The sequence below is a fragment of the Citrobacter sp. Cm038 genome (assembly GCF_030333105.1).
GTDB lineage: Bacteria > Pseudomonadota > Gammaproteobacteria > Enterobacterales > Enterobacteriaceae > Citrobacter > Citrobacter murliniae.
The window spans coordinates 574463-689805 of record NZ_JAOWGO010000022.1 but is presented as its reverse complement, the minus strand read 5'-3'; the positions used below and the strand labels follow the sequence as shown (position 1 = coordinate 689805).

General features: G+C 51.2%; 111 protein-coding genes, 2 tRNA genes and 1 other RNA gene (2 of these 114 running past the window's edge). 56 read left to right on the top strand and 58 right to left on the bottom strand.

Annotated features, from left to right (window positions below; all coding sequences use genetic code 11):
* A protein-coding gene (sstT, locus tag OGY01_RS14620; RefSeq protein WP_200010041.1) for a serine/threonine transporter SstT crosses the window boundary here: on the top strand, positions 1 to 606 show its 3' end. The gene continues 639 nt to the left of window position 1, outside the view; the window shows 606 of its 1245 coding nt (coding positions 640-1245); its start codon lies beyond the left edge, outside the window; it ends in the stop codon at positions 604 to 606.
* A gap of 16 nt (positions 607 to 622) precedes the next feature.
* Here sstT and OGY01_RS14615 read toward each other — a convergent pair whose 3' ends face one another.
* The 3 genes from OGY01_RS14615 to uxaC form a co-directional block, all read right to left on the bottom strand.
* Positions 623 to 1177, bottom strand: coding sequence for a YgjV family protein (locus OGY01_RS14615; protein ID WP_048220511.1), 555 nt, complete (start codon positions 1175 to 1177; stop codon positions 623 to 625).
* Between the two features lie 206 nt (positions 1178 to 1383).
* The gene (locus OGY01_RS14610; protein WP_286493271.1) at positions 1384 to 2871 is read right to left on the bottom strand and encodes a UxaA family hydrolase; all 1488 of its coding nucleotides are present in this window, start codon (positions 2869 to 2871) and stop codon (positions 1384 to 1386) included.
* A gap of 14 nt (positions 2872 to 2885) precedes the next feature.
* Positions 2886 to 4298 (bottom strand): glucuronate isomerase, encoded by a 1413-nt coding sequence (uxaC, locus tag OGY01_RS14605; RefSeq protein WP_048220509.1) that lies wholly within the window; start codon positions 4296 to 4298, stop codon positions 2886 to 2888.
* A gap of 473 nt (positions 4299 to 4771) precedes the next feature.
* Between uxaC and OGY01_RS14600 the strand changes: the two genes are divergently transcribed.
* The 11 genes from OGY01_RS14600 to OGY01_RS14550 all read left to right on the top strand — a co-directional run bounded on the left by OGY01_RS14600 (position 4772) and on the right by OGY01_RS14550 (position 12202).
* Positions 4772 to 6073 carry an MFS transporter gene (locus OGY01_RS14600; RefSeq protein WP_045449797.1) on the top strand — a complete coding sequence of 434 codons (1302 nt, stop codon included), beginning with the start codon at positions 4772 to 4774 and terminating at the stop codon, positions 6071 to 6073.
* A gap of 134 nt (positions 6074 to 6207) precedes the next feature.
* Complete coding sequence (gene exuR / locus OGY01_RS14595) at positions 6208 to 6984, top strand: transcriptional regulator ExuR (RefSeq protein WP_045447868.1); 777 nt, start codon at positions 6208 to 6210, stop codon at positions 6982 to 6984.
* Between the two features lie 350 nt (positions 6985 to 7334).
* On the top strand, positions 7335 to 7997 hold the full coding sequence (gene yqjA, locus OGY01_RS14590) for a DedA family general envelope maintenance protein YqjA (protein ID WP_045447871.1): 663 nt from the start codon (positions 7335 to 7337) through the stop codon (positions 7995 to 7997).
* A gap of 3 nt (positions 7998 to 8000) precedes the next feature.
* Positions 8001 to 8384 carry an EnvZ/OmpR regulon moderator MzrA gene (gene mzrA / locus OGY01_RS14585; protein WP_045447874.1) on the top strand — a complete coding sequence of 128 codons (384 nt, stop codon included), beginning with the start codon at positions 8001 to 8003 and terminating at the stop codon, positions 8382 to 8384.
* Between the two features lie 147 nt (positions 8385 to 8531).
* The gene (locus OGY01_RS14580; protein WP_045447878.1) at positions 8532 to 8900 is read left to right on the top strand and encodes a DUF1090 domain-containing protein; all 369 of its coding nucleotides are present in this window, start codon (positions 8532 to 8534) and stop codon (positions 8898 to 8900) included.
* Between the two features lie 33 nt (positions 8901 to 8933).
* A complete protein-coding gene (locus tag OGY01_RS14575; protein WP_045447881.1) occupies positions 8934 to 9239 on the top strand; it encodes an ElaB/YgaM/YqjD family protein in 306 nt (101 codons plus the stop codon).
* Between the two features lie 2 nt (positions 9240 to 9241).
* Positions 9242 to 9637: a phage holin family protein gene (locus OGY01_RS14570; protein ID WP_045447884.1), complete on the top strand. Its 396-nt coding sequence runs from the start codon at positions 9242 to 9244 to the stop codon at positions 9635 to 9637.
* Positions 9637 to 9936, top strand: a complete 300-nt coding sequence (locus tag OGY01_RS14565) for a YqjK-like family protein (RefSeq protein ID WP_045447887.1) — start codon at positions 9637 to 9639, stop codon at positions 9934 to 9936. Before OGY01_RS14570 ends, OGY01_RS14565 begins: the two co-directional genes overlap by 1 nt.
* 216 nt (positions 9937 to 10152) lie before the next feature.
* A complete protein-coding gene (locus OGY01_RS14560) occupies positions 10153 to 10545 on the top strand; it encodes a DoxX family protein (RefSeq protein WP_048220506.1) in 393 nt (130 codons plus the stop codon).
* Positions 10546 to 10723: 178 nt separating this feature from the next.
* Positions 10724 to 11710, top strand: coding sequence for a glutathionyl-hydroquinone reductase YqjG (gene yqjG / locus OGY01_RS14555; protein ID WP_284097010.1), 987 nt, complete (start codon positions 10724 to 10726; stop codon positions 11708 to 11710).
* A 126-nt stretch (positions 11711 to 11836) separates the two neighbouring features.
* Positions 11837 to 12202, top strand: a complete 366-nt coding sequence (locus tag OGY01_RS14550) for a DUF805 domain-containing protein (protein WP_045449799.1) — start codon at positions 11837 to 11839, stop codon at positions 12200 to 12202.
* 83 nt (positions 12203 to 12285) lie between these two features.
* Here OGY01_RS14550 and yhaJ read toward each other — a convergent pair whose 3' ends face one another.
* Positions 12286 to 13182, bottom strand: coding sequence for a DNA-binding transcriptional regulator YhaJ (gene yhaJ, locus OGY01_RS14545; RefSeq protein WP_045447896.1), 897 nt, complete (start codon positions 13180 to 13182; stop codon positions 12286 to 12288).
* 104 nt (positions 13183 to 13286) lie between these two features.
* Between yhaJ and OGY01_RS14540 the strand changes: the two genes are divergently transcribed.
* Together OGY01_RS14540 and OGY01_RS14535 are read left to right on the top strand one after the other, a co-directional pair.
* Positions 13287 to 13988 (top strand): pirin family protein, encoded by a 702-nt coding sequence (locus OGY01_RS14540; protein WP_045447899.1) that lies wholly within the window; start codon positions 13287 to 13289, stop codon positions 13986 to 13988.
* 25 nt (positions 13989 to 14013) lie between these two features.
* A complete protein-coding gene (locus OGY01_RS14535) occupies positions 14014 to 14163 on the top strand; it encodes a protein YhaL (protein WP_136345234.1) in 150 nt (49 codons plus the stop codon).
* 69 nt (positions 14164 to 14232) lie between these two features.
* Here the strand turns inward: OGY01_RS14535 and OGY01_RS14530 are convergent, their stop codons facing one another.
* The 14 genes from OGY01_RS14530 to garP form a co-directional block, all read right to left on the bottom strand.
* Entirely contained in the window at positions 14233 to 15543 is a 1311-nt protein-coding gene (locus tag OGY01_RS14530; RefSeq protein ID WP_045447902.1) for an L-cysteine desulfidase family protein, read from the bottom strand.
* A 24-nt stretch (positions 15544 to 15567) separates the two neighbouring features.
* On the bottom strand, positions 15568 to 16899 hold the full coding sequence (locus tag OGY01_RS14525) for an SLC5/6 family protein (protein ID WP_048220504.1): 1332 nt from the start codon (positions 16897 to 16899) through the stop codon (positions 15568 to 15570).
* A 382-nt stretch (positions 16900 to 17281) separates the two neighbouring features.
* Positions 17282 to 18646, bottom strand: coding sequence for an L-serine ammonia-lyase (gene tdcG, locus OGY01_RS14520; RefSeq protein WP_048220503.1), 1365 nt, complete (start codon positions 18644 to 18646; stop codon positions 17282 to 17284).
* A 91-nt stretch (positions 18647 to 18737) separates the two neighbouring features.
* Positions 18738 to 19133, bottom strand: coding sequence for an enamine/imine deaminase (locus OGY01_RS14515; RefSeq protein ID WP_045447911.1), 396 nt, complete (start codon positions 19131 to 19133; stop codon positions 18738 to 18740).
* A 13-nt stretch (positions 19134 to 19146) separates the two neighbouring features.
* On the bottom strand, positions 19147 to 21441 hold the full coding sequence (pflB, locus tag OGY01_RS14510) for a formate C-acetyltransferase (RefSeq protein WP_045447914.1): 2295 nt from the start codon (positions 21439 to 21441) through the stop codon (positions 19147 to 19149).
* Positions 21442 to 21469: 28 nt separating this feature from the next.
* Positions 21470 to 22678: a propionate kinase gene (gene tdcD / locus OGY01_RS14505; protein ID WP_045447917.1), complete on the bottom strand. Its 1209-nt coding sequence runs from the start codon at positions 22676 to 22678 to the stop codon at positions 21470 to 21472.
* Positions 22679 to 22709: 31 nt separating this feature from the next.
* On the bottom strand, positions 22710 to 24041 hold the full coding sequence (gene tdcC / locus OGY01_RS14500; protein ID WP_045447919.1) for a threonine/serine transporter TdcC: 1332 nt from the start codon (positions 24039 to 24041) through the stop codon (positions 22710 to 22712).
* Positions 24042 to 24062: 21 nt separating this feature from the next.
* Positions 24063 to 25052 carry a bifunctional threonine ammonia-lyase/L-serine ammonia-lyase TdcB gene (gene tdcB / locus OGY01_RS14495; protein ID WP_045447921.1) on the bottom strand — a complete coding sequence of 330 codons (990 nt, stop codon included), beginning with the start codon at positions 25050 to 25052 and terminating at the stop codon, positions 24063 to 24065.
* 97 nt (positions 25053 to 25149) lie between these two features.
* Positions 25150 to 26088, bottom strand: a complete 939-nt coding sequence (tdcA, locus tag OGY01_RS14490) for a transcriptional regulator TdcA (protein WP_045447923.1) — start codon at positions 26086 to 26088, stop codon at positions 25150 to 25152.
* 784 nt (positions 26089 to 26872) lie between these two features.
* Positions 26873 to 27249, bottom strand: an RNA gene (rnpB, locus tag OGY01_RS14485) — RNase P RNA component class A.
* 32 nt (positions 27250 to 27281) lie between these two features.
* The gene (garK, locus tag OGY01_RS14480; RefSeq protein ID WP_286493270.1) at positions 27282 to 28427 is read right to left on the bottom strand and encodes a glycerate 2-kinase; all 1146 of its coding nucleotides are present in this window, start codon (positions 28425 to 28427) and stop codon (positions 27282 to 27284) included.
* A 65-nt stretch (positions 28428 to 28492) separates the two neighbouring features.
* The gene (gene garR / locus OGY01_RS14475; RefSeq protein WP_225761427.1) at positions 28493 to 29383 is read right to left on the bottom strand and encodes a 2-hydroxy-3-oxopropionate reductase; all 891 of its coding nucleotides are present in this window, start codon (positions 29381 to 29383) and stop codon (positions 28493 to 28495) included.
* Positions 29384 to 29413: 30 nt separating this feature from the next.
* On the bottom strand, positions 29414 to 30184 hold the full coding sequence (garL, locus tag OGY01_RS14470) for a 2-dehydro-3-deoxyglucarate aldolase (RefSeq protein WP_048220501.1): 771 nt from the start codon (positions 30182 to 30184) through the stop codon (positions 29414 to 29416).
* 15 nt (positions 30185 to 30199) lie between these two features.
* Positions 30200 to 31534, bottom strand: a complete 1335-nt coding sequence (gene garP / locus OGY01_RS14465; RefSeq protein ID WP_045447935.1) for a galactarate/glucarate/glycerate transporter GarP — start codon at positions 31532 to 31534, stop codon at positions 30200 to 30202.
* A 402-nt stretch (positions 31535 to 31936) separates the two neighbouring features.
* Between garP and garD the strand changes: the two genes are divergently transcribed.
* The 12 genes from garD (at position 31937) to OGY01_RS14405 (ending at position 45520) form a co-directional block, all read left to right on the top strand.
* Positions 31937 to 33508, top strand: coding sequence for a galactarate dehydratase (gene garD / locus OGY01_RS14460; protein ID WP_286493269.1), 1572 nt, complete (start codon positions 31937 to 31939; stop codon positions 33506 to 33508).
* A 176-nt stretch (positions 33509 to 33684) separates the two neighbouring features.
* A complete protein-coding gene (locus tag OGY01_RS14455; protein WP_045447941.1) occupies positions 33685 to 34539 on the top strand; it encodes a tagatose bisphosphate family class II aldolase in 855 nt (284 codons plus the stop codon).
* Between the two features lie 133 nt (positions 34540 to 34672).
* Complete coding sequence (gene gatZ / locus OGY01_RS14450) at positions 34673 to 35944, top strand: tagatose-bisphosphate aldolase subunit GatZ (protein WP_284097006.1); 1272 nt, start codon at positions 34673 to 34675, stop codon at positions 35942 to 35944.
* A 14-nt stretch (positions 35945 to 35958) separates the two neighbouring features.
* Positions 35959 to 36423 (top strand): PTS galactitol transporter subunit IIA, encoded by a 465-nt coding sequence (gene gatA, locus OGY01_RS14445; RefSeq protein ID WP_045447947.1) that lies wholly within the window; start codon positions 35959 to 35961, stop codon positions 36421 to 36423.
* 29 nt (positions 36424 to 36452) lie between these two features.
* Positions 36453 to 36737 (top strand): PTS galactitol transporter subunit IIB, encoded by a 285-nt coding sequence (gene gatB / locus OGY01_RS14440; RefSeq protein ID WP_003828616.1) that lies wholly within the window; start codon positions 36453 to 36455, stop codon positions 36735 to 36737.
* A gap of 4 nt (positions 36738 to 36741) precedes the next feature.
* Positions 36742 to 38115, top strand: coding sequence for a galactitol-specific PTS transporter subunit IIC (locus OGY01_RS14435; RefSeq protein WP_045447951.1), 1374 nt, complete (start codon positions 36742 to 36744; stop codon positions 38113 to 38115).
* A gap of 44 nt (positions 38116 to 38159) precedes the next feature.
* Positions 38160 to 39203: a galactitol-1-phosphate 5-dehydrogenase gene (gene gatD, locus OGY01_RS14430; protein ID WP_286493266.1), complete on the top strand. Its 1044-nt coding sequence runs from the start codon at positions 38160 to 38162 to the stop codon at positions 39201 to 39203.
* A gap of 111 nt (positions 39204 to 39314) precedes the next feature.
* Positions 39315 to 40088, top strand: a complete 774-nt coding sequence (locus tag OGY01_RS14425; protein WP_045447957.1) for a DeoR/GlpR family DNA-binding transcription regulator — start codon at positions 39315 to 39317, stop codon at positions 40086 to 40088.
* Positions 40089 to 40544: 456 nt separating this feature from the next.
* Complete coding sequence (locus tag OGY01_RS14420) at positions 40545 to 41117, top strand: fimbrial protein (RefSeq protein ID WP_284097004.1); 573 nt, start codon at positions 40545 to 40547, stop codon at positions 41115 to 41117.
* Between the two features lie 76 nt (positions 41118 to 41193).
* Positions 41194 to 41892 (top strand): fimbrial biogenesis chaperone, encoded by a 699-nt coding sequence (locus OGY01_RS14415; RefSeq protein ID WP_045447962.1) that lies wholly within the window; start codon positions 41194 to 41196, stop codon positions 41890 to 41892.
* Between the two features lie 35 nt (positions 41893 to 41927).
* A complete protein-coding gene (locus tag OGY01_RS14410) occupies positions 41928 to 44447 on the top strand; it encodes a fimbria/pilus outer membrane usher protein (RefSeq protein ID WP_045447965.1) in 2520 nt (839 codons plus the stop codon).
* 11 nt (positions 44448 to 44458) lie between these two features.
* Positions 44459 to 45520: a fimbrial protein gene (locus OGY01_RS14405; protein WP_045447968.1), complete on the top strand. Its 1062-nt coding sequence runs from the start codon at positions 44459 to 44461 to the stop codon at positions 45518 to 45520.
* A 122-nt stretch (positions 45521 to 45642) separates the two neighbouring features.
* On the opposite strand, the gene rsmI is transcribed toward OGY01_RS14405, so the two are convergent.
* Positions 45643 to 46506: a 16S rRNA (cytidine(1402)-2'-O)-methyltransferase gene (rsmI, locus tag OGY01_RS14400; protein ID WP_048220496.1), complete on the bottom strand. Its 864-nt coding sequence runs from the start codon at positions 46504 to 46506 to the stop codon at positions 45643 to 45645.
* 62 nt (positions 46507 to 46568) lie between these two features.
* Here rsmI and OGY01_RS14395 point away from each other — a divergent pair, with 62 nt between their 5' ends.
* Genes OGY01_RS14395 through dolP form a run of 4 tightly spaced genes read left to right on the top strand, consistent with a single transcriptional unit; the run spans position 46569 to position 50186 of the window.
* Positions 46569 to 48623, top strand: coding sequence for a penicillin-binding protein activator (locus tag OGY01_RS14395; protein ID WP_286493265.1), 2055 nt, complete (start codon positions 46569 to 46571; stop codon positions 48621 to 48623).
* Positions 48581 to 48976, top strand: a complete 396-nt coding sequence (locus OGY01_RS14390) for a YraN family protein (protein WP_048220494.1) — start codon at positions 48581 to 48583, stop codon at positions 48974 to 48976. The genes OGY01_RS14395 and OGY01_RS14390 overlap by 43 nt, the downstream gene beginning before the upstream one ends.
* Before the next feature lie 34 nt (positions 48977 to 49010).
* The gene (gene diaA, locus OGY01_RS14385) at positions 49011 to 49601 is read left to right on the top strand and encodes a DnaA initiator-associating protein DiaA (protein ID WP_003024948.1); all 591 of its coding nucleotides are present in this window, start codon (positions 49011 to 49013) and stop codon (positions 49599 to 49601) included.
* Positions 49602 to 49610: 9 nt separating this feature from the next.
* Positions 49611 to 50186 carry a division/outer membrane stress-associated lipid-binding lipoprotein gene (gene dolP, locus OGY01_RS14380; protein WP_045447981.1) on the top strand — a complete coding sequence of 192 codons (576 nt, stop codon included), beginning with the start codon at positions 49611 to 49613 and terminating at the stop codon, positions 50184 to 50186.
* A 35-nt stretch (positions 50187 to 50221) separates the two neighbouring features.
* On the opposite strand, the gene OGY01_RS14375 is transcribed toward dolP, so the two are convergent.
* On the bottom strand, positions 50222 to 50857 hold the full coding sequence (locus tag OGY01_RS14375) for an NAD(P)H-binding protein (protein ID WP_286493263.1): 636 nt from the start codon (positions 50855 to 50857) through the stop codon (positions 50222 to 50224).
* Positions 50858 to 50895: 38 nt separating this feature from the next.
* Entirely contained in the window at positions 50896 to 51324 is a 429-nt protein-coding gene (locus OGY01_RS14370; RefSeq protein WP_045447987.1) for a YhbP family protein, read from the bottom strand.
* A 52-nt stretch (positions 51325 to 51376) separates the two neighbouring features.
* On the opposite strand from OGY01_RS14370, the gene OGY01_RS14365 reads away from it, so the two are divergent.
* A complete protein-coding gene (locus tag OGY01_RS14365; RefSeq protein ID WP_045447990.1) occupies positions 51377 to 51676 on the top strand; it encodes a GIY-YIG nuclease family protein in 300 nt (99 codons plus the stop codon).
* Here OGY01_RS14365 and OGY01_RS14360 read toward each other — a convergent pair.
* Complete coding sequence (locus tag OGY01_RS14360) at positions 51663 to 52166, bottom strand: GNAT family N-acetyltransferase (RefSeq protein WP_045447993.1); 504 nt, start codon at positions 52164 to 52166, stop codon at positions 51663 to 51665. The two genes, OGY01_RS14365 and OGY01_RS14360, sit on opposite strands and share 14 nt — an antisense overlap.
* The gene (gene ubiT, locus OGY01_RS14355; protein WP_200010072.1) at positions 52160 to 52684 is read right to left on the bottom strand and encodes a ubiquinone anaerobic biosynthesis accessory factor UbiT; all 525 of its coding nucleotides are present in this window, start codon (positions 52682 to 52684) and stop codon (positions 52160 to 52162) included. The genes OGY01_RS14360 and ubiT overlap by 7 nt, the downstream gene beginning before the upstream one ends.
* Before the next feature lie 219 nt (positions 52685 to 52903).
* Between ubiT and ubiU the strand changes: the two genes are divergently transcribed.
* The 3 genes from ubiU to OGY01_RS14340 all read left to right on the top strand — a co-directional run bounded on the left by ubiU (position 52904) and on the right by OGY01_RS14340 (position 55872).
* Entirely contained in the window at positions 52904 to 53899 is a 996-nt protein-coding gene (gene ubiU, locus OGY01_RS14350; protein ID WP_045447998.1) for a ubiquinone anaerobic biosynthesis protein UbiU, read from the top strand.
* 8 nt (positions 53900 to 53907) lie between these two features.
* Entirely contained in the window at positions 53908 to 54786 is an 879-nt protein-coding gene (locus OGY01_RS14345; RefSeq protein ID WP_045448000.1) for a U32 family peptidase, read from the top strand.
* Between the two features lie 78 nt (positions 54787 to 54864).
* Complete coding sequence (locus OGY01_RS14340; protein ID WP_045448002.1) at positions 54865 to 55872, top strand: luciferase-like monooxygenase; 1008 nt, start codon at positions 54865 to 54867, stop codon at positions 55870 to 55872.
* A gap of 88 nt (positions 55873 to 55960) precedes the next feature.
* Here OGY01_RS14340 and mtr read toward each other — a convergent pair whose 3' ends face one another.
* The 12 genes from mtr to OGY01_RS14280 form a co-directional block, all read right to left on the bottom strand.
* Positions 55961 to 57205 carry a tryptophan permease gene (gene mtr / locus OGY01_RS14335; protein ID WP_045448005.1) on the bottom strand — a complete coding sequence of 415 codons (1245 nt, stop codon included), beginning with the start codon at positions 57203 to 57205 and terminating at the stop codon, positions 55961 to 55963.
* A gap of 145 nt (positions 57206 to 57350) precedes the next feature.
* Entirely contained in the window at positions 57351 to 59282 is a 1932-nt protein-coding gene (locus OGY01_RS14330) for a DEAD/DEAH family ATP-dependent RNA helicase (protein WP_045448009.1), read from the bottom strand.
* Positions 59275 to 59355 carry a protein YrbN gene (gene yrbN, locus OGY01_RS14325; protein ID WP_010723222.1) on the bottom strand — a complete coding sequence of 27 codons (81 nt, stop codon included), beginning with the start codon at positions 59353 to 59355 and terminating at the stop codon, positions 59275 to 59277. The genes OGY01_RS14330 and yrbN overlap by 8 nt, the downstream gene beginning before the upstream one ends.
* 105 nt (positions 59356 to 59460) lie before the next feature.
* Positions 59461 to 60345, bottom strand: a complete 885-nt coding sequence (gene nlpI, locus OGY01_RS14320; protein ID WP_040234121.1) for a lipoprotein NlpI — start codon at positions 60343 to 60345, stop codon at positions 59461 to 59463.
* Positions 60346 to 60453: 108 nt separating this feature from the next.
* Positions 60454 to 62589 (bottom strand): polyribonucleotide nucleotidyltransferase, encoded by a 2136-nt coding sequence (gene pnp / locus OGY01_RS14315; RefSeq protein ID WP_045448013.1) that lies wholly within the window; start codon positions 62587 to 62589, stop codon positions 60454 to 60456.
* A gap of 247 nt (positions 62590 to 62836) precedes the next feature.
* Positions 62837 to 63106: a 30S ribosomal protein S15 gene (gene rpsO, locus OGY01_RS14310; protein ID WP_000059465.1), complete on the bottom strand. Its 270-nt coding sequence runs from the start codon at positions 63104 to 63106 to the stop codon at positions 62837 to 62839.
* Between the two features lie 273 nt (positions 63107 to 63379).
* Positions 63380 to 64324: a tRNA pseudouridine(55) synthase TruB gene (gene truB, locus OGY01_RS14305; protein WP_045448017.1), complete on the bottom strand. Its 945-nt coding sequence runs from the start codon at positions 64322 to 64324 to the stop codon at positions 63380 to 63382.
* Entirely contained in the window at positions 64324 to 64728 is a 405-nt protein-coding gene (gene rbfA / locus OGY01_RS14300; protein ID WP_013364561.1) for a 30S ribosome-binding factor RbfA, read from the bottom strand. Before rbfA ends, truB begins: the two co-directional genes overlap by 1 nt.
* A 151-nt stretch (positions 64729 to 64879) precedes the next feature.
* Entirely contained in the window at positions 64880 to 67570 is a 2691-nt protein-coding gene (gene infB / locus OGY01_RS14295; protein WP_045448023.1) for a translation initiation factor IF-2, read from the bottom strand.
* Between the two features lie 24 nt (positions 67571 to 67594).
* Positions 67595 to 69082, bottom strand: coding sequence for a transcription termination factor NusA (nusA, locus tag OGY01_RS14290; RefSeq protein ID WP_045448026.1), 1488 nt, complete (start codon positions 69080 to 69082; stop codon positions 67595 to 67597).
* Between the two features lie 28 nt (positions 69083 to 69110).
* A complete protein-coding gene (rimP, locus tag OGY01_RS14285; RefSeq protein ID WP_045449801.1) occupies positions 69111 to 69563 on the bottom strand; it encodes a ribosome maturation factor RimP in 453 nt (150 codons plus the stop codon).
* A 207-nt stretch (positions 69564 to 69770) separates the two neighbouring features.
* Positions 69771 to 69847, bottom strand: a tRNA-Met gene (locus OGY01_RS14280).
* Positions 69848 to 70192: 345 nt separating this feature from the next.
* Here OGY01_RS14280 and argG point away from each other — a divergent pair.
* Positions 70193 to 71536 (top strand): argininosuccinate synthase, encoded by a 1344-nt coding sequence (argG, locus tag OGY01_RS14275; RefSeq protein WP_005131837.1) that lies wholly within the window; start codon positions 70193 to 70195, stop codon positions 71534 to 71536.
* Between the two features lie 177 nt (positions 71537 to 71713).
* Here the strand turns inward: argG and OGY01_RS14270 are convergent.
* The 3 genes from OGY01_RS14270 to OGY01_RS14260 all read right to left on the bottom strand — a co-directional run bounded on the left by OGY01_RS14270 (position 71714) and on the right by OGY01_RS14260 (position 73205).
* Positions 71714 to 71800: transfer RNA gene (locus OGY01_RS14270), tRNA-Leu, on the bottom strand.
* A 9-nt stretch (positions 71801 to 71809) separates the two neighbouring features.
* On the bottom strand, positions 71810 to 72142 hold the full coding sequence (gene secG, locus OGY01_RS14265; protein ID WP_003025000.1) for a preprotein translocase subunit SecG: 333 nt from the start codon (positions 72140 to 72142) through the stop codon (positions 71810 to 71812).
* A gap of 169 nt (positions 72143 to 72311) precedes the next feature.
* Positions 72312 to 73205, bottom strand: a complete 894-nt coding sequence (locus OGY01_RS14260) for a LysR family transcriptional regulator (protein ID WP_045448029.1) — start codon at positions 73203 to 73205, stop codon at positions 72312 to 72314.
* A 151-nt stretch (positions 73206 to 73356) separates the two neighbouring features.
* On the opposite strand from OGY01_RS14260, the gene iadA reads away from it, so the two are divergent.
* A complete protein-coding gene (iadA, locus tag OGY01_RS14255) occupies positions 73357 to 74490 on the top strand; it encodes a beta-aspartyl-peptidase (RefSeq protein ID WP_286493262.1) in 1134 nt (377 codons plus the stop codon).
* 10 nt (positions 74491 to 74500) lie between these two features.
* Complete coding sequence (gene dcuC, locus OGY01_RS14250) at positions 74501 to 75967, top strand: C4-dicarboxylate transporter DcuC (protein WP_286493261.1); 1467 nt, start codon at positions 74501 to 74503, stop codon at positions 75965 to 75967.
* Positions 75968 to 76010: 43 nt separating this feature from the next.
* Here the strand turns inward: dcuC and glmM are convergent, their stop codons facing one another.
* The 4 genes from glmM to rlmE all read right to left on the bottom strand — a co-directional run bounded on the left by glmM (position 76011) and on the right by rlmE (position 80948).
* Positions 76011 to 77348, bottom strand: a complete 1338-nt coding sequence (gene glmM / locus OGY01_RS14245) for a phosphoglucosamine mutase (protein WP_048220486.1) — start codon at positions 77346 to 77348, stop codon at positions 76011 to 76013.
* Complete coding sequence (gene folP / locus OGY01_RS14240) at positions 77341 to 78189, bottom strand: dihydropteroate synthase (RefSeq protein ID WP_045448041.1); 849 nt, start codon at positions 78187 to 78189, stop codon at positions 77341 to 77343. Before folP ends, glmM begins: the two co-directional genes overlap by 8 nt.
* A gap of 98 nt (positions 78190 to 78287) precedes the next feature.
* Positions 78288 to 80219 carry an ATP-dependent zinc metalloprotease FtsH gene (gene ftsH, locus OGY01_RS14235; protein WP_045448044.1) on the bottom strand — a complete coding sequence of 644 codons (1932 nt, stop codon included), beginning with the start codon at positions 80217 to 80219 and terminating at the stop codon, positions 78288 to 78290.
* 99 nt (positions 80220 to 80318) lie between these two features.
* A complete protein-coding gene (gene rlmE, locus OGY01_RS14230; protein WP_004106110.1) occupies positions 80319 to 80948 on the bottom strand; it encodes a 23S rRNA (uridine(2552)-2'-O)-methyltransferase RlmE in 630 nt (209 codons plus the stop codon).
* Between the two features lie 125 nt (positions 80949 to 81073).
* On the opposite strand from rlmE, the gene yhbY reads away from it, so the two are divergent.
* A complete protein-coding gene (yhbY, locus tag OGY01_RS14225) occupies positions 81074 to 81367 on the top strand; it encodes a ribosome assembly RNA-binding protein YhbY (RefSeq protein ID WP_003025016.1) in 294 nt (97 codons plus the stop codon).
* Between the two features lie 155 nt (positions 81368 to 81522).
* Here the strand turns inward: yhbY and greA are convergent, their stop codons facing one another.
* Positions 81523 to 81999 (bottom strand): transcription elongation factor GreA, encoded by a 477-nt coding sequence (gene greA, locus OGY01_RS14220; protein WP_045448047.1) that lies wholly within the window; start codon positions 81997 to 81999, stop codon positions 81523 to 81525.
* A gap of 248 nt (positions 82000 to 82247) precedes the next feature.
* On the opposite strand from greA, the gene dacB reads away from it, so the two are divergent.
* Positions 82248 to 83684, top strand: a complete 1437-nt coding sequence (gene dacB / locus OGY01_RS14215; protein WP_045448049.1) for a serine-type D-Ala-D-Ala carboxypeptidase — start codon at positions 82248 to 82250, stop codon at positions 83682 to 83684.
* 98 nt (positions 83685 to 83782) lie between these two features.
* Here the strand turns inward: dacB and cgtA are convergent, their stop codons facing one another.
* The 4 genes from cgtA to rplU all read right to left on the bottom strand — a co-directional run bounded on the left by cgtA (position 83783) and on the right by rplU (position 86651).
* On the bottom strand, positions 83783 to 84955 hold the full coding sequence (gene cgtA / locus OGY01_RS14210) for an Obg family GTPase CgtA (RefSeq protein WP_045448051.1): 1173 nt from the start codon (positions 84953 to 84955) through the stop codon (positions 83783 to 83785).
* A 15-nt stretch (positions 84956 to 84970) separates the two neighbouring features.
* Positions 84971 to 85936 carry a DMT family transporter gene (locus tag OGY01_RS14205; protein WP_045448053.1) on the bottom strand — a complete coding sequence of 322 codons (966 nt, stop codon included), beginning with the start codon at positions 85934 to 85936 and terminating at the stop codon, positions 84971 to 84973.
* Between the two features lie 126 nt (positions 85937 to 86062).
* Positions 86063 to 86320 (bottom strand): 50S ribosomal protein L27, encoded by a 258-nt coding sequence (gene rpmA / locus OGY01_RS14200; protein ID WP_003025030.1) that lies wholly within the window; start codon positions 86318 to 86320, stop codon positions 86063 to 86065.
* 19 nt (positions 86321 to 86339) lie between these two features.
* Complete coding sequence (gene rplU / locus OGY01_RS14195; protein WP_003025032.1) at positions 86340 to 86651, bottom strand: 50S ribosomal protein L21; 312 nt, start codon at positions 86649 to 86651, stop codon at positions 86340 to 86342.
* A gap of 258 nt (positions 86652 to 86909) precedes the next feature.
* Between rplU and ispB the strand changes: the two genes are divergently transcribed.
* Both ispB and sfsB read left to right on the top strand, forming a co-directional pair.
* The gene (ispB, locus tag OGY01_RS14190; protein ID WP_045448055.1) at positions 86910 to 87881 is read left to right on the top strand and encodes an octaprenyl diphosphate synthase; all 972 of its coding nucleotides are present in this window, start codon (positions 86910 to 86912) and stop codon (positions 87879 to 87881) included.
* A 231-nt stretch (positions 87882 to 88112) separates the two neighbouring features.
* On the top strand, positions 88113 to 88397 hold the full coding sequence (gene sfsB / locus OGY01_RS14185) for a DNA-binding transcriptional regulator SfsB (protein ID WP_045448058.1): 285 nt from the start codon (positions 88113 to 88115) through the stop codon (positions 88395 to 88397).
* A gap of 53 nt (positions 88398 to 88450) precedes the next feature.
* On the opposite strand, the gene murA is transcribed toward sfsB, so the two are convergent.
* From murA to mlaF, 7 genes are all read right to left on the bottom strand, one after another.
* Positions 88451 to 89710, bottom strand: coding sequence for a UDP-N-acetylglucosamine 1-carboxyvinyltransferase (gene murA, locus OGY01_RS14180; protein ID WP_045448061.1), 1260 nt, complete (start codon positions 89708 to 89710; stop codon positions 88451 to 88453).
* Positions 89711 to 89763: 53 nt separating this feature from the next.
* Positions 89764 to 90018, bottom strand: a complete 255-nt coding sequence (gene ibaG, locus OGY01_RS14175; protein WP_003025040.1) for a BolA family iron metabolism protein IbaG — start codon at positions 90016 to 90018, stop codon at positions 89764 to 89766.
* Between the two features lie 199 nt (positions 90019 to 90217).
* Positions 90218 to 90514, bottom strand: coding sequence for a lipid asymmetry maintenance protein MlaB (mlaB, locus tag OGY01_RS14170; protein WP_045448064.1), 297 nt, complete (start codon positions 90512 to 90514; stop codon positions 90218 to 90220).
* Positions 90514 to 91149, bottom strand: coding sequence for a phospholipid-binding protein MlaC (gene mlaC / locus OGY01_RS14165; RefSeq protein ID WP_045448067.1), 636 nt, complete (start codon positions 91147 to 91149; stop codon positions 90514 to 90516). The genes mlaB and mlaC overlap by 1 nt, the downstream gene beginning before the upstream one ends.
* Before the next feature lie 18 nt (positions 91150 to 91167).
* Positions 91168 to 91725, bottom strand: coding sequence for an outer membrane lipid asymmetry maintenance protein MlaD (mlaD, locus tag OGY01_RS14160; RefSeq protein WP_045449803.1), 558 nt, complete (start codon positions 91723 to 91725; stop codon positions 91168 to 91170).
* Between the two features lie 4 nt (positions 91726 to 91729).
* Complete coding sequence (gene mlaE / locus OGY01_RS14155; RefSeq protein ID WP_045448070.1) at positions 91730 to 92512, bottom strand: lipid asymmetry maintenance ABC transporter permease subunit MlaE; 783 nt, start codon at positions 92510 to 92512, stop codon at positions 91730 to 91732.
* 7 nt (positions 92513 to 92519) lie between these two features.
* Positions 92520 to 93332, bottom strand: coding sequence for a phospholipid ABC transporter ATP-binding protein MlaF (gene mlaF / locus OGY01_RS14150; RefSeq protein ID WP_045448073.1), 813 nt, complete (start codon positions 93330 to 93332; stop codon positions 92520 to 92522).
* Positions 93333 to 93546: 214 nt separating this feature from the next.
* Here mlaF and OGY01_RS14145 point away from each other — a divergent pair, with 214 nt between their 5' ends.
* From OGY01_RS14145 to npr, 11 genes are all read left to right on the top strand, one after another.
* Entirely contained in the window at positions 93547 to 94524 is a 978-nt protein-coding gene (locus OGY01_RS14145; protein ID WP_045448076.1) for a calcium/sodium antiporter, read from the top strand.
* A 13-nt stretch (positions 94525 to 94537) separates the two neighbouring features.
* Positions 94538 to 95524, top strand: a complete 987-nt coding sequence (gene kdsD / locus OGY01_RS14140) for an arabinose-5-phosphate isomerase KdsD (protein WP_286493260.1) — start codon at positions 94538 to 94540, stop codon at positions 95522 to 95524.
* A gap of 19 nt (positions 95525 to 95543) precedes the next feature.
* Positions 95544 to 96110 (top strand): 3-deoxy-manno-octulosonate-8-phosphatase KdsC, encoded by a 567-nt coding sequence (gene kdsC, locus OGY01_RS14135; RefSeq protein WP_045448081.1) that lies wholly within the window; start codon positions 95544 to 95546, stop codon positions 96108 to 96110.
* Positions 96107 to 96682, top strand: coding sequence for an LPS export ABC transporter periplasmic protein LptC (gene lptC, locus OGY01_RS14130; protein ID WP_045448083.1), 576 nt, complete (start codon positions 96107 to 96109; stop codon positions 96680 to 96682). Before kdsC ends, lptC begins: the two co-directional genes overlap by 4 nt.
* Positions 96651 to 97205, top strand: a complete 555-nt coding sequence (gene lptA, locus OGY01_RS14125) for a lipopolysaccharide ABC transporter substrate-binding protein LptA (RefSeq protein ID WP_045448086.1) — start codon at positions 96651 to 96653, stop codon at positions 97203 to 97205. Before lptC ends, lptA begins: the two co-directional genes overlap by 32 nt.
* A gap of 6 nt (positions 97206 to 97211) precedes the next feature.
* Positions 97212 to 97937, top strand: coding sequence for an LPS export ABC transporter ATP-binding protein (gene lptB, locus OGY01_RS14120; RefSeq protein WP_040234138.1), 726 nt, complete (start codon positions 97212 to 97214; stop codon positions 97935 to 97937).
* Positions 97938 to 97983: 46 nt separating this feature from the next.
* A complete protein-coding gene (rpoN, locus tag OGY01_RS14115; protein ID WP_045448089.1) occupies positions 97984 to 99417 on the top strand; it encodes an RNA polymerase factor sigma-54 in 1434 nt (477 codons plus the stop codon).
* A 22-nt stretch (positions 99418 to 99439) separates the two neighbouring features.
* Positions 99440 to 99727 carry a ribosome hibernation promoting factor gene (hpf, locus tag OGY01_RS14110; RefSeq protein WP_005121327.1) on the top strand — a complete coding sequence of 96 codons (288 nt, stop codon included), beginning with the start codon at positions 99440 to 99442 and terminating at the stop codon, positions 99725 to 99727.
* 83 nt (positions 99728 to 99810) lie between these two features.
* Complete coding sequence (ptsN, locus tag OGY01_RS14105; RefSeq protein WP_045448092.1) at positions 99811 to 100302, top strand: PTS IIA-like nitrogen regulatory protein PtsN; 492 nt, start codon at positions 99811 to 99813, stop codon at positions 100300 to 100302.
* Positions 100303 to 100347: 45 nt separating this feature from the next.
* Entirely contained in the window at positions 100348 to 101202 is an 855-nt protein-coding gene (gene rapZ, locus OGY01_RS14100) for an RNase adapter RapZ (protein ID WP_003025085.1), read from the top strand.
* On the top strand, positions 101199 to 101471 hold the full coding sequence (npr, locus tag OGY01_RS14095) for a PTS phosphocarrier protein NPr (protein ID WP_045448095.1): 273 nt from the start codon (positions 101199 to 101201) through the stop codon (positions 101469 to 101471). Before rapZ ends, npr begins: the two co-directional genes overlap by 4 nt.
* Before the next feature lie 47 nt (positions 101472 to 101518).
* Here npr and mtgA read toward each other — a convergent pair whose 3' ends face one another.
* The 4 genes from mtgA to mnmL all read right to left on the bottom strand — a co-directional run bounded on the left by mtgA (position 101519) and on the right by mnmL (position 106478).
* Positions 101519 to 102238, bottom strand: a complete 720-nt coding sequence (gene mtgA / locus OGY01_RS14090; RefSeq protein WP_045448098.1) for a monofunctional biosynthetic peptidoglycan transglycosylase — start codon at positions 102236 to 102238, stop codon at positions 101519 to 101521.
* The gene (gene elbB, locus OGY01_RS14085; protein ID WP_045448101.1) at positions 102235 to 102888 is read right to left on the bottom strand and encodes an isoprenoid biosynthesis glyoxalase ElbB; all 654 of its coding nucleotides are present in this window, start codon (positions 102886 to 102888) and stop codon (positions 102235 to 102237) included. The genes mtgA and elbB overlap by 4 nt, the downstream gene beginning before the upstream one ends.
* A 229-nt stretch (positions 102889 to 103117) precedes the next feature.
* Positions 103118 to 105454, bottom strand: a complete 2337-nt coding sequence (gene arcB, locus OGY01_RS14080; protein WP_045448104.1) for an aerobic respiration two-component sensor histidine kinase ArcB — start codon at positions 105452 to 105454, stop codon at positions 103118 to 103120.
* Between the two features lie 94 nt (positions 105455 to 105548).
* Positions 105549 to 106478 carry a tRNA modification radical SAM protein MnmL/YtqA gene (mnmL, locus tag OGY01_RS14075; RefSeq protein ID WP_286493259.1) on the bottom strand — a complete coding sequence of 310 codons (930 nt, stop codon included), beginning with the start codon at positions 106476 to 106478 and terminating at the stop codon, positions 105549 to 105551.
* A gap of 684 nt (positions 106479 to 107162) precedes the next feature.
* On the opposite strand from mnmL, the gene gltB reads away from it, so the two are divergent.
* The 4 genes from gltB to OGY01_RS14055 form a co-directional block, all read left to right on the top strand.
* Entirely contained in the window at positions 107163 to 111623 is a 4461-nt protein-coding gene (gene gltB, locus OGY01_RS14070; protein WP_144243087.1) for a glutamate synthase large subunit, read from the top strand.
* A 12-nt stretch (positions 111624 to 111635) separates the two neighbouring features.
* Positions 111636 to 113054: a glutamate synthase subunit GltD gene (gltD, locus tag OGY01_RS14065; protein ID WP_048220478.1), complete on the top strand. Its 1419-nt coding sequence runs from the start codon at positions 111636 to 111638 to the stop codon at positions 113052 to 113054.
* A gap of 251 nt (positions 113055 to 113305) precedes the next feature.
* Positions 113306 to 114556, top strand: coding sequence for a cytosine permease (gene codB / locus OGY01_RS14060; RefSeq protein WP_045448109.1), 1251 nt, complete (start codon positions 113306 to 113308; stop codon positions 114554 to 114556).
* A protein-coding gene (locus tag OGY01_RS14055; RefSeq protein ID WP_045448111.1) for a cytosine deaminase crosses the window boundary here: on the top strand, positions 114546 to 115343 show its 5' portion. 483 nt of this gene lie beyond the right edge of the window; 798 of the gene's 1281 nt are visible here — the first part of the coding sequence; its start codon is at positions 114546 to 114548; its stop codon lies beyond the right edge, outside the window. The genes codB and OGY01_RS14055 overlap by 11 nt, the downstream gene beginning before the upstream one ends.

Here is a 115343-nt window from a genome sequence, read left to right as displayed (position 1 = left end):
GGCTACGCACAACTGCTGGCCGTGCTGGTCGGGTGTATGTTGTTGGTGGCGCTGGTAATTAACCCGCTGCTGGTGTTCTGGAAAATTCGCCGTAACCCATACCCGCTGGTACTGGCTTGTCTGCGTGAAAGCGGTGTTTATGCATTCTTCACCCGCAGTTCAGCCGCCAATATTCCGGTGAATATGGCGCTGTGCGAGAAGCTGAATCTGGACCGGGATACCTACTCTGTTTCTATCCCACTCGGGGCAACCATCAATATGGCGGGGGCAGCAATTACCATCACCGTCCTGACGCTGGCGGCGGTCAATACGCTGGGGATCCCTGTTGATTTACCGACAGCATTGTTACTTAGCGTGGTGGCTTCACTCTGTGCCTGTGGCGCATCAGGCGTGGCGGGTGGTTCTCTGCTGCTGATCCCACTGGCGTGCAATATGTTTGGTATCCCAAATGATATCGCCATGCAGGTGGTTGCCGTCGGCTTTATCATCGGTGTATTGCAGGACTCCTGTGAAACCGCACTGAACTCATCAACAGATGTATTGTTTACCGCCGCAGCTTGCCAGGCTGAAGACGAGCGTCTGGCAAACAACGCCCTGCGTGGCTAACCTCTCCTCCCCTCCGTCATCGTGCGGAGGGGTTTTCTTGCTGTACGCTTTTTTCAATTTTGAAGGGATCGATTCCGCGTTTTTGCATGCGTCTGAAACGAATAATGTTCAGGCCGTTCATCACCAGAAAACTTCCTTCAATCATCGTGCCGCCAATTGATCCCAGCCAGAAATTGTGAATAACCCAGCAGGCTGTTGCGCACCACATGACACAGCGGACGGTTAAACCTTTACAGCGAAACAGCGCCCAGGTGCTGGCCAGCGTGCCGACAATAGGGAGAAGCTCCATTGCGTGCTGTAATTTCGCCAGCCCCAGAACCAGCGTAAGGATAATGAAAAGGGTCATCACCCACAGTTTACGGGTGCGCATCGAGACAAGCGTTCGAATGGTGTTAAGCTCTGCGCTCATCCCCGCCGGATACGCTCCCATCAGGAAGAAATGCACGCCGATAGTGGCACTATAGACAGCAAGCTGCAGCCTGAATCGGCGCTCATCGCGGTTGAAGAAAGTGGTAATGCCGATCAGAAAGGCGATGACACCTACGCCCTGGGCCAGCCAATACGCGGTCATGGAAGATCCTTGTCAGGAAACACAAAAACAAACGGCGCTCCATATTATGAAACGCCGTTTTTTTAATCCAGTCGAGATTAATTACCCAAAAGATTTCGTACTACCTCAAGGTGGCAAGTTCAGGTATCCCCCGGAGCTTACTGAAGTAAGTGACCGGGGTGAGTGAACACAGCCAACACCATCGTGGTGCGAAAGATGAAGGATAATTACAGCGTTACGCCACTCTTAAAGATAGCCAGCTCACGGAAGTCATTACGCTCGTTACAGGTCTGTTTGCCGTTAGCAAACTCAACGATCGTGTCGACAAACTCGTTCAGCAACTGAGGCATGGCCTTACCGTGGATAAGTTGTCCGGCGTCAAAATCAATCCAGTGCTTTTTCTTCGCAGCCAGCTCACTGTTAGTGGCGATTTTTACCGTTGGCACAAAACCACCGTAAGGCGTACCGCGACCAGTGCTGAACAACACCATATGACAGCCTGCGCCCGCCAGTGCGCTGGTCGCAACGGCATCATTGCCCGGAGCACTTAACAGATTCAGGCCGTGTGTTTTAAGACGTTCGCCGTAACGCAGTACATCCACGACTTTACTGGAACCCGCTTTCTGGGTGCAGCCCAGCGATTTATCTTCCAGCGTGGTAATCCCACCCGCCTTGTTACCCGGCGATGGGTTCTCATAGATCGGCTGGTTGTGGGCAATGAAGTACTGTTTGAAGTCATTGACCATCATCACCAGCTTCTCGAAGGTCGCCTCGTCGCGGCAATGATCCATCAGCAGTTGCTCAGCACCGAACATTTCCGGCACTTCGGTCAGTACAGTCGTACCGCCGTTAGCAATGACGTAGTCGGAAAAACGCCCCAGCATCGGGTTAGCGGTAATGCCAGACAAGCCGTCCGACCCGCCGCACTCCAGACCAAACTTCAGCTCTCCCAGTTTACCCGGCTCGCGCTTATCATTACGCATCACGTTGTACAACTGATGAAGATGTTCGATCCCGGCTTCCACTTCATCTTCCTGATGTTGGCAGACCATGAAATGGACACGCTCTGGATCGAACTCGCCCAGCGTTTCACGGAAGGCATCAACCTGGTTGTTTTCACAACCAAGGCCAACCACCAGCACCGCGCCCGCGTTCGGATGACGCACCATATTTTGCAGCATAGTACGGGTGTTAATATGATCATCGCCCAGTTGCGAACAGCCGTAGGTATGACTAAAGAGATGAACCCCGTCAATGCCTTCAGCATCGTTAGTCTCTTTCAGGAAACGAGTTTGCATCTGACGCGCCATGGCGTTGACACAGCCAACAGTCGGCAGGATCCACAGTTCGTTACGCACCCCGACATCGCCATTGGCCCGGCGGTAGATCTGCACATCGCGATCCGCCGGTTGTGCTTCTGGCTCCTGAAAGTCGGGTTGATAGCTGTATTCATCCAGATCGCTCAGATTGGTGCGCGTATTGTGAGCATGAATATGCTCACCCGCTGCGATATCCGCCAGAGCATGGCCGATCGGCAAGCCGTATTTAATGACGTTCTCACCCTGCGCAATATCGCTCAGTGCAAATTTATGTCCACGTACAACATCCTGTCGTAGCGTTACGGTATGGTTATCGACACTTACCTGCGTACCTTGCGCCAGGTCTGCCAGCGCGACCGCAACGTTATCCAACGTATGGATCTTGATGTATTGCATATCAACCCCGGACCTTAGTTCAGTTCAATGGCGAAGTAGTCGCGCGCATTGTTGAAGCAGATATTTCTGACCATTTCACCCAGCAACTGGATATCTGCCGGAGCTTCACCAGCGGCAACCCAACGACCAATCATCTGGCACAGGATGCGGCGGAAATACTCATGGCGTGTGTATGACAGGAAGCTACGGCTGTCAGTCAGCATGCCGACAAAGCGGCTCAGCAGGCCGAGCTGGGCCAGTTGCGTCATCTGACGCTCCATCCCGTCTTTCTGATCGTTAAACCACCATCCGGAACCGAACTGCATTTTGCCCGGCATACCTTCACCCTGGAAGTTACCAATCATAGTGCCGAGCACTTCGTTATCGCGCGGGTTCAGGCAGTACAAGATCGTTTTGGGCAGCAGGTTTTCTTCGTTCTGCTTGCTCAGCAGTTTGGAGAGTTCTTCTGCAACAGGACGATCATTGATGGAGTCAAAGCCTACATCCGGCCCCAGCAGTTTGAACTGACGCAAGTTGTTATTACGCAGCGCGCCAATGTGGTACTGCTGTACCCAACCGCGGCGTGCATACTCAGCGCCAAGGAACACCAGTACAGCCGTTTTAAACTGAGCTACTTCATGCTCGCTCAGGGTTTCACCCGCCAGGCGACGGGCCAGAATGCTATCCAGTTCGGATTCGTTAGATTCCGCAAACAGCACCACGTCGAGGGCGTGGTCGGACACTTTACAGCCGTGAGCAGCAAAGTGATCCAGACGTTTAGTCAACGCGGTCTGCAGATCGGTAAAGCGGCGAATGTCAGTGTCAGACACTTCACCCAGCTTCGCCATATAGTCGTTAAAGGTCGCCTGTTCAATATTGAAGGCTTTATCTGGACGCCAGCTCGGCAGCACTTTGATAGCAAAGGTGCTGTCTTTTGCGACTGAGGCGTGATGCTCCAGTGAGTCAATCGGATCGTCGGTGGTACCCACCATTTTCACGTTCATCTGCTGCATGATACCGCGCGCGGAAAATTTATCCTGCGCCAGCAATTCATTGCATTGATTCCAGATTTCATCCGCCGTAGCAGGTGAGAGCAGCTTACCTGTAATACCAAATGGACGACGCAGTTCAAGATGCGTCCAGTGGTAGAGCGGGTTACCAATAGTGTGCGGCACCGTTGCGGCCCAGGCATCAAACTTTTCACGATCGGACGCATCGCCGGTACACAGGCGTTCAGCGACGCCGTTGGTACGCATAGCACGCCATTTATAGTGGTCGCCCTTCAGCCAGATGTCATACAGGTTGTTGAAACGGTAGTTTTCCGCGATTTGTTGCGGCGGCAAATGGCAGTGGTAATCGAAGATTGGCTGGTCTTTAGCGTAATCATGATAGAGACGGCGGGCAAATTCGGTATCCAGCAGAAAATCTTCAGTCATAAACGGGGTCATTATCGTCTTCCTCTCAGCGAGTGCGTCAGATTGCTTATGTTTTGATGTTGTCAAAGTTATCACACCAATTTCCATATACTGAAGATATTTTCGTGAGTTAGATCAACTAATGATGACAAAAAAATTACTCTCAAAGAGGTAAATCGTGCGCCAGACCGCTCCAGCACTGGCTTTGCTGAATCGAAATAATGACCACACGAAGATTCACACTTTTGTGATGGCACTCACCTTTTAAAGCTGTATGACAAGTTATCTTTTTGCCGTCGCAATACATAAGCCGACGGAATGCAAATTACCGATGGTCCACCATCGGATTGACCGGTACGGAAACCGAATTAGCAAGATTATTTACATGGCAAAGTTCGGGGAGTACCGGTTTTTATCGGTTACGCCCTTCGTAAAAGAACATCCTCCGCCCTACACAGGAAGATGACCGCGCTTCTTGCGGAAATAACAAAACGATGAGGTTTTACATGCGTAAAATTAAAGGGTTACGTTGGTACATGATAGCACTGGTGACGCTTGGCACCGTGCTGGGTTATCTGACGCGTAACACTGTGGCGGCAGCTGCGCCAACTCTGATGGAAGAGTTACACATCTCCACTCAACAGTACTCCTATATCATCGCAGCGTATTCTGCTGCTTACACCGTTATGCAACCCGTCGCTGGCTATGTTCTGGATGTACTCGGGACAAAAGTGGGCTACGCGATGTTCGCCGTTCTGTGGGCCGTCTTCTGTGGTGCAACTGCACTGGCCGGAAGCTGGGGTGGTCTGGCACTCGCGCGAGGCGCTGTCGGCGCCGCTGAAGCCGCGATGATCCCTGCGGGTCTGAAAGCCAGCTCTGAATGGTTCCCTGCTAAAGAGCGTTCTATTGCAGTTGGTTACTTTAACGTCGGATCTTCTATTGGTGCGATGATCGCTCCGCCGCTGGTAGTCTGGGCGATTGTCATGCACAGCTGGCAGATGGCGTTCATTATCTCTGGTGTTCTGAGCTTCATCTGGGCCATGTCCTGGCTTGTCTTCTATAAACATCCTCGCGATCAGAAAAAACTGTCTGATGAAGAGCGCGATTACATCCTCAACGGTCAGGAATCACAGCATAAAAACAGCACCGCGAAGAAAATGTCGCTCGGCCAGATCCTACGTAACCGTCAGTTCTGGGGTATTGCGCTGCCGCGTTTTCTGGCAGAACCAGCCTGGGGTACCTTTAACGCCTGGATCCCACTGTTCATGTTTAAAGTCTACGGCTTTAACCTGAAAGAGATTGCGATGTTCGCCTGGATGCCAATGCTGTTTGCCGATCTGGGTTGTATCGTCGGGGGATATTTGCCGCCGCTGTTCCAGCGCTGGTTCGGTGTGAACCTGATCGTTTCACGTAAAATGGTCGTCACCATGGGGGCATTCCTCATGATTGGCCCAGGGATGATTGGTCTGTTCACCAGCCCGTACGTTGCTATCGCCCTGCTGTGCGTCGGCGGTTTTGCTCACCAGGCACTGTCCGGTGCGCTGATTACCCTCTCTTCTGACGTGTTTGGCCGTAATGAAGTGGCAACCGCAAATGGTCTGACCGGTATGTCTGCCTGGCTTGCGAGTACCCTGTTTGCGCTGGTCGTTGGCGCCCTGGCTGACACCATTGGCTTTAGCCCACTGTTTGCCGTGCTGGCAGTATTTGACCTGCTCGGTGCGCTGGTTATCTGGACGGTGTTGCAAAACAAACCGGCCAGCGAGATAGACTCGGGGCCACAAACTAACAACCCCGCGACGCAAAGTTAACCTGACGCTTTTTAGCAAGGTTATAAATTGCAAAGCCGCCAGCTAACTGGCGGCTTTTTTATCGTCGCGAGTAGAGCCATAGTCGCAAAAGTGGTATAACAAATATAGTCTGCCGTATCATGCCTGGAGCGCATATGGAAATCACCGAACCACGACGTTTGTATCAACAACTTGCTGCTGATCTTAAAGAACGCATTGAGCAGGGCGTCTATCTGGTGGGCGATAAACTTCCCGCCGAACGCTTTATCGCCGATGAAAAAAATGTCAGCCGCACCGTGGTCCGTGAAGCCATCATCATGCTCGAGGTTGAAGGCTACGTTGAAGTGCGTAAAGGGTCGGGGATCCACGTCATCTCTAACCAGCCAAAACACTATGTCGCGCCGGATGAAAGCCTGGAGTTTGCCAGCTATGGTCCCTTTGAGCTTCTCCAGGCTCGCCAGCTCATTGAGAGCAACATTGCTGAGTTTGCCGCGACCCAGGTGACCAAGCAGGACATCATGAAACTGGTGGAAATCCAGGAGAAGTCGCGTAACGAAAAAAGCTTCCGTGACTCTGAGTGGGATCTCCAGTTCCATGTGCAGGTCGCGCTGGCAACGCAGAACACCGCTCTGGCCGCCATTGTTGAAAAGATGTGGACTCAGCGCGTACACAACCCCTACTGGAAGAAATTGCACGATCACATCGATCTCCGCACGGTAGATAACTGGTGTGATGACCATGACCAGATCCTGCGGGCATTAATCCGTAAAGATCCTCATGCGGCCAAACTGGCGATGTGGCAACACCTTGAGAACACGAAGCAGATGCTGTTCAACGAAACCAGCGATGATTTTGAATTCAACGCTGACCGTTATCTTTTCACGGAAAATCCGGTCGTTCATCTGGATACCGCCGCGAACGCAGCAAAATAAACGCTCTTATATTCACAGGCGCATCAGGGCGGTGCCTGTGAATAACGCTCGGTAAGCATTAGGTATAAAGTGTCAGCCTGTGTAAATCCTCTCGCCACCCTCCTTTGCGATAAGCAAAATCAGAGTTCAACGACCGTAATTTCTATAACGGACTACGTTGACCTTTGTTACAATTAAAAGCGTTTTGAATTTTTGTGTGTTAGTGCTTGCTTACTTCACAACTTAACAGGGAACAGTTCAGGCCGTGAATTTGTGTCAGACCGCGCCCCATGTAAAAACATTAATAAAATTGCGGCATTACAAACTCCAGACAACCGGCGTGACGACAACCGATTCTCCAGGAATACTGAATGGAACTACTGACTCAATTACTGAATGCCTTGTGGGCTCAGGATTTTGAAACTCTGGCCAATCCCTCTATGATTGGTATGCTGTATTTTGTCCTGTTTACAATTTTGTTTCTGGAAAACGGGCTGCTTCCTGCGGCCTTTTTACCTGGTGACAGTTTACTGGTACTGGTCGGCGTGCTTATTGCCAAAGGTGCAATGGGCTTTCCGCAAACTGTACTGCTACTTACTACCGCGGCCAGCCTCGGCTGTTGGGTTAGCTATATACAGGGACGGTGGTTGGGTAACACCCGTATCGTACAGAACTGGCTTTCTCATCTTCCCGCCCATTACCATCAACGTGCGCATCACCTTTTCCACAAACATGGCCTGTCTGCGCTGTTGGTGGGCCGTTTTATTGCCTTTGTCAGAACGTTACTGCCTACCATTGCAGGATTGTCAGGCCTGAATAATGCACGTTTTCAGTTCTTCAACTGGATGAGCGGGCTGTTGTGGGTGCTCATCCTGACATCGTTGGGTTATCTGCTGGGCAAAACACCGGTTTTCCTCAAGTACGAAGATCAGCTCATGTCATGCCTGATGCTGCTTCCGGTTGTTTTACTGGTGTTTGGTCTGGCAGGTTCACTGGTTGTGCTATGGAAGAAGAAATACGGGAACCGAGGGTAAATTATGCTGAAACCACGCATAACGCTTCGACGGCTGGCCTGGACAACCACCTTTATCTTGTTTGTAGGCGGGCTGATCCTGACCTGGTCAGCCATTCGTCATCAGGAATCGACACTCGCCATTCGCGCCGTTAACCAGGGCGCCAGCATCCCTGACGGTTTCTCCATCTGGCATCATCTTGATGCTAACGGAATTCGTTTTAAAAGTATCACTCCACAGAAAGACGCGCTGCTGATCACCTTTGATTCCAGCGCGCAAAGTGCAGCAGCTAAGGTTGTGCTGGACAGAACATTACCGCATGGCTTCGTCATCGCTCAGCAGGATGATGGCAATCAGGCAGTGCAGTGGTTGTCGCGCTTACGTGATAATCCGCATCGTTTTGGTTAACTTCCAGGAATCTGAATTATATCACTCACTTTGGTGATTTCGCCGTTTAGTGCCTATGATTAATAAACTGGGTTTATGGCCCATGCTTTATTACCTGGAGCAACGACCCCCAAGTAACAGGGTCGAATCACAATGGAAGGTTCAAGAATGAAATACCGCATCGCTTTGGCTATTACCCTTTTCACACTCAGTGCCGGCAGCTACGCCAACACCCTTTGTCAGGAAAAAGAGCAAGATATTCAGCGGGAGATTAGCTATGCCGAAAAGCACAATAATCAGAACCGCATCAATGGCCTGAACAAGGCACTTAGCGAAGTCCGGGCAAACTGTACTGACAGTAAACTGCGCGCCGACCATCAGAAAAAAATCTCAGAACAGAAAGATGAGATAGCTGAGCGTCAGCGTGATTTAGCCGAGGCGAAGCAAAAAGGCGATGCGGATAAAATCGCAAAGCGCGAACATAAGCTCGCGGAAGCTCAGAAAGAGCTGAAAGAACTTGAATCTCGCGATTACTAAGTACGGTAACTACCCACTCACCTGGAGAGAACTATGTCAAAAGATAATGCTACGGAACACCTGCGCGCTGAGCTGAAATCCCTTGCGGATACGCTTGAAGAGGTACTGAGCTCCTCTGGCGATAAGTCGAAAGAAGAGTTGAGTAAAATTCGCAGCAAGGCTGAACGAGCACTGAAAGAGAGCCGTAATCGTCTGGGAGAAACCAGCGACGTGATTGCCAAGCAAACCCGTGAAGCCGCTGCCCGTGCCGATAACTATGTGCGCGAAAACCCATGGACAGGCGTCGGCATCGGCGCTGCGGTCGGTGTGGTACTTGGCGTACTGCTGTCGCGCCGTTAACAATGGCGGATTCTCATCACGCACAAGGTCCAGGCAAGAGCGTACTGGGTATCGGACAACGGATCATCACGATCCTCGTTGAAATAGTCGAAACCCGCCTGCGGCTGGCCGTCGTTGAACTGGAAGAGGAAAAAGCCAACCTCTTTCAGCTTCTGCTGATGCTGGGGCTGACCATGCTGTTCGCTGCTTTTGGTCTGATGAGCCTGATGGTACTTATCATCTGGGCCATTGACCCTCAGTACCGCCTCAACGCGATGATTGCCACCACCGTGGTGCTGTTGCTTTTGGCCCTCATTGGCGGCTTATGGACATTACGTAAGGCCCGCAAGTCAACACTGTTACGCCATACCCGCAATGAACTCGCTAACGACAGGCGGGCCCTGGAGGATGATGCATAATGAGCAGTAAAGTCGAGCGTCAAAAACGTAAGGCACTGCTGCTTAGTCAGATCCAGCAGCAACGGCTGGATCTGACAGCCACCCGACGCGACTGGCTCGAGGCAACTGGTGCGTACGATCGCGGCTGGAATACACTACTGAACCTGCGCTCCTGGGTGTTGGTCGGCAGCAGCATCATGGCGATTCGCACGATCCGTAATCCTAACCTGCTCGTACGCTGGGCCAAACGTGGTTTTAGCGTCTGGAGCGCATGGCGGCTGGTGAAGGCAACAATCAGACAGCAGCAGCTGCGCGGTTAATCTCCTCACTCCCATGCCTGATGGCGCATCGCTTTCAGGCTGCACATTTCTCGCCTCTCATCACTCAAATTTTTTGAAAATTACTGACAGTTTTCCTTGCTAACAATTGTCATTATCCACGTTTATTATTCTCTCCATCGACAGCAATGACGCGCTATACAGCGTTGATGCACAAAAAACAAAATATACCGCCTGAGTGGTTTCCTGGAGAGTACGATGAAAAAATTAGAAGATGTTGGTGTACTGGTAGCGCGCATTCTGATGCCAATCCTGTTTATTTCTGCAGGCTGGGGAAAAATCACCGGATATGCGGGTACCCAACAGTACATGGAAGCCATGGGCGTCCCTGGTTTTATGTTGCCACTGGTAATCCTGCTTGAGTTCGGCGGCGGTCTGGCCATTCTGTTTGGCTTCCTGACTCGTACTACCGCGCTGTTCACTGCAGGCTTCACATTGCTGACCGCGTTCATCTTCCATAGCAACTTTGCGGAAGGCATGAACTCGCTGATGTTCATGAAAAACCTGACCATTGCAGGCGGTTTCCTGCTGCTGGCTATCACCGGTCCGGGCGCATTCAGCATCGACCGCGTACTGAATAAAAAGTGGTAAGCAAGCTATAAATTGCCGGTGTGTTGGCTACACTCAGAAACCCCAGTCACATAGTTATTAATGTTCCTGGGGATTTCTTCCCTTGCCGCCTTCCTGCAACTCGAATTATTTAGGGTATATACTCAAAGAAAAAAGACGAGGGGATTAGCTCCTCGTTTTGCTATCCGGGAGAGAGATAATGGGACAACTGATTGATGGCGTCTGGCATGACACCTGGTATGACACCAAATCTACCGGAGGAAAATTTCAACGTTCTGCATCGGCTTTCCGTAACTGGCTCACCGCTGATGGCTCGCCGGGTCCAACTGGCGAAGGTGGGTTTGCCGCCGAAAAAGACAGATATCACCTGTACGTTTCTCTTGCCTGCCCGTGGGCGCACCGCACGCTAATTCTGCGCAAGCTCAAAGGGCTGGAGCCGTTTATTTCCGTTTCTGTTGTAAATCCGCTGATGCTGGAAAACGGCTGGACGTTTGATGACGATTTCCCGGCAGCGACAGGCGATACGCTTTACCAGCACGAGTTTCTCTATCAGTTGTATTTACACGCCGATCCGCATTACAGCGGCAGGGTTACCGTTCCGGTACTGTGGGATAAAAAAAATCACACCATTGTCAGTAATGAATCGGCAGAAATTATCCGTATGTTTAACACCGCCTTTGATGCGCTGGGCGCAAAAGCCGGTGATTACTACCCACCAGCCCTGCAAAGTAAAATTGACGAGCTGAATAGCTGGATCTATGACAACGTTAATAACGGTGTCTATAAAGCCGGTTTTGCCACCAGCCAGCAGGCGTATGACGACGCAGTGGAAAAAGTGTTTGAATCCCTGGCACGGCTGGAGCAAATTCTCGGTCAGCATCGCTACCTGATCGGTGACCAGTTAACAGAAGCTGATATTCGCCTGTGGACCACGCTGGTGCGCTTTGATCCGGTCTATGTCACCCACTTTAAGTGCGACAAACACCGTATTAGTGACTATCTGAATCTTTACGGTTTCCTGCGCGATATCTACCAGGTGCCGGGCATTGCGGACACCGTTAACTTTGACCATATCCGTAATCACTATTTCCGTAGCCACAAAACCATCAACCCGACCGGTATTATTTCCATTGGGCCATGGCAGGACCTCAACGAGCCGCACGGACGTGATAGCCGTTTCGCATAATTTACACAGGCACCCTTCAGGGTGCCTTATTAATTAACATCGTAAATATTTACCCACGAACCAATCACAGCTATTCTTATTTTGATTGCTTTAAAAACAAGTAATTGAATGCAGAACGAGGCAAAAATGGATTGGTATTTAAACGTATTAAAGAACTACTTTGGCTTTAGCGGCCGTGCACGCCGCAAAGAGTACTGGATGTTTGTTCTGGTCAACATCATCTTTACGTTCGTACTGGGCATTCTGGACAGAATGTTTGGTTGGCAACGCGCCGGGGGAGAAGGCATATTAACGACAATTTATGGGGTTCTGGTATTTATACCGTGGTGGGCTGTGCAGTTCCGCCGTCTGCATGATACCGATCGCTCAGCATGGTGGCTGTTAGTGCTGCTGATCCCTATCATTGGCTGGTTGATAATCGTCATTTTCAACTGTCAAAACGGTACGCCGGGTAGTAACCGCTTCGGGTCGGACCCAAAAAACCAGTCCTGACGCGGTATATGTGGATGCCTGATAGCGTAACGCTTATCAGGCCTACAAATGGCTATATTTGCAGGCCTGTAACGGTGCTTGCGCTACTTTCCGGCAAACAGCTTCGGAATTTCCCGTAAACACCAGGATTTCGCCTCACCCATACTGTCCCGTCGCCACGCCATGATGATATCAATTTCATTCGTGGATTCCGGGCTAACAACCCGCAGTCTGCCTGCCGCGATATCCTCTTCCACCAGCGGATACGGCATGGTCGCCACCCCCAGCCCGGCCAACAACGCCTGGCGCTTATCTTCTATCGAACTCACCGTCAGGCGGGGTTGTTTATCCAGAAGCTGAACGGTTAACACCGGGCGCTCTCGGGCGGTATCTGCGACCGCAATACCACGGTATTTCACACGAGTGACCTCTGACAACGGCTCTGGCTCCTGATGGATAGGATGATCCGGTGCAGCTACATAGACGTTCATCAGCGAGTACAGTTTGCGGGAATTAATTTCTGACGATGAGCGAAAATGCATATCCGGGGCAATCACAATATCTGCTCGCCCTTGTTCCAGACGCTCCCATGCCCCTGCCAATACTTCGGTAATAACGGAAAGCTGAGTATTCGCCTTCACAGCGAGCCGGTCGATGAGTGGGAAAAATGCGGCCGTTGGCACCAGCGCTTCGGTGACAATCGTCAGATGCGTTTCCCAGCCGCGAGCCAGCGCTTCAGCATCGGTGGTGAGCTTATCTGCCGCTTCCAGCAGCACGCGCCCACGCTCAAGCAACATCCGCCCCACATTGGTGAATTTTGTACGATGACCTGAACGGTCAAACAATACGACGTCCAGCTCTTCTTCCAGTTTTTGCATCGTGTAGCTGAGTGCGGAAGGTACACGCCCCAGTTCGTCTGCCGCAGCGGCAAAGCTGCCACGTCTGTCAATTGCATCCATAACGCGTAGCGCTTCAAGCGTTAAAGCCCTTTCTTTGGCCATTTCGTTCTCATTCAGGAAATTTGAACATACCGGGCAGAATATCTGGCTAACAATGCAGCGTCTAGCCATTTAACATAAAAGGAAGTAAAGAGAGGTCAAGAACTATGATTACTACCCGAACAGCCAAACAGTGCGGACAAGCAGACTACGGCTGGCTGCAGGCCCGTTATACCTTCTCCTTTGGACACTATTTTGATCCTAAACTGCTGGGTTATGCCTCACTGCGTGTTCTGAACCAGGAAGTTCTGGCACCGGGAGCCTCTTTCCAGCCACGTACCTATCCGAAGGTTGATATCGTAAACCTGATCCTCGAAGGGGAAGCTGAATATCGCGACAGCGAAGGCAACCATATTCAGGCTAAAGCCGGTGAAGTCTTACTACTCGCCACGCAGCCAGGAATAAGCTACAGCGAGCACAATCTCAGCAAAGATAAGCCATTAACCAGAATGCAGCTGTGGCTGGATGCCTGCCCACAGCGGGAAAATGCTTGTGTACAGAAAACTACGCTGAGCGCAGGTAAACATCAGTTAATTGCATCCCCGGACGGTGAGCAAGGCAGCCTGCATCTTCGCCAGCAGGTATGGGTACACCATGTTGAACTGCAAAAAGGTGAATCGCTAAGTTTTCAGTTACATGGACCACGGGCCTATTTGCAGTCAATCCACGGTACTTTCCATGCGTTAACGTCTGGAGCGGAGAAAGAAGCACTGACCTGTGGCGATGGCGCATTTATTCGTGACGAAGCTAACATAACGTTGGTTGCCGATACGCCATTACGCGCTTTGCTGATAGATTTGCCCGTATAGTCAGGGAAAACAAGGGAGTGCGGCTATGAGCAAAAAATCGTCAAAAAAACGGCAAACGAAAGTAGAGCCCAAACCACAGGAAACGGTCACTTTCGGCTACGAAGAAATGCTGACTGAACTGGAAGCGATTGTTGCCGATGCCGAGATCCGGCTGGAAGAGGAAGATGCCGCCTGATAAGGCGGCATCTGATACAGGATCACCTTGCCGGATACCGACGCTAACGCACCTTATCCGGCCGGGTAGTTAATGCGCTTTACTGGCCATAATCTCTATGATCTGCTTGTCGGTTTCCTGCATCGAACGACATGCCAGCGCACACAGATTCGAAATAGATTGCTCCACGTTATGCGCCACAATCCCTTCGTTACCGGTCACGGCTGTATCATCCAGGGCCATGAGTACCGCCTTCCACGCCGCAGACGCACTGGTAGAGACCTTCATCGCACAGCTGTTTGAAGCGCCATCGCAAATCATCCCGCTTACATCGCCAATCATGCTACTGATAGCCATCGCGATAGTGTTGTAACGACCGTCTACCAGCCATGCCATACCTGCCGCCGCGCCCATCGCCGCAGTGGTCGCCGCGCACAAAGCCGACAAGCGTGGAAGCTGATGATGAATGTAAATCGCGCTCAGGTGTGACAGCATCAACGCCCGCGCCAGTTTTTCATCATCGGCACCAAAGTGTTCAGCAACCACCATTACCGGTACCGTGGCGGTAATGCCCTGATTACCGGATCCTGAATTGCTCATCGCAGGCAGTGTCGCCCCCCCCATACGCGCATCCGATGCCGCACTGGTACGGATCAGAATGGCGGTTGAAAGGTCGTTTGCCAGCAAACCACGAGCACACTGCTTCTCAAGTGTGGCACCGATATGCAATCCCCAGGTTCCGCGTAATCCTTCCTGGGACAGTGCACCGTTCAATTTTGCCGCATCCAGAATAAAGCGAATCGACTCAAACGGTACCGCATTCACAAACGCTAAAATCTCTTCCAGCGAAGTATGGGATAACACTGCCAGCGGTGATATCTGCTCGTCGTCCTGCGCCAACTCTTCTTTGGTAAACACCACGCCGTTGTTAGTCTCAATGTGCACAATGTTAGTGTGACCGCCTACAATGGTGACGCACGCCCACCCTTCACTGCTATAAACCTTAGCGCGCGAAAAGAGAATATCCTCGCAAGGTTGCTGCAGCATCACCGCAACCTTCCCGGCCTCCAGCATGGCTTTTGCATCCGTAATGGCTTCAGCGGATGCATCTTTCAGCACTTCTAAACCTGCGCGAGCATTTCCCCCCAGCGCACCCAGTGCAGCCGCGACGGGCAGACCTACCATTCCGGTACCCGGCACGGTGACGCCCATACCGTTTTTCATCAGGTTCGGTGATACCCAGGCATCAATGCGTTCAACCGCGCCGCTCAGTTCAGAGGATGCCACCGCTGCGGCCAGAGCCAGAGAGATAGGTTCGGTGCAACCCAGTGCAGGTTTAACCTCTTCCTGCACCGCGCGGATAAAACTATCCCATATTGGATTCAATGTAGTCTCAAACATAACAACGACCTTTGCTCAGATAACTCAAGAAAATGCCAGGAACGGAGAAACGCACAACAGCAGACCTGTGATAATAATCAGATACAGAGATGCGCCTTTATATTTGTGTAGTGCAGGAACCTTGTAGACCAGCCAGGCCGGAATCAAACAACCCACCATGCCGAAGATTGGGCTACAAATAGAAGTGAAGCTCAGTACCGGCGCATTGAGCACAATCGCACTCCAGGCCAGTAAGATGGCGAATACCATGATGCCGCGCTGAACGAGTGTTTCATTGATCTTTTCGGCCGGCATTTTGCGGCGCAGTACGTTCATCACGATACCCTGGGTCGCTTCACGGAAGCCTAAGTAAACGCCAAAGAAAGCGGTCATAACGGCGAAGATATTCAGAATTACGCTGACGATTTTCACCCAACCAGCGCCATCCCCGCTGATAAACTGCGCGGCAATCGCCAGAGCGGAAATATTCTGCTCATACGCTTTAACTGCTTCGTCGTGACCCATTGCTAAAGTGAAAGAAACTGCGTAGAAAAAGACGGTGACAAACAAAATACCGAACGCGATATTCATAGCGCGAAGGGCTTTATGACGTGCGACCTCAATGGATTTTTCACGAGAACGGTACGAAATAACCATCGGGCTTAAGGTTTGAATAAACAGAATTGAGGTCAAGGTGAATGGCAGTGTGATAATCGCGTTTTTAATCAACAGCGCCATCGGCGGCAGCGCGCCAATGTTGTGAAGATGCCACATCCCGACCATCGAAACGCCCAACGCCGCCACCACCAGCAGTTTGGTTAACACCATACCGGTGGAGATTTTAAACAACATTTTTTCGCCGCGTGACGAGATGGCAACAAGAATGCAAATCAGCACCAGACCATAGAACGGGCTGTCAGACAGTAGACCTTCTGTAACGCCAAACGTGTGCAGATATGAGGCGCTATCGTTAGTAATGGCGGTGGAATAAACGAACATCCAGATAACCAGCATCACAAAATACAGTGCACCTAACAGGATGCCCCAGTTTTTGCCTAAATAGCCGCTAATGACGCTCGGGTAATCTTTACACTCAGGAGACTCAGCCAGCGTATTGATAAACAAACGCTGGAACAAATACATGGCGGGGTAGCCGATAACAGAGGATAACAGGAAAACCCATAACCCCATCAGGCCCACCTGAACGGGAAGAAAAACAATCCCCGCACCAATCGCCATTCCAATACTCATAATGACCCAGCCAGTATCCGTACTGTCGAACTTAATGGCTTCCCGCCATTCGCTTTCGGTCATGCCAGCCCGACGCGCCGGAGCGGATGCATCGAGTATTACGCTATTATTCGTTGCCGTTTCCATAATTCCTCGCTCAATGTGTAGGTAGAGGTTTTTTTATTTTTGTCGTACTGCCTCAAGGCGATACGCAGTACATGAGATGCAGGCGAGTTGTTTGAATGAAGAAATCATACGCGCAGGGTCAGAGAAAAACTTCACAAACAAGCCCCTGTAATTTCTAAAAGTTAAGAAATATTTTCTCTTTTATAGGAAAATTAAGAATTTAGTTTCTATTTTTGAAGCAGATCACAACAAAAAAGGTGCACCTAAGTGCACCTTTTTTATCATGCCATTTTGATTAATTCACCGTCGGATGGCGGCGCTTGCGCCTTATCTGATCGACAAAAGTCACAAGCGCGCGTAAACCGCAGGCCTGATGAGCGTAGCATCAGGCACAGCTATCACCTCAGGTACAAACCACTTTGATCGCCAGACCGCCACGAGAAGTTTCACGGTATTTATCGTTCATGTCTTTACCGGTTTCGTACATCGTCTCGATAACTTTATCGAGTGATACACGTGGCTCAGACGTGCGACGCAGCGCCATACGCGCGGCGTTTACGGCTTTTACAGCGTTGATCGCGTTACGTTCAATACATGGAATTTGTACCTGCCCCGCCACCGGATCACAGGTGAGCCCGAGGTTATGTTCCATCGCGATTTCAGCGGCAATACAGACCTGTGATGGGCTGCCGCCAAGCAATTCAGTCAGCCCGGCTGCTGCCATTGAACACGCCACACCAATCTCTCCCTGGCAGCCCACTTCAGCACCAGAAATAGACGCATTCATCTTATAAAGCGCACCTATCGCCCCTGCGGCCAGTAAATAACGAGCAATTGAATTCGCATTCACCGGGCGACGGAACTTGTCGTAATAGGCCAGCACCGCGGGGATAATCCCACATGCGCCGTTTGTCGGCGCGGTAACGACCCGACACCCGGCCGCGTTTTCTTCGCTCACCGCCAGAGCGAACATGTTGATCCAGTCGATGACGTTCATCGGATCGCTGGACAGGTTATCGCTGGAAACCAGCAAACGGCGTAACGCCACAGCGCGACGTGGAACGTTAAGAGGACCAGGCAGGACGCCTTCAGTGTTCATGCCACGCTCTATACCGGCATGCATGACGTCCCAGATTTGAGCGAAGCCCGCATCAATCTCTTCTTTACTGCGCATCGCCAGTTCGTTTTGCATCATCAGGCCGGAAACAGAAAGCCCGTTTCTCTCGCACAGCTTCAGCAATTCGCTGGCGGAATGGAAGTTGTACGGCACATGCGCCTCGGTATCGTGCGCCAGGCCAAAATGTTCCTCTTCAACAATAAAACCACCGCCAACGGAGTAATAGGTTTTACTTAACAACTTCTCTTCGCCATTCCATGCAGTGATCCGCATTCCATTTTCATGACGTGGTAGCGTTTCTGTATGGAAAAGAATGTTGCTCTCTGGAGGGAAATCGACCACATGTGTCCCCCCGGCAACCGGCAAACGTCCGGAGCGGGTCACTTCCTGAATAAAACCAGCAATTGCGTCAATATTCACGCTCTGCGGGCTGTTACCTGCCAGTCCCATCATGATGGCGACATCGGTCGCATGGCCTTTTCCGGTCAGGGAAAGCGAACCATAAAGATCGACGACAATGCGCGTGGTCTGAGGTAATTCTCCGGTACTGACCAGTTGGTCGATAAAACGTTTACCTGCATTCATTGGTCCCACGGTATGGGAGCTGGAAGGTCCAATGCCAATCTTAAAAATATCGAATGCGCTAATCATATCCACACCCTCGGATTGCCGTTCAGTGAAGACCAGGTTTCACACTCATTACAGGATTGGGGCGATCCTGACGATCGCCCCGCGGGGGGGATTACAACGTGTCGCCACGTACGGCGATGGCTTCAATCTCCAGCTTCACATCCTTCGGCAAGCGAGCAACCTGCACGCAACTGCGCGTTGGGTAGATTGCTTTATGCTCATCAAAGAACTGCTGATACACCTGGTTAATCGTGGCGAAGTCATTCAGATCAGCAACAAATACGGTGGTCTTCACGATATCGCCCACTTTCAAACCCGCAGACTCCACGATCGCTTTAACGTTTTCCAGGCTCTGACGCGCCTGATCGGCCACGTTTTCTGCCACTTCACCCGTTTGTGGACACACCGGGATCTGACCTGAGGTCAGCACCATGCTGCCCAGATCCACACCCTGCACGTAAGGCCCAATGGCCCCTGGCGCACATTCAGTTGCAATAATTTTTCTCATAGCCCCTCCGGCGTTAAAGCGCCTGGGTGAAAGTACGTGAAATAACATCCTGCTGCTGCTCACGGGTGAGCGCATTAAAGCGCACCGCATAGCCAGACACGCGGATCGTCAGGTTCGGATAGTTTTCCGGGTGCTCAATCGCATCCATCAGCATTTCGCGGTTCATGACGTTAACGTTCAGGTGCTGCCCGCCTTCGACATGCGCTTCATGATGGAAGTAACCGTCCAACAGACCGACCAGGTTGGTTTTACGCACGCTATCTTCTTTGCCCAGCGCCGCCGGCACAATGGAGAAGGTGTACGAGATACCATCTTTGGCATAGGTAAATGGCAGTTTGGCAACTGAGGTTAACGACGCAACGGCACCTTTGCGATCGCGACCGTGCATCGGGTTTGCCCCTGGTGCAAACGGAGTACCTGCGCGACGTCCGTCCGGCGTGTTGCCGGTTTTCTGTCCGTACACCACGTTGGAGGTGATGGTCAGAATAGACTGCGTCGGTACCGCGTTACGATAGGTCGGTAACACTTTAATTTTCTTCATAAAGCGTTCAACCAAATCGCAGGCAATACTGTCTACGCGCTCATCATTGTTACCGTACTGCGGATAGTCGCCTTCAATTTCGAAATCGACTGCCAGACCGCTCTCATCACGGATCGGTTTCACTCGCGCATATTTGATAGCCGACAGGGAGTCCGCCGCGACGGAAAGACCCGCCATGCCACATGCCATCGTGCGATAGACATCACGATCGTGCAGCGCCATCAGTGAGGCTTCGTAGCTGTACTTGTCGTGCATATAGTGAATGATGTTCAGCGCACTGATGTACTGCACTGCCAGCCAGTCCATAAAGTGGTCCAGGCTCTCCATCACCGTGTCGTAATCCAGCACATCATCCATCAGCGGAGCCGTTTTCGGACCCACCTGGATTTTCAGCTTCTCATCCACACCGCCATTGATTGCGTACAGCAGCGTTTTAGCGAGGTTGGCACGTGCACCAAAGAACTGCATTTGCTTGCCGATAACCATCGGGCTGACACAGCAGGCGATGGCATAGTCATCGCTGTCAAAGTCAGCACGCATCAGATCGTCGTTTTCATACTGTAAAGATGAAGTGACGATAGAGACCTGTGCAGCATATTTTTTGAATGCAATCGGCAGAGCTTCAGACCACAGTACCGTCAGGTTCGGCTCAGGTGCTGGCCCCATGGTGTGCAGTGTATGCAGGTAGCGGAAGGAGTTTTTCGTGACCAGCGTACGACCATCCAGCCCCATACCGCCAATGACTTCCGTTGCCCAGATAGGATCGCCCGAGAACAGGGTGTCGAATTCCGGTGTACGCAGGAAACGCACCATGCGGATCTTCATAATGAAGTGGTCGATCAGTTCCTGAGCCTGCTGCTCGGTTAAGATCCCGGCTTTGAAGTCGCGCTCAATATAAATATCGAGGAACGATGCGGTACGACCCAAAGACATTGCGCCGCCGTTCTGAGATTTCACCGCTGCCAGATAAGCAAAGTAGACCCACTGCACAGCTTCCTGCGCATTACGCGCCGGACGGGAAATATCGCAACCGTATTTCGCCGCCATTTCCTGCATTTGCAGCAGTGCACGACGATGTTCAGACAGCTCTTCACGCAGGCGAATCGTAGCTTCCAGATTCTGCCCCCACTCCAGATTCGACTGGAGATCGGCAAATTGCAATTCACGTTCACGCACCAGATAGCGGATCCCGTACAGTGCGACGCGGCGATAGTCACCGATGATGCGGCCACGACCATAACCATCCGGCAGACCGGTTAATACACCGGACTTACGGCAGCGCAGCATATCCGGGGAGTAAGCGTCAAATACGCCCTGGTTATGGGTTTTTCGCAGCTCAGTAAACTGGTATTCAAAATCCGCGTCCATCTCACGACCATAGGCATCAAAAGAGCTTTTGATCATGTTAATGCCGCCAAACGGATGTAGGGCACGCTTGAGCGGCTTATCCGTTTGCAGACCAACGATCTTTTCCAGTTCTTGTTCGATATAACCCGCATCGTGTGCGGTAATCGTTGTTGCAATGTTGGTATCGAAATCAACCGGCGCATGCGTCGAGTTTTCAATACGGATGCCCGCCATCACTTTTTCCCACAACGCTGTGGTCGCTGGCGTCGCTTCGGCGAGGAAAGATTCATCCCCTTCATAAGGCGTATAGTTATGCTGAATAAAATCACGGACATTAATTTCTTCTTTCCAGTCCGTACCTTTAAAGCCAAGCCATGCTTCGGCATACAGCATATCGCTGGTATCGATATTTACCTTCATGAAAAATAATCTCTCTACTGAAAATTAATTATGCAAATTCCACTGGTGCGTTAACTTTGCCTAAATTAATGGCATCGAGTGCAATCATTTTCTCTTCATTCGTTGGAATAACAGCGCAAATAGCTCGGGCATCTTTACCTGAAATAATTCGCTCACCGTGGGAATTAGGTAGGCTATTCATATCGCTGTCGATATTCACTCCGAATACGGCCAGATGTTCAATTACCATACGGCGAATTAAGACCGAGTTTTCACCAATTCCACCGGTGAAAATAATCCCATCAAGACGATGAAGCGATGCGGCATGTCCGGCGATATGACGTGCAATACGATGTACAAACGTCTTAATTGCCAACTGCGCACGCTCGTGTCCTTCGTGCCAGGCTTTCTCCAGCGTACGTAAGTCAGAAGACAAACCGGAAATACCCAGTAAGCCAGACTCTTTATTGACCACGCGCTCAAGGTCGCTCAGTGTCTGGTTGGTTTCACTCGCAATCCATGCCATCGCACCAAAATCCACATCACCGCTGCGCGTCCCCATCATCAGACCTTCCAGCGGCGTCATACCCATTGAGGTATCAACGCTTTGCCCATTCCGGACCGCACAGATGGAAGCTCCATTACCCAGGTGAGCGATCACTAAACCAGAATCATCATTCTGAAGGCCGAGAAGCTCATGTGCGCGCTGAGAAACATAGCGGTGCGAGGTGCCATGAAAACCATAACGACGAACCCCCAACTCCTCAAAGTATTTCCACGGTAAACCGTACAGATAGGCTTCAGGTGCCATCGTCTGGTGGAAGCTGGTATCAAATACAGCAACCTGCTGCACTCCCGGGAAAAGATGTTGCGCGGATTCAATCCCGCTCAGGTTCGCATAATTATGTAACGGTGCTAAAGGTGATACCTGGCGAATATTATCGATAACTTCATCAGTAATTATTGCTGACTGCGTAAAGATACTTCCGCCGTGGGCAATGCGGTGGCCAATTAAGGCCACGCTGTCCATTAAATTACGTTTCTCCAGTTCAACTGCAATTGCTTTTAATGCATCTTCGTAGCTGTGGTGAGCCAGCTTAGCTGGCTCTCCTCCATTAATTGCTATGAACGCATTTTCAGAATTAATACCGTCCGCAATTCCCGCCATTAAAACATCACAGTTAGCTGCATCCAGCACTGAGAATTTTATTGAAGATGAACCGCAGTTAATAACCAGTACTACCGGAAACTCATTCATTTCACTACTCCGCTCATCCTGAGCTTAAGGATTAAAACAGTTTGTAGACAATGTTCAGGATGGTCAGCAAACCAATCACGGTAACAAACACGTTATCCAGACGGCCACGGTATTTTGCCAGTGACGGCGCTTTACGGATGGCGTACATCGGCAGCAGGCAGAGCAGTGAGGCGATAATTGGCGCGCCCATCGCTTCAATCAGGTCCAGGATATTCGGGTTGGCATAAGCCACGACCCAGGTGGAACCCATGATGAAGATCATGCTGATGGTGTTGAGCTTGCCCATTGAAACTTTGGTTTTATCGCCTTTGTAACCAAACTTCAGTACCAGACCGTTCAGACCTTCAAGCGTGCCCAGATAGTGGCCGAAGAAAGATTTGAAGATGGCAACCAGTGCGATAATAGAAGCACCGTATTCCAGAATGGTTGCGAAAGTCGATTTCGTACCGGACAGTGAAGCAAAGTGGTTCGCCAGGTAAGAAAGTACCGGAATGTTCTGCGCTTTCGCTTCAGCCATATTAGCCGGAGAGAGGGTAAACAGGCAGCTGAAGGCGAAGAACATCACCACCGCAACCATCAACATACTGGCACGGGAGATGATTTTTGAACATTTCTGCTCGGTAAATTCACGACCAAAATCTTTCTCATACTCTTCACGTTTAGAAACTACGAAGGAAGAGACAATCGGCGAGAAGTTGAAGGAGAACACCATGATGGAAATACCCAGCCATACAGTGACCAGAATACCGTCATGCCCGGTCAGCGCTATATTACTGAGATCCACCTGATCGATAACCGCTGAGTTCCAGTAAGGGATCAGGGACAGAGAGATAAGCACCAGGCTGGCAATAAATGGCCATACCAGGAAGCTCATCACTTTAACCATCAAATCTTTACCAAAATAGATGACGAATGCCATCAACAGCAGCAGGAACAGTGCCACGAAGCCACGGTTAAGCGCTGGCATCTGCAACTGGTTTTCCCAGAAGGTCATAAAGGTGTTGGTAATGGTGACGCCATAAATCCACAACAGTGGGCAAATCGCAAAGAAGTAGAGGAACGTGATAACCACGCCACCTGTTTTACCAAAGTGCTCTTCAACCGTTTCTGTGATGTTACCGGAAGGATTAGAGCCGGAAAGACACAGGCGTGCCAGTGCACGGTGGCAATAGAACGCGATGGGGTACGCTAACACCAACATTAACAGAATGGGGATCAGCCCGCCAAAACCTGCGCGGATAGGGAAGAACAGCACCCCGGCGCCGATGGCTGTACCAAATAAACCCAGTGTCCAGGTGGTGTCCGATTTGCGCCAGGACGATTGTTTTGTCTGGCTGGATACAATGCTATCAGTAGTACTCATATCCTATCCTCAACGAAAATATTAAGCGTCAACTAAACCAGTAATTTGGGATACACGAGAAAGATCGATATTACCACCAGAAATAATGCTAACTGTTTTTCTATTCTGGATATAGCTATCTAATTTCCCGCTTAATAATGCTGCACATGCCAGAGCACCGGCACCTTCAGTCACAACTTTATTTCGCTGAATTAATGCCACCATACTGTTGCGAATTTCATCTTCGCTGACGAGGACAATGTCATCTACCAATTCACGAACGATTTCATAAGTCAAATTACCCGGGCGGGAAACGTCACAACCATCCGCCAGGGTGCCGGTCGTTCGATGCGTGGTTATTTCTCCAGCGTGGAAAGATGCCGCCATGCCGTGAACGTTTTCAGACTGTACGCCAATAATTTTAATTGTCGGGTTGATGGATTTAATTGCTACCGCAATACCAGCAATCAGACCACCGCCGCCAATTGGTACAATCACGTTATCGACATCGTACAGATCTTCCAGAATTTCCAGGCCAATGGTGCCCTGACCGGCGATCACTTTCGGATCATCATAAGGAGGAATAAAGATACGGCCTTCAGTCTCTACAATCTCGCTTACCTTCGCGATAGTGTCGTTGAAGTTGTCGCCGTGCAGCACAACTTCTGCTGAGTAATCGCAGGTTGCAGCCACTTTAGACTTCGGCGCACCTTTTGGCATCACTACTTTGCCATCGATACCGAGCATTGCGCAGGAGAGAGACACCCCTTGCGCATGGTTACCTGCGGAGCAAGCCACCACACCTTTCAGTCTTTCCGCCTCTGTTAATGAACTGAGCTTATTAAAAGCACCACGGATTTTAAATGAGCCAGTACGCTGCATATTTTCAAACTTGAGGAAAATTTCCCCTTTGCAACGTTCACTAAAATAGTTAGAGCGAGGCATTCCCGTTTTATAAATTTTCCCCGCCAGTCTTTTTTTCGCTTCGAGGATATCTTCAATTGCAACTGGGAGATCGTATGTAATGTGCATTAGAACCTCTTACCTGGGTATTAAAGTAAATAGATAGCCGTTACCAACGTCTGATATAGACAGATGGCGTTAATTCCGTATTAAACAAATTCAATCATTAATCAATTTCAATTAACTGCTTTCGTCTATGAGAATTGTAAGATGAATATTCTTTGGCTAATTCAACCAAAATTGATGCTGCTTTTTTTATTCGATAATTTTTAGACCAAACGGCGGCATAACGCGCAACCGGTAAGGATTCTTCTACCGGAATAGTAATAAACTGGTTTGAACCAAATGGAGTGGTCATATCGCAGGGAATTACTGTTAAGAAATCAGCATTGAGAACAAGATTATAAATCGTGACGACGGAGTCTGTTTTAACGATGTTTTCACTGCTGATGCCATTTTTTTGTAACGTGGTAAGAAGTTCGCTGTAGTACCCCATATTCGTTTGTGGCAACACCCACTGTTCGTTTTTCAACGCTTTCAGCGTGGTGATGCCGGTGCATGTTCGGGAGTTACTGGCTACCAGAACGAACTCTGACTCAAAGAGCGGCTCCACATGTAGATCGTGTAGTTTCATCTCATCACTCAGTGTACCAATAGCGAAATCCAGTCGCCCGTCACGAACCGCCGGTAAGAATGAGGATAGCTGAGCCTCATACATGGAAACCTGCGCTTTCGGGAACACCTCTTTAAACTTCTTAATCATGCCGGACATGATGGTAAAGGCAATCAGTGAAGGAAAGCCAAACGACACATCAACAACTGCATTGCCCGTCATGCTGTTCATCTCATCCACCATGTTTTTCATTTCACGGGTAATGGATTCAGACCACGAGAGCATCACCTGACCAGCCTGAGTCAACGTAACGCCTGTATTTTTACGAACCACTAACTCAATACCAAAATAAGCCTCAACATCATTAATGATTTTACTGACAGCAGGTTGAGTTAATCCTAATTCTTTTGCAGCTGAGCCGATAGAACCACTTCTAATGACTTCCTGAAAGACCACTAAGTGCTGTGTTTTAGGGAGAGTAATAGTATTCATATCGACCTGCGTTAATTACTTTGTTGACGGCAGGGAGTGTACCAAATTAAGTGAACAAGGATATGTGCGACCACTCACAAATCCCCTTCACTTACATTTTGTAAGATTATTATAAATCTATTAATCACTTATTAATCAATGCAATACAAAAACGCGATCTCACTTTAACCTGATTTTAATCAAAAAAAGATGGGGGGATAACAAAAATTTATGGCAATAACACACCAGGTTTCTTAGATATTTCAAAAGATCGTGAAAGGCTATATTTCAAGCAATTACAGAGTATTTATCGGGCTGAATTACGCTTAAATTTAATGAGTAACTTATCAAATATAATTATATTTATATCATAATTGTGGTTAAATAATGTTATGGGTCACATTTTTTTGCCCCATATGTTTGTAAAGAAACATTGCATTTATTGATATTTAAACTTATTCATACAATCAATTATCATGCGCAACAATATATTAACACGGTTTTTGCGCAGTTTATCAGCAACTAATTTTGTGATAGCGATCGATTGCGTTCGTTTTCTCTATCAAAAATTACCAAAGGTAGCGTTTTGTGTTAGCCATCACAAAATCAGAAATCTCCCTCGATACATCTCTCTCTAATAGAGGAATCCCGATACGGAAATAAGCAGAAATAAAAAATAGATTCGCAAAGAATTAATGTAGTGCGTTTGCAACGCCTGCCCGTAAATCGACCTGCAGGATAATGGCGCAAACGGCTTGTCCATGCTGCAAAAGCAAAAACCCCGCCGAGGCGGGGTTTTCTTAAAAGTTGAAGCTGACCGATAAGCCGGGTTCTGTCGTGGACAGTCATTCATCTAGGCCAGCAATCGCTCACTGGCTCAAGCAGCCTACCCGGGTTCAGTACGGGCCGTACCTTATGAACCCCTATTTGGCCTTGCTCCGGGTGGAGTTTACCGTGCCACGGACTGTTACCAGCCGCGCGGTGCGCTCTTACCGCACCCTTTCACCCTTACCTGATCCCACTTGCGTGGGCCATCGGCGGTTTGCTCTCTGTTGCACTGGTCGTGGGTTTCCCCCCCAGGCGTTACCTGGCACCCTGCCCTATGGAGCCCGGACTTTCCTCCCCTCCGCCCGTCTCCCCCGAAGAGGACGACGACGAAGCGGCGACTGTCTGGTCAGCTTCGGCGCGCAGTATAGAGGGTTTGCGGGCCAATGTCACCCCGCACTACGCATTCCTATCGCCAGCGTAGCTGCGATGTTTCGTGACGCCCGATAAATATTGTCAAATGCTCCGCAAAACGCCTCTTCCAGCGTACCTATGCTGGTCAATACACTAAATACCGCATCGATACCATATTGATGTACGACGCCTACATCCCGCGTCAGGCTGCCCGCAATACCAATTACTGGTTTGTGGTACTTCTTCGCCACACTGGCCACACCAACCGGTACCTTTCCGTGAACACTCTGGCTGTCGATACGGCCTTCTCCTGTGACCACCAGAGTACAGTCGTGAATATGTTCTTCCAGATTGAGGGCCTGGGTAACAATCTCAATACCGCTGCGCAGCTCTGCACCTAAAAATGCCGTTAATGCCGCCCCCATCCCCCCCGCAGCCCCTGAACCAGGAACGTTCTTCACATCCACTCGCAGCGATTTTTTAATGATATCGGCATAGTGAGAAAGATTACGGTCCAGCTCAATAATACGTTCCTCGGTTGCCCCTTTTTGAGGGCCAAAAATACGGGAAGCGCCCTTGTCACCGGTCAGAGGGTTAGTCACATCGCAGGCAACACGGATAGAACAGTTTTTTAATCGCGGATCCAATCCTGAAATATCAATGCTGTTCAGGCTATTCAGGCAACCGCCGCCGTAGCCAATTTCAGTCCCATTGGCATCGCATAGTTTTGCCCCCAGAGCCTGCACCATGCCCGCTCCACCGTCATTGGTTGCACTGCCGCCAATGCCAATAATGATGCTTTTCGCGCCGCTTTCCAGCGCTTGCAGAATCAATTCTCCAGTGCCACGCGATGTAGTCACTAATGGATTGCGTTTTTCAGGAGGAACCAGAGCCAGCCCACTGGCTGCCGCCATTTCGATAAAAGCAGTTTTACCATCCCCGGACATGCCCCAGCAGGCATTCACTTTTTCGCCCAGCGGGCCAGTCACCAGGGCTGAATGTTTAGTCCCATGGGTGGCGGCAATCATGGCTTCAACCGTCCCTTCACCACCATCGGCAACGGGAACTGAAACATATTGCGCATCGGGAAAGATTTCCCGAAATCCTTTTTCTATCGCCTGAGCGACCTCAATGGCGGAGAGGCTTTCTTTATAAGAGTCTGGGGCAATTACGATTTTCATAGTTATGTAGCCTGACAGTGCCGCGCAAGGCAAGAATTACAGGGCGCGAGAAGGCGCCCTTCTTGTTAGCGAGTGACTTCCACTTTCGCCAGTTTTTCGTAATAGCATGCAAGAGCACTATGATCAGCAGTGCCCAGCCCATCTGCACGTAGCGCCTGCATCATCTCCATGACTGCAGCAGTTAGCGGCAGTTGGGCGCCCACACCATGGGAGGTGTCCAGCGCATTCGCCAGATCTTTTATATGCAGATCAATACGGAAGCCTGGTTTAAAGTTTCTGTCCATTACCATCGGTGCTTTAGCATCCAGCACGGTACTCCCGGCAAGACCGCCACGGATGGCCTGGTATACCAGATCCGGGTTAACGCCTGCTTTGGTCGCCAGCGTCAGTGCTTCAGACATAGCGGCGATGTTCAGCGCGACAATGACCTGGTTTGCCAGCTTGGTTACGTTACCCGCACCGATGTCACCGGTATGCACCACAGAACCCGCCATCGCTTTCAGCAGATCGTAATATTTATCGAAAATCGCTCTATCACCGCCGACCATCACTGACAGCGTGCCATCAATCGCTTTCGGTTCACCACCGCTGACCGGCGCATCCAGCATATCTACGCCTTTCGCTTTCAGCGCTTCGCTGATTTCACGACTTGCTAACGGTGCGATAGAGCTCATGTCGATCAGCACAGTCCCCGGCTTAGCACCTTCAATAATGCCGCCTTCACCCAACGCTACCTCTTTCACGTGCGGCGAGTTTGGCAGCATGGTGATGATCACATCGCACTGTTCAGCAATGGCTTTCGCCGTGGTAGCGGTTTCTGCGCCTGCGGCAATGACTTCCGCAATCGCTTCAGGGTTACGGTCAGCAACCACCAACGAGTAACCTGCCTTGAGGAGGTTTTTACTCATTGGTTTACCCATAATACCGAGGCCAATAAAACCAACTTTCATTGTCATATATTTATCTCTCTATACTGTCGATGGTGGTTATTTCTTAAAGGAATCAGCCAGTTTCTGCGTGGCAGAACGGAACACGCCGAGATCGCTGCCCACGGCAACAAACGTTGCGCCCCAGTCCAGATAACGACGGGCATCCGCTTCTACCGGTGCCAGAATACCGCTTGGCTTACCGTGCGCTTTAGCGCGGGAAAAAATGTGCTGGATAGCCTTCTGCACATCGGGGTGGGACGCATTGCCCAGATGCCCTAACGCAGCAGCCAGATCGCTTGGGCCAACAAAAATACCGTCAACACCTTCAGTTGCAGCGATAGCATCAACGTTATCAACACCCTGCTGACTTTCGATCTGTACGATAATGGTGATGTTCTTATTCGACTGCGCAAAGTAGTCCGGTACGGTGCCGAACATATTGGCACGGTGAGAAACGGATACACCGCGAATACCTTCTGGCGGATAGCGGGTAGACGCCACCGCGCTGACGGCTTCTTCTTCCGTCTCCACAAACGGGATCAGGAAGTTATAGAACCCGATATCCAGCAGACGCTTAATGATCACCGGCTCGTTGGTCGGTACGCGCACTACCGGCGCGCTGGAACTGCCTTTCAGCGCCATCAGTTGCGGAATAAACGTCGAAACATCGTTTGGCGCATGTTCACCGTCCAGTACCAGCCAGTCAAAACCTGCCAGACCTAATACTTCGGTGCTGATGGGACTGGCCAGCGCGGACCAGCAGCCAATTTGAATTTGTTGCGCCGCCAGGGCCGCTTTAAACTTGTTCGGGAAGATTGTGTTATTCATCGCCTATACCTTTGTTTATTTCTGCAATTCCATACGTTTAATGTCACCGACAATAAACAGGTAGCAAACCATCGCCATCAGCGCCGAGCACCCTACAAACATCAGCGCAGCATTAAATGAGTGCAACTCGCTCACCAGATACCCAATTACCAGAGGGGTTACGATAGAAGCGACATTACCAAATACGTTAAAGACTCCACCGCACAGGCCAACAATCTCTTTTGGTGCAGTATCGGAAATCACCGGCCACCCCAGAGCGCCAAAGCCTTTACCAAAGAACGCCAGCGCCATCAATGCAACGACCAGGACGGTATTATCAGTGTAATTACACAGAATAATGGTCGAAGCCAGCAGCATTCCGAGCACAATCGGCAGCTTACGTGCCAGAGTGATACTGAAACCACGTTTAATCAGATAATCAGAGAACACTCCGCCCAGTACACCGCCAGCAAACCCGCAAAGCGCCGGAATTGAGGCAACCAGACCGACTTTCAGAATCGACATGCCTTTTTCCTGCACCAGGTAAATCGGGAACCAGGTCAGGAAGAACCAGGTGATGGTGTTGATAAAGTACTGTCCGAAGAACACCCCCAGCATCATGCGATTGGTCAGCAGTTGCTTGATATAGTGCAATTTCGGGCCACTCGCAGCCGCAGTGCCAGGCTTCTTGTGGTCCATATCCACTACCGCGCCGTTATCAGAGATAAACTTCAGCTCTTCTTGCGACATACGCGGATGATCAGTTGGATTATGGATAAGCTTGACCCACAGCCCGGTCAGGACAAAACCAATCACACCCATCACGGTAAAAACATGTTCCCAGCCCCAGGCGAAGGTCAACCAACCTAACAATGGCGAGAATAGCGCTAGAGAGAAATACTGCGCCGAGTTAAAAATCGCCGATGCCGTGCCACGTTCTTTAGTCGGGAACCAGGCCGCAACAATACGGGCGTTAGCCGGGAAAGAAGGCGCTTCAGAAAAACCAAGCATGAAACGCATGATAAACATTGATATCCCTGCCCAGGCCAGTGGGAACATGTCCACAAAGCCCTGCAGGAAGGTAAACAACGACCAGAAGAACAGACTGTAGGTGTAGACTTTCTTCGAACCAAACTTATCAAGCAGCCAGCCGCCGGGGATTTGCATCAACAAATAGGCCCAGCCGAAGGCGGAGAAAATATAACCCATGGATATGGCGCTTAACTGCAACTCTTTTGCCACTTCGGTACCAGCAATAGATAGCGTCGCACGATCCGCATAGTTAACGGCTGTAACAATAAATATTATCAGCAATATTAAATATCTGGTATGCGTACCTTTCTTTTCCTCTACTACCGTATCCAACATCATTCTATTTACCTCGGGTACATAAAAACATTTTATTATTATTTGGTGGGTATTCGTGGTGATGAATTACCGATAAAAAGATATACGATAATTTATCAGACGCTATTAAACCGTGATTCAGTATAATCAGCTGCGCGCTGTTAATCATTGTGCAAAAGCTCATTTAAGACATACTGTTAAAAGATTATTTTGGTCATATGCACATAATCATGGGCGCTAATGCACACATTTACGTATTGCTATCCCCGATGGCAAGGCTTTCCTGATGTTAAGTGATCCTGGTCACATTCTTCAAATTAAACTCCTGACATTCTTATTTAACGACAAAGAGTCTTTATTACTTATAATTAGATTCAATATACATATTCGCACTATTATCACCACCTGGCTGGAGAATACTGGACAATGGCCGACATCGAAATTAGGCAAGAATCGCCTACGGCGTTTTATATTAAAGTACACGACACGGATAATGTGGCGATTATTGTCAATGACAATGGTCTGAAAGCCGGGACGCGTTTCCCGGACGGACTGACGCTAATTGAACATATTCCCCAGGGTCATAAAGTGGCGCTCACGGATATTGCTGTTCACGGTGAAATTGTGCGCTATGGCGAAGTGATCGGCTATGCCGTTCGCGACATCGCACGCGGTAGCTGGATTGATGAGTCGATGGTTGAGCTGCCCAAAGCCCCGCCACTGGAGACACTGCCGCTGGCAACCAAAGTACCAGAGCCACTTCCACCTCTTGAAGGTTACACCTTCGAAGGCTACCGCAATGCAGACGGTAGCGTCGGCACCAAGAACCTGCTCGGCATCTCCACCAGCGTGCACTGTGTGGCAGGCGTTGTGGATTATGTGGTGAAAATAATTGAGCGCGATCTGCTGCAAAAATACCCGAACGTAGACGGTGTTGTGGGTCTGAACCATTTATATGGTTGCGGTGTGGCGATCAACGCGCCAGCAGCCATCGTGCCCATTAGAACTATTCACAACATCGCCCTGAACCCGAACTTCGGCGGCGAAGTGATGGTTATCGGCCTGGGCTGCGAAAAGCTCCAGCCGGAGCGACTGCTGGAAGGTACTCATGATGTAAAAAGTATTCCGGTGGACAGCGCCAGTATCGTCAGCCTGCAGGATGAAAAACACGTTGGCTTTAAATCCATGATTGATGACATTTTGCAGGTCGCCGAGCGTCATCTGGCGAAACTCAATCTGCGCCAGCGTGAAACCTGTCCAGCATCTGAACTGGTGGTTGGGATGCAATGCGGAGGCAGCGATGCGTTTTCCGGCGTAACGGCCAACCCGGCGGTAGGCTACGCCTCCGATCTGCTGGTACGCTGCGGCGCAACCGTCATGTTCTCAGAAGTGACCGAAGTGCGTGATGCGATCCACCTCCTGACCCCGCGCGCGATCAACGAAGAAGTGGGCAAACGTCTGCTGGAGGAGATGGCCTGGTACGATAACTATCTTGATATGGGCAAAACTGACCGCAGTGCTAACCCTTCTCCGGGCAATAAGAAAGGAGGTCTGGCGAACGTGGTCGAAAAAGCGCTGGGTTCCATTGCGAAATCAGGCAAAAGCGCAATTGTGGAAGTGTTGTCGCCAGGTCAGCGCCCCACCAAACGCGGCCTGATTTATGCCGCAACGCCTGCCAGCGATTTTGTCTGCGGTACGCAACAGGTGGCTTCCGGGATCACCGTGCAGGTGTTCACCACCGGTCGCGGCACGCCGTACGGCCTGATGGCAGTACCGGTAATTAAAATGGCGACCCGCACCGAACTGGCTAATCGTTGGTTTGACCTGATGGACATCAACGCCGGGACCATCGCCACCGGAGAAGAAACCATCGAAGAGGTGGGCCTGAAGCTGTTCGAATTTATTCTCGACGTCGCCAGCGGGCGTAAGAAAACCTTCTCGGATCAGTGGGGACTGCATAACCAGCTGGCCGTGTTTAACCCGGCGCCAGTGACCTGATTATCTCATCCTGCTGTTAAAAAGCATGCCTACGGGCATGTTTTTTTTTGCCTGTAGCTTTCATAACCCTCCCATTCCTTTCGAAACTTTCATTTTTCCGATCAAAATCACAAAATAACATTACGAAACCCTATATTTTGTTTCGACAAAAGAAATCGAAAGAAATCGGAGGAAGGATGTTCATTATTTCAAGCAAAACGATGCTCAGGAAGGCCCAGCAAGAAGGCTATGCGGTGCCTGCCTTTAACATCCACAATCTCGAAACCTTACAAGTGGTAGTAGAAACTGCTGCAGAGTTACGTTCGCCATTAATTGTCGCCGGAACACCTGGCACCTTTAGCTACGCAGGAGTTGGCAATATCGTTGCTATCGCCAGCGAACTGGCGAGAAGCTGGAACCATCCCCTCGCTATTCATCTCGATCACCATGAAAAAATTATCGACATTCAAGAGAAGGTCGCTGCAGGTGTCCGCTCGGTCATGATCGATGGTTCGCATTTACCGTTTGCCGACAACATCGCCCTGGTCAGAAACGTGACTGACTACTGCCACCGCTACGACGTCAGCGTAGAGGCTGAACTGGGACGTTTGGGTGGACAGGAAGATGATCTGATCGTCGACGGAAAGGATGCTCTGTATACCCACCCAGAGCAGGCTCACGAGTTCGTTACAAAAACCGGTATTGATTCCCTGGCGGTAGCTATCGGCACAGCACACGGCCTGTATACCGCAGAGCCAAAACTGGATTTTGAACGGCTGGAAGAAATTCGTCAACGCGTTGATATCCCTTTGGTTCTACATGGCGCATCCGGCCTGCCCCCTCAGGATATTAAGCGAGCTATCTCGCTGGGAGTCTGCAAAGTCAATGTCGCTACTGAACTCAAAATCGCCTTTTCTAATGCGCTAAAAAACTATTTGAGCACGCACGCCGATGCAAGTGACCCACGGCACTACATGGTTCCCGCCAAGGCGGCCATGAAGGAAGTAGTAAGCAAAGTCATAGCTGACTGCGGCTGCGAGGGAAAGCTGTAATCCATTAATTCATTTGAATAGCACGGGTTCTGACGAAGGTTTGTTTTTAAAGCTGGATCACGAAAGAGGCTTTTGACCTTTGCCTTCAATCCAAAAATATTATGAAGATAAACAAAAGATATCGGAGATAGAAGTGAAAGAAATAATCTCTCGTCATAAAGCAGGTGAACATTTAGGAATTTGCTCTGTTTGTTCAGCACATCCGCTGGTCATTGAATCCGCATTACGTTTTGATCTCAATACGGACAGTAAAGTCCTGATTGAAGCAACGTCCAATCAGGTCAACCAGTTTGGCGGTTACACCGGAATGAAACCCGCCGATTTTCGTGATTTTGTCTATAACATCGCGCAAAACATTGGTTTCCCACGCGAAAGACTGATTTTAGGGGGCGATCATTTAGGCCCTAACTGCTGGCAAAATGAACCAGCAGCAGAAGCTATGGAAAAATCCGTGGCTCTCATTAAGGCCTATGTCTCTGCAGGTTTCAGCAAAATTCATCTTGATGCCTCAATGTCCTGTGCTGGCGACCCCATTCCGCTGGACCCGATGACCGTCGCCCAGCGTGCAGCCGTGCTTTGTCAGGCTGCAGAAGAGACAGCCACCGAAGAACAGAAACACCAACTGACTTATGTTATTGGTACGGAAGTTCCTGTGCCGGGCGGAGAAGCCAGTACCATTGGTACCGTTCACGTCACGCGTGAAGAAGATGCCGCCCGTACACTGGAAACACATCAGGTCGCCTTTCGCGCATTAGGGCTCGAAGACGCATTAACCCGCGTGATCGCGATTGTGGTCCAACCCGGCGTAGAGTTCGATCACACTCAAATCATTCATTACCAGCCTCAGGCTGCCAAAGCGCTTTCCGCCTGGATCAAAGAGACACCAATGGTCTACGAGGCACACTCTACTGACTATCAGACCCGTCAGGCCTATCGTGCCCTCGTACGCGATCACTATGCGATTCTGAAAGTCGGTCCGGCGCTGACCTTCGCCCTCCGTGAAGCCATTTTTGCACTGGCACAAATGGAAAATGAACTCATCGCTCCGGAACAACGGAGTCAGGTGCTGGAGGTGATTGATGAAGTCATGTTGAATGAGCCGGATTACTGGAAAAAGTACTATCGCCCTACCTGGAGTCAGGCAATGGTCGATATTCATTTTAGCCTTTCCGACCGCATTCGTTATTACTGGCCTCATCCACGTATTCGTCAAGGCGTGGAAAAGTTAATCAGCAACCTGAATGACGTCGAATTACCGTTAGGGTTAATAAGCCAATTTTTGCCCGTGCAGTTTGAACGCCTGACCGAAGGTACGATTACTGCCTCACCCCATAATCTGATTATCGACAAAATCCAGGACGTCCTGCGCGCCTATCGCTTTGGTTGCGCGCCAGCTATAGCCTGAAATCTGGAGAATATATGAGCCAACTCTTTGTCCGAACCGGTATTAATTTTAGCTCGTGTCAGCATGCGCTGACACACATTGGGGAGGAGATGCTGGCCAAAGGGGTCGTGCATAAAAGCTACCCACAAGCCTTGATTGAGCGTGAAGCAACATTCCCGACAGGGATAGCGCTGGAGCGTCATGCAGTCGCTATTCCGCACTGTGAAGCTATCCATGCAAAATCTCCAGCTATCTATCTGATTCGCCCGGATACACCTGTCAATTTTCAACAAGCAGATGATGACGAAGAGATAGCTGTCTCTTTAATTATCGCCTTAATCGTTGAGAACCCTGCGGCACAGCTGAAACTCCTGCGCCGTCTGTTTAGTGAGCTACAAAACCCGAACACCATTGAAGCATTATTGAATGCTCCAGAAGCTGAACTGGAAATGCTCTTTCGGGAATCAATCCTTGAGTCTGAGCCATGTGCGCAGGCCTGATAAAAAACTGATAATAAAAGGAATACCCTATGAAGCGTAAAGTAATTGTGGCCTGTGGCGGTGCGGTAGCAACTTCAACAATGGCTGCGGAAGAAATTAAAGAACTGTGCGAAGCCAACAATATCCAACTCGACCTGGTGCAGTGCCGGGTAACTGAAATCGAGACCTATATGGATGGCGCAGACCTCATCTGCACTACCGCCCGCGTTGACCGCACTTTTGGTGATATTCCTGTGGTTCACGGCATGCCTTTTGTGTCCGGCGTGGGTATCGAAGCATTACAGCAAAAAATCCTGACCATTCTCGTGGGGTAACGCCATGTTTAGCGAAATTATGCGTTATATCCTTGATTTAGGTCCAACGGTCATGCTGCCGTTAGTGATCATCATCTTCTCAAAACTGTTGGGGATGAAACTCGGGGATTGTTTTAAATCCGGTCTGCATATTGGGATTGGTTTCGTCGGTATCGGACTGGTTATCGGCCTGATGCTCGACTCTATTGGCCCTGCAGCAAAAGCCATGGCGGAACAGTTTCAAATCAACCTGCATGTGATTGATGTGGGCTGGCCGGGGTCATCTCCGATGACGTGGGCATCGCAGATCGCGCTGATTGCGATCCCTGTCGCCATCGGAGTCAATATCCTGATGCTGGTCACGCGAATGACCCGCGTGGTGAACGTCGATATCTGGAATATCTGGCATATGACATTTACCGGCGCAATGTTACATCTGGCGACGGGGTCTTACTGGCTAGGTATTCTGGGTGTGATCGTTCATGCCGCCTTCGTCTACAAACTTGGCGACTGGTTCGCGAAAGATACGCGAGACTTTTTTGGTCTTGAAGGGATAGCTATACCGCACGGATCGTCAGCCTATCTGGGGCCAATAGCGGTATTGGTTGATACCATCATTGAAAAAATACCCGGTCTGAATCGCATCCATTTTAGCGCAGACGATGTACAAAAACGCTTCGGTCCTTTTGGCGAGCCGGTTACCGTTGGCTTTGTTATGGGTCTGGTCATCGGTATGCTGGCTGGTTACGACGCGAAAGGGGTTCTGCAACTGGCCGTCAAAACAGCGGCGGTGATGCTGCTGATGCCACGCGTGATCAAACCAATCATGGATGGCTTAACGCCGATTGCGAAGCATGCACGTAAACGTCTGCAGGCCAAATTTGGCGGTCAGGAATTCTTAATCGGTCTGGATCCTGCGTTGCTGCTCGGCCATACATCGGTGGTTTCCGCCAGTCTGATCTTTATTCCGCTGACCATTCTGATTGCCGTCCTGGTACCTGGTAACCAGGTACTGCCATTCGGCGACCTCGCAACCATCGGTTTCTTTGTGGCAATGGCCGTTGCGGTGCATCAGGGTAATCTGTTCCGCACGCTGATCTCCGGCGTCATCATCATGGGCATCACCCTTTGGATTGCCACACAAACCATTGGCTTACATACTCAGCTCGCCGCCAATGCAGGCGCGCTGAAAGCTGGTGGAATGGTGGCATCAATGGACCAGGGGGGTTCCCCAATAACCTGGCTGCTGATTCAGCTCTTTACCTGGCAAAACGTTGTGGGCTTCATTGTTATTGCCGTCATTTATCTGACTGGTGTTCTGCTGACCTGGCGTCGGGCGCGTAACTTCACCGCTGCGGAAAAAGCCGCCTCTATCTCAGAAAGCCAGCCCGCATCTTAATTTCTGGGGGGCATTTGCTCCCCTTCACATTTCTGGAGACTTTTATGAAATCAGTGGTTATTCACGCTGAGGGAGACGTGCGCGTTGAAGAACGTCCCGTACCACCGTTGCAAACTGAAGACGATGTATTGGTCAGGGTTGTTAGCTCGGGACTTTGCGGTTCAGATATTCCCCGCATTTTTAATCATGGTGCACACTATTACCCGATAACGCTAGGCCATGAATTCAGCGGCTATGTTGAATCGTACGGTGCAAGTGTTACTGACATGCAGCCCGGCGATGCCGTCGCCTGCGTACCGCTACTCCCCTGTTTTCACTGTCCACAGTGCGAGCGAGGATACTTCTCGCTGTGCAAGCAATATCAGTTTGTCGGTTCACGTAGCGAAGGCGGTAACGCGGAATATGTAGTCGTAAAACGCGCCAATCTGTTCCGCCTGCCTTCAGATATGCCGATCGATGATGGGGCGTTCATCGAACCTATTACCGTCGGACTGCATGCGTTTCACCTGGCTCAGGGTTGCGAAGGTAAAAATGTGATTATTGTGGGTGCCGGTACTATCGGTTTGCTGGCAATGCAATGCGCCCGCGAACTCGGCGCGAAAAGCATCACTGCGATTGATATCAACCCACAGAAGCTGGCATTAGCAAAAGAGCTGGGAGCAACTCATGTTTTTAACAGCCGGGAAATGAGTGCTACGGAGATTCACTCGAGCCTTACCGATATTCAGTTTGACCAGCTCATACTGGAAACCGCAGGAACCCCACAAACTGTAACCTTGTCTGTCGAAATTGCAGGCCCTCGCGCGCAGGTGGCGTTGGTCGGAACACTGCATCACGATCTGACGCTGGCTTCAGGAGTATTTGGTCAAATATTGCGTAAAGAGTTAACCATTCTCGGTAGCTGGATGAACTATTCCAGTCCATGGCCTGGAGAAGAATGGGAAATCGCAGCACGTTTACTGACTGAAAAACGCTTGCAACTGGAACCTTTAATCGCCCACAGCGGTAATGCCGAGAGCTTCGCCAGTGCCGTTAAGTCACTTAATGGCGCGCCGATGCAGGGAAAAATCCTGCTTAAACTATCCTGATCTCACGAGCCAGCAACCTGCGCTGGCTCACATTTACTTTCGAAATTTGGCGTTCACCTTTCGCAATCCTTCGATTAAACTAGTGACAATTAAATTGTCAGGCAAATCAATATGAACTCATTTGAGAGAAGGAACAAAATTGTCGACCTGATTAATACGCAAGGTAGCGTACTGGTAATGGATCTTTCGAATACCTTTGGTATTTCTGAAGTAACCATTCGCGCCGACCTGCGATTATTAGAAGAGAAGGGGCTTGTCACCCGTTTTCACGGTGGTGCGGCAAAACCTGGAAGCCATCTGGCCGAAGGTGACAATCAGGAAGTGATATTAGAAGAACGGTATCAGCTCGCCAGTGATCCCAAAAAAAGGATTGCCCAGGCCGCTACTGCGATGGTTGAAGAAGGGATGACCGTGATTCTGGATAGCGGAAGCACTACCTTACTGATCGCGGAGGCGTTAAACCGGAAAAGCAATATTACCGTGATTACCAATAGCCTGCCTGCCGCATTTACGCTGTCAGAAAACAAAGACATTACGTTGGTTGTCTGTGGGGGAACGGTACGCCACAAAACCCATTCAATGCATGGCACCATCGCGGAACGTTCATTACAAGGGATAAGCGCTGACCTGATGTTTGTTGGCGCCGATGGGATTGATGCCACGAATGGTATTACCACATTCAATGAAGGTTATTCCATTAGCAGCGTAATGGCAGCGGCGGCGCATAAGGTCATTGCCGTACTGGATGCGACTAAGTTCAATCGACGTGGTTTTAATCAGGTATTACCGATGGAGAAGATTGACTGCGTGATTACCGATGACGGCATTAGCAAACAGGATAAATCAGCACTGACAAAAACAGGCGTTGAATTGCTGGTCGTTTAGAGGTGCCAGGTTTCCCGTTTCCCCCCAGAGCGTTGCAGCCTATCTTTTTGCTGCAACGCTTTCTGGTTGATGCCTACAATAAATTACATATTGAAGTATCACACTTACTTAATACGACAAATATTCCTTCATATATTATATAATATACCCTCAAACATACAATCTTCAAAAAAACACAACCTTCGATAATGTCATGACGAGCTAGTATAATTATACGCACAACGTTACCATTAAAAAAATCAACATCACCTATAAACGTCAGTAAATCATGCGCTAAATAATGATTCCAAAATCGTTATCAACGTAATAAAAAACATAAAATGAATATAAATTTATTCCCCAAAATACATGCCTTCGTTCTAATTTACAAACATAAATCATACAATAAAAAGCTTACAAACTTATCGCTAAAATAATATTCATTCATGAAATAAATATCACAAGGATTAGGTTATTATGACGTTAATAAACAAAATGCTGATTGTGGGCGCGCTAGCTTTAGCCGCAGGCAATGCTGCCGCAACCGATGGGCAAATAATCTTTAATGGCGAGATCATCGAATCTACCTGCGAAATCAACACTCCTAACCGTGAAGTTAATGTCGAACTGGGAAGCTACAATAGGTACCAGTTCAGGGCCGCTGGCGACCGCAGCCCAAAAATTCCGTTCACTCTTCCATTAATCAACTGCCCAATGACCGCATGGGAGCACGTTGATGGAACCAAGGATGCGTCATTCCAGTTATGGCTGGAAACACGCTCAGGCGGCACGGTCGTTAACCACCCAGACCTGGCGAAAGTCAGCAGTATGACCACCGCCGCTGACGGGGTCGGTATCCAGATTGAGGATGCAAAAACCCAAACGATCATACCGTTGAACAGGCTGGCCACGCCGAAAATATCCTACAAGATTACGGGGGCCACGATGAACGTCGACCTGTTCGCCTACTACGTTTCAACAGAAGCTCCCGCTGACATTACCGCCGGTGAAGCCGACGCTGCCGTTGATGTCACACTCGATTACCGTTAATCGTCACTGCGGTGCAGCCTGCGCATTTACACGGGCTGTACCCATTCCCCCTGTTTTTGCAGCATCAGGTAGAAAAATGACCATCTTGATACGGATCATCACGGTAGTAATAACCTTGTTGTGTAACACCCTTGTCAGCCAGGCGCAGGCCGGAGGCGTAGTATTACAGAGAACGCGGGTTATCTATAACGCCGATCGTAAAGAGGCGGCGCTACCGCTGCTCAACCACAGCGATAAAATGCCTTATCTGCTGCAATCCTGGGTTGATAATCTCCAGGACGGCGAGCGCGGCCCATTTATTATTACGCCACCGCTATTTCGTCTTGATGCCGGTGATAGTTCGTCATTGCGTATTATAAAAACGGATGCTTCATTACCTGACGATAAAGAATCAATGTTTTATATCAATGTGCGAGCCATTCCTGCGCAAAATAAATCTACCGCCGACAAGAACATGCTGACGCTGGTTTTTAAGACCCGTATCAAGCTTTTTTACCGTCCTGCGCAGCTTAAAGGACGGGCTGTCGATGCCTGGAAAACGGTGGTATTTAAACGTAGCGGTAATTCACTCAATATTTATAACCCGTCTGAATATTATGTTGTTTTCGCCGGAATGAATGTTGGAAAAACCGAATTAACGCAGAGTATTGATTATCTGGCTCCCGGCGAAAATAAAACATTGCCGCTGCCTGCGAACACTGGAAATACCGTGAAATGGGCGGCAATAAATGATTACGGTGGCAGCACTGAACCGGAAACCCGTCAATTGCAATAAGAACATAACAGCAAACAAAATTACGGATTCCAGTAATGAAAATAATCATAGCGCCCAAGAGCAGGCTGATTTTTAACCATTTGACGGTTTTCGTCAAACACAGTTTACCGCTGGTCTTTTCCGCCAGTGGGCTGGTCTGTAGCACAGCCTATACCGCAGAATATTATTTTGATTCGTCCATGCTGGAAACTCAAAAAAGTGGCATGCAACCTACCGATCTGTCGCTATTTTCACAGGAAAAATCGCAGCTTCCGGGCGATTACCGCGTAGATATTTATCTCAATAAAAATAAAATCGGGCAGAAGACGCTAACGTTTACCGCCAACGCCAGCCAGCAGCTGGAACCGCAGTTCACCATCGCTCAGCTACGTGAACTGGGGGTAAAGGTGGATGATATTCCGGCGTTAGCCGAGAAAAGCGACGACGCGATAATCAGCGCATTGCCGTCGCTTATCCCCAGTACGACCATAGACTTCGACTTCAACCACAGCCGGCTGAATATGAGTATTCCGCTGATTGCGCTCTATCGTGATGCCCGAGGCTACGTTGCCCCCTCCCGTTGGGATAGCGGCGTCCCAGCCCTATTCACCAATTACAGCTTTTCCGGCTCTGATACACGCTACCAGCGAGGCGACCAGAGCGAGCGCCAGTATCTTAATTTGCAAAATGGTGCCAACGTCGGCCCATGGCGGCTGCGCAACTACAGCACCTGGAACCGCGACGATCGGTCGTCCAGTTGGAATACCATTAACAGTTATCTCCAGCGCGATATTAAGACGCTGAAATCTCAGCTATTGATAGGTGAAAGTGCCACCACTGGCAGCCTGTTTTCCAGCTATCAGTTCACCGGGATGCAGCTCGCCTCTGACGACAACATGCTGCCCAACAGCCAGCGCGGTTTTGCGCCGACCATTCGCGGCATCGCCAATACCAGCGCCATCATCACGGTACGGCAAAACGACTACATCATTTATCAAAGTAATGTACCCGCCGGGGCATTTGAAATTAACGACCTTTACCCTAGCGCCTCCAGCGGCGACCTGGATATCACCATTGAAGAGAGCGACGGCTCCCTTCGCCACTTTGTCCAGCCTTACTCCTCGCTACCGTTGATGCAGCGCCCAGGGCGTTTGAAGTACAGCGTCACCGCCGGGAAATTTCGCGCCACTAACAGCAACGATAGCGACGAACCCGAGTTTGCCGAAGGGACGGCGATATATGGCCTGAATAACACACTCACGCTCTACGGTGGCCTGCTCGGAGCAGAAAACTATCAGTCGCTGGGCGCAGGCGTCGGCAGCACACTGGGGATGATTGGGGCACTGGCGGTGGACATCACTCGTGCCGACAGTCAGTTCGACGATCAACAGTCTGCATCGGGCTACCAGTGGCGAACCCAATACACCAAAGAGATCCCGGAAACAGGAACCAACCTGTCGCTGAGCTATTATCGCTACACCAGCAGCGGCTTCTTTACCTTCTCAGATGCGAATGCACACGGTCAGGACAGTAGCCAACGCCAGCGTAGCCAAATTCAGCTCAACCTTAGCCAGTCGCTGTTTGGCAGCGTGAGTTTTTACACCTCTGGCTCGCAACGTGATTACTGGAATAGCGGTGGGCATGATCGCAACTTATCGCTGGGGATTAACGGCCAGATAGCCGGAATTGGCTACAACCTTAGCGGGCAGTTCACCGACTATGACGAAGAGGATAACGACCGCACGCTTTCGCTTAGCCTCAGCATTCCACTGGATCGCTGGCTACCACATAGTCGGGCGTCGTACCGCATGACAAATCAGAAAGACCGCGCCACTCAGAATGAAGCCCGTCTCGATGGCTCATTGTTGCAGGACAACCGTCTGAGCTACTCGCTCAAGCAAACCCAGGATACTGATAACAACCACAGCAGCAGCCTTGGCAGTAGTTATCGCTCAGCCTATGGCACTTTCAACGCCAATTACGACTACAGCAATGACAGCCGCCAGTACAGCTACGGCGCGTCCGGCGGCATCGTGATGCATCGGCACGGCGTCACGCTGTCGCAACCGCTGGGTAACAGTTTCGCGCTGATCGACCTCAACGGCGCACCCGGCGTACGCGTGCAGAACTATCCCGGTATCGCCACCGATCCGTTCGGTTACGCGGTGATCCCTTATCTGACTTCGTACCAGGAAAACCGGATCTCACTGGATACCACGCTAATGCCTGATGACGTTGACGTGCAGCAAACCACACAAGTGGTTGTGCCAAACAATGGTGCAGTGGTCACCGCCCGTTTTACTGCCGATATCGGCCTGCGCGTGTTGGTCACGCTGCGCGACAAAAATGGCAACCCTGTGCCATTTGGCGCACGGGCCAGCAATCCAGATAGCGGGCAGGAAAATATTGTCGATGAAGGCGGCGTTCTTTATCTGGCGGGGGTCTCTACGCAGCCACAGCCCTGGACTGTGCAGTGGGGGAATCAGGCCGATCAACAGTGCCAGTTTACCTTCAGCTTACCTGCCGGCAAAGCCAGCAAGGCCTCAGTTTTGCGTGGCACTGCCCAGTGTCTCTAAGGATAAAAACAATGAAAAAAAGCGCGTTTATCATGGCTATTTTACTGTGTAGCAGCCATTCTGCGCAGGCTGCCTTCGGCAGTTGTGAAGCCAATGAGGTCTATTCCAGCGATCTTTCTGCCGACTGGAGTGAAGCTGACAACGTTGTCGGGCATAACTCGACATCGACTGCCCCGGTCACGGGAAACAGTTATCAAATCACCTGCGACTGCCCGAAAAACACCGGGGTTAATCCCTATTACAGGGCGGACTCACTGCTCCCGACCCAGGGACAAACTACGGGTTACTACAAGCTGAACGATAGCCTGGATATTCGCACCACGCTCAGAGACATTCCCGGAAAAGGCGAGCAGGTTGTTCCCATGACGAGCGTGAAAGAGAGCGTGCTTTATCAGGAGAGATCCGACAATGGTTTGTGTCGCGACGATGACCCCAGCAAACGTGCCGCCGCCGTATCGATCGGCGCACAAACTCAGTTTGAACTGCGCATTACTAAACCGTTTTTAGGGGAGTTGATTATCCCGCAGACGGATGTAGCGGTGATTAAAGCCGCGTGGAGCAACAATGTATCCTCTCCTCAAAGCCCTGGCGCCTATAAAAACCTGGTTACACTTTCCATCAGCGGGCGGATCACCGTACCGCAGAACTGCAAAATTAATCAGGGCGACGTGGTTCAGGTCAATCTTGGTTTTATTAACGGCAACCGCTTTACCACCAAAGACACCATGCCTGACGGCTATACGCCGGTAACATTCGATATTACCTACGATTGTGGCGATACCTCGACCATCGCAAATACCTTACAGATGAGATTTGACGCTGACGATATCATCAATCAGTACATTCTCGTGGCTCGGCGCAGAAGCGGGGATAACGTTCCGGATGTAGGTATTCGTATGCGGCATACCGACGGTGGAGCAACGAATATTCCGTTTACTGGCGGCATTGTTTTTATCGACTCGTCAGGTTCCGGCGCAGCCCATATGTCCGCGTACCCCGTCAACCTGGTCGGCGGCGTGCTGGCTCCGGGAAAATTCAGTGGCACGGCCACTATCACGATTATTGTCAGATAACGCTATGACGAATGAAAAAATCGGATGACGCGTCGCTGACCAGAACCACAAAAAAACGTACAATTTATTGAAATTTAACATCATTGTAGTATTTGGCAAGCACAGCGACGCCCGATGAAATATTACTCGCCCTGCTGCTCCAGCGCATATTTATAAAGCGCATTTTTCTTCACGCCGTGGATCTCTGCCGCCAGGGCTGCCGCTTTCTTCAGCGGTAGCTCTTTTTGCAGCAATGCCAGCGTGCGCAATGCTTCGGCAGGCAGTTCATCTTCCTGCGCTTTATGCCCTTCGACAATCAGCACCATTTCACCCTTACGGCGATTTTCATCTTCTTTTACCCACGCCAGCAGTTCACCCACCGGCGCACCGTGAATGGTTTCCCATGTTTTGGTTAACTCGCGCGCCAGCACCACATAACGGGACTCTCCCCATACGGCGACCATATCTTCCAGGCTGTCGAGCAGACGATGCGTGGATTCATAAAAAATCAGCGTGCGTGGTTCCGCTTCAATGGCTTTCATCGCATCGCGTCGGCCCTTGGATTTGGCGGGCAAAAAACCTTCGTAGCAAAAACGGTCAGAGGGCAGCCCGGCGGCGCTCAATGCGGCAATTGCAGCGCAAGGGCCAGGCAGCGGCACAACGCGTATACCCGCTTCACGACAGGTCCGCACCAGGTGATAACCCGGATCGTTAATCAGCGGTGTTCCGGCATCGGAAACCAGCGCAATGTTTTGCCCTTCTTTGAGCTTCGCCACCAGCGTTTCGGCCTTTTGCTGCTCGTTGTGGTCATGCAGCGCAAACAAACGGGCGCTGATCGCGAAGTGTTGTAACAATAATCCCGTATGACGGGTATCTTCTGCGGCAATTAAATCAACGGCTTGTAAAACTTCGAGCGCTCGTTGGGTAATATCAGCCAAATTTCCGATAGGAGTAGGTACAATAAAGAGTTGGCCTTGAGAATTATCCGCCGATTCGTGTTGTTTCATTGTGTCGTCCGTATTGCCGATTTAATATTGAGCATTGCGTAAAAAATATCACTGGATACAGTATGGTACCCTCAACATTTTCTCGTTTGAAAGCCGCGCGCGCTCTGCCAGTAATCCTGGCAGCATTGATCTTCGCCGGCTGTGGCACCCAGGCGCCAGACCAAAGTGCAGCCCACATGCAGGGCACCGCACAGGCTGATTCCGGCTTTTATCTGCAGCAAATGCAGCAAAGCTCAGATGATAGCAAGACCAACTGGCAATTACTCGCCATTCGTGCGCTGCTGAAAGAAGGCAAGACCCAGCAGGCTGTCGAATTGTTCAAGCAACTCCCACAGAGTCTGAACGATACACAACGTCGCGAACAGTCTTTATTGGCTGTTGAAATCAAGCTGGCACAAAAAGACATTGCTGGCGCGCAGGCGCTGCTGGATAAACTCACTCCGGCCGATTTCGATCACAACCAGCAGGCTCGCTACTGGCAAGCGCAGATCGATGCCAGCCAGGGGCGCCCATCGTTAACACTGCTGCGCGCTCTGATTGCTCAGGAACCGCTACTGTCAGCACAGGACAAGCAGAAAAACATCGATGCCACCTGGCAGGCTCTCTCGTCAATGACGAAAGAGCAGGCACAGACACTGGTCATCAATGCGGATGAAAACGTTCTGCAAGGCTGGCTGGATCTGCAACGCGTGTGGTTCGATAACCGTAGCGACCCGGATATGATGAAAGCGGGTATTGCCGACTGGCAAAAACGTTATCCGCAAAACCCTGGTGCGAAATTACTGCCCACTCAGTTGATAAACGTCCAGAGCTTTAAGCCAGCATCCACCAGTAAAATTGCGCTGTTGCTGCCTCTGAATGGCCAAGCTGCTGTTTTTGGTCGTACTATTCAACAGGGCTTTGAAGCGGCTAAAAATATGGGCACGCAACCCGTAGCTACTCCTGTTGCAGCCCCCACCGCATTGGCTACGAGCAACACTGAAGCGAATACTCAACCGCAGTCTGCCGACGGTGTTGCCAGCCCTTCTCAGGCCTCGGTGAGCGATCTGACACAGGATGCGCCAGTACAGCCAGAAGCTGCTGTCAACACACCGCAAACTGCACCAGCCCCGGCGACGACGGCAAGCGCGCCAGCGAATCCATCCGCTGAGCTGAAAATCTACGACACCTCATCACAACCGCTAAATCAAATCCTGGCCCAGGTTCAGCAGGATGGCGCCAGCATTGTTGTCGGCCCACTGCTGAAAAACAATGTTGAAGAACTGATGAAAAGCAACACACCGCTGAATGTGCTGGCGCTTAACCAACCTGAGGCGGTGCAGAACCTGGCAAATATTTGCTATTTCGCTCTGTCACCAGAAGACGAAGCTCGCGATGCCGCACGCCATATTCACTCGCAGGGTAAGCAGTCTCCGCTGCTGCTTATCCCTCGTAGCGCGCTTGGCGATCGCGTGTCCAACGCCTTTGCTCAGGAGTGGCAGGCGCTTGGTGGCGGCGTGGTGTTACAGCAGAAATTCGGCTCCACCGCGGAACTGAAAATGGGCGTCAACGGCGGTTCAGGGATCTCCCTGACGGGTAGCCCTATTGTATCCTCTATACCTTCGCAGCCTGGCGTGACGATTGGTGGCCTGACAATTCCAGCTCCACCAAGCGATGCGCAAATCACCGGTGGCGGTGGTCGCGTTGATGCCGTGTATATTCTGGCAACGCCAGAAGAAATCGCGTTTATTAAACCGATGATTGCTATGCGTAACGGCAGCCAGAGCGGTGCAACCCTTTACGCCAGCTCTCGTAGCGCACAAGGCACAGCCGGCCCTGACTTCCGACTGGAAATGGAAGGCTTGCAGTACAGCGAAATCCCGATGTTGGCCGGCGGTAACGAGCCTCTCATGCAACAAGCGCTAAGCGCGGTGCATAACGACTACTCGCTTGCGCGCATGTACGCAATGGGTGTCGATGCCTGGTCGCTGGCTAACCACTTTTCGCAAATGCGTCAGGTGCAGGGCTTCGAAATTAATGGCAACACCGGTGCATTAACCGCGACTCAGGATTGCGTGATTAACAGGAAGTTATCATGGCTCAAATACCAGCAAGGGCAAGTCGTCCCCGCCAGTTAACGAGTAAAGAGACCGGTGACGCGTGGGAAGCTACCGCGCGTGACTGGCTGGAACGCAAAGGACTGCGTTTTATTGCCGCCAACGTACGTGAACGTGGCGGCGAAATTGACCTGATAATGCGTGAAGGCAAAACGACCGTCTTTGTTGAAGTCCGTTTCCGCCGTTCAGCCCTTTTTGGCGGCGCGGCAGCAAGTGTGACCCATAGCAAACAACACAAATTATTACAGACCGCCCGTTTGTGGCTCGCCCGTCATAATGGGAGTTTTGATACTGTGGATTGCCGGTTCGATGTGTTAGCCTTCACCGGAAATGATGTTGAGTGGTTTAAGGATGCGTTTAATGACCACTCATAATTGAAGATACAGAGCCTGGTTCTTAAGGATTAGCGTGTTAGATAGAATTAAAGTCTGCTTTACAGAAAGCATTCAAACTCAGATTGCTGCGGCTGAAGCGCTTCCGGATGCGATTTCCCGTGCAGCCATGACGCTGGTTCAATCCCTGCTCAATGGCAACAAAATTCTCTGTTGTGGTAATGGGACGTCCGCTGCCAACGCACAGCATTTTGCTGCCAGCATGATCAACCGTTTTGAAACAGAACGCCCCAGTTTACCTGCTATTGCACTAAATACTGATAATGTGGTCTTAACTGCGATTGCCAACGATCGCCTGCACGACGAAGTTTATGCAAAACAAGTCCGTGCGCTGGGACATGCAGGTGATGTTCTGTTGGCTATCTCTACGCGTGGTAATAGCCGCGATATCGTTAAAGCCGTTGAAGCTGCCGTCACGCGTGACATGACGATCGTAGCGCTGACCGGTTATGACGGGGGTGAACTGGCCGGATTATTGGGGCCACAGGATGTCGAAATCCGCATTCCCTCACACCACAGCGCCCGCGTTCAGGAAATGCATATGCTGACGGTAAACTGCCTTTGCGATCTCATCGATAACACGCTTTTCCCTCACCAGGATGATTAAGGAGTACACATGAAGGCATTTTCGCCGCTCGCAGTCGTTATTTCTGCGTTGCTGTTGCAAGGCTGTGTAGCTGCCGCCGTTGTCGGAACTGCAGCTGTCGGGACTAAAGCCGCAACAGACCCTCGCAGTGTCGGCACCCAGGTAGATGATGGTACCCTGGAATTACGCGTCAATACGGCGTTGTCAAAAGATGCCCAAATTAAGAAAGAAGCGCGCATCAACGTCAGCGCCTATCAGGGTAAGGTGCTGCTGGTCGGTCAGTCTCCTAATAGCGAGCTTTCTGCACGAGCAAAACAAATTGCTATGGGCGTAGAAGGAACGACGGAAGTATTTAACGAGATCCGTCAGGGCCAGCCAATCGGTCTTGGCGAAGCGTCCAACGATACCTGGATCACCACCAAAGTTCGTTCCCAGTTGCTGACCAGCGATCAGGTGAAATCCTCTAACGTTAAAGTGACAACCGAGAATGGAGAAGTATTCCTGCTGGGTCTGGTCACCGAGCGTGAAGCGAAGGCTGCAGCAGATATCGCCAGCCGGGTAAGTGGCGTGAAGCGCGTCACCACAGCCTTTACGTTCATCAAATAACGCGTAAATAGCCCGGTGAGGCCATACTCGCCGGGTTATTTCGCTCTTTCCCGAAGCTGGGATGAAGTAAGAACTGACACCCCTTCATGAGCAGGTGAGATAGCTTCCGCCAGCATTGCCCGCGCAACATCACGCGCCTCAATCGATTTCCAGTTTCCGGGCAGCAGCCGGAATAACGGTGCAAAGAACATTTCATTTGCCCGCTGCTTATCCCGTTCCCCCAACAACATTGAAGGCCGTGCAATCGTTAACCGTGGCCAGTTCTGAGCAATCAGCGCCTGTTCCATTTCACCTTTAACCCGGTTATAAAAAAATGGGGAGTTGGCATTGGCTCCCATTGCGCTGACTACCAGCATATGCTGGGCACCCAGGCGAAGACCCGTCAGGGCGGTATCCACCACCAGGGTATAGTCTGCGTGAATAAATGCCTCTTTGCTGCCCGCTTCTCGTCGGGTGGTTCCCAGGCAGCAAAAAACGATATCTATCGGATCGTTCACCTGTGCCAGCGCATCTGTCAGTTGCGGATCGTGCGGGTTATAGACCCCAACCGTATCGGCCAGTGGGCGGCGTGTTGGAGCAGTAATAGCGTGGATCCGCGGTGCATTCAGCAGCATACGCAATAAATGCCCCCCCACCAGCCCCGTTGCACCTGTAATTAACACCTGACTCATCGCTTCTCCTTCCTTTGCGCCCACTATCATTCATCTAACTATAGATCACGTAGCCAAAGCATTTTTTTACCAAAACCCAATGTGTTGTCAGTGAATTTGATTTCATCCAGCCGAATCTCCCAGACGGGCGCAGGCATCATTTTGGCGACAGGGAAGCGGCGATTATAAGCTTTACGCGCTAAGTCACTCTCTTCTCCCTCCAGACGCCTGATTTCCCCTTTAAACTGCACACCGCGGATCAGCGCCACCGTTTTGGGCTGGCCGTTTACCGTTCCGGCAACGGGTGCGCGCGGGCCGGACATCTGTGCATGGCGCGTCTTCTCTTCGGTGAGCACATAGAACGCCACCTTTTGTGCATCAAACAGATAAAATGCATTGGCACACCACAATTCACCCTCATGGTGCACACACCAGGTCACGACGTGCTGTTTTGCCAGCCAACGAGTCACCGCAGTCAGTGTTTCCATTTCTGTTCTCTTTTATACTGTAAGTTTGAAAATTATCACGTCGATGGTGACAATGACACCCTGGTATCTGTACCTGATCCGTACCGCAGACAACGCCCTATACACCGGAATAACAACCGATGTGCAACGCCGCTATAAGCAGCATCAGAGTGGAAAAGGCGCAAAAGCACTGCGCGGGAAGGGGGAATTAACTCTGGCATTTGCGGCGCAAGTCGGCGACCGTTCGCTGGCCCTGCGCATAGAATATCGTATTAAACAGCTTACAAAGCGTCAGAAAGAACGCCTTGTAGAAGGCGAAGGGTTTGAGGCGCTACTGAGCAGCCTGCAAACCCCGGCGCTTAAAAACGATTGAAGTGATCGTGGTATTCCACCAAACCCGTCACACCATTCAGCGCATCTTCCGCCAGGCGATGCACCTGAAATGCGCTTTCGGTACCAGGCCAGCGGCAATGAAGATCGTGGTGAGCGGCCAGTTCAAAGCCTAAGCGACTGTACAATGCTGGATCGCCCAGTGTGACCACCGCGGCGTAACCAAACTCGTTCAGCGAATCCAGCCCTTCATAAACCAGTTGACGCGCCAGACCCTGTCCGCGGTAGTTTTCATCAACCGCCAGTGGAGCCATTCCGACCCATTGCAGGTCTTCACCCTGTACATCAACAGGACTGAACGCGACATAGCCCACAACCTGGCCTTCGTCATCGGTCGCAACCAGACCCAGCGTCAGAAAGCCATCTTCGCGCAGGTCATGTACTAACTTCGCTTCTGCATCGCTATCAAATGAGCGGCGCAGCAACGCATCAATACCAGGGGCATCAATGGGAATTTCAACTCGAATCAGCATGGTTCACCTACCGAGGTCTGTTTGGTTTCTGGCGAATGTTTCATACCCGCCTCAACAAAGTCCGCCAGTTGCAGCAGCATGACACGCAACGGTTTCGGCATCTGCTCCAGTTCAATGGCGTCCATCAGATTTTTCACATGTAGCCCTAATTCTGTATCGCCTTCAATCACCAGGCGACGCTGGAAGAAAAGCGTATCCGGGTCCTGCTTGCGCGCTGCAATCATCAATAAATCGCTGGCATCTGCGCTAAAACTCACATCAGCGTCTGCGTCCTGACTGACGATAAGTTTGTCGTTCTCAACAGAGGTATACCATCTGAGGCCAATATCGCGAACATTTATGCTCAACCAGCGACCGTCGAGAAACTCAAGTTCTCCATCGGCCAGCGCCTGGCGAAATTGCCAGCTCAAGACTTGTTCCAGAACCTGGCGCTTCAGCGTAAAGGGCGTCAGTTTAACCGGTACACTCATCAGAGAAGGACCAAAATGTACTAAGCGTGAACGCAGTTTTTCCAACACGAGCTTTACTCCCTGTTTCAATAGTCCTGCTATTTTGCCATATCAAATAAACGACATAGCGGCATAAATCAACAATTCGATGCGAAATTGTTACCTCTTTATTGGTGTCACCAATACGACTTTAACTGCCTCAAATCAAAAATTGTCTCAGCAAGGTTAACTAAAATCCCTCTTCGTTAACATTTTTGCGCCCTGGTGGCGCAACTTTCAGGATAAATTATGGAGCTGCTCTGCCCTGCCGGAAATCTCCCGGCGCTTAAGGCGGCCATCGAGAACGGCGCTGATGCTGTATACATCGGGCTGAAAGATGACACCAACGCCCGTCATTTCGCCGGCCTTAATTTTACCGAGAAAAAATTGCAGGAAGCGGTGAATTTTGTCCATCAACACCGCCGTAAGCTGCACATCGCAATTAACACCTTTGCGCACCCGGATGGTTACGCACGTTGGCAACGAGCCGTTGATATGGCGGCGCAACTGGGTGCTGATGCGCTGATCCTCGCCGATCTCGCTATGCTTGAGTATGCCGCAGAGCGCTACCCGCATATTGAGCGCCATGTCTCCGTTCAGGCATCCGCAACCAACGAGGAAGCGATTAATTTCTACCATCGCAACTTTGACGTCGCACGCGTTGTTCTACCACGTGTGCTATCAATCCATCAGGTAAAACAGCTCGCTCGCGTAACACCAGTTCCTTTAGAAGTGTTTGCCTTTGGCAGTCTGTGCATTATGGCGGAAGGTCGCTGCTATCTTTCGTCTTATCTGACGGGTGAATCCCCCAACACCGTTGGTGCGTGCTCCCCTGCCCGATTTGTTCGCTGGCAGCAAACCCCAGCAGGCCTTGAATCTCGCCTGAATGAAGTGCTGATTGACCGCTATCAGGACGGTGAAAACGCAGGTTATCCAACGCTTTGTAAGGGACGCTATCTTGTGGACGGTGAGCGTTATCATGCGCTGGAGGAGCCGACCAGCCTTAATACGTTAGAACTGCTACCCGATCTGATGGCAGCCAACATCGCCTCGGTGAAAATTGAGGGACGTCAGCGTAGCCCGGCTTACGTCAGCCAGGTGGCGAAAGTGTGGCGCCAGGCGATTGACCGTTGCAAAGCCGATCCGCAGAACTTTGTTCCGCAAAGCGCCTGGATGGAAACACTCGGTTCAATGTCCGAAGGCACGCAGACTACGCTTGGTGCGTATCACCGTAAATGGCAGTGAGAAAAGCAATGAAATATTCCTTAGGACCAGTGCTCTACTACTGGTCGAAAGAAACGCTGGAAGATTTTTATCAGCAGGCCGCTACCAGTAATGCCGACGTTATCTATCTTGGGGAAGCTGTGTGTAGCAAACGCCGCGCCACCAAAACGGGTGACTGGATTGATATGGCAAAATCACTCGCCAGTAGCGGGAAACAGGTGGTGCTGTCCACGCTGGCGCTGGTTCAGGCATCATCGGAGCTGGGTGAGCTGAAGCGCTATGTAGAAAATGGCGACTTCCTACTGGAAGCCAGCGATCTGGGCGTTGTGAACATGTGCGCCGAACGTAAACTGCCATTTGTCGCCGGGCATGCGCTCAACTGCTACAACGCCGTGACCCTTCGTCTGTTGCTTAAACAAGGCATGGTGCGCTGGTGTATGCCAGTAGAACTATCCCGCGACTGGCTGGTGAATCTGCTCAACCAGTGTGATGACTTGGGTATTCGCAACCAGTTTGAAGTCGAAGTTCTGAGCTACGGGCATCTACCTTTAGCGTACTCTGCCCGCTGCTTTACCGCACGCTCTGAGGACCGACCAAAAGACGAATGCGAAACCTGCTGCATCAAATATCCAAATGGCCGCGATGTCCTGTCGCAAGAGAACCAGCAGGTCTTTGTCCTGAATGGGATTCAGACCATGAGCGGTTATGTCTACAACCTCGGTAATGAACTGACGTCCATGCAGGGCCTGGTTGATATCGTCCGTCTGTCCCCATTAGGAACCGAGACATTCGCGATGCTTGATGCCTTCCGTGCCAATGAGAATGGCTGTGCCCCATTACCACTTACTGCCCACAGCGACTGTAACGGCTACTGGAAACGTCTGGCAGGTCTGGAGCTTCAGGCGTAAAAAAGCTCACTTTGTTAACAACGGTAATCAAATTTTAATGCAGTATTAAAAGATTAACCGGTAACAAAGTGAGCCGTTATGACTGACAAAATTATTCCGTTCTCGGTGCTGGATCTGGCACCGATCCCCGAAGGTTCCAGTGCAAAAGAGGCTTTTACGCACTCTCTGGATCTCGCTCAACTGGCTGAAAAGCGCGGCTACCATCGCTACTGGCTGGCTGAACATCACAATATGACCGGTATCGCCAGTGCAGCAACCTCTGTACTGATAGGTTATCTGGCAGCCAATACCACCACCCTGCGTCTGGGGTCCGGTGGGGTCATGCTACCTAACCATTCACCGTTGGTGATCGCTGAGCAGTTCGGGACGCTGAATACGCTGTATCCTGGCCGTATCGACCTGGGCCTTGGACGTGCGCCAGGCAGCGATCAACCCACCATGCGCGCACTGCGCCGTCATATGAGCGGTGATATCGATAACTTCCCGCGCGATGTGGCGGAACTGGTGGACTGGTTTGACGCATGCGATCCTAATCCACAAGTACGCCCGGTTCCCGGCTATGGTGAGCAGATTCCGGTCTGGTTACTGGGATCCAGCCTGTACAGCGCACAACTGGCAGCACAGCTTGGTTTGCCGTTTGCCTTCGCCTCACACTTCGCACCAGATATGCTGCACCAGGCATTGCATCTGTATCGCACTCAGTTCAAACCTTCAGCACGGCTGGCAACACCGTATGCCATGGTGTGCATCAATATAATTGCCGCTGACAGCAATCGTGATGCCGAATTTCTCTTTACCTCGATGCAGCAGGCATTCGTAAAATTGCGTCGGGGTGAAACCGGACAGTTACCACCCCCGGTAGAAAATATGCATCAGCTGTGGTCCGCTTCTGAGCAGTATGGCGTTCAGCAGGCACTGAGTATGTCGCTGGTGGGAGATAAAGTGAAAATACGTCATGGACTGGAGTCGATTCTGCGTGAAACACAAGCGGATGAAATTATGGTCAATGGGCAGATTTTCGACCACCAGGCACGTTTACATTCGTTTGATTTAGCGATGCAGGTGAAAGAAGAGTTGGTTGGGTAGGGCGTTGTCTTGCCCGGTGGCGCTTCGCTTACCGGACCTACGAGATCGTGTAGGCCGGATAAGCATAGCGCCATCCGGCACTAAAAGGCTACTGGTACACAGGCAATAGATTCACGCTCGACAGGATGTGGATAACCGCGTTGCCGACGCCGAAGACCAGGATCAGAGCAATCATCGGCTTGCCCCCCCATACACGGAATTTCGGGCTACCGAAGCGTTGACGGGATTTACGCGCCAGTAACGCCGGGACAATTGCCGCCCAAATCGTTGCTGCTAATCCTGCATAACCAATTGCATACAGGAAACCGTTCGGCCACAGCAGGCCACCCACAATCGGCGGAACAAAAGTCAGTAATGCCGTTTTAAAGCGGCCCATTGCAGAATCGTCAAAACCGAACAGATCCGCCAGATAGTCAAACAGCCCCAGCGTCACTCCAAGAAACGAACTCGCTACCGCAAAGTTAGAGAACACCACCAGCAGCAGATCCAGACTACGGCTGTTCAACACACCACTCAGCGCCTGCACCAGCACATCAATGTTACCGCCCTGCTGTGCAATACCAACAAATTCAGGACGCGGAATATTGCCCATCGTCCCCAGCAACCATACGGTGTACAGCACCAACGCCAGCAGCGTGCCGTAAACGAGGCATTTAACAATGGTGCGCGGGTCTTTGCCGTAGTACTTCATCAGACTCGGTACGTTGCCGTGGTAGCCAAATGAGGCGAGGCAAAACGGCAGCGTCATCAGCAAATACGGCGTATATGAAGCATTACTTTCCGCCACGTTAAACAGCGTAGTCGGTGTCACATGCCCTAACAAACTACCGAAGGTCAGGAAGAACGTTATTACCTTCGCACCCAGTACAATGGCGGTCATGCGACTGACCGCTTTAGTACTCAACCACACCACAAACGCTACCAGCAGAGCAAAACCAAATCCTGCCGCACGTGCCGGAACATTCAGCGACATCTCCGAGAAGGTGTGATGCAGGATCGAACCGCTCGCAGAAATGTATGCATAGGTCAGAATATAGAGTACAAAAGCAATCGAGATACCATTAACAACGTTCCAGCCCTTGCCCAACAGGTCTTTAGTAATGGTGTCAAAACTGGATCCAATACGATAATTCAGATTGGCCTCCAGGATCATCAGCCCGGAATGCAGCATACAAAACCAGGTAAAGATGAGCGCCGCCATAGACCAGAAGAACCACGCCCCGGACATGACCACTGGCAGAGAAAACATTCCTGCGCCAATAATGGTGCCGCCGATAATCACTACGCCGCCGAGCAGCGAAGGTGACGTTTGGGTGGTGGTTAGTGTTGCCATTCAGCCATCTCTCCAGTCAATTATATTGTGACTACATTTTAATGTGTCGCACTGTACCAGTACACGAGTACAAATGAAATAAAAAAAGCCCCGATTGTTTAGATCGGGGCTGTATATTTTACTTTACGCTTTTAAACCGTAAGGCTTATGCGTCACCACCGAAACGACGACGGCCAGCAGAGTCATCACGGCGCGGCGCAGAAGAATCATCGCGGCGCGGACCACGGTTACCTTCACGACGCTCACCGCTGAAACGACGACCATCGCCACGGCCGCCTTCACGACGCTCACCGCTGAAACTACGACCTTCACCACGACCGCCTTCACGACGTTCGCCGCTGAAGCGACCACCGCCACGACGCTCACCACCGGTGTGCGGTACTGCATCGCCAACCAGTTGCATGTTCATCGGTTTGTTCAGGATACGGGTACGGGTAAAGTGCTGCAGCACGTCGCCCGGCATGCCTTTCGGCAGTTCGATGGTGGAGTGGGAAGCAAACAGCTTGATGTTACCAATGTAACGGCTGCTGATATCGCCTTCGTTAGCAATCGCGCCAACGATATGACGAACTTCAACACCGTCGTCACGGCCCACTTCAATGCGGTACAGCTGCATATCACCAACGTCACGACGTTCACGACGTGGACGATCTTCACCACCACGTTCTGGACGGTCGCCACGCGGGCCACGATCGTTGCGGTCACGCGGGCCACGATCATCGCGGTCGCGGAATTCGCGTTTCGGACGCATCGGAGCATCTGGCGGCAGGATCAGCGGACGTTCGCCCTGAGCCATTTTCAGCAGTGCTGCGGCCAGAGTTTCGATATCCAGTTCTTCTTCCGGCTGCATTTTTGCCAGCAGAGCACGGTACTGATCCAGATCGCTGCTTTCCAGCTGTTGCTGTACTTTCGCGGCGAATTTTTCCAGACGACGTTTGCCCAGCAGGTCTGCGTTCGGCAGTTCTACTTCCGGAATGGTCAGCTTCATGGTGCGTTCGATGTTACGCAGCAGACGACGCTCGCGGTTCTCAACGAACAGCAGCGCACGACCCGCACGACCCGCACGACCAGTACGACCAATACGGTGAACGTAAGACTCAGAGTCCATCGGGATGTCGTAGTTAACAACCAGGCTGATACGCTCAACGTCCAGGCCACGAGCAGCAACGTCGGTCGCAATCAGAATATCCAGACGGCCATCTTTCAGACGCTCCAGAGTCTGCTCACGCAGAGACTGGTTCATGTCGCCATTCAGTGCAGCGCTGCTATAACCGCTACGCTCCAGTGCTTCAGCGACTTCCAGGGTCGCATTTTTGGTACGTACGAAGATAATCGCCGCATCAAAGTCTTCTGCTTCCAGGAAACGTACTAGAGCTTCATTTTTACGCATGCCCCACACAGTCCAGTAGCTCTGGCTGATGTCAGGACGCGTGGTTACGCTGGACTGAATACGAACTTCCTGCGGCTCTTTCATAAAGCGGCGGGTAATACGACGAATCGCTTCCGGCATAGTTGCAGAGAACAGAGCGGTCTGATGACCTTCCGGGATCTGCGCCATAATCGTTTCAACGTCTTCGATGAAGCCCATACGCAGCATTTCATCAGCTTCGTCCAGCACCAGACCGCTCAGTTTGGAGAGATCCAGAGTACCGCGCTTCAGGTGATCCAGCAGACGTCCCGGCGTACCGACAACGATCTGCGGGCCCTGGCGCAGGGCACGTAATTGCACGTCATAACGCTGGCCGCCGTACAGGGCAACCACATTCACGCCGCGCATATGTTTAGAGAAATCCGTCATGGCTTCTGCAACCTGAACCGCCAGTTCGCGGGTCGGTGCCAGCACCAGAATCTGAGGTGCCTTCAGCTCAGGATCAAGATTGTTGAGCAGCGGTAAAGAGAACGCTGCAGTTTTGCCGCTACCGGTCTGGGCCATACCCAGAACATCGCGACCGCCCAGCAGATGCGGAATGCACTCTGCCTGGATTGGAGATGGTTTTTCGTAACCCAGATCGGTAAGGGCTTCAAGGATAGGAGCCTTCAGGCCCAGATCTGCAAAAGTGGTTTCGAATTCAGCCATGTAGTACGTGTGCCTCAAAATTAATGGCGGCCAGTCTACATAACTCATCATGAAATTGATCTGCAATTTTCATTGAAAAGTGTGAACCGGCTCAAAGTAGGTGTATTAACGAACAACAACGCCCTCACCCGCGAAGGTGATGGCAATCAAAAAGATTACGGGCTGATGTGTACGTCAGCTATTGCTGGTCCGATTCTGCCAGGTCATCTTGGTCCTGGCCCAGGAGCGATAATTCCAACAATGCGTATCGGTGCTCAACAAAGTTATGAACGTTGTTAGCCACCGCCAGTTTGAACAATGCCGTAGCGTTGTCCAAATCCCCCAGACTTAGGTAGTACTTACCTAAATAGAAGTTGGTTTCACTGAGATGCTCAGCGAGCGAGGTGTTATCCGTTGCGTCCGCCTTCAGGCGTTCCATCAGCGTTGCTTCGCTAATGTTGCCCAGGTAGAACTCGACAATGTTCCATCCCCATTGTTCTTTATCCGATTTCTCGAAGCGCTGCTTTAACGCTTCTTTAGCCTGCTTCTCATCGAGCTTCTGCTCAGCGAGATAAAGCCACAGACTGCGGAAAGGATCATTGGGATCGTCTTGATAAAACGCCAGCAGATCATCTTGCGCTAACTTATCACGACCGCCGTAATACAATGCGATACCGCGATTTAAGTGCGCGTAGTTGTAAGTTGGATCAAGCTCAAGTACAGAATCAAACGCTTCATAGGCAGCATCAAAATTGCCTGCCTGCGTTAAATATATACCTAAGTAATTGAATACTTCAGGCATATCTGGTCGGATTGCCAGCGCTTGTGAAAAATCATTTCGCGCCAGTGCCCTCAGACCGAGACTATCATACAACACTCCGCGCTCATATAAAAGCTGTGCGCGTTCGTCATCGGTTAAAGCCCGACTGGCAAGAATTTGTTCCATACGTGCCAGAATCACTTCCTGCTGTAAAGTCGGTTGCAGTGGTACTGCGAGGACTTCACTCTTACGCCAGGTGGAATTACTGCATCCAGCCAGCGTGAGTGCTGTCGCAACGAAACACCAGCGCAAAAAAGGCTTCATTTCCCACTCCCGAAGACAACGATTGAATGAACGTCCAGTTCCCCGGTTGCTAACAAGGCGTCCTGCCGGGTTAAAGGCCCTCCGCTCACACGGAGGGCAATGGCAACCTTACTCGCCCTGCTGGCTCACCGGTGCTTCCGGTGCAGCTGCGGGTTGAGATTGCTCAGTTGCTTCTTTAATGCTCAGACGTACGCGGCCCTGGCGATCAACTTCCAGAACTTTAACCGGTACTTCCTGGCCCATCTGCAGGTAATCGGTCACTTTCTCTACGCGCTTGTCGGCGATCTGAGAGATGTGTACCAGACCTTCTTTACCGCCACCGATGGCAACGAATGCGCCAAAGTCAACGATACGGGTCACTTTACCGTTGTAGATACGGCCTACTTCGATTTCTGCGGTGATCTCTTCGATACGACGGATAGCATATTTTGCTTTTTCACCGTCGGTCGCCGCGATCTTCACAGTACCATCATCTTCAATTTCGATGGTGGTGCCGGTCTCTTCGGTCAGAGCACGGATAACAGAACCGCCTTTACCGATAACGTCTTTGATCTTGTCCGGGCTGATCTTGATAGTATGGATACGCGGAGCGAACTGAGAAATGTCGCCGCGCGGCGCGTTGATCGCCTGTTCCATCACTCCCAGGATGTGCAGACGCGCACCTTTAGCCTGGTTCAGAGCAACCTGCATGATCTCTTTGGTGATACCTTCAATTTTGATATCCATCTGCAGTGCAGAGATACCGTCGCGGGAACCCGCCACTTTGAAGTCCATATCGCCCAAATGGTCTTCGTCACCCAGGATGTCAGACAGAACAACAAAGTTGTCGCCTTCTTTCACCAGACCCATCGCGATACCCGCAACAGCGGCTTTGATTGGCACACCTGCATCCATCAGCGCCAGAGAAGCACCACACACGGAAGCCATGGAAGAAGAACCGTTAGATTCAGTGATTTCAGACACAACACGTACGGTGTACGGGAATTTGTCCAGGTCCGGCATTACTGCCAGCACGCCGCGTTTCGCCAGACGACCGTGACCAATTTCACGACGTTTCGGAGAACCGACCATGCCAGTTTCGCCTACGCAGTACGGAGGGAAGTTGTAATGGAACAGGAAGTTGTCAGTACGCTCGCCCATCAGTTCATCAAGGTTCTGCGCATCACGCGTGGTTCCGAGGGTCGCAGTAACCAACGCCTGAGTTTCACCACGGGTGAACAGTGCGGAACCGTGAGTACGCGGCAGAACGCCAGTACGCACGTCCAGACCACGGATCATATCTTTTTCACGACCGTCGATACGCGGCTCACCTGCCAGTACGCGGCTACGAACAACGTTTTTCTCGATAGCGTGCAGAATTTCACCCAGTTCGTTAGCGTCCAGGGTTTCGTCTTCTGCAACCAGCGTAGCGATGGTTTCAGATTTGATCACGTCAACCTGAGCATAACGCTCTTGTTTGTCGGTGATGCGGTAAGCATCGCTCAGACGAGATTCTGCCAGCGCTGCAACGCGCGCATTCAGCGCTTCGTTGACGGCTTCTGGCTGCCAGTCCCAACGCGGTTTGCCAGCTTCTTTTACCAGCTCATTGATCGCCTGAATAACAACCTGCTGCTGCTCGTGACCGAACACTACAGCGCCCAGCATCTGGTCTTCGCTCAGCAGTTCAGCTTCGGATTCAACCATCAGTACGGCAGCTTCAGTACCCGCTACAACCAGGTCCAGTTTACTTTCTTTCAGTTCGTCCTGGGTCGGGTTCAGTACGTACTGGTCATTGATGTAACCAACGCGTGCTGCGCCAATCGGGCCGTTGAACGGAATGCCGGACAGAGACAGCGCAGCGGATGCACCGATCATTGCCACGATATCCGGGTTAACCTGCGGGTTAACGGAAACAACAGTCGCGATAACCTGTACTTCGTTTACGAAGCCTTCCGGGAACAGCGGGCGAACCGGGCGGTCAATCAGACGCGCGATCAGGGTTTCACCTTCGCTCGGACGACCTTCACGACGGAAGAAGCTACCTGGGATACGACCAGCAGCGTAAGTACGCTCCTGATAGTTAACAGTCAGCGGGAAGAAATCCTGGCCTGGTTTCGCTTTTTTCTGACCAACAACGGTAACGAATACCGCAGTGTCATCCATGCTAACCATAACGGCGGCAGTCGCCTGACGCGCCATCATGCCGGTTTCCAGCGTTACGGTGTGTTGACCGTACTGGAATTTACGAACGATCGGATTAAGCAAAATAATATCCTTTCTCTATTTTTTTTGACGACACAAATGCGCCATCGTTAATACCCGATCTTCTGCGCATCCTCGCGACTAATGACAACCCTAACCCACGCTTATTGGGTAAAGCCTCTCATTAGCCGCGCGAACCTCTGCAACGGAAGATCATACTTAGCAACAATACATTAGTTTCCAGCGAATTGCTGCCATCTGCTGGAAAAAAGGGGCCATGAAGGCCCCCTCTTTCTGAAACTCGAAAGAATTAGCGACGCAGGCCCAGACGCTCGATCAGCGCGGTGTAGCGTGCAACATCTTTACGTTTCAGGTAGTCGAGCAGTTTACGACGCTGAGAAACCATGCGCAGCAGACCACGACGGCTGTGGTGATCTTTTTTGTGCTCTGCAAAGTGGCCCTGCAGGTGGTTAATCTGTGCAGTCAACAGAGCAACCTGAACATCGGTAGAACCGGTGTCGTTTGCATCACGACCAAACTCAGAAACGATTTTAGCTGTAGCTTCAGTACTTAGAGACATTTTAAAACTCCAAAGTGTTAAGAATGAAAGGACGCCGATCTCTAATTCAGCGATCCCAGTGTATACACTTCATCCTTCAAACTTACTCTGCGTTGGCTGCGTCCGCTCACCTCAGTCACTTACTTAAGTAAGCCCCTGAGGATTCTCAGACTTGCCGCCTTGATGCAGCTCGAATGATTTTGTGTACACGTCGCGCAAACTGTTAAATAATTTGCGCGACGTTAAGCGGCAGTATTCTACTCGCAGCGCCCTTTTATCGCAAGACAGAGAGCGCTACGCAGGATACTCGACCACCAGTCGACGAGGGGCGACACGACCTTCATCGTCTATCTCCCCCATGCCGATAAATTTGCCTTCGTCACCTTCCGTCACGCGAACCAGTCCTTCCAGAGGCACGCCCGTCGTACGCACAGGATTACCATTTTTAAAGTAAACCGATGACGTTAAAGGAAGATTAACAACAGGATAGTCAGACGCCGGGCTGTCCATTGGCATCAGCAGCGGATCAAGCAACTGCGCAGGCGGAATGTTCTGCTGTTCGGCTTGTTCAACCAGACTGCGTAAATGCTCCAGCGTGACCATACGATCTACCGGATATTTGCTGACCGTCAGACGGCGCAGATACGTAACATGCGCGCCGCATCCCAGTTTTTCGCCCAGATCGTCAATAATAGTTCGAATGTAAGTTCCTTTGGAGCAATGCACTTCCAGCTCCAGATCGTTACCTTCATGACGAATAAATAGCAGCTCATAAACAGTAATCGGACGTGCTTCACGCGGTACTTCAATGCCTTGACGTGCATATTCGTACAGTTTTTTACCCTGATACTTCAGCGCCGAATACATCGAAGGTATTTGTTCGATATCGCCGCGAAAAGTGTCCAGCGCATTCGCAAGCTGTTCCGGGGTAAACGTCACCGGACGCTCCTGCACGATTTGCCCATCAGCATCGGAAGTGTCTGTGCGCTGTCCCAAACGGGCAACCACACGATAGCGTTTGTCAGAATCCAGCAGGTACTGCGAAAACTTTGTCGCTTCCCCGAGGCAGATAGGCAACATGCCTGTAGCCAGCGGATCCAGCGCACCAGTGTGACCGGCACGGTTGGCATTGTAGATGCGTTTTACTTTTTGCAGTACGTCATTGCTGGACATGCCCTGTGGCTTATCCAGCAATAGAACACCATGAATGTCGCGACCACGACGACGAGGACGACTCATCAGTCCTCCTTGCTGTCGTCCGCAGGATTCACACGACGTTCATCGTCATGTTTCACCACGCTGGTCACCAGGTTAGACATGCGCATCCCTTCGACCAGTGAGTTGTCGTAAAAGAAAGTCAGCTCAGGCACGATACGCAGGCGCATGGCTTTACCCAGCAGCGAGCGGATAAAACCGGAGGCTTCTTGCAACGCTTTGATTCCGGCTTTAACAGCCGCTTCATCTTTGTCGTTCAGGAAGGTGACAAATACTTTGGCATACGCCAGGTCACGGGACATTTCGACACCTGAAACAGTTGTCATCATACCCAGACGCGGATCTTTAATTTCGCGCTGCAGGATGATTGCGATCTCTTTTTGCATCTCCTGGGCCACGCGCTGCGGGCGACCAAATTCTTTCGCCATAATAAATTCTCCAGAATAAAGACAAAAAAGGGGCCATTAGCCCCTTTTTAAATTTCATTGCCGGGTGGCGCTTCGCTTACCCGGCCTACCTCAAATAAGCTTCTATGGATTGGGCTGTCCAACACATCAACAGCCCAAAAGACGACGAAGATTATGCGATGGTACGTTTGATTTCGATGATTTCGAATACTTCGATCATATCGCCGGTACGTACGTCGTTGTAGTTCTTAACGCCGATACCACATTCCATACCGTTACGGACTTCGTTGACATCATCTTTGAAGCGACGCAGGGATTCCAGCTCGCCTTCATAGATAACCACGTTGTCGCGCAGGACGCGGATTGGGTTGTGACGTTTAACCACACCTTCGGTAACCATACAGCCTGCGATAGCGCCGAATTTCGGTGATTTGAACACATCACGGACTTCAGCCAGACCGATGATCTGCTGTTTCAGTTCCGGAGACAGCATACCGCTCATCGCTGCTTTCACTTCGTCGATCAGGTGATAGATGACGGAGTAGTAACGCAGATCCAGACTTTCAGATTCAATCACTTTACGTGCAGAGGCATCAGCACGTACGTTGAAGCCAACCAGAATCGCGTTGGATGCAGCAGCCAGAGTTGCGTCGGTTTCGGTGATACCACCAACCCCAGAACCGATGATCTTCACTTTTACTTCGTCGGTAGACAGTTTCAGTAAAGAGTCGGAGATCGCTTCTACAGAACCCTGAACGTCTGCTTTCAGTACGATGTTCACTTCGTGAACTTCGCCTTCGGTCATGTTCGCGAACATGTTCTCGAGTTTAGATTTCTGCTGACGAGCCAGTTTAACTTCACGGAATTTGCCCTGACGATACAGTGCAACTTCACGCGCTTTCTTCTCGTCACGTACGACGGTAACTTCGTCACCGGCAGCCGGAACACCGGACAGACCCAGAATTTCCACCGGAATGGATGGACCTGCTTCCAGTACTTCCTGACCCAGTTCGTTACGCATTGCACGAACGCGGCCATACTCGAAACCACACAGAACGATATCGCCTTTGTTCAGCGTACCTTCACGAACCAGAACCGTTGCTACCGGACCACGACCTTTATCCAGGAAGGATTCGATAACCGCACCGCTCGCCATACCTTTACGAACAGCTTTCAGTTCCAGAACTTCGGCCTGCAGCAGGATTGCATCCAGCAGCTCGTCGATACCGGTACCCGCTTTCGCAGATACGTGTACGAACTGGCTTTCGCCGCCCCACTCTTCCGGCATGATACCGTACTGGGACAGTTCATTTTTAACGCGATCTGGATCCGCTTCTGGCTTATCGATTTTGTTGACCGCTACCACAACCGGCACCTGCGCCGCTTTCGCGTGCTGGATAGCTTCGATGGTCTGCGGCATCACGCCGTCGTCTGCAGCGACAACCAGTACAACGATATCCGTTGCCTGAGCACCACGAGCACGCATAGAAGTAAACGCGGCGTGACCCGGGGTATCCAGGAAGGTGATCATACCGTTGTCAGTTTCAACGTGGTACGCACCGATATGCTGAGTAATGCCGCCCGCTTCGCCTGAGGCCACTTTCGTTGAACGAATGTAGTCCAGCAGAGAGGTTTTACCGTGGTCAACGTGGCCCATGATGGTCACTACCGGTGCGCGAGCTTCAGCTGCAGCACCTGTATCACGGTCGCTCATTACCGCTTCTTCCAGCTCGTTTTCACGACGCAGGATAACTTTGTGGCCCATCTCTTCGGCAACCAGCTGCGCGGTTTCCTGGTCAATAACCTGGTTAATAGTGGCCATTGCGCCCAGCTTCATCATCGCTTTGATAACCTGAGAGCCTTTAACCGCCATCTTGTTCGCCAGATCGCCAACAGTGATGGTTTCGCCAATCACAACGTCACGGTTAACAGCCTGAGCCGGCTTCTGGAAGCCCTGCTGCAGAGAAGAACCTTTACGCTGTTTACCACCTTTACCGCCGCGAACTGCTGCACGAGCTTCTTCACGGTCAGCTTTAGATTCAGCGTGTTTGTTGCCTTTTTTCGCCGGACGCGCTGCTTTCGTGCTGCGAGTACGGCCACGGCCGCCTTCTACTTCACGATCGTTCTCGTCTTCTGCCTGGCGAGCATGCTGAGAAGTGGTGACGTGATAATCACTCTTATCTTCTTCCACTTTCTCTTGCTCTGCCCAAACACCGGCATTCTCTTCCGCCATACGACGGGCTTCTTCAGCCACACGACGCGCTTCTTCTTCAAGCTTACGGCGCGCTTCTTCTTCCGCTTTACGCTTCAGTTCAGCGGCTTCATTTTCACGGCGGGCTTTTTCGGCCTGGGCGGTTTTAGTCATATCGTCGGTCTGTTGATTGCTCACTTTGTCTTTTTCCGCAGCTTCACGTTTCGCTTTATCAGCGGCTTCACGTTTAGCTTGTTCTGCGGCCTCACGTTCGGCTTTTTGTTGCGCCTCGCGTTTGGCAGCTTCTTCTGCCTCACGACGGGCTTGCTCTTCCGCTTCACGCTGCGCCTGCTCTTCCGCGGCAAGGCGTTCAGCCTCTTGCGGATCGCGTTTCACAAAGGTGCGTGTCTTGCGGACTTCGATTTGTACCGATTTACTTTTTCCACCGGTACCAGGAATATTGAGAGTACTGCGCGTTTTACGCTGCAATGTTAACTTATCCGGCGCCGATCCATTTTCACGGTTCAGGTGCGCCAGTAAGGTTTGTTTCTCTTGTGCGGACACAGAATCATCAGCAGACTTCGGGATACCAGCATCAGCAAATTGCTGAACCAGGCGATCCACGGAGGTCTGAATCTCTGCAGCCAGCGTTTTTACGGTTACATCTGTCATACTGTTCCTTCCTGCTACAGTTTATTACGCTTCGTCGCCGAACCAGCAAATATTACGGGCAGCCATAATCAGCTCACCGGCTTTTTCGTCGGTCAACCCTTCGATATCAGCCAGATCATCAATGCCCTGTTCAGCGAGATCTTCCAGCGTACAAACACCACGGGCAGCCAGTTTGAATGCCATTTCGCGATCTAATCCTTCCAGATTCAGCAGATCGTCAGCCGGTTTGTTATCACCGAGGCTTTCTTCCTGGGCCAGTGCCAGAGTGGTCAGTGCGTTTTTAGCACGCTCGCGCAGCGCTTCAACGGTCTGCTCATCAAGGCCGTCAATTTCCAGCAGTTCTTTCATTGGCACATAGGCCAACTCTTCCAGCGTAGCAAAACCTTCTTCCACCAGAACCGTCGCGAAATCTTCATCGATATCGAGATACTTGGTGAAGGTATCAATGGCTGCATGCGCTTCAGCCTGATGCTTAGCCTGCAGGTCATCAACGGTCATGACGTTGAGTTCCCAACCGCTCAGTTGTGAAGCCAGGCGGACGTTCTGACCATTACGTCCAATCGCCTGAGCCAGGTTACCGGCTTCAACCGCGATATCCATGGTGTGTTTATCTTCATCCACCACGATAGAAGCGACGTCTGCTGGCGCCATTGCGTTGATCACGAACTGTGCCGGGTTATCATCCCACAGGACGATATCGATACGCTCGCCACCCAGTTCGGTAGAAACCGCCTGAACACGCGCACCGCGCATACCCACACAAGCACCAACCGGATCAATGCGCTTATCGTTGGTTTTCACCGCGATTTTCGCACGAGAACCCGGATCGCGAGCTGCCGCTTTAATTTCGATCACTTCTTCGCCAATTTCTGGCACTTCAATGCGGAACAGTTCAATCAGCATTTCCGGCTTGGAACGCGTAACAAACAGTTGCGCACCGCGCGCTTCCGGGCGAACAGAATACAGAACGCCACGAATACGGTCTCCCGGGCGGAAGTTTTCACGCGGCAGCATGTCTTCACGCAGGATCACAGCTTCAGCGTTACTGCCGAGGTCCAGAGAGATGTTGTCGCGGTTTACTTTCTTCACCACACCGGTGACGATTTCGCCTTCGTGTTCACGGAATTGATCAACAACCATCGCACGTTCAGCTTCACGTACTTTCTGCACGATAACCTGTTTCGCGGTCTGGGTAGTGATACGGTCAAAGGTTACAGATTCAATCTGATCTTCAACATATTCACCCACGTTCAGACTTTCGTCTTCGTAACGTGCAGCTTCCAGCGTAATTTCTTTGGTTGGCTGAGTGACTTCTTCCACAATTACCCAACGGCGGAAGGTATCGAAGTCACCGCTTTTACGATCGATCTCTACGCGAACGTCGATCTCTTGTTCATATTTTTTCTTTGTTGCTGTAGCCAGCGCACTTTCCAGCGCTTCAAAAATTTTCTCGCGTGGCAGCGCTTTTTCGTTGGATACGGCTTCAACAACAGCCAAAATTTCTTTGTTCATCGCGGGCTTTTCACCTCAATCCAGACTGTTAAAAGTGGGGAACCAGGTTCGCCTTCTGGATATTACTCAGCGCGAACACTTCATCTTTACCTTCGACTGTGACAGTGATCATTTCACCATCCACCGCTTTGATAACGCCCTGCCATTTACGACGGTTTTGCACCGCCATACGAAGAACCAGCGTGACTTCTTCACCCAGGAAACGCACGTAGTGTTCAGCCGTGAACATAGGACGGTCGAGACCCGGTGAGGAGACTTCCAGGTTATAAGCTACAGTGATCGGATCTTCGACATCCATCACAGCACTTACCTGGTGGCTCACATCAGCACAATCATCAACATTGATGCCATCTTCACTATCAATATAGATGCGCAGTGTGGATGTGCGACCGCGAATAAATTCGATGCCGACCAGCTCGTACCCCAAGGCTTCAACTGGCGCTTTAATCATCTCTGTTAATTTTTGCTCTAATGTGGACAAGCCCACCCCCAAGACATAAAAAAAGGGCCTAAAGCCCAGTTATTCTGTAGTCAGATAACAAAAAACCCCGATAAATCGGGGCTTTAGATAACTGAACCCTATAACCGCACCTGCGGTTCGGAGAACCTTCCGAAAGAATTTTTTTCAAATCCAGCTACGAAGGCTTAAGTCTTCACAGTATATTTGAAAAAGAACTCTAAGGGAAAGTGGTTGCGGGGGCCGGATTTGAACCGACGACCTTCGGGTTATGAGCCCGACGAGCTACCAGGCTGCTCCACCCCGCGCCTGAAACGTGGCAAATTTTACTCGTTTTGGGTAAAAAATGCAAATACTGCTGGGATTTGGTACCGAGGACGGGACGTAAAATCTGCGCACAGTATATTGATTCTTTATACGTTATGTCAACCTTGATACAACTATGCAAATGGATGAATGCTGACAGATGCATAATAAACAAAAAGCAATAGCAATAAAATCGCCGCCTACGCCGTTATTTAACGAAATTATCACTAAACTCTTCCTGTCATCCTTAAAAGATGATTAAATGAAAACTCACTTATTTTGCATAAAAATGCAATTAACATAAAAAACCGACCTCTTCACCAGTCTATCAAGCAGGGTTTTATTTTATGACGACGATTCTCAAGCATCTCCCGGTAGGTCAACGTATTGGTATCGCTTTTTCTGGCGGCCTGGACACCAGTGCAGCACTGCTGTGGATGCGACAAAAAGGGGCTGTCCCATATGCATATACTGCGAATTTGGGCCAGCCGGATGAGGATGACTATGACGCCATTCCTCGCCGTGCAATGGAGTATGGTGCTGAGAATGCTCGCCTGGTAGATTGCCGTAAGCAGTTGGTTGCTGAGGGGATCGCCGCAATTCAGTGTGGTGCATTCCACAACACCACGGGTGGACTGACCTACTTCAACACCACTCCACTGGGTCGTGCCGTGACCGGTACTATGCTGGTAGCCGCCATGAAAGAAGATGGTGTGAATATCTGGGGCGACGGCAGCACCTATAAAGGAAACGACATTGAGCGTTTCTATCGTTACGGGTTGTTGACCAACGCGGAACTGCAGATCTACAAACCGTGGCTGGATACCGATTTCATCGACGAACTCGGCGGTCGCCATGAGATGTCCGAATTTATGATCGCCTGTGGTTTCGACTACAAAATGTCTGTCGAAAAAGCCTATTCCACTGACTCGAATATGCTCGGCGCGACCCACGAAGCGAAAGATCTGGAATTCCTGAACTCCAGCGTCAAAATCGTCAACCCAATTATGGGCGTCAAGTTCTGGGATGAAAGTGTGAAGATCCCGGCTGAAGAAGTGACCGTCCGTTTTGAGCAGGGGCATCCGGTTGCACTGAACGGCAAAACCTTCAGCGACGACGTAGAGATGATGCTGGAAGCCAACCGCATCGGTGGCCGTCACGGTTTGGGCATGAGCGATCAAATTGAAAACCGTATTATCGAGGCGAAAAGCCGTGGCATCTATGAAGCCCCGGGAATGGCGCTTCTGCATATCGCTTACGAGCGTCTGCTGACTGGTATTCATAACGAAGATACCATTGAACAATACCACGCTCACGGTCGCCAGCTTGGCCGTCTGCTGTATCAGGGCCGCTGGTTCGACTCTCAGGCGCTGATGCTTCGTGATGGTTTACAACGTTGGGTAGCAAGCCAGATCACCGGCGAAGTGACGCTGGAGCTGCGTCGCGGTAACGATTATTCGATTCTCAATACTGTATCCGACAATCTGACCTACAAACCAGAACGTCTGACCATGGAAAAAGGTGATTCAGTGTTCTCACCGGACGATCGTATTGGACAACTGACCATGCGTAACCTGGACATCACCGATACCCGCGAGAAACTGTTCGGCTACGCCCAGTCTGGTTTGCTGACTGCATCTTCCGCAACTGGCCTGCCACAGGTAGAGAATCTGGAAAACAAAGCGAAGTAATCGCGTTACAAAAATGACAAAAGCCGCGCAAGCGGCTTTTTTATGCGCTGAATTTAAAGTGAGTATCATGCAGGCTGGATAAAGACTTCACCGCCCTTCTTTAGAGAGGAAACCTGTGTTTACACAAACTTCAAATGCAAAAATGGACGCTAATTAGCGTCCATTTTCTTTGGAATTTGGTACCGAGGACGGGACTTGAACCCGTAAGCCCTATTGGGCACTACCACCTCAAGGTAGCGTGTCTACCAATTCCACCACCTCGGCACTGAAATCTTAGCGTGGGATATCGCTGGTCGGCTGAGCCGGAGCAGCTGGCTGAGTTTGCTCGGTTTTCGCCGGTGCACTCAGATTTTCCCACTCACTTCCTTTATTGGTCTTATTGCTGTTCATGTTACCCAGCACCAGACTGATGATGAAGAACAAGGTTCCCAATACAGCTGTCATTCGGGTCATGAAGTTACCAGAACCACTTGAACCAAACAGTGTACCAGAAGCGCCTGCGCCAAAAGAGGCTCCCATATCAGCGCCTTTACCTTGCTGCAGCATGATCAAGCCAACCAGGCCAATTGCCACAATAAGGAAAACTACTAAAAGAGCTTCGTGCATAATCAACCTGTTCCTTGCGGAGTTGCCGCGTACCAATGCTTCGACCAATAAAGCGGGACCGTTATACTGTTTCCCACTGAAGCGGGTGTGAATACTAACCAAAGCGAATAACCTTCGCAAGGGCAATTTGTTTGCATTGTATCAACTGCGGAAAAAATCGCCATATCAATCAAAAACGCAGCAACTTATCCCAGCATCTCTGCATAACTGACCGCTGATCCTCAAGATTAGCCCAGACAACAACCGGGATTTCACTTATCAGCTCTGAATTCTCTGGCCAACAGTGGATAATATCCTGATTCACCAACTCCTCAGCCACCATCGATTCCGGTAACCATGCCATCCCCATATGGCGCAGCACCATTTCTCGTATCGTTTCGCTTAAACCACTCTCAAACACCTTTTTCAACCGTGGTCGCACACACTGTTCTAACGGGTCAATAATACGCCTGACAAAGGTGTAGTCGCTGTAGCATAGCCAAGGGATCTGTACGCCTGGATCATCAAGACTGTCCGCCAGCTGTGCAGAAATTACCGGGATAAAACGCTCATACCGCCACAAGGCTCGTTTTAACCCTCCGGCAATCTCCAGCCCCGGCTGCGACGAGGGCAAATCATAGGTTACCAGTAGATCAATTTGGCGGTTTATCAAAGCATTAAAGTGGTTATCAATCCCCTGAATGCAGGCATTTACCGTAAAATTTAATTGTGGTTCGCTTTGTCGCAGATAGTTGATCATGTCAGGCAGGATATTCACCGACAACGTATGCAAACTGACCATTACCAGCGTGTTATCTGTTGCTGGCATCATTGCGGACAGCTCATGGCGAGCTTCCGTCAATGTACTCAGAACATGCCGGGCATAAGGTTCAAAACGCTCGCCATAGGAGGTCAACGTAACGGGAGTCGTGGTGCGATCGAACAGCGGGACACCCAGCACCTCCTCCAGCGCCTTAATACGCCGGCTTAGTGCTGGTTGAGTGATATGCCGCTGTGTAGCGGCCTGGGAGTAATTCCCATGCTGACTTAAAGCCAGAAAATCTTCTAACCACTTACAATCCACGTCAAACTCTCCGTCATGCCATAACAGTATCCACCGATAACAAATCGGAAATAGTCACAGTTATAGTAATGGCTTTAATGTGGACATCATAACAACAATATTCTGTTTCACCTGCCGAGTCTCCTTCCCCTTGACGTTTGACAGGACTGATATGTTTACTTTACTGACCAATGCCCGTGTATTTTCCCCTGAAGATTTAGGCCTCTGCTCCCTGCTCATACATGCCGATCGTATTGTGGCAGTAGAAAAAGATATTTCACTCTTTGATGGCGTCAAAGACGTCATCGATTGCCGGGGTAAGTGGGTTATCCCAGGTATTATCGATCAGCACGTCCATCTTACCGGCGGTGGTGGTGAAGCAGGGTTTGCCAGCCGAACACCTGCCGTCAAATTGCGCGATCTGATTCTGGCCGGTATTACAACGGTCGTCGGTGTGCTTGGCACCGATGCTATCTCTCGTTCCCCCAAAGATCTCTACGCAAAAATGCAGTCTCTTAACCTGGAGGGACTACGTGCGTTTATGCATACCGGAGCCTATGCGGTACCCAGCCCGACGATTACGCAATCCATTCGCGATGATATGGCATTTATCCCGGCAATTCTCGGTGTGAAAATCGCTCTTGCCGATCACCGTGGCTCATATCCCTCTTTCCAGGAGTTGTTGAGGATAGTCAGCGATATCCGGGTCGCCTCACTGCTGGCAGGTAAAAAAGGGTTACTGCATGTCCACCTCGGCAACCTGCCGGAAGGAATGTCACAACTTGTGGAGCTTTGTGATGCAGGGATCCCGATCCACCATATTTCTCCAACCCATGTTGCAAGAACAGAGGCGTTGTTCGAACAGGCTACCAATTTCGCGCGTCGCGGTGGCCATATTGACGTGACGTCTGGCGGTAGTCGATTTATGCCTCAGGAAGAAGCTATTCTCCACGCACTGGAAGCTCAGGTTCCAGCCGATCGCATTACCATTAGCTCTGACGGCAACGGCAGTGTGCCACGCTTTAACGCTCAAGGAATTGTTGAAGGATTAAGTGCAGCCCCGGTAGCAGGTAACCTCAATTTGCTTCCTCGCCTGATCGATGTCGGTATTCCAATATCTCAGGCGGTCGCGATGATGACGGCGAACGTCGCACGATCGTTGGGGATTTCCGGCGGCATGCTTTGTGCTGGAGAACGGGCCGATATTTGCGTACTCAATAACGATCTCTCACTGGCGCATCTGTTTGCCGCTGGCAAGCCGTTACTGCGTGATGGTGAATGCCTGGTTAACGGCAATTTTGAGTGAGGATGTGAAAATGTCATTATTGCTGGCGCTAGTCGCCATTATTTTTGCCGGACGCCTGATCCTGAAAAAGTATCACCCACAATCGGTGCTACTGTTGACCGGGATTGTGCTGCTGCTCATCGCACATTTTAGCGGGCTGACCACGCTCAGTAGTCTGGTGAAAAAAAGCACCGGGTTTGGCCCCTTTGATGCCTTTGAGTTTATACGCGATACCCTGAGCGTTCGCCTCGGCGGTCTCGGACTGCAAATTATGCTGATTGGCGGCTTTGCCACCTATATGTCGGCAATTGGTGCAAGCCAGGTACTGGTTCGTGTCACTTCCCGGCCTTTACAGCGTCTGAACTCCCCTTATCTGCTGCTTGGGCTTGCATTATTGCTGGGGCAATTCCTGTCGCTGTTTATCAGCAGCGCCACGGGCCTGGGATTACTACTGATGGCAACGCTTTACCCATTACTGACTCGTCTGGGTTGTAGCCGTGCCGCGGTAGCAGCCGTGATCGCCAGTACTTGCGCGGTTGAGTTTGGGCCCGGTTCAGGCAACTCTGTGCTGGCGGCTAAAACTGCGGGTATCGAGGTCGTGAACTATTTTGTCCAGGACCAGCTTCCCATCGTCGTACCCGTTATTCTCTTCATCGCCCTGCTCCATATCGTTGTTCAGCGTTTTTTCGATCGCCGGGAAAGTGGGGACCATGTGACTCAGCAGATGCAAACATTAACATCAACCGAAGAAACCAACGCACCGATAGCATGGCTGTTCCTGCCAATGCTACCGCTGGTATTGATGTTGTTATGTAGCGACCTGCTGTTCAGTTCACTAAAAATCACCCTGGATACAGCCGTACTGATAAGCCTGGCCATTACGTTGATTTGCGAGTATTGCCGCCACCGAAAAGCGCGTGATGTAATGGCAGGCGTGCAAAAAGTTTTCGACAGCATGGGCAGCGTTTTTGCCACCGTCGTCACGCTGATTATCGCTGGTGAAGTTTTTTCTGCCGGGCTGAAAGCAATTGGCGCAGTCGATGCGCTCCTGTCACTCTCCGGTGAATTTGGTCTCAGTGCCGCTTCGATTATCTTGCTGATGACACTGATCACCTTCGCAATTTCGGCACTAATGGGTTCCGGAAACGCGGCGTTTTTCTCTTTCGCACCGATGGTGCCGGATATCAGTCGCCATATTGGGAGCGACATTGCGGTGATGATGCTGCCTATTCAGATATCAGCGGGCATTGGTCGAACGTTATCGCCGATTGCCGGCGTTATCATTGCTATTGCGGGGATCGCTGGCGTATCACCGGTGGATATTGTTAAACGTACCGCAATTCCGATGCTGGGAGGATGGTTGTTAATGATTGTGCTGACATTTGCACGTTCAGGGCATTTGCTGGCGGTTCTGCCGTGGTTGGCGGGTCTTGTGCTAATAATGGCCGGGGGCTACTTCTGGCAACATCGACGCAAACAGGCACTTTCAGTAGGATAAAAAAAGCCGGAGTCTCAGGCTCCGGCATTCACGCTTTCAAGCGTTAAACCGCTTTCACAGCATCCGCAATACGGTGAGCGAACTCTGTTACCTGCGCTTCATCTTCACCTTCCACCATCACTCGTATTAATGGCTCAGTGCCTGATTTACGCAGCAGCACACGCCCACGGCTGCCCAATGCTGCTTCAACATCTGCCATCACCGCTTTCACGTTTTCATTTTCCAGCGGATCGCCGCTGCCAGCAGTAAAGCGAACATTAACCAGCAACTGCGGGAACATTTTCATTCCACTGCACAGGTCGTGCAGACTCATATGGTTACGAACCATCGCTGCCAGCACCTGCAGACCCGCCACAATACCGTCACCAGTGGTAGTTTTATCCAGCAGGATCACGTGACCCGAGTTTTCAGCCCCGATGCGCCAGCCTTTTTCCTGCATTTTTTCCAGCACATAGCGGTCACCCACTTTTGCACGGGCAAACGGGATCCCCAGCTGTTTCAGTGCCAGTTCCAGCCCCATGTTACTCATCAGCGTACCGACAGCACCGCCACGCAATTGCCCCTGGCGCAAAGCCTCACGGGCAATGATATACATGATTTGATCGCCATCGACCTTGTTACCTTCATGGTCAACCATGATCACGCGATCACCATCACCGTCCAGCGCAATACCCAGATCGGCTTTTTCAGCTATCACGCGAGCCTGCAGCGCACGGACATCGGTAGCACCAACTTCTTCATTGATGTTAACGCCATTCGGCTCACAGCCAATCGCAATCACGTTAGCACCGAGTTCACGCAGTACATTTGGAGCAATGTGATACGTTGCACCGTTAGCGCAATCCACCACGATTTTTAACTCATTCAGACTCAGTTCATTCGGGAACGTGCCTTTGCAGAACTCAATATAACGACCGGCAGCATCGACAATACGGGTCGCTTTACCCAGTTCAGCCGAGTCCACACAGGTAATCGCTTTTTCCATCTCGGCTTCAATTGCCTCTTCAACCGCATCTGGCAGTTTGGTCCCATCGGTGGAGAAGAATTTAATTCCGTTATCATAAAATGGGTTGTGCGAGGCAGAAATAACAATTCCGGCTTCGGCGCGGAAAGCGCGCGTCAGATAAGCGACGGCAGGTGTTGGCATGGGGCCGGTGAAAGAGGCAGACAGACCAGCAGCAGCCAGGCCCGCTTCCAGCGCGGACTCCAGCATATAGCCGGAAATACGCGTATCTTTACCGATAATGATTTTGCGAGAACCATGACGTGCCAGCACTTTTCCTGCCGCCCAACCCAGTTTGAGCACGAAGTCAGGGGTGATTGGAGCATCACCTACGCGGCCGCGGATCCCATCAGTGCCAAAATATTTACGATTACTCATAGCGTTTGTTTTCCTTTGCAGACAATGTGGCTTCCACCACACGCATCGCTTCTACGGTTTCTTTGACGTCATGGACACGAATAATCTGCGCCCCCTGCATTGCGGCAATCACCGCGCATGCGAGGCTACCACTCAGACGCTCAGATGGACCCACATTGAGCAACTGGCCAACCATTGATTTTCGTGACATTCCTACCAGCAGCGGCAGATTAAAATGATGAAACTCTGCCAGGCGTGCCAGTAATGTGTAGTTGTGAGCAAGATTTTTACCGAATCCGAATCCAGGGTCGAGCAGCAATTTATCTTTTGTGATTCCGGCCCTTTCACAACGCGCTATTTGCTCAATAAAGTAACGATTTACCTCAACAAAGACATCTTCATACTTTGGCGCTTCCTGCATAGTTTTCGGCTGTCCCTGCATATGCATCAGGCAAACCGGCAATCCGGTTTCCGCCGCCGCTTCCAGCGCCCCCGGTTCAGAAAGCGAGCGAATGTCATTAATGATATGTGCGCCAACTCTGGCACATTCGCGAATGACTTCCGGTTTTGAAGTATCTACTGAAATCCACACTTCAAAACGTTGAGCAATGGCCTCAACGACCGGGATCACACGCTCCAGCTCTTCTTCCACGCTCACGTCTGCGGCCCCTGGACGAGTGGACTCGCCCCCCACATCAATGATAGTCGCCCCTGCGTTAATCATCAGATTTGCGTGTTTCACTGCTTCAACCAGCGTATTGTGCGCCCCGCCATCGGAAAAGGAGTCTGGCGTAACGTTTAAAATTCCCATTACGTGGGGATGACTGAGATCCAGTGAAGAACCCTGAGCAAAGAGTTTCATAGTTTTATCCCTGGTAAAATCTTGAGTAAGCAGATAAGAAAAACCCCGGAGCAAGCCCCAGGGTTTTCAATTAAAACATGGTCATCAACAGCGATAACTTATTTGTCGCCTAACTGCTCTGACATGTTGCCCGCATTCGGCGTACGCGGCTCTTCAGTCGGACGCGGCGCACTCGGGGTGCCATTGTTGCCAGAGTTGTTAGAAGTACCAGACTCTTCCCAGCCAGCTGGCGGGCGCACATCACGACGAGCCATCAGGTCATCAATCTGTGGTGCATCGATAGTCTCATATTTCATGAGCGCATCTTTCATCGAGTGCAGAATATCCAGGTTATCGTTCAGAAGACGACGAGCGCGGTCATAGTTACGTTCAATCAGCAATTTAACTTCCTGATCGATGATGCGCGCAGTTTCATCGGACATATGTTTTGCTTTCGCAACAGAACGTCCCAGGAACACTTCGCCTTCTTCTTCCGCATACAGCAACGGGCCCAGTTTTTCAGAGAAGCCCCACTGCGTCACCATGTTACGCGCCAGGTTAGTCGCGACTTTAATGTCGTTCGACGCACCGGTAGAAACATGTTCTGCACCGTAGATGATCTCTTCAGCCAGACGACCGCCGTACAGCGTAGAGATCTGGCTTTCCAGTTTCTGACGGCTGGCGCTGATTGCGTCGCCTTCAGGCAGGAAGAAGGTAACACCCAGCGCACGACCGCGCGGAATAATCGTCACTTTATGCACCGGATCGTGTTCCGGTACCAGGCGACCGATAATCGCGTGGCCCGCTTCGTGATACGCGGTGGATTCTTTCTGCGCTTCCGTCATCACCATGGAGCGACGTTCCGCACCCATCATGATTTTGTCTTTCGCTTTCTCGAATTCAACCATCGACACAACACGCTTGTTACCACGGGCAGCAAACAGTGCAGCTTCGTTCACCAGGTTCGCCAGGTCTGCACCGGAGAAGCCAGGGGTACCACGGGCAATGATTGCCGCATCGATGTCCGGAGACAGCGGTACGCGACGCATATGCACTTTCAGGATCTGTTCACGACCACGAACATCCGGCAGACCAACAACAACCTGACGGTCAAAACGGCCTGGACGCAACAGCGCAGGGTCAAGAACGTCCGGACGGTTAGTTGCCGCGATAACGATGATACCTTCGTTACCTTCGAAACCATCCATCTCAACCAGCATCTGGTTCAGCGTTTGCTCACGTTCATCATGACCACCACCCAGACCTGCGCCACGCTGGCGACCTACGGCGTCGATTTCATCGATGAAGATGATGCACGGTGCAGCTTTCTTGGCCTGTTCGAACATGTCACGCACACGAGATGCACCGACACCCACGAACATTTCCACGAAATCAGAACCGGAAATAGTGAAGAATGGAACCTTTGCTTCACCCGCGATGGCTTTCGCCAACAGGGTTTTACCCGTACCCGGAGGACCGACCATCAGGACGCCTTTCGGGATTTTACCGCCCAACTTCTGGAAACGGCTAGGTTCGCGCAGGTATTCAACCAGTTCAGCCACCTCTTCTTTCGCTTCGTCACAACCTGCAACGTCAGCAAAAGTGGTTTTGATCTGATCTTCCGTCAGCATGCGCGCTTTACTCTTACCGAACGACATGGCGCCTTTGCCACCACCGCCCTGCATCTGACGCATAAAGAAGATCCAGACACCAATCAGCAGCAGCATTGGGAACCAGGAAATGAAGATAGAAGCCAGCAGGCTCGGCTCTTCAGGCGGCTCGCCAACAACCTTGACGTTTTTGGTCAGCAGGTTATCAAGCAGCTTCGGATCGTTAACCGGGATGTAGGTCGTGTAACGGTTACTATCTTTCTTGGTAACGTTAATCTCACGTCCGTTGATACGCGCTTCACGAACCTGGTCCTGATTGACCTCTTGCAGGAAGGTAGAGTAATCAACCTTACGGCCATTAGACTCGCTGGGCCCAAAGCTCTGGAATACTGACATCAGCACAACGGCAATGACCAGCCAGAGTATTAGGTTTTTCGCCATGTCACTCAAGGGATTAACCTCATATTACAACTGTGTTAAAAACAGCGTCAGGATACTCTATATCCAGCGTCTTTCAAACTTCCGTTTGAAATCTACCGGTTATGGTTTACGCCCGGTCGCTACAATGTACACTTCACGCGAACGGGCGCGAGAAGAGTCCGGCTTACGAACTTTGACCTTCGTAAACAGGGAGCGAATCTCTCTTAGATACTCATCGAAACCTTCGCCCTGGAACACCTTCACTACAAAACTACCACCTGGCGCTAATACATCACGAGCCATTCCAAGCGCCAGCTCTACCAGATACATGGCCCGGGGAATATCCACCGCCGGTGTTCCACACATATTTGGCGCCATATCAGACATGACAACTTGTACTTTACTGTCACCTACGCGCTCAAGTAACGCTTTCAGGACTAATTCATCACGAAAGTCGCCCTGAAGGAAGTCCACACCAACGATTGGATCCATAGGTAAAAGATCACAAGCGATAATGCGGCCGCTGTTCCCGATCTGCGTAACCGCATATTGCGACCAGCCACCGGGTGCAGCGCCGAGGTCAACAATCGTCATCCCCGGCTTAAAAATCTTGTCACTCTGCTGTATTTCATCAAGTTTAAACCAGGCACGGGAACGTAACCCCTTTTTCTGTGCCTGTTGAACATATTTATCGCTAAAGTGTTCCTGAAGCCAGCGGCTTGAGCTGGCAGAACGCTTTTTACCTGTCATTTCACTTTCCCATCGGGCAGTTCATCGTAACCAATGGTGTAAATTTCTACACAGCTATTTGGCGATATAAGGGAGATGGCGGTAGAATGACCCGTTTTCAATCCCAACGTAAGCAAAAATATACGATGAATCTGAGTACTAAACAAAAACAGCACCTGAAAGGTCTGGCACATCCGCTCAAGCCTGTAGTTATGCTTGGCAATAATGGTTTGACCGAAGGGGTACTGGCCGAGATTGAACAAGCGTTAGAGCACCATGAACTTATCAAGGTGAAAATCGCCTCGGAAGATCGCGATACTAAAACCTTGATCGTGGAAGCTATCGTACGCGAAACCGGCGCCTGTAATGTACAGGTCATCGGCAAAACGCTGGTACTGTATCGCCCGACTAAAGAACGTAAAATCTCGCTGCCACGCTAAGAATATCCCAAAATTGAACACGAAGTTTGTGTAAAACGCGGGAGTTTCTGCTAGCAGGAGAGCAAAATGCCACGCTCTCTTCGTTGATAAAAGGCCGCTATGCGGCCTTTTTCCTTTCTTTACAATACATCAACATCTTGAGTATTGGGTAATTCTTACAGGTATTCTACCTTAATCACTTCATATTCCACTTCACCGCCCGGCGTTTTGATAACCACCACATCATCCTGCTCTTTACCGACCAGGCCACGCGCGATAGGGGAATTCACAGAAATCAGGTTCTGTTTAAAATCAGCTTCATCATCGCCCACGATGCGCCAGGTCTGCTCTTCGTCGTTATCGAGATTCAGCACGGTAACCGTTGCACCGAAAACGACGCGGCCATTGTTTGGCATTTTAGTGACATCGATAACCTGCGCGTTGGACAGCTTAGCTTCGATATCTTTAATGCGCCCTTCACAGAATCCCTGCTGTTCACGGGCCGCGTGATACTCCGCGTTCTCTTTAAGATCACCGTGCTCACGAGCATCGGCGATAGCGGCGATAATTTCAGGGCGGCGCACAGATTTCAGAAAATCCAGCTCTTCGCGCAGTTTTTCAGCACCACGTAAGGTCATAGGGATAGCTTGCATTTGTTATACCTCTTGAACATTCCTGTAGGGGGCGCTTGTCTTCACCCCGGCTGCTAAGCCCACCCTGGCATACGCCATGCCAGAGTCAGAAGCAAAAAAATACCGACCCGGGGCACAAAGCTCCAGGTCAGCTACGATTTTCTATTTGATGATCATTTTACCCTGGAGTTCCCTATGGGTCATCGTTTACTTTTTGGGGCGTTGCGCCGTAGTATGACGGCCTGTTTCCAGGTTGTTAGCGCGAGATTATGCGATTTTCCAGATTTACCATTGGATTGACTGCCACTATAGCGGCGTTCAGCGTTCAGGCTGCGAATGTTGACGAGTACATCAACCAGCTTCCTGCTGGGGCCAACCTCGCCCTTATGGTACAGAAGGTCGGGGCCCCTGCACCCGCGATTGATTACCATAGCCAGCAGATGGCGCTACCCGCCAGTACCCAAAAAGTTATCACCGCCCTCGCGGCATTGATTCAGCTTGGGCCTGACTTTCGTTTTACCACGACGCTTGAGACAAAAGGCAATGTGGAAGGCGGGATATTGAAGGGTGACTTAGTAGCGCGATTTGGTGCCGATCCGACGCTAAAACGCCAGGATATTCGCAATATGGTGGCGACCCTGAAAAAAGCAGGCGTAACGCAAATTGACGGAAATGTCCTTATTGATACGTCCATTTTTGCCAGCCATGATAAAGCGCCAGGCTGGCCCTGGAACGACATGACGCAGTGTTTCAGCGCCCCGCCTGCAGCAGCAATTGTCGATCGTAACTGTTTCTCTGTTTCGCTTTACAGCGCACAAAAACCAAACGACCTCGCCTTTATTCGCGTAGCATCTTACTACCCGGTCACCATGTTCAGTCAGGTACGCACGCTGGCACGTGGTTCTGCGGAAGCCCAATATTGTGAACTGGATGTGGTTCCTGGCGATCTGAACCGCTTCACGCTGACTGGTTGTCTGCCTCAGCGCGCCGAACCTCTGCCTCTCGCGTTTGCCATTCAGGATGGTGCCAGCTATGCCGGAGCCATTATCAAAGATGAGCTGAAACAAGCAGGTATAACCTACAGCGGCACACTGCTGCGCCAGACGCTGGTCAACGAGCCTGGCACTGTTGTTGCCAGCAAACAGTCAGCACCTTTGCACGATCTGCTTAAGATTATGCTGAAAAAATCGGACAACATGATTGCCGACACCGTTTTTCGTATGATTGGCCACGCACGATTTAATGTGCCGGGAACCTGGCGTGCAGGCTCCGATGCCGTACGCCAGATCCTGCGCCAGCAAGCAGGTGTTGATATTGGCAACACCATCATTGCTGATGGTTCAGGACTGTCGCGTCATAACCTGATTGCGCCCGCCACCATGATGCAGGTGCTGCAATATATTGCGCAGCATGATAATGAGCTGAACTTTATCACGATGCTGCCGCTGGCAGGCCATGATGGCTCTCTGCAATACCGTGCTGGTCTGCATCAGGCAGGCGTCGATGGCAAAGTCTCTGCGAAGACAGGCTCTTTACAAGGGGTTTATAACCTCGCCGGGTTCATTACCACGGCAAGTGGGCAACGGATGGCGTTTGTGCAATACCTGTCTGGCTATGCGGTTGAGCCGGCTGACCAGCGCAACCGCCGTATTCCTTTGGTACGCTTCGAGAGTCGGCTGTATAAAGACATTTATCAGAACAACTAAGAACATTTCTTGCCGGATAGCGGCTCACGCCCTATCCAGCCTACGGAAAAAAAACGGGCCGCATAAGCGGCCCGTTAGCTATTCATCGGATGACAAAATTAACGCTTGTAGATGAACTCAACGCCTTCTTCGTCGTCTTCGTCCCAGTCGTCATCCCAGTCATCTTCCGCTTCGTCTTCGACTTCAGCGAGCTGCTGACGGTGATAATCGTCCCACATGAACTCCACTTTCTCCGGCTGTTTCGCTTCTTCAGCCTGAACAATCGGGTTCTCAATGATGAAGGTCATCACATCCCAGCAAAGATCTTTCACGCCCAACTGACTGGCGGCAGAGATCAGATAATATTTACCTTCCCAACCCAGCGCTTGCGCGATCGCTTTCGCTTTTTCTTCCGCTTCAGTCTTGTCCATCAAATCAATTTTGTTAAACACTAACCAACGCGGCTTAGAAGCCAGATCCTGACTGTATTTTTCCAGTTCACCGATAATGATACGGGCGTTTTCTACCGGATCTGAACCGTCAATTGGATCGATATCGATGAGGTGCAGCAGCACGCGACAACGTTCCAGATGTTTCAGGAAGCGGATCCCCAAACCTGCGCCTTCAGCAGCCCCTTCAATCAAACCCGGAATGTCGGCAACCACAAAGCTCTTTTCGTTGTCCATACGCACAACACCCAGGCTAGGAACCAGGGTGGTGAACGGATAATCCGCGACTTTCGGCTTCGCTGCAGATACCGCACGAATAAACGTCGATTTACCGGCGTTTGGCATGCCCAGCATACCCACATCCGCTAACAGCATCAGCTCCAGCATTAGATCGCGCTTATCTCCCGGTGTACCCATCGTTTTCTGACGTGGAGTACGGTTAACCGAGGATTTAAAACGGGTGTTACCCAGGCCGTGCCAGCCGCCTTTCGCGACCATCAGACGTTGCCCGTGTTTGGTCATGTCACCCATGGTTTCGCCCGTACCCTGATCGATAACGCGCGTACCTACAGGGACTTTGATGGTGACGTCTTTACCACGCTTACCGGTGCAATCACGGCTCGCGCCATTCTGACCACGTTCCGCACGGAACGATTTTTCAAAGCGATAATCGATCAGCGTGTTCAGGTTTTCGTCGGCTTCCAGCCATACGTCACCACCATCACCGCCATCGCCGCCATCCGGGCCGCCTTTCGGGATATACTTTTCGCGGCGGAAGCTGACGCAACCATTACCGCCATCACCTGCAACGACCAGGATCGATGCTTCATCAACAAACTTCATTTTACTCTCCGTAAATCATTCGCCTGAGCGGGGTTGCGAAACCACCGTTTCATGCTTACGTAAACCGCCCCAAATACGATGACCAATGGCGGAATACATCGCGCCCGCAACCACGATAAACGCACCGAGATAACCTAAAAGGTTTAGCATCGGTCTGGCGAAGAAATCGGGCCAGGCCAGTGATAATAAATCTGAAAATAACAGCGTAAACAGCGGCGTGAGCGTAATAATGGCGCTCACCTGCGCCGCCTGCCAGCGTGCCATCGCTTCCGCGAGGGCGCCGTATCCTACCAGCGTATTCAGGCCGCAGAACACCAGACAGGCAAGCTGCCAGTCGCTAAGCTGCGCTATTACACCGGGTTTAGCCAAGGGCAATAGCGCTATCGTACATAAAGTGTACAGTAAAAACAGGATCTGCGGTGAAGCCAGGCGACGCAATAACACCTTTTGCGCAACCCCATAGCTCACCCAAACCATCGCCGCGCCGACACCAAAAATCACACCCCAGGTGTAATCGGTCAGCTTGGTGAAAATTTCGATCAGACTGGTATTAAAAAACAACACCAGCCCGCTCAGAAGCATAATGGCGCCAATGACCTGCGTACCACGCATCTTTTCTTTCAGAATAAAGACGCTGGCGATCATCATGCCAACCGGTGACAGTTGACCGATAACCTGCGAAGCCGTTGGGCTCAAATATTGCAAAGAAGAACTAAACAGAATGAAGTTACCGAACAGTCCACCCGTGGCGATAGCCAGTAGTACCAGCCAACGCGCTTTACGAAAAATACGCAAAGGTGGAAGCTTTTTTTTAACCGCAAGAATAGCTCCAAGGCCAATGCTTGCCATTAAAAAACGGTAGAACACCACGGTAGGAGGCTCCATCACCTCCAGCACTTGCTTCATCGCTATTGGTAAAGCACCCCAACAGACTGCGGTCGTGAGTGCCAAAAGAATACCAATACCTGCCTGCTGCTTCATGCCGTATTCCCTGCAAGGGCTCGTTCCGGATTGCGACGGTACAACGAGCATATTTACCGGTCGTCGAATGTAAAAAGCCCCGCAACGTGTTGCGGGGCTTTTATCCGTTACCGGGACGCGAAAAACTTATTCAGCAACAATGCTGATGAATTTACGGTTTTTCGGGCCTTTCACTTCAAATTTCACTTTACCGTCTGCTTTAGCAAACAGAGTGTGGTCTTTGCCGCAACCAACGTTAGAGCCAGCGTGGAATTTAGTACCACGTTGACGAACGATGATGCTACCAGCCAAAACTGTTTCGCCGCCGAAGCGTTTTACGCCCAGACGTTTAGCTTCTGAATCGCGACCGTTACGAGTCGAGCCGCCAGCCTTTTTATGTGCCATTTAACCTGCTCCCCTTAACTTAAGCGCTGATGCCAGTGATTTTCACATCAGTGAACCACTGACGATGGCCCTGCTGCTTACGATAGTGTTTACGACGACGAAACTTAACAATCTTAACTTTCTCGCCACGACCGTGAGCAACAACTTCAGCTTTGATAACGCCGCCATCAACGAAAGGAACGCCGATTTTGACTTCTTCACCGTTTGCGATCATCAGAACTTCTGCGAATTCAACAGATTCGCCAGTTGCGATGTCCAGCTTTTCCAGGCGAACGGTCTGACCTTCGCTTACTCGGTGTTGTTTACCACCACTTTGGAAAACCGCGTACATAAAAAACTCCGCTTCCACGCACACCTTTTTGATGATTCAGAGTGCGCTATAAATATTCACAATAGGGCGCGAATATTACGCAAAACGCGAGCCTTTGACAAGTGCTACCGTCAATACATGAAGAAAAAAAACACAACACGTACGGCAACGTTTATCTGTGGCGTTTTTTCAGTACAATCAGCATATATTTCTAACCCTAAACCCGACGTTACCTTGTCATACTGTGAGGTAATCGGGGCGAGAAGCCCGGCTTTTGCGATGAATTTAGAAAAAATCAATGAGTTAACCGCGCAAGATATGGCGGGTGTCAATGCAACAATCCTTGAACAGCTCAATTCCGACGTTCAGTTGATCAATCAGTTGGGGTACTACATCGTTAGCGGTGGCGGAAAACGTATTCGCCCGATGATCGCCGTACTCGCTGCTCGCGCCGTTGGCTATCAGGATAATGCACACGTTACGATCGCGGCCCTAATCGAGTTTATCCACACCGCGACTCTGCTTCATGACGATGTTGTGGATGAATCCGATATGCGCCGAGGCAAAGCAACGGCGAATGCCGCATTTGGTAATGCGGCCAGCGTGCTGGTCGGCGATTTTATCTATACTCGCGCCTTTCAAATGATGACCAGCCTCGGTTCACTGAAGGTGTTGGAGGTTATGTCGAAAGCGGTAAACGTCATTGCCGAAGGTGAAGTTCTGCAGTTGATGAACGTAAACGACCCGGACATTACCGAAGAAAACTATATGCGCGTTATCTACAGCAAGACTGCGCGTCTGTTTGAAGCAGCGGCCCAATGTTCTGGCATTCTGGCTGGTTGTAGCGCTGAGCAGGAAAAAGGGTTGCAGGATTATGGCCGCTATCTCGGCACCGCTTTCCAGCTAATTGACGATTTACTGGATTACAGCGCAGATGGCGAACAGTTGGGTAAAAACGTCGGCGATGACCTCAATGAGGGTAAACCTACACTTCCGCTGCTACATGCCATGCGTCATGGTACTCCAGAACAGGCGCTGATGATTCGCCAGGCTATTGAGCAAGGGAATGGTCGTCACCTTCTGGAGCCAGTTCTTGAAGCTATGAATGCCTGCGGTTCACTGGAGTGGACTCGCCAGCGTGCAGAAGAAGAAGCCGATAAGGCCATTGCCGCACTTCAGGTTCTTCCTGATACGCCGTGGAGAGAAGCCCTGATCGGCCTGGCACATATCGCGGTTCAGCGCGACCGTTAATCCCCCCTGAATCATACATTATCCCGTGCCACGCACGGGATAATCCTATAAGTTCCAATAAACACCTTTTGCACTATCCCTCTGACAGAACCAACGCTAGCAACTCCTGGCATATTCTGAATATTCTCAAACATTACACGAACATTTTAGAGCGTTCATTCTCTGAGCGTATAGTGTTTAGACAGGATTATTGTGACAGCGTAAGTGGTTAACCAAAGGAGTGATGGATTTATGGAAAGCAAACTCATTGACTGGCATCCGGCAGACATCATCGCAGGGCTACGCAAAAAAGGAACGTCAATGGCAGCAGAGTCGCGAAAAAACGGATTAAGCTCATCGACACTGGCGAATGCGTTAACACGACCATGGCCAAAAGGAGAAGTGATTATTGCGAACGCACTAGGAACGGATCCCTGGGTTATTTGGCCATCGCGTTATCACGATGCAAAGACACATGAATTCATCGACAGAACGCGCATGATGAGAACCCGCAAAGAGAAAAAGAGTCTCGAGTGAGTCGGGCAGTCCCCTCCATATCAAAGATATGGGGGGACAAGAAGCGTTAACGATTACTCGCCTTTCACACGCTCAATGTTTGCGCCCAGCGCACGCAGTTTATCTTCGATGCGCTCATAGCCGCGATCGATGTGATAAATACGATCGACAACCGTCGTACCTTCTGCAATACATCCAGCCAGTACCAGACTTGCTGACGCACGTAAATCTGTTGCCATAACTTGCGCACCAGAGAGTGTTTCAACGCCGTGGCAAATAACGGTATTGCTTTCGATTTCCGCGTGAGCGCCCATACGGCTCAGCTCCGGCACGTGCATAAAGCGGTTTTCAAACACCGTTTCCGTGATGAAGCCAGTCCCTTCCGCAACCAGGTTCAACAGCGTGAACTGAGCCTGCATATCGGTAGGGAACGCCGGATGCGGCGCAGTACGCACGTTAACCGCTTTCGGACGCTTACCGTGCATGTCGAGACTAATCCAGTCTGCACCAACTTCAATATCGGCGCCCGCATCACGCAGCTTAGCCAGAACAGCATCTAGCGTGTCCGGCTGAGCGTTACGGCAGATAATTTTGCCACGAGAAATCGCCGCTGCAACCAGGAAGGTCCCGGTTTCAATACGGTCAGGTAGAACGCGATACACGCCGCCACCAAGGCGTTCAACACCCTCAATGGTAATACGATCGGTACCCTGACCACTTACCTTCGCGCCCAGTGCAATCAGGAAATTAGCGGTATCCACAATTTCCGGTTCGCGTGCGGCGTTTTCGATGATGGTGGTACCTTCTGCAAGCGTTGCCGCACACATGATGGTTACCGTCGCACCGACGCTAACTTTGTCCATCACGATGTGCGCGCCTTTCAGACGACCATCAACGGACGCTTTCACATAACCCTCTTCCAGCTTGATGGTTGCACCCAATTGCTCAAGGCCAGTAATGTGCAGATCAACCGGACGCGCACCAATAGTACAGCCACCCGGCAGTGAAACCTGGCCCTGACCAAAGCGGGCTACCAGCGGCCCCAACGCCCAGATGGACGCACGCATAGTTTTAACCAGGTCATATGGCGCGCAGAAGACGTTTACGTCACGAGCATCAATGTGCACGGAACCATTGCGTTCAACTTTCGCACCCAACTGGCTCAGCAACTTCATTGAGGTGTCAACGTCTTTCAGTTTTGGGACGTTTTGGATCTCTACAGGTTCTTCTGCCAGCAACGCCGCAAACAGGATCGGCAGTGCAGCGTTTTTAGCGCCTGAAATGGTGACTTCGCCCTGGAGCTTAGTTGGCCCCTGAACACGGAATTTATCCATTATTCTGTTCTCTGTTAAGAATTCATATTCGCTACCGGTGCAGCACCCGTAGCTCAAAAACCGTTAAGTTTGCGATCGCGCGCCCATTCCGCTGGGGTAAATGCTTTGATCGACACAGCATGAATGCGGTTATCCGCAATGTATTCCATCAGCGGGCCATAGACTGATTGCTGCTTCTTGACCCGGCTCATGCCTTCAAACATCTCACCCACGGCAATAACCTGAAAGTGACTGCCATCGCCAGAAACGTGGACTTCCTGGAGGGAGAGTGCATTCATCAGCACGCTCTGAATTTCATTATTTTCCATGGGATCTTCATTCGTCAGATAGTGAAAACAGCCCAACATCTTAGAGCAAAGTTGCGCTGTCATAAATAAGCAAAAGGCCTGGCTGGTGGATCATGACCGCAAAATTACCGCATGGCGACGCTAACGGGTCTTATCAGGCCTACAGGATCAACGTGAATATGTAGGCCGGATAGGCGCTTACGCCACCATCCGGCATTGATTACAGGCGGGGAAGGACATCGTCGGGCAGATTGTAAAGCTGCGCCAGTGTGTAAACCTTTTCGTTAACACCGCTGAGCGAAACGCTATTTCCCTGCTGCTTGCCCTGGTCAATCAGGTGTAGCAATAATGCCAGTCCACCGGTATCAACCCGGGAAACCTGGCTCAGGTCAATGCAGGTTACCCCTTTCATCGCTTCAACGCGCGCATCCCAGAGCGGATTTAGCACGTCCTGATCCAGTTCTCCCACGAGTACCAGCTTGTCACCTTCACGCGCCCAGGTGAGTGACTGCGTCATTATTTTTTCTCTTCCAGAGTGATTTTCTGCTGAGAAATAGATTTCAGCTGCGCCGTCAGGCCATCGATACCTTTGGTACGCAACAGGTCACTCCACTCATTCTGTTTCGTGGTGATCATGCTGACGCCTTCGGCGATCATGTCATATGCCTGCCAGTTACCGGTCTGGGAATTTTTACGCCACTGGAAATCCAGGCGCACAGGAGGGCGGCCATTTGGATCGTTGATGGTCACGCGGATCGGCACGATGGTCGCATCGCCCAGTGGTTGTTCCGGGGCGATCTGATAGGTCTGGCCGTGATACATTGCCAGCGCCTGGCCATAGGCTTGCTTCAGGTACTCACGAAATGCAGTGAAATACGCGTCACGCTGCGCTGGCGTAGCATCTTTGTAATAACGGCCCAGTACCAGTGCTCCGGCATATTTTACCTGAACGTACGGCAGCAGTTCCTGATCGACGATAACGCGCAAGTATTCCGGATTAGAACGAATTTTTGGTTGCTCGTTTTTCAGACGGTCAAAAGTTTTCTGCGCCGCCTCATTCATCTGTTTGTAAGGATTAGTCTGATCCGCTGCATTTGCGGCGCTAAGTGGGGCAATAACCAGCATAGCCACCATCATCAATCGTTTAAACATACGTCGATTCTCCTGAGATTACTTCGTTGCGCCCGCAGGCGTAGTGGCTTCATTATTGCCTTCTGCCGCAGATGACGCATCGCCAGAATTCTTATTGTCATCACCTTTACTGTTGCTGTTGTAAAGGAACTGACCAATCATATCTTCCAGCACCATCGCGGATTTGGTGTCCTGAATCGTACCGCCATCTTTCAGGATAGACGTTCCCAGCTCAGGATCTTCAAAACCAACGTTCAGGGCCAGATACTGCTCGCCTAACAGGCCGGAGGTACGGATACTCAGTGAACTGGTATCGGGAATATGGTTAAAGCGCTCTTCAATTTCCAGCGTTACACGTGGCAGGTACGTTTTCGGATCTAACGAAATGTCTGCAACGCGCCCAACCACTACCCCGCCAATCCGTACCGGAGAACGCTCTCTCAAGCCGCCGATATTATCAAAGGTCGCATAAATCGTGTAAGTCGGCTCGGTACGCATGGAGGTGACATTGGCTGCTTTCAGACAAACAAACAACGCCGCCAGCAGCGCAACCAGCAGGAATAACCCGACCCAAATCTCATTTTTTTTCGTTTGCATGAACTCAATTCCCAAACATCAATGCGGTCAGCACAAAATCCAGCCCCAAAACGGCAAGAGATGCGTGCACAACGGTGCGTGTCGTTGCCCGGCTAATGCCGGCAGAGGTCGGAATAGCATCATAACCATTGAACAATGCAATCCATGTGACCGTAATGGCGAACACCACGCTCTTAATCAAACAGTTGACCAGATCCAGACGCCAGTCGACGGCATTCTGCATCGCAGACCAGAAAAAGCCTGCGTCAATCCCCTTCCAGCTTACGCCAACCAGTGAGCCGCCCCAGATACCCACTGCGACAAAAATAATCGTCAGCAGCGGCAGCGAAATGACTCCGGCCCAAAAACGCGGAGAGATCACGCGGCGCAGTGGATCGACCGCCATCATTTCCATACTGGAAAGCTGCTCGGTCGCCCGCATCAGGCCGATTTCTGCGGTTAAGGCAGAGCCAGCTCGTCCGGCGAAAAGCAACGCCGCAACGACCGGCCCCAGCTCGCGCAGCAATGAAAGCGCCACGAGCATACCAAGGCTGGTTTCCGCGCTGTAAGTCGTCAGTACCAGATATCCCTGCAACCCCAGCACCATACCGATGAACACGCCAGAAACGATAATGATAAGCATCGATAAGACGCCGACATTATAGAGCTGACGGATCAGCAGCGGCGCATGTTTGCGAAACTCCGGCTTGCCGACTACCGCATTGAACAACATTAATCCGGCGCGCCCGAACGTCCGGAGGGTTTTTATCCCTCGATGCCCGAGTGATGCCAGCGCATTTAACAGCATGGGTGGCTTAACTCCCTGTTTTGAGTAAATCAGTGTGGTAATCGCCCGCCGGGTAGCGGAATGGAACCGGCCCATCGGCAATACCGTCAAGGAACTGGCGCACCCGCGGATCGGCATTTTCTTGTAGTGCCTGAGCACTACCGTAGGCCACTATTTTTTTGTCCGCCATAATATAGGCGTAATCCGCAATACTCAGTACCTCTGGCACATCATGAGACACCACTACACAGGTAACGCCCAGTACGCTGTTCAGCTCTGAAATCAGCTTCACCAACACGCCCATGGTAATGGGATCCTGACCGACAAACGGTTCATCAAACATGATGAGGTCTGGCTCCAGCGCGATAGCGCGTGCTAATGCCGCACGCCGCGCCATCCCACCAGATAATTCAGAAGGCATTAATTTTGCCGCACCGCGCAGGCCGACAGCCTCCAGTTTCATCATCACCGTGCTTCTCAGCAACGGCGCGGGTAACGTTGTATGCTCACGCAGGGGATAGGCGACGTTATCAAACACATTCATGTCGGTAAACAACGCACCTGACTGAAACAGCATGCTCATACGCTTACGCACGGTGTACAAACGCGAACGAGACATAGCAGGGACGTTCTCGCCATCAAAAAGTATCTCGCCGTTATCCGGGGGGATCTGTCCGCCAATCAAACGCAACAGCGTTGTTTTACCGATGCCTGATGGCCCCATGATCGCCGTTACCTTTCCGCGCGGCACCGTCAGGGAAATATTATCAAAAATGCAGCGATCGCCTCGGGAAAAGCTGACATCGCGCATATCGACTAGATTCGCCACAGACTGACCCATTGATTCATCCTTTACTATTGCCTCGTTGTTCGAAGAGTTTGGCGCTCAATTTAGCCCTGAACCCAACATATTTACAGATTATTACCCACCCTGGTTAGCGAAAGCTGGCATTTGTTTTACTTTTTAGCCGCATAAAGTCAAAATTAAGAATTCGTCACGGCTTCCAGAAGATCCTTCAGTGGACCGGCGAGTATACCTGAAGAAAGGACTTTAGATGCTTTTAGCGACGGCGCTGTTAATAATTGGTTTACTTCTGGTGGTCTACGGTGCCGACCGTATGGTGTTTGCCGCATCCATTTTATGCCGAACGTTTGGCATTCCCCCGATCATCATTGGGATGACAGTCGTCAGCATTGGTACATCATTACCTGAGATTATTGTCTCCGTTGCCGCATCGATGAATGGGCAGCTCGACTTAGCCGTCGGTACAGCTATCGGCTCCAACATCACCAACATTCTTCTCATTTTAGGCCTGTCAGCACTGATTCACCCTTTTACCGTGCATTCTGATGTTCTGCGTCGGGAATTACCGCTAATGTTGCTGGTGAGCATACTCGCTGCATCCGTACTGTATGACGGGCAACTAAGTCGCAGCGATGGTTTTTTTCTGCTGCTTCTTGCCGTGCTATGGCTGCTATTCATTGTTAAAATCGCGCGTCTGGCAGAGCGGCAAGGAAATGACAGCCTTACCCGGGAGCAAGTGGCGGAGCTGCCTCGCGAAGGCGGACTGCCCGTCGCATTTTTATGGTTGGGTATTGCGCTGATTATTATGCCGATGGCAACACGTATGGTGGTGGATAACGCCACTGTGCTGGCGAATTACTTTGCCATGAGCGAACTCACTATCGGTTTGACGGTGGTGGCCATTGGCACCAGCCTGCCTGAACTGGCAACGGCAATCGCAGGTCTGCGCAAGGGTGAAAACGATATCGCCGTCGGCAATATCATCGGCGCGAACATTTTTAATATTGTAATCGTCCTCGGACTGCCCGCACTGATCACACCGGGCGAGGTCAATCCGATGGCCTTCAGCCGTGATTATAGCGTCATGTTGCTGGTGAGCGTTATTTTTGCATTACTCTGCTGGCGACGTCCGCGCCAGATAAGTCGAGGCGCTGGTGCGCTATTGACTGGCGGTTTTATCATATGGCTGGCGATGCTGTATTGGTTATCGCCACTTCTCGTTGGATAACTGGAAACGCATTATGTCGCACTTAGAGTTGCAACCGGGTTTTGACTTTCAGCAAGCAGGTAAGGAAGTCCTGGCAATTGAACGTGAAGGCCTGGCGGAGCTTGATCAGTATATCAACCAGAATTTTACCCTCGCATGTGAAAAAATATTCAGTTGCCCGGGCAAAGTTGTGGTCATGGGGATGGGAAAATCCGGGCATATCGGGCGGAAAATGGCCGCCACTTTTGCCAGCACTGGCACCCCGTCATTTTTCGTACATCCTGGCGAAGCCGCGCATGGCGATCTGGGTATGGTATCGCCGCAAGACGTCGTGATCGCCATTTCTAACTCTGGCGAATCAAATGAGATTGCAGCGTTAATCCCGGTTCTAAAACGCCTTCACGTGCCGCTTATCTGCATGACCGGTCGTCCGGAAAGCAGCATGGCACGTGCAGCAGATGTGCATCTATGTGTTAAAGTGCCTAAGGAGGCCTGCCCGTTAGGTCTGGCACCGACCAGTAGTACAACCGCGTCGCTGGTGATGGGTGATGCACTTGCTGTTGCATTATTAAAAGCTCGCGGCTTTACCGCAGAAGATTTTGCGTTATCTCACCCGGGTGGCGCATTGGGTCGTAAGCTTTTATTACGCGTTAACGATATTATGCATACGGGCGACGAGATCCCGCATGTGAACAAGCGCGCCAGCCTGCGTGATGCCCTACTTGAGATCACTCGTAAGAATCTCGGTATGACCGTCATCTGCGATGACAAAATGAAGATTGACGGCATCTTCACGGATGGCGACTTACGCCGTGTTTTTGATATGGGTGTCGATGTACGCCAGTTAGGCATTGCTGATGTCATGACACCTGGAGGCATTCGTGTGCGTCCAGGCATTCTTGCCGTTGATGCCCTGAACTTAATGCAGTCCCGCCATATCACTTCGGTAATGGTTGCTGATGGCGACCAGTTACTCGGTGTGTTACATATGCATGATCTGCTGCGTGCAGGCGTAGTGTAGAAATTCAAGGATAAAAGAAATGAGTAAAGCAGGTGCGTCGCTTGCGACCTGTTATGGACCCGTCAGCACTGAAGTCATCACCAGGGCAGAAAATATTCGTCTGCTCATCCTTGACGTGGATGGCGTTCTGTCTGACGGTCTGATTTATATGGGCAACAATGGCGAAGAGCTGAAAGCATTTAACGTTCGTGATGGCTACGGAATTCGTTGTGCGCTCACTTCAGGTATTGAGGTTGCCATTATTACCGGACGAAAGGCTAAACTTGTAGAAGATCGTTGTGCCACTCTGGGGATCGCTCATCTCTACCAGGGGCAATCTGACAAACTGGTCGCCTTTGACGACCTACTCAAGAAACTGGCGATTGCACCTGAAAATGTAGCGTACGTTGGCGACGATCTGATCGACTGGCCGGTGATGGAAAAAGTGGGATTAAGCGTAGCGGTAGCGGATGCACATCCTTTGCTGATCCCGCGTGCCGACTATGTCACCCACATCGACGGGGGGCGCGGCGCTGTACGTGAAGTCTGCGATTTATTACTCCTGGCGCAGGGCAAACTGGATGAGGCCAAAGGGCAATCGATATGAGCAAAACCAGACGTTGGGTTATCATTCTACTGTCGCTGGCTATCCTTGTGCTGATTGGTATTAACCTGGCAGACAAAGACGACACCACTGAAGTAGTGGTGAATAGCAATGAGCCAACCTATAAGAGCGAACATACCGATACCGTTGTATATAGCCCGGAAGGAGCACTAAGCTATCGCTTGATCGCTCAACACGTTGAATATTATTCAGATCAGGCTGTTTCGTGGTTTACTCAACCAGTATTAACCACATTTGATAAGGATAAAGTACCGACCTGGTCAATCAAGGCCGATAAAGCCAAATTAACCAATGATCGTATGCTCTATCTGTATGGCCACGTTGAAGTCAACGCGCTGGTTCCTGACTCTCAACTACGCAGAATTACTACCGATAACGCGCAGATTAACCTGGTGACGCAAGATGTTACTTCGGATGATCTGGTTACGTTGTACGGAACAACATTTAACTCCAGCGGACTGAAGATGCGCGGCAACTTACGCAGCAAGAACGCCGAGCTGATTGAAAAGGTTAGAACCTCATATGAAATTCAAAACAAACAAACTCAGCCTTAACCTTGTGCTTGCCAGCTCACTTCTGGCCGCCAGCATTCCGGCATTTGCCGTAACCGGCGATACCGAGCAACCGATCCACATTGAATCGGATCAACAATCCCTGGATATGCAGGGCAACGTGGTAACGTTTACCGGTAATGTGGTCGTGACCCAGGGCACCATCAAAATTAATGCCGATAAAGTCGTCGTGACCCGCCCCGGCGGTGAAGACGGTAAAGAAGTGATCGATGGTTATGGTAACCCGGCAACGTTTTACCAGATGCAGGATAACGGTAAACCCGTTAACGGCCACGCGTCACAAATGCACTATGAACTGGCAAAAGATTTCGTCGTGCTGACAGGCAAAGCTTATCTGGAGCAGGTAGACAGCAATATCTCCGGCGACAAAATAACCTATCTGGTTAAAGAGCAGAAAATGCAGGCCTTCAGCGATAAAGGCAAACGCGTCACCACTGTACTGGTGCCGTCACAACTGCAGGATAAAGGCAAAACCAAGGCTCCGGCAGAGAAAAAAGGTAACTGATTCGTTATGGCAACATTAACTGCAAAGAATCTTGCAAAAGCCTACAAAGGCCGCCGCGTAGTGGAAGATGTCAGTTTGACCGTCAACTCCGGGGAGATCGTCGGTCTGCTCGGCCCTAACGGTGCGGGTAAAACAACGACCTTTTACATGGTTGTCGGCATTGTGCCGCGCGATGCTGGCAACATCATCATTGATGATGAAGACATCAGCCTGCTGCCGCTGCATGCGCGCGCACGTCGCGGCATCGGCTACTTACCGCAGGAAGCCTCTATTTTTCGTCGCCTGAGCGTATTTGATAACCTGATGGCAGTGCTGCAAATTCGTGACGATCTTTCCAGTGAACAACGTGAAGATCGCGCCAACGAACTGATGGAAGAATTCCATATCGAACATCTGCGCGACAGCCTGGGGCAATCGCTGTCCGGCGGTGAACGGCGCCGTGTGGAAATCGCCCGTGCGCTGGCTGCAAATCCGAAATTTATCCTGCTGGATGAACCCTTTGCCGGCGTTGACCCGATTTCCGTTATTGATATCAAACGCATCATTGAACACCTGCGAGATAGCGGACTGGGCGTGCTGATTACCGACCATAACGTTCGCGAAACGCTGGCGGTCTGTGAGCGAGCCTACATTGTGAGCCAGGGGCATCTGATCGCACACGGTACGCCTACCGAAATACTGCAAGACGAACACGTTAAGCGCGTATACCTTGGGGAAGACTTCAGACTCTGATAGGGTAGAAGACTTCACGTTACCGCGGGAGAAAACAACTCTGAACATGAAGCAAGGTTTGCAACTCAGGCTTAGCCAACAACTGGCGATGACGCCTCAGCTTCAACAGGCTATCCGTCTGTTGCAGCTGTCCACGCTGGAACTTCAGCAAGAACTTCAGCAAGCGCTGGAAAGTAACCCACTGCTCGAGCAAACCGATCTTCACGACGAAATTGATACCCAGGAAAAACAGGACAGCGAATCTCTCGATACTGCAGATGCACTCGAACAAAAAGAGATGCCGGAAGAGCTACCGCTAGACACCAGTTGGGATGAAATTTACACCGCGGGTACGCCGTCTGGGGCCAGCGGGGATTACATTGACGACGAACTGCCGGTGTATCAGGGTGAAACCACGCAATCGCTACAAGATTATCTAATGTGGCAAGTGGAGCTGACTCCATTTTCGGATACCGATCGCGCCATTGCGACGTCAATTGTAGACGCGGTGGATGATACAGGGTATCTCACGGTTTCTCTGGACGAAATTCTCGAAAGCATGGGCGATGATGACATCGGTATGGATGAAATCGAGGCCGTGCTTAAACGCGTTCAACGTTTTGATCCTGTTGGTGTTGCGGCAAAAGATCTCCGTGACTGCTTACTGATCCAACTTTCGCAGTTTGACAAAGCCACACCATGGCTGGAAGAAACTCGCCTGATCATCAGCGATCATCTTGATCTGCTCGCCAATCACGACTTCCGCACGCTGATGCGCGTGACCCGACTGAAAGAAGATGTACTGAAAGAGGCTGTAAATCTTATCCAGTCGCTCGACCCAAGACCCGGACAGTCGATCCAGACGGGTGAACCGGAATACGTGATCCCGGATGTGCTGGTACGTAAGCATAACGATCGCTGGGTCGTCGAACTGAACAGCGACAGCATTCCGCGCTTACAAATCAACCAGCACTACGCCGCCATGTGTAACGGTGCGCGTAACGATGCAGACAGCCAGTTTATCCGTAGTAATCTGCAGGATGCGAAGTGGCTGATAAAAAGCCTGGAAAGCCGTAATGACACACTGTTGCGCGTCAGTCGCTGTATTGTTGAGCAACAGCAAGCCTTCTTTGAACAAGGCGAAGAGTTTATGAAACCGATGGTGCTGGCGGATATCGCCCAAGCCGTCGAGATGCACGAATCGACCATTTCCCGAGTGACCACGCAAAAATACCTGCACAGTCCGCGCGGCATTTTTGAATTGAAGTATTTCTTCTCCAGTCACGTAAATACTGAAGGTGGAGGCGAAGCCTCTTCTACAGCGATACGCGCGCTGGTGAAGAAATTAATTGCTGCGGAGAACCCTGCGAAACCGCTGAGTGACAGCAAGTTAACCTCTATGCTGTCAGAACAGGGTATCATGGTGGCGCGCCGCACCGTTGCGAAGTACCGAGAGTCTTTATCCATTCCGCCGTCTAACCAGCGCAAACAACTGGTCTGACCCAACCGATAAGGAAGACACTATGCAGCTCAACATCACTGGAAATAACGTCGAAATTACTGAAGCCCTGCGCGACTTTGTTACCACAAAGTTCGCCAAACTTGAGCAATATTTCGACAGGATTAATCAGGTTTATATTGTGTTGAAAGTGGAGAAGGTTACACACATCTCGGATGCAACACTGCATGTGAACGGTGGCGAAATTCATGCCAGCGCGGAAGGTCAGGATATGTACGCCGCCATTGACGGTTTAATTGATAAACTGGCTCGGCAGCTAACAAAACATAAAGATAAACTGAAACAGCACTAACTTGTCCGGGCAGTTAGCGGGTGCAGGACGGCCTGTTGTGAAGCACAACAGGCCATTTGTACAGTTAGCGCTTAGGTGAAATTATGACAAATAACGATACGACTCTACAACTGAGCAATGTTCTTAACCAGGAATGTACACGCGCGGCCGTTCACTGCCAAAGTAAGAAACGCGCACTGGAAATCATTAGCGAACTGGCGGCAAAGCAGCTCAGCTTGCCTCCTCAGGTGGTGTTTGAAGCCATTCTGACGCGTGAGAAAATGGGCAGTACCGGCATCGGCAATGGTATTGCAATTCCGCACGGTAAGCTGGAAGAAGATACGTTACGTGCGGTCGGCGTGTTTGTTCAACTCGAAACCCCCATCGCTTTCGACGCCATTGATAATCAGCCTGTTGATCTGCTTTTCGCTCTGCTGGTCCCTGCCGATCAAACCAAAACGCATTTGCATACGCTGTCACTGGTTGCAAAACGCCTGGCAGATAAAACCATCTGTCGTCGCCTGCGCGCCGCACAAAGCGACCAGGAGTTGTATCAAATCATCACGGACACCGAAGGTGAACAGGATGAGGCATAATAACCCAATGGCATCTTTTTCTGTCGTTGTGAGGAGAAACAGTACATGGTACTGATGATCGTCAGCGGTCGCTCAGGGTCGGGAAAATCTGTCGCCCTGCGAGCGCTGGAAGATATGGGTTTTTACTGCGTGGATAACCTCCCCGTCGTGTTGTTGCCCGATCTGGCTAGAACGCTTGCCGATCGCCAAATTTCTGCGGCTGTCAGCATTGATGTGCGCAACATGCCTGAGTCACCAGAGATTTTCGAACAGGCGATGAATAACCTGCCAGAGGGCTTCTCACCGCAGCTGTTGTTCCTTGATGCTGACCGTAACACGCTGATTCGCCGCTACAGCGATACGCGACGTCTGCACCCGCTCTCCAGCAAAAACTTATCTCTGGAAAGCGCGATTGATAAAGAAAGTGATTTACTGGAACCACTGCGTTCCCGCGCAGACTTGATCGTTGATACCTCGGAAATGTCCGTGCACGAACTGGCGGAAATGTTACGTACCCGACTGTTGGGTAAACGTGAACGTGAACTGACGATGGTATTCGAGTCCTTTGGTTTCAAACACGGTATCCCAATAGATGCGGATTACGTCTTTGATGTGCGATTCCTGCCTAACCCACACTGGGATCCAAAACTACGTCCGATGACCGGTCTTGACAGGCCTGTCGCCGCCTTCCTCGATCGACACACAGAAGTACACAATTTTATCTACCAGACTCGCAGCTATCTTGAGCTATGGTTACCCATGCTGGAGACGAACAACCGCAGCTACCTCACCGTAGCCATCGGCTGTACCGGCGGGAAGCACCGTTCGGTGTATATTGCAGAGCAACTGGCAGACTACTTCCGCTCACGCGGTAAAAACGTACAGTCACGCCATCGTACGCTGGAAAAACGTAAATCATGACCGTGAAGCAAACTGTTGAAATCACGAATAAGCTGGGCATGCATGCCCGGCCCGCAATGAAACTGTTTGAATTAATGCAGGGTTTTGAAGCAGAAGTACTGCTACGTAATGATGAAGGAACGGAAGCCGAAGCAAACAGCGTTATCGCATTGCTAATGCTGGATTCCGCCAAAGGCCGTCAGATAGAGATTGAAGCCTCTGGCCCACAGGAAGTTGAAGCCCTTGCAGCGGTTATTGCGTTGTTTAATTCAGGGTTTGACGAAGAGTAGTCCGGAAGGTCGGATAAGGCGTTTACACCACCATCCGACACCACCGATTAATACAGCTTATTTTCCCGCATAAACGACTCACCGCCAAGCTGGCGCATTTGACGCATGATCCACGCCTGACGGCTACGAACATAGCCTGAAGGTGCATTCGCCTTAAAACGCAGAGGATTTGGCAATACCGCCGCCAGTAATGCCGCTTCTGACAGACTCAACCGGCTGGCGGGCTTATGGAAATACCGCTGCGCCGCCGCTTCCACGCCAAATACACCATCGCCAAACTCAGCAATATTCAGATAGACGGTCAGAATACGTTTCTTGCTCCAGACTGTTTCCATACCCAGCGTCAGACCAGCCTCCAGACCTTTACGCACCCAGCTACGCCCATCCCACAGAAAAAGATTTTTTGCCGTCTGCTGCGACAACGTCGACGCGCCGCGAATACGCTTTTCGTTACGTTCGTTGTGCTCCAGCGCTTTCTCTATGGCGGAGACATCAAATCCCCAGTGTTCGGGAAATTTTTGGTCCTCGGCTGCAATCACCGCCAGCCCCATCAGTGGCGATATCTCGTCCATGCTGACCCAGTCTGAATGCGCCACATAGCTGAAATGTCCCTGTAACCATGCTCCAAGCTGCCGCTCGACCATCACTGCCGAGAAAGGCACCGGCACCACGCTAAATAGCGCGATGCCGCCGCCCCAAAAAACGGCGAGGACAACAACCACCCGCAGAAAAATACGCCGCAAAAAGGCGGCGACCCCTTTTCTCATTCAGCCAGCACCAGCACTCGCGCCACCAGCTTATCGATACCGCTTGCGGCCTGGGCTATATCCTGCGCCAGCATATAAGCCGGTGTAGTGACGATTTTGTTGTCTTCATCGACCACGATATCATCAACCGGACAAGGCACATGTTCGCCCCCCATATCTTCCAGCACTTCCGCGGTGTCAATATCGGTGCCAATTGTCAGACGCAGTGGGAAATCAAAGATTTTTGGCAGCATCGCCGGAGCAATACACATAAATCCCAGCGGTTTTCCTGACTGATGCATAGCGACCGCCAGCGCGGCCAAATCGCTATCAACCCGACATTCGCTGCCCTGGCTGGCAAAATTACTCAGATTCTTCGCCGCGCCAAACCCACCAGGAACAATCAGCGCATCAAGTTCAGCAGAAACAGCCTGGGCCAGAGGACGGATATCACCCCGCGCAATACGTGCTGCTTCAATCAGGACGTTGCGTGCTTCCTGCATCGGCTCACCCGTCAGATGATTAATGACATCCACCTGCTGTTTATCCGGTGCAAAACAGATAGCCTGAGCACCGCTGCGAGCAATCGCCAGAAGGGTTAGCACGGCTTCATGGATCTCTGAACCGTCATATACACCACATCCACTGAGCACAACGCCAACTTTTTTCATCGAGATACTCCTTTCGCAACTGACTGAAGCATATTAATAATTCTTATTAAAATGCTACGCTTCACACATTTAACTGATTCATGTAACAAATTATTTAAGATTTGCTATCTTAACTGCGTGCGGCCTGAAATTTAGGGCTGCGCCCTTGTAAACAATGATAATAATTTACGGCGCAGCCACGATTTCCCTGGTGTTGGCGCAGTATTCGCGCACCCCGGTTAAGCCGGGGTCATTTTTTTTCCACGCTCGCTACCCAGGCTCTTAATACCGCCACGTCGTGTTGCCACTCTTGCTTCATCTCTTCAATCCATTCAGCCACGTTATCTTCCCAGGCAGGAAGGTCTGGTGATTGAATTTGCTGTCCCAGTTGCTGCAGATGTCGCAGGCCAACCGATCCCGCAGCACCTTTGATTTTGTGGCCTTCTTCAACAACGCCTTTTTTATCACGCGCAGTCAGATTGGACTCCAGGACGCTCAAATATCCCGGCATCATCTTCTCAAACACCGCCAGCCCATCGGTAATCAACTTCGGTCCCACCAGCTCGAGGTATTGTTCCAACATGGGAATATCTAACAGCGCTTGCGATTTACTGCTTTCTTCAGATGTCACAGTGCTCTCCTCTTTGTTTCGGGTATCCCAGTATTTTTTGATCATGGCGGTTAACGCCGGAACCGATAATGGCTTACTCAGCACGTCATCCATTCCCGCATCAAGATATTCTTTCTTATCCTTCAGTACGTTGGCAGTAAGCGCTACCAGCGGCGGCAGGTCTTCACGCGCGTATTTTTGGGTAAGCTCTCTGGAGATATCCAGCCCCGTCATATCTGGCAACTGAATATCCAGCAGTACCAGGTCGTATTCCCCCGGCTTGAACATTTCCAGCGCAGCTTTCCCGGTCATCGCGACATCCACGCTGTTGCCTAGTTTTTCCAGCACTGAACGCGCAACAATCACATTCAGTTCAATATCCTCTACCAGCAACACATTCAGAGCTGGCAACGGCATATCATCCTCTTCAAAGGCGTCTTCAATCTCTTCCGCTACGGCAGGCGCATGAACGGTTAGCGTAAAGACTGAACCTTTTCCTGGCTGGCTGGAGACCGTGATATCCCCCCCCATATTCTTCGCCAGACGGCGGGATACCGCGAGACCAATCCCGGTACCTGTTGCCGGTTTACCACCGTTACTGTCTTTCACCTGATAATACATGGCGAAGATCTTATCCTGCTCATCCTGCGGAATACCGATCCCGGAATCTTCAACTTCAAAATGCAGAATACTTCCTTCGTCATAACGCGCCCGAACGGTGACCTGTCCTTGCTGGGTGAATTTCACGGCATTACTGATCAGGTTCCACAGGATCTGGCGTAAACGCGTCCCGTCTGTGATGACCTTATGCGGCAGAGGCAACGTCGGTTCCAGGACAAAGCGTAGCCCTTTTTGTTGCGCCTGAAGGCCTGACAGGTTTTCCAGATCCGCCATAAAGCTGGTGAAATCAATCGGCTGGTTATCCAGTTGGACTTTACGCCGTTCCATCTTATCCATGTCGATAATATCGTTGAAAATATTACCCAACGTGACGGCAGAAACATGGATGGTTTTGAGGTATTTTTCCTGCTCGGCGGTCAGATCTGTATCCAGTAGGATCCGGCTTAAACCGACAATGCCGTTCAGTGGTGTTCGCAGTTCGTGGCTGATAGTCGAAATGAAGGTGGTCTTATCGCGACTGGCACGCTCAAGTGCGTCCTGATAACGCTTACGCTCGGTAATATCGCGCCCAAAGCCCATCAGACCATGTCGCTTACCAACTCGGTCGTAATAAGGCACTTTACGAATTTCAAAGCAGGCTTTACGTCCGTCCGGATAATCCAGCCATTGTTCATAAGTGAGCGAAACATTATGGCGGAACACTTTCTCATCAGTTTCGATAACCTTCTCTGCCGCCTCAGGGGAATAAACGTCAGCCGGTTTTAAATTTACCAGTTGCTTTTCACTCTTGCCGGTCAGCAATTCCATCGCACGGTTACAGCCGGAAAATTCTTTATCCTCATTGCGATAAAAAACCAGATCCGGCGACGCATCGAGGAAAGAACGCAGAAAAGAGGACTGTTGTTCAAGCTGGATCTGCGCTTCTTCGCGCTCTTTAATTTCCACCTTAAGCTGCTCAAACGTTTCCTGGCGCTCCGCTTCTGCCTTTTCACGTTCTACGATCTGCTGATTGAGCTGAGCAATATTGTCCTTCAGTTGTACATTAAGCTTGAGATCGCGCTCACGCATCTCTTCCAGCTTCTGTACCAGTCGTGACAGGCGCTGTCGGGACTCCTCCAGTTGTTCCACTACCACTGACAGGAAATAGACGGCCCACGGGGTAATTAACAGACCAAAAAAGATTGAACGGATAACATCAATACTTTCTACCTGACCATGCAGCACCATGGTGACAGCCATCTGCACCACAATTGCCAACACAACCAAAGCCAGCGCCAATAGCAGCGAAAAGCGCACCAGACCTAACTTCATCATCAGGTCGACATAATATTGCGCCAGCATACGAATTTGCTTCATAGAGGGTTCCTTCACGACAACTTGGCACAATAATACTCAATTCTCAGCGCGACGTTTAAGATTGTGCCAAAAATGCGTAGTTTCCCTCATCGCGCTACACTGCCGGCGGGTTCCAGGGCCGTCCCAGAGCTGACCCCTGTACACCATATTCGTTAAGGTACTTATCCAGTTCGACCATCCCGGTCCAGCGATTTTCACACCATAATGGGGCTAATAACGTCGGGCGACGGACGCTGGCAGAAATTCGGTGATAGATAACCTCTGGCGGAGTGTGGCGAATCATCTCTCCCGCCGTCACTGTGTAATCACCCAGCTCAATACCGCTCAGGCGCCCGGCCTCCCAGGCTTTCGCCATAATGCTGCCCTTCACGATATGCAGGGGATGCAGCTTAATTCCATCGACTCCGGTATCCACCACGCGTTCCAGCGTTTGCAGACATTCCATTTGCCCTTCTCCCGGCAGACCGACAATAAGGTGCGAACACACTTTCAACCCGCGTTCACGCGCTAACTGAGTGGTTCGCTGATAGCAGGCAAAATCATGTCCACGATTGATGCGGTGCAGGGTTTTATCATGCGCAGTTTGCAGCCCCAGCTCCAGCCACACCTCATATCCCTGATCTTTATATTCGCAAAGCAGATCAAGCACCGCTTCCGGAACACAATCGGGGCGCGTCCCAACGCACAGACCAACAATATTGGCCTGACTGACCGCCTGCTGATACATAGAACGCAGCACCTGCACTTCCGCAAAGGTGCTGGTATAGGCCTGGAAATAGGCCAGATAGCGCTTAGCGCGATTCACCAGGTGCGCCTGATGTTCAAGCTGTTCGGCAATGGAATGATGCTGTTGGGCCTCATCGGCAAAAGAGGCCACATTACAGAAAGTACATCCACCGCGTCCGATGGTACCATCGCGATTTGGGCAGCTAAACCCACCGTGCAGCGTGAGTTTATGAACTTTTTGCCCATAACGACGAGAAAGATCCCCACCAAACATATTGACTAATTTCTGTAACTGCATAATCTGATAGACCGCGCCTTGAAAAGAGGCCAAAGCCTGCCATTTTTAGCCCCCGTTGGCGATGACCTGGATCAATCGCCCTGGCGTGCCTTTATTTATTGCATAACAAATCAAAATAACCGAAATTTCATTCAATCCAAATGTAATTATTTTTCCTTATATCCCGCTATTTTTTTTATGTTCTTTTAGCTCTTGTATAAAAACAGTATCTTTAAGACGCCAAAACTCTAAAATCCAGCATAAAATGCCAGTCATCACGATAAACAAAGGGAGGACGAGGGATAACAGGCCTTTCTGACAGTGAGACAGATCACACTTCACCATCCATTCCACACACGTTAAATCAATGTAAAAACGCCTTTAATTTCAATATATTCATAAAGTTAATCTTCCTATAGCACATTTTTGTATAAATAAGATTGCCATTTGACCTGTGTGTGGATTCCCGATAACTTGGAAATCCGCTGGAAGCTTTCTGGATGAGCAGTCTGCTCATCATATTTATGCAGTAATTGAGATTCCCTCTGAAGCAAGTCCTCAAACTTGTTTGACCTGTGCGAAAAGGATAAAGAGGGCGAATGCGAGGTAAGCGTATGACACGCAAACCCCGTCGCCATGCTCTTGGTGTGCCCGTGCGCAACGGTTCAGATGGGGATCTCGCAGAGCCTGGGGAGGTTCACTGATATGTTGTACGATAAATCCCTTGAGAAGGATAACTGTGGTTTCGGCCTGATCGCCCACATAGAAGGCGAACCTAGCCACAAGGTAGTGCGTACCGCCATACACGCGCTGGCCCGTATGCAGCACCGTGGCGCAATTCTTGCCGATGGTAAAACCGGCGATGGTTGCGGCCTGCTGTTACAAAAACCTGACCGCTTTTTTCGTATCGTTGCTCAGGAGCGCGGCTGGCGTTTAGCCAAAAACTACGCCGTCGGCATGATCTTTTTAAATAAAGACGCTGAACTGGCGGCTGCATCTCGTCGCATTGTTGAAGAAGAATTACAGCAGGAAACCTTGTCGATTGTTGGTTGGCGCGAAGTACCCACCAACGAAGGTGTCCTCGGTGAAATCGCCCTCTCCTCCCTGCCTCGAATTGAGCAAATTTTTGTTAACGCCCCTGCGGGCTGGCGTCCGCGCGACATGGAACGCCGCCTGTTCATCGCGCGTCGCCGTATCGAAAAACGCCTCCAGGAAGATAAAGACTTCTACGTCTGCAGCTTGTCTAACCTGGTCAACATCTACAAAGGTCTGTGTATGCCGGCGGACCTGCCGCGCTTTTACCTGGACCTGGCGGACCTGCGTCTGGAATCAGCTATCTGTCTGTTCCATCAGCGCTTCTCCACCAACACCGTACCACGCTGGCCGCTGGCGCAACCGTTCCGCTACCTGGCGCACAACGGTGAGATCAACACCATCACCGGTAACCGTCAGTGGGCCCGCGCACGTACCTATAAATTTCAGACGCCGCTGATCCCTGATCTCCATGATGCCGCTCCTTTCGTCAACGAAACCGGCTCCGACTCCAGCTCAATGGATAACATGCTGGAGCTGCTTCTGGCAGGCGGCATGGACATTATCCGAGCCATGCGCCTGCTGGTGCCACCAGCCTGGCAGAACAACCCTGACATGGACCCGGAACTGCGCGCATTCTTTGACTTTAACTCCATGCACATGGAGCCATGGGATGGTCCGGCAGGTATTGTTATGTCTGACGGCCGCTTTGCCGCATGTAACCTGGACCGTAACGGCCTGCGCCCGGCACGCTACGTGATCACCAAAGACAAGCTCATCACCTGCGCCTCTGAAGTGGGGATTTGGGACTATCAGCCGGATGAAGTTGTCGAGAAAGGCCGCGTCGGTCCGGGCGAACTAATGGTTATCGATACCCGCAGTGGGCGCATTCTGCACTCAGCCGAAACCGATGACGATCTGAAAAGCCGCCACCCGTACAAAGAGTGGATGGAGAAAAATGTCCGCCGTCTGGTACCGTTTGAAGATCTGGCTGACGATCAGGTCGGTAGCCGCGAGCTGGACGATGACACCCTTGCCAGCTACCAGAAGCAGTTTAATTACAGCGCTGAAGAGCTGGATTCCGTCATCCGCGTGCTGGGTGAAAATGGTCAGGAAGCGGTTGGCTCAATGGGTGACGATACCCCGTTTGCTGTACTCTCCAGTCAGCCACGCATTATTTATGACTACTTCCGCCAGCAGTTTGCGCAGGTGACTAACCCGCCTATCGATCCGCTGCGTGAAGCGCATGTGATGTCACTGGCCACCAGCATCGGTCGTGAGATGAACGTCTTCTGCGAAGCGGAAGGCCAGGCACACCGTCTGAGTTTCAAATCGCCGATCCTGCTGTACTCCGATTTCAAACAGCTCACCACTATGAAAGAGGAACACTATCGCGCGGATACGCTGGACATAACCTTTGACGTGACCGAAACCACGCTTGAAGAGACCGTCAAAGCACTGTGCGACAAGGCCGAGCAGATGGTGCGTAACGGCACGGTGCTGCTGGTACTTTCCGACCGTAACATTGCCAAAAACCGCTTGCCAGTCCCGGCACCGATGGCGGTCGGCGCAGTGCAAACGCGTCTGGTAGAACAAAGCCTGCGCTGTGACGCCAACATCATCGTTGAAACTGCCAGCGTACGCGATCCGCACCACTTTGCAGTCCTGTTGGGCTTTGGCGCGACGGCGGTCTATCCATACCTCGCGTATGAGACGCTGGGGCGCCTGATCGATACGCAGGCGATAGCCAAAGATTACCGGACCGTGATGCAGAACTACCGTAACGGCATCAACAAAGGCCTGTACAAAATCATGTCCAAAATGGGCATTTCGACGATCGCCTCTTACCGCTGCTCTAAGCTGTTTGAAGCCGTTGGTCTGCATGATGACGTCGTTGCGCTCTGCTTCCAGGGCGTAGTCAGTCGCATCAGCGGTGCTGGATTTGCCGATTTCCAGCAGGATCTGCTGAATCTCTCCAAGCATGCCTGGCTGGCACGTAAACCGATTAGTCAGGGCGGCCTGCTGAAGTACGTTCACGGCGGTGAATACCACGCTTACAACCCAGACGTGGTACGTACTCTGCAACAGGCGGTACAAAGCGGGGAATATAGCGACTATCAGGAATATGCAAAACTGGTAAATGAGCGCCCGGCGGCGACGCTGCGCGACCTGCTGGCAATCACGCCTGGTGATGAAGCCATAAGCATTAACGACGTAGAACCAGCAACAGAACTGTTTAAACGCTTTGATACCGCAGCGATGTCTATCGGCGCATTAAGTCCGGAAGCGCACGAAGCGTTGGCCGAAGCAATGAACAGCATCGGCGGCAACTCTAACTCCGGTGAAGGCGGTGAAGATCCGGCGCGTTACGGCACCAACAAGGTGTCACGCATTAAGCAGGTCGCTTCCGGCCGCTTCGGAGTTACCCCGGCGTATCTGGTTAACGCCGATGTGATTCAGATTAAAGTCGCACAGGGCGCGAAGCCGGGTGAAGGTGGTCAGTTGCCGGGTGATAAAGTGACTCCGTACATCGCCAAACTGCGTTATTCGGTACCGGGCGTGACGTTGATCTCCCCGCCGCCGCACCACGATATCTACTCAATCGAGGACTTAGCGCAGCTGATTTTCGACCTGAAACAGGTCAACCCGAAAGCGATGATCTCCGTCAAACTGGTTTCCGAACCTGGCGTCGGCACCATCGCTACCGGTGTGGCAAAAGCGTATGCGGATCTCATCACCATCGCAGGCTATGACGGCGGCACCGGAGCCAGCCCACTCTCGTCAGTAAAATATGCGGGTTGTCCGTGGGAACTGGGGCTGGTTGAAACCCAACAGGCACTGGTGGCTAACGGTCTGCGCCATAAGATTCGTTTGCAGGTTGATGGCGGACTGAAAACTGGCGTCGATATCATCAAAGCGGCAATTCTGGGAGCGGAAAGCTTCGGCTTCGGTACCGGTCCGATGGTGGCGCTGGGCTGTAAATATCTGCGTATTTGCCACCTGAACAACTGCGCAACTGGCGTGGCGACTCAGGACGAAAAACTGCGTAAGAATCACTATCATGGTCTGCCGTTCAAAGTCACCAACTACTTTGAATTTGTTGCCCGTGAAACCCGAGAGCTGATGGCGCAACTGGGCGTAAAACGCCTGGTAGACCTGATTGGCCGTACCGATCTGCTCACCGAGCTGGAAGGATACACCGCCAAACAGCAGAAACTGGAGCTGTCCCGGCTGCTGGAAACCGCCGAGCCGCATCCGGGTAAAGCGCTGTTCTGCACCGAGAACAACCCGCCGTTTGATAACGGCGTGCTGAACGCACAATTACTGCAGCAGGCGAAACCGTTTGTCGATGATCGCCAGAGTAAAACTTTCTGGTTCGATATCCGCAACACCGATCGTTCTGTCGGCGCATCATTGTCTGGCTATATCGCACAAACGCACGGCGATCAGGGGCTGGCCTCCGATCCTATCAAAGCGCATTTCAGCGGTACTGCAGGACAAAGCTTCGGTGTATGGAACGCAGGTGGCGTTGAGTTGTATCTGACCGGCGATGCCAATGACTATGTCGGTAAAGGTATGGCGGGTGGCTTGCTGGCTGTGCGCCCACCGGTGGGTTCTGCCTTCCGTAGCCATGAAGCAAGTATCATCGGCAACACCTGTCTGTACGGTGCTACCGGTGGTCGTTTATTCGCCGCGGGTCGAGCAGGTGAACGATTCGCCGTACGTAACTCAGGCGCGATTACCGTAGTAGAAGGCATTGGTGACAACGGTTGCGAATATATGACCGGCGGCATCGTCTGTATTCTTGGGAAAACAGGCGTCAACTTCGGTGCGGGTATGACGGGCGGGTTCGCCTACGTGCTGGACGAAGACGGCGAATTCCGCAAACGCGTAAACCCTGAACTGGTCGAAGTGTTGAGTGTGGACTCTCTGGCTATCCATGAAGAGCATCTGCGCGGGCTTATTACCGAACACGTACAGCATACCGGTTCTTCACACGGCGAAGAGATCCTGGCCAACTGGCCGGCATTCTCGGCGAAATTCGCGCTGGTTAAACCAAAATCCAGTGATGTGAAAGCACTGTTGGGTCACCGTAGTCGTAGCGCAGCTGAGCTGCGTGTGCAGGCGCAGTAAGGGGTAGCAGCAATGAGTCAGAACGTATACCAATTTATCGACCTGCAGCGCGTTGATCCGCCGAAGAAACCGCTGAAGATCCGCAAGATCGAGTTTATCGAAATTTACGAGCCATTTTCCGAAGGTCAGGCCAAGGCGCAGGCGGATCGCTGCCTGTCCTGCGGTAACCCATACTGCGAATGGAAATGCCCGGTACATAACTACATTCCGAACTGGCTGAAGCTCGCCAACGAGGGACGTATTTTTGAAGCCGCGGAGCTGTCTCACCAGACTAACACGCTGCCGGAAGTCTGCGGCCGTGTCTGCCCACAGGACCGTTTGTGTGAGGGTTCCTGTACGCTGAACGACGAGTTTGGCGCGGTAACTATCGGCAACATTGAACGTTATATCAACGATAAAGCGTTTGAGATGGGCTGGCGTCCGGATATGACTGGCGTTCGCCAGACCGACAAACGCGTGGCGATTATCGGCGCCGGTCCGGCTGGTCTGGCCTGTGCTGACGTGCTGACCCGTAACGGCGTGAAGGCCGTGGTGTTTGACCGCCATCCAGAGATCGGCGGCCTGCTAACCTTCGGTATTCCGGCCTTCAAGCTGGAGAAAGAGGTCATGACCCGCCGCCGTGAAATTTTCACCGGCATGGGCATAGAGTTCAAACTCAACGTTGAAGTCGGTCGCGACGTACAACTCGACGATTTGCTGAAGGATTACGACGCCGTGTTCCTTGGCGTTGGCACCTATCAGTCGATGCGCGGCGGACTGGAAAACGAAGATGCCGATGGCGTGTTTGACGCCCTGCCGTTCCTGATTGCCAATACCAAGCAACTGATGGGCTTTGGCGAAAGCAGCGACGAACCATACATCAGCATGGAAGGCAAACGCGTGGTTGTGCTGGGCGGTGGTGATACGGCGATGGACTGTGTGCGTACTTCTGTTCGTCAAAACGCGTCACACGTTGTCTGCGCCTATCGTCGCGACGAAGAAAACATGCCGGGTTCTAAACGCGAAGTAAAAAATGCGCGTGAAGAGGGCGTGGAATTCCAGTTTAACGTCCAGCCATTAGGTGTTGAAGTCAACGCCAACGGTAAAGTCTGCGGCGTAAAAATGGCGCGTACTGAGATGGGCGCACCGGATGCCAAAGGTCGCCGTCGCGCGGAGATCGTCGCGGGTTCCGAGCACGTTGTTCCTGCTGATGCGGTTGTTATGGCGTTTGGTTTCCGCCCGCACAGCATGGAGTGGCTGGCTAAACACAGCGTCGAACTCGATTCGCAGGGGCGTATTATTGCTCCGGAACGCAGTGACAACGCCTTCCAGACCAGCAACCCAAAAATCTTCGCCGGTGGTGACATCGTGCGCGGTTCGGATTTGGTGGTAACGGCGATAGCCGAAGGCCGTAAAGCTGCTGACGGGATTATGAATTACCTGGAAGTGTAATCCAGCTTCTTCTGGTATCTCATCTGCATCCGTGGATGAGATACCAAACTCCTGCCGCAATACCATCAAGCACTGTCATGTAAGCCAGCATGACAACACGATTTTCAACGGGAAAAACTCTCCGAATCAATCCCCCCAACACATCAATACCGCGAATGAAAACAAAGTAATAATTAGACGGAAACGTTTGCTTTATTCTGGAAACTGTATATTATGCGGCGGATTTTTTGGTCCAAATTCAAGGAGGCGTTGTGTCGCAAGATAACAATTATAGCCAGGGCCCCGTCCCTCTGGCGGCGCGAAAAGGCGTGGTTCCACTGACGTTTGTGATGTTGGGGTTAACGTTCTTTTCAGCAAGTATGTGGACCGGAGGCACACTCGGTACCGGTCTTTCCTATAATGATTTCTTCCTGGCAGTTCTCTTCGGTAATCTCCTCCTCGGTATTTACACTGCATTTCTCGGTTACATTGGCGCAAAAACAGGGTTATCCACCCACCTCCTCGCACGTTACTCATTTGGTATAAAAGGTTCCTGGCTTCCCTCGATGCTACTGGGCGGTACGCAGGTGGGCTGGTTTGGCGTTGGCGTGGCAATGTTCGCCATCCCGGTTGGCAAAGCGACGGGAATTGACGTCAATATCCTGATTGCCGTTTCCGGCCTGTTGATGACAATGACCATCTTTTTTGGCATCTCGGCATTGACGGTGTTATCTGTCATCGCCGTACCCGCTATCGTTATTCTTGGCAGCTACTCGGTCTGGCTGGCGGTGAGCGACGTAGGTGGTTTGGATCATTTAAAAACGATTGTGCCGCAAACGCCGCTGAATTTTTCAACCGCACTGGCGCTGGTGGTAGGCTCGTTTGTCAGCGCAGGTACACTGACCGCCGACTTCGTCCGCTTTGGCCGTAATGCCAAAGGCGCGGTGCTCATTGCCATGGTGGCATTCTTCCTTGGCAACTCATTAATGTTTATCTTCGGTGCAGCAGGCGCCGCCGCCGTAGGGCAGGCGGATATCTCTGACGTGATGATCGCCCAGGGGCTGCTGCTGCCAGCAATTGTGGTTCTCGGCCTGAATATCTGGACGACCAATGACAACGCGTTATACGCATCCGGTTTAGGTTTTGCCAATATTACCGGTCTTTCCAGCCGTACGCTTTCGGTAGTAAACGGCATTATTGGTACACTGTGCGCGCTGTGGCTTTACAATAACTTTGTCGGCTGGCTGACCTTTCTGTCGGCGGCGATCCCCCCTATTGGTGGGGTGATTATCGCCGATTATCTGTTGAACCATCGCCGGTATGCCGATTTCAACAACGCGCGGTTTATTCCCGTAAACTGGGTGGCTATTCTGTCCGTTGCACTGGGCATTGCCGCCGGACACTATATCCCCGGCGTTGTGCCGGTCAACGCCGTACTCGGCGGCGTATTCAGCTACATCCTGCTGAATCCACTTTTCAATCGCAGCCTTGCTAAATCCCCGGAGGTCAGCCATGCAGAATAATACCCTCACCATTCGTCAGGCGCGTTTACAAGGACGCGAAGGATTGTGGCAACTCACCATTGAAAACGGGCGTTTTAGCCGTATTGAACCTCAGGACGCTGCATCTTTACCGCAGAGTGAAGTTCTTGATGCTGAAGGCGGTCTGGCCATTCCGCCGTTCGTTGAGCCGCATATCCATCTGGACACCACGCAAACCGCAGGTGAACCAAACTGGAACCTGTCGGGTACGTTGTTTGAGGGTATTGAGCGCTGGGCTGAACGTAAGGCGATGCTCACTCACGAAGATGTGAAGACCCGCGCAATGCAGACCCTGAAGTGGCAGATGGCCAATGGCATCCAGTATGTTCGTACTCACGTTGATGTTTCAGACCCCACGCTCACGGCACTGAAAGCCATGCTGGAGGTGAAACAAGAGGTCGCGCCATGGGTGGAACTGCAAATCGTTGCGTTCCCGCAGGAAGGCATCCTTTCTTACCCCAACGGTGAAGCGCTGTTAGAAGAAGCCGTGCGTCTGGGGGCCGACGTCATTGGCGCAATCCCCCACTTTGAGTTTACGCGTGAATATGGCGTTGAGTCGTTGCATAAAATTTTCGCCCTGGCGCAAAAGTACGACCGACTCATCGATGTGCACTGTGACGAAATTGATGACGAGCAATCACGCTTTGTTGAAACCGTAGCGGCACTGGCACATCGCGACGGAATGGGAGAACGCGTGACCGCCAGCCATACCACGGCAATGCACTCCTATAACGGCGCGTATGCTTCCCGCCTTTTCCGCCTGCTGAAA

What these genes read in the sequence shown, in the direction of transcription:
- OGY01_RS14615 (WP_048220511.1), bottom strand. Translation starts at nt 1,177, where the DNA reads ATGACCGCGTATTGGCTGGCCCAGGGCGTAGGTGTCATCGCCTTTCTG.
- OGY01_RS14610 (WP_286493271.1), bottom strand. Translation starts at nt 2,871, where the DNA reads ATGCAATACATCAAGATCCATACGTTGGATAACGTTGCGGTCGCGCTG.
- uxaC (WP_048220509.1), bottom strand. Translation starts at nt 4,298, where the DNA reads ATGACCCCGTTTATGACTGAAGATTTTCTGCTGGATACCGAATTTGCC.
- OGY01_RS14600 (WP_045449797.1), top strand. Translation starts at nt 4,772, where the DNA reads ATGCGTAAAATTAAAGGGTTACGTTGGTACATGATAGCACTGGTGACG.
- exuR (WP_045447868.1), top strand. Translation starts at nt 6,208, where the DNA reads ATGGAAATCACCGAACCACGACGTTTGTATCAACAACTTGCTGCTGAT.
- yqjA (WP_045447871.1), top strand. Translation starts at nt 7,335, where the DNA reads ATGGAACTACTGACTCAATTACTGAATGCCTTGTGGGCTCAGGATTTT.
- mzrA (WP_045447874.1), top strand. Translation starts at nt 8,001, where the DNA reads ATGCTGAAACCACGCATAACGCTTCGACGGCTGGCCTGGACAACCACC.
- OGY01_RS14580 (WP_045447878.1), top strand. Translation starts at nt 8,532, where the DNA reads ATGAAATACCGCATCGCTTTGGCTATTACCCTTTTCACACTCAGTGCC.
- OGY01_RS14575 (WP_045447881.1), top strand. Translation starts at nt 8,934, where the DNA reads ATGTCAAAAGATAATGCTACGGAACACCTGCGCGCTGAGCTGAAATCC.
- OGY01_RS14570 (WP_045447884.1), top strand. Translation starts at nt 9,242, where the DNA reads ATGGCGGATTCTCATCACGCACAAGGTCCAGGCAAGAGCGTACTGGGT.
- OGY01_RS14565 (WP_045447887.1), top strand. Translation starts at nt 9,637, where the DNA reads ATGAGCAGTAAAGTCGAGCGTCAAAAACGTAAGGCACTGCTGCTTAGT.
- OGY01_RS14560 (WP_048220506.1), top strand. Translation starts at nt 10,153, where the DNA reads ATGAAAAAATTAGAAGATGTTGGTGTACTGGTAGCGCGCATTCTGATG.
- yqjG (WP_284097010.1), top strand. Translation starts at nt 10,724, where the DNA reads ATGGGACAACTGATTGATGGCGTCTGGCATGACACCTGGTATGACACC.
- OGY01_RS14550 (WP_045449799.1), top strand. Translation starts at nt 11,837, where the DNA reads ATGGATTGGTATTTAAACGTATTAAAGAACTACTTTGGCTTTAGCGGC.
- yhaJ (WP_045447896.1), bottom strand. Translation starts at nt 13,182, where the DNA reads ATGGCCAAAGAAAGGGCTTTAACGCTTGAAGCGCTACGCGTTATGGAT.
- OGY01_RS14540 (WP_045447899.1), top strand. Translation starts at nt 13,287, where the DNA reads ATGATTACTACCCGAACAGCCAAACAGTGCGGACAAGCAGACTACGGC.
- OGY01_RS14535 (WP_136345234.1), top strand. Translation starts at nt 14,014, where the DNA reads ATGAGCAAAAAATCGTCAAAAAAACGGCAAACGAAAGTAGAGCCCAAA.
- OGY01_RS14530 (WP_045447902.1), bottom strand. Translation starts at nt 15,543, where the DNA reads ATGTTTGAGACTACATTGAATCCAATATGGGATAGTTTTATCCGCGCG.
- OGY01_RS14525 (WP_048220504.1), bottom strand. Translation starts at nt 16,899, where the DNA reads ATGGAAACGGCAACGAATAATAGCGTAATACTCGATGCATCCGCTCCG.
- tdcG (WP_048220503.1), bottom strand. Translation starts at nt 18,646, where the DNA reads ATGATTAGCGCATTCGATATTTTTAAGATTGGCATTGGACCTTCCAGC.
- OGY01_RS14515 (WP_045447911.1), bottom strand. Translation starts at nt 19,133, where the DNA reads ATGAGAAAAATTATTGCAACTGAATGTGCGCCAGGGGCCATTGGGCCT.
- pflB (WP_045447914.1), bottom strand. Translation starts at nt 21,441, where the DNA reads ATGAAGGTAAATATCGATACCAGCGATATGCTGTATGCCGAAGCATGG.
- tdcD (WP_045447917.1), bottom strand. Translation starts at nt 22,678, where the DNA reads ATGAATGAGTTTCCGGTAGTACTGGTTATTAACTGCGGTTCATCTTCA.
- tdcC (WP_045447919.1), bottom strand. Translation starts at nt 24,041, where the DNA reads ATGAGTACTACTGATAGCATTGTATCCAGCCAGACAAAACAATCGTCC.
- tdcB (WP_045447921.1), bottom strand. Translation starts at nt 25,052, where the DNA reads ATGCACATTACATACGATCTCCCAGTTGCAATTGAAGATATCCTCGAA.
- tdcA (WP_045447923.1), bottom strand. Translation starts at nt 26,088, where the DNA reads ATGAATACTATTACTCTCCCTAAAACACAGCACTTAGTGGTCTTTCAG.
- garK (WP_286493270.1), bottom strand. Translation starts at nt 28,427, where the DNA reads ATGAAAATCGTAATTGCCCCAGACTCTTATAAAGAAAGCCTCTCCGCC.
- garR (WP_225761427.1), bottom strand. Translation starts at nt 29,383, where the DNA reads ATGACAATGAAAGTTGGTTTTATTGGCCTCGGTATTATGGGTAAACCA.
- garL (WP_048220501.1), bottom strand. Translation starts at nt 30,184, where the DNA reads ATGAATAACACAATCTTCCCGAACAAGTTTAAAGCGGCCCTGGCGGCG.
- garP (WP_045447935.1), bottom strand. Translation starts at nt 31,534, where the DNA reads ATGATGTTGGATACGGTAGTAGAGGAAAAGAAAGGTACGCATACCAGA.
- garD (WP_286493269.1), top strand. Translation starts at nt 31,937, where the DNA reads ATGGCCGACATCGAAATTAGGCAAGAATCGCCTACGGCGTTTTATATT.
- OGY01_RS14455 (WP_045447941.1), top strand. Translation starts at nt 33,685, where the DNA reads ATGTTCATTATTTCAAGCAAAACGATGCTCAGGAAGGCCCAGCAAGAA.
- gatA (WP_045447947.1), top strand. Translation starts at nt 35,959, where the DNA reads ATGAGCCAACTCTTTGTCCGAACCGGTATTAATTTTAGCTCGTGTCAG.
- gatB (WP_003828616.1), top strand. Translation starts at nt 36,453, where the DNA reads ATGAAGCGTAAAGTAATTGTGGCCTGTGGCGGTGCGGTAGCAACTTCA.
- OGY01_RS14435 (WP_045447951.1), top strand. Translation starts at nt 36,742, where the DNA reads ATGTTTAGCGAAATTATGCGTTATATCCTTGATTTAGGTCCAACGGTC.
- gatD (WP_286493266.1), top strand. Translation starts at nt 38,160, where the DNA reads ATGAAATCAGTGGTTATTCACGCTGAGGGAGACGTGCGCGTTGAAGAA.
- OGY01_RS14425 (WP_045447957.1), top strand. Translation starts at nt 39,315, where the DNA reads ATGAACTCATTTGAGAGAAGGAACAAAATTGTCGACCTGATTAATACG.
- OGY01_RS14420 (WP_284097004.1), top strand. Translation starts at nt 40,545, where the DNA reads ATGACGTTAATAAACAAAATGCTGATTGTGGGCGCGCTAGCTTTAGCC.
- OGY01_RS14415 (WP_045447962.1), top strand. Translation starts at nt 41,194, where the DNA reads ATGACCATCTTGATACGGATCATCACGGTAGTAATAACCTTGTTGTGT.
- OGY01_RS14410 (WP_045447965.1), top strand. Translation starts at nt 41,928, where the DNA reads ATGAAAATAATCATAGCGCCCAAGAGCAGGCTGATTTTTAACCATTTG.
- OGY01_RS14405 (WP_045447968.1), top strand. Translation starts at nt 44,459, where the DNA reads ATGAAAAAAAGCGCGTTTATCATGGCTATTTTACTGTGTAGCAGCCAT.
- rsmI (WP_048220496.1), bottom strand. Translation starts at nt 46,506, where the DNA reads ATGAAACAACACGAATCGGCGGATAATTCTCAAGGCCAACTCTTTATT.
- OGY01_RS14395 (WP_286493265.1), top strand. Translation starts at nt 46,569, where the DNA reads ATGGTACCCTCAACATTTTCTCGTTTGAAAGCCGCGCGCGCTCTGCCA.
- OGY01_RS14390 (WP_048220494.1), top strand. Translation starts at nt 48,581, where the DNA reads ATGGCTCAAATACCAGCAAGGGCAAGTCGTCCCCGCCAGTTAACGAGT.
- dolP (WP_045447981.1), top strand. Translation starts at nt 49,611, where the DNA reads ATGAAGGCATTTTCGCCGCTCGCAGTCGTTATTTCTGCGTTGCTGTTG.
- OGY01_RS14375 (WP_286493263.1), bottom strand. Translation starts at nt 50,857, where the DNA reads ATGAGTCAGGTGTTAATTACAGGTGCAACGGGGCTGGTGGGGGGGCAT.
- OGY01_RS14370 (WP_045447987.1), bottom strand. Translation starts at nt 51,324, where the DNA reads ATGGAAACACTGACTGCGGTGACTCGTTGGCTGGCAAAACAGCACGTC.
- OGY01_RS14365 (WP_045447990.1), top strand. Translation starts at nt 51,377, where the DNA reads ATGACACCCTGGTATCTGTACCTGATCCGTACCGCAGACAACGCCCTA.
- OGY01_RS14360 (WP_045447993.1), bottom strand. Translation starts at nt 52,166, where the DNA reads ATGCTGATTCGAGTTGAAATTCCCATTGATGCCCCTGGTATTGATGCG.
- ubiU (WP_045447998.1), top strand. Translation starts at nt 52,904, where the DNA reads ATGGAGCTGCTCTGCCCTGCCGGAAATCTCCCGGCGCTTAAGGCGGCC.
- OGY01_RS14345 (WP_045448000.1), top strand. Translation starts at nt 53,908, where the DNA reads ATGAAATATTCCTTAGGACCAGTGCTCTACTACTGGTCGAAAGAAACG.
- OGY01_RS14340 (WP_045448002.1), top strand. Translation starts at nt 54,865, where the DNA reads ATGACTGACAAAATTATTCCGTTCTCGGTGCTGGATCTGGCACCGATC.
- mtr (WP_045448005.1), bottom strand. Translation starts at nt 57,205, where the DNA reads ATGGCAACACTAACCACCACCCAAACGTCACCTTCGCTGCTCGGCGGC.
- OGY01_RS14330 (WP_045448009.1), bottom strand. Translation starts at nt 59,282, where the DNA reads ATGGCTGAATTCGAAACCACTTTTGCAGATCTGGGCCTGAAGGCTCCT.
- yrbN (WP_010723222.1), bottom strand. Translation starts at nt 59,355, where the DNA reads ATGAAAATTGCAGATCAATTTCATGATGAGTTATGTAGACTGGCCGCC.
- nlpI (WP_040234121.1), bottom strand. Translation starts at nt 60,345, where the DNA reads ATGAAGCCTTTTTTGCGCTGGTGTTTCGTTGCGACAGCACTCACGCTG.
- rpsO (WP_000059465.1), bottom strand. Translation starts at nt 63,106, where the DNA reads ATGTCTCTAAGTACTGAAGCTACAGCTAAAATCGTTTCTGAGTTTGGT.
- truB (WP_045448017.1), bottom strand. Translation starts at nt 64,324, where the DNA reads ATGAGTCGTCCTCGTCGTCGTGGTCGCGACATTCATGGTGTTCTATTG.
- rbfA (WP_013364561.1), bottom strand. Translation starts at nt 64,728, where the DNA reads ATGGCGAAAGAATTTGGTCGCCCGCAGCGCGTGGCCCAGGAGATGCAA.
- infB (WP_045448023.1), bottom strand. Translation starts at nt 67,570, where the DNA reads ATGACAGATGTAACCGTAAAAACGCTGGCTGCAGAGATTCAGACCTCC.
- nusA (WP_045448026.1), bottom strand. Translation starts at nt 69,082, where the DNA reads ATGAACAAAGAAATTTTGGCTGTTGTTGAAGCCGTATCCAACGAAAAA.
- argG (WP_005131837.1), top strand. Translation starts at nt 70,193, where the DNA reads ATGACGACGATTCTCAAGCATCTCCCGGTAGGTCAACGTATTGGTATC.
- secG (WP_003025000.1), bottom strand. Translation starts at nt 72,142, where the DNA reads ATGCACGAAGCTCTTTTAGTAGTTTTCCTTATTGTGGCAATTGGCCTG.
- iadA (WP_286493262.1), top strand. Translation starts at nt 73,357, where the DNA reads ATGTTTACTTTACTGACCAATGCCCGTGTATTTTCCCCTGAAGATTTA.
- dcuC (WP_286493261.1), top strand. Translation starts at nt 74,501, where the DNA reads ATGTCATTATTGCTGGCGCTAGTCGCCATTATTTTTGCCGGACGCCTG.
- glmM (WP_048220486.1), bottom strand. Translation starts at nt 77,348, where the DNA reads ATGAGTAATCGTAAATATTTTGGCACTGATGGGATCCGCGGCCGCGTA.
- folP (WP_045448041.1), bottom strand. Translation starts at nt 78,189, where the DNA reads ATGAAACTCTTTGCTCAGGGTTCTTCACTGGATCTCAGTCATCCCCAC.
- ftsH (WP_045448044.1), bottom strand. Translation starts at nt 80,219, where the DNA reads ATGGCGAAAAACCTAATACTCTGGCTGGTCATTGCCGTTGTGCTGATG.
- rlmE (WP_004106110.1), bottom strand. Translation starts at nt 80,948, where the DNA reads ATGACAGGTAAAAAGCGTTCTGCCAGCTCAAGCCGCTGGCTTCAGGAA.
- yhbY (WP_003025016.1), top strand. Translation starts at nt 81,074, where the DNA reads ATGAATCTGAGTACTAAACAAAAACAGCACCTGAAAGGTCTGGCACAT.
- greA (WP_045448047.1), bottom strand. Translation starts at nt 81,999, where the DNA reads ATGCAAGCTATCCCTATGACCTTACGTGGTGCTGAAAAACTGCGCGAA.
- dacB (WP_045448049.1), top strand. Translation starts at nt 82,248, where the DNA reads ATGCGATTTTCCAGATTTACCATTGGATTGACTGCCACTATAGCGGCG.
- cgtA (WP_045448051.1), bottom strand. Translation starts at nt 84,955, where the DNA reads ATGAAGTTTGTTGATGAAGCATCGATCCTGGTCGTTGCAGGTGATGGC.
- OGY01_RS14205 (WP_045448053.1), bottom strand. Translation starts at nt 85,936, where the DNA reads ATGAAGCAGCAGGCAGGTATTGGTATTCTTTTGGCACTCACGACCGCA.
- rpmA (WP_003025030.1), bottom strand. Translation starts at nt 86,320, where the DNA reads ATGGCACATAAAAAGGCTGGCGGCTCGACTCGTAACGGTCGCGATTCA.
- rplU (WP_003025032.1), bottom strand. Translation starts at nt 86,651, where the DNA reads ATGTACGCGGTTTTCCAAAGTGGTGGTAAACAACACCGAGTAAGCGAA.
- ispB (WP_045448055.1), top strand. Translation starts at nt 86,910, where the DNA reads ATGAATTTAGAAAAAATCAATGAGTTAACCGCGCAAGATATGGCGGGT.
- sfsB (WP_045448058.1), top strand. Translation starts at nt 88,113, where the DNA reads ATGGAAAGCAAACTCATTGACTGGCATCCGGCAGACATCATCGCAGGG.
- murA (WP_045448061.1), bottom strand. Translation starts at nt 89,710, where the DNA reads ATGGATAAATTCCGTGTTCAGGGGCCAACTAAGCTCCAGGGCGAAGTC.
- ibaG (WP_003025040.1), bottom strand. Translation starts at nt 90,018, where the DNA reads ATGGAAAATAATGAAATTCAGAGCGTGCTGATGAATGCACTCTCCCTC.
- mlaB (WP_045448064.1), bottom strand. Translation starts at nt 90,514, where the DNA reads ATGACGCAGTCACTCACCTGGGCGCGTGAAGGTGACAAGCTGGTACTC.
- mlaC (WP_045448067.1), bottom strand. Translation starts at nt 91,149, where the DNA reads ATGTTTAAACGATTGATGATGGTGGCTATGCTGGTTATTGCCCCACTT.
- mlaD (WP_045449803.1), bottom strand. Translation starts at nt 91,725, where the DNA reads ATGCAAACGAAAAAAAATGAGATTTGGGTCGGGTTATTCCTGCTGGTT.
- mlaE (WP_045448070.1), bottom strand. Translation starts at nt 92,512, where the DNA reads ATGCTGTTAAATGCGCTGGCATCACTCGGGCATCGAGGGATAAAAACC.
- mlaF (WP_045448073.1), bottom strand. Translation starts at nt 93,332, where the DNA reads ATGGGTCAGTCTGTGGCGAATCTAGTCGATATGCGCGATGTCAGCTTT.
- OGY01_RS14145 (WP_045448076.1), top strand. Translation starts at nt 93,547, where the DNA reads ATGCTTTTAGCGACGGCGCTGTTAATAATTGGTTTACTTCTGGTGGTC.
- kdsD (WP_286493260.1), top strand. Translation starts at nt 94,538, where the DNA reads ATGTCGCACTTAGAGTTGCAACCGGGTTTTGACTTTCAGCAAGCAGGT.
- kdsC (WP_045448081.1), top strand. Translation starts at nt 95,544, where the DNA reads ATGAGTAAAGCAGGTGCGTCGCTTGCGACCTGTTATGGACCCGTCAGC.
- lptC (WP_045448083.1), top strand. Translation starts at nt 96,107, where the DNA reads ATGAGCAAAACCAGACGTTGGGTTATCATTCTACTGTCGCTGGCTATC.
- lptA (WP_045448086.1), top strand. Translation starts at nt 96,651, where the DNA reads ATGAAATTCAAAACAAACAAACTCAGCCTTAACCTTGTGCTTGCCAGC.
- lptB (WP_040234138.1), top strand. Translation starts at nt 97,212, where the DNA reads ATGGCAACATTAACTGCAAAGAATCTTGCAAAAGCCTACAAAGGCCGC.
- rpoN (WP_045448089.1), top strand. Translation starts at nt 97,984, where the DNA reads ATGAAGCAAGGTTTGCAACTCAGGCTTAGCCAACAACTGGCGATGACG.
- hpf (WP_005121327.1), top strand. Translation starts at nt 99,440, where the DNA reads ATGCAGCTCAACATCACTGGAAATAACGTCGAAATTACTGAAGCCCTG.
- ptsN (WP_045448092.1), top strand. Translation starts at nt 99,811, where the DNA reads ATGACAAATAACGATACGACTCTACAACTGAGCAATGTTCTTAACCAG.
- rapZ (WP_003025085.1), top strand. Translation starts at nt 100,348, where the DNA reads ATGGTACTGATGATCGTCAGCGGTCGCTCAGGGTCGGGAAAATCTGTC.
- npr (WP_045448095.1), top strand. Translation starts at nt 101,199, where the DNA reads ATGACCGTGAAGCAAACTGTTGAAATCACGAATAAGCTGGGCATGCAT.
- mtgA (WP_045448098.1), bottom strand. Translation starts at nt 102,238, where the DNA reads ATGAGAAAAGGGGTCGCCGCCTTTTTGCGGCGTATTTTTCTGCGGGTG.
- elbB (WP_045448101.1), bottom strand. Translation starts at nt 102,888, where the DNA reads ATGAAAAAAGTTGGCGTTGTGCTCAGTGGATGTGGTGTATATGACGGT.
- arcB (WP_045448104.1), bottom strand. Translation starts at nt 105,454, where the DNA reads ATGAAGCAAATTCGTATGCTGGCGCAATATTATGTCGACCTGATGATG.
- mnmL (WP_286493259.1), bottom strand. Translation starts at nt 106,478, where the DNA reads ATGCAGTTACAGAAATTAGTCAATATGTTTGGTGGGGATCTTTCTCGT.
- gltB (WP_144243087.1), top strand. Translation starts at nt 107,163, where the DNA reads ATGTTGTACGATAAATCCCTTGAGAAGGATAACTGTGGTTTCGGCCTG.
- gltD (WP_048220478.1), top strand. Translation starts at nt 111,636, where the DNA reads ATGAGTCAGAACGTATACCAATTTATCGACCTGCAGCGCGTTGATCCG.